General features: G+C 56.8%; 102 protein-coding genes and 4 tRNA genes (2 of these 106 running past the window's edge). 35 read left to right on the top strand and 71 right to left on the bottom strand.

What is annotated here, in order from left to right:
* Nucleotides 1-344, bottom strand: the 5' end (the start) of a protein-coding gene (nlpD, locus tag SOM40_RS18735) for a murein hydrolase activator NlpD (RefSeq protein ID WP_261645058.1). It extends 736 nt beyond the left edge of the window; 344 of the gene's 1080 nt are visible here — the first part of the coding sequence; the start codon lies at nt 342-344; its stop codon lies off the left edge, out of view.
* On the opposite strand from nlpD, the gene SOM40_RS18740 reads away from it, so the two are divergent.
* Complete coding sequence (locus SOM40_RS18740) at nt 232-477, top strand: hypothetical protein (RefSeq protein ID WP_242685337.1); 246 nt, start codon at nt 232-234, stop codon at nt 475-477. The genes nlpD and SOM40_RS18740 overlap by 113 nt on opposite strands.
* Before the next feature lie 28 nt (nt 478-505).
* Here SOM40_RS18740 and SOM40_RS18745 read toward each other — a convergent pair whose 3' ends face one another.
* From SOM40_RS18745 to cysG, 11 genes are all read right to left on the bottom strand, one after another.
* Entirely contained in the window at nt 506-1132 is a 627-nt protein-coding gene (locus SOM40_RS18745) for a protein-L-isoaspartate(D-aspartate) O-methyltransferase (protein ID WP_106994478.1), read from the bottom strand.
* Nucleotides 1126-1887: a 5'/3'-nucleotidase SurE gene (gene surE, locus SOM40_RS18750; protein ID WP_106994477.1), complete on the bottom strand. Its 762-nt coding sequence runs from the start codon at nt 1885-1887 to the stop codon at nt 1126-1128. Before surE ends, SOM40_RS18745 begins: the two co-directional genes overlap by 7 nt.
* On the bottom strand, nt 1868-2917 hold the full coding sequence (truD, locus tag SOM40_RS18755; protein WP_320530542.1) for a tRNA pseudouridine(13) synthase TruD: 1050 nt from the start codon (nt 2915-2917) through the stop codon (nt 1868-1870). The genes surE and truD overlap by 20 nt, the downstream gene beginning before the upstream one ends.
* On the bottom strand, nt 2914-3393 hold the full coding sequence (gene ispF, locus SOM40_RS18760; protein ID WP_006811766.1) for a 2-C-methyl-D-erythritol 2,4-cyclodiphosphate synthase: 480 nt from the start codon (nt 3391-3393) through the stop codon (nt 2914-2916). Before ispF ends, truD begins: the two co-directional genes overlap by 4 nt.
* Nucleotides 3393-4103 carry a 2-C-methyl-D-erythritol 4-phosphate cytidylyltransferase gene (gene ispD, locus SOM40_RS18765; protein WP_106994475.1) on the bottom strand — a complete coding sequence of 237 codons (711 nt, stop codon included), beginning with the start codon at nt 4101-4103 and terminating at the stop codon, nt 3393-3395. The genes ispF and ispD overlap by 1 nt, the downstream gene beginning before the upstream one ends.
* Nucleotides 4104-4124: 21 nt before the next feature.
* Nucleotides 4125-4436: a cell division protein FtsB gene (ftsB, locus tag SOM40_RS18770; protein WP_032613637.1), complete on the bottom strand. Its 312-nt coding sequence runs from the start codon at nt 4434-4436 to the stop codon at nt 4125-4127.
* A 166-nt stretch (nt 4437-4602) separates the two neighbouring features.
* On the bottom strand, nt 4603-4926 hold the full coding sequence (locus SOM40_RS18775; RefSeq protein ID WP_320530543.1) for a DUF3561 family protein: 324 nt from the start codon (nt 4924-4926) through the stop codon (nt 4603-4605).
* Between the two features lie 57 nt (nt 4927-4983).
* A complete protein-coding gene (gene cysC / locus SOM40_RS18780; RefSeq protein ID WP_320530544.1) occupies nt 4984-5589 on the bottom strand; it encodes an adenylyl-sulfate kinase in 606 nt (201 codons plus the stop codon).
* Nucleotides 5589-7016 (bottom strand): sulfate adenylyltransferase subunit CysN, encoded by a 1428-nt coding sequence (cysN, locus tag SOM40_RS18785; protein ID WP_320530545.1) that lies wholly within the window; start codon nt 7014-7016, stop codon nt 5589-5591. Before cysN ends, cysC begins: the two co-directional genes overlap by 1 nt.
* A 9-nt stretch (nt 7017-7025) precedes the next feature.
* Entirely contained in the window at nt 7026-7934 is a 909-nt protein-coding gene (gene cysD, locus SOM40_RS18790) for a sulfate adenylyltransferase subunit CysD (protein ID WP_106994471.1), read from the bottom strand.
* 9 nt (nt 7935-7943) lie between these two features.
* A complete protein-coding gene (gene cysG / locus SOM40_RS18795; protein WP_106994470.1) occupies nt 7944-9302 on the bottom strand; it encodes a siroheme synthase CysG in 1359 nt (452 codons plus the stop codon).
* 239 nt (nt 9303-9541) lie between these two features.
* Here cysG and SOM40_RS18800 point away from each other — a divergent pair, with 239 nt between their 5' ends.
* Entirely contained in the window at nt 9542-10585 is a 1044-nt protein-coding gene (locus tag SOM40_RS18800) for an aminopeptidase (protein ID WP_320530546.1), read from the top strand.
* 68 nt (nt 10586-10653) lie between these two features.
* Here the strand turns inward: SOM40_RS18800 and cysH are convergent, their stop codons facing one another.
* Genes cysH through cysJ form a run of 3 tightly spaced genes read right to left on the bottom strand, consistent with a single transcriptional unit; the run spans nt 10654 to nt 14921 of the window.
* The gene (gene cysH, locus SOM40_RS18805) at nt 10654-11388 is read right to left on the bottom strand and encodes a phosphoadenosine phosphosulfate reductase (protein WP_261644999.1); all 735 of its coding nucleotides are present in this window, start codon (nt 11386-11388) and stop codon (nt 10654-10656) included.
* Between the two features lie 15 nt (nt 11389-11403).
* Nucleotides 11404-13116, bottom strand: a complete 1713-nt coding sequence (cysI, locus tag SOM40_RS18810; protein ID WP_106994467.1) for an assimilatory sulfite reductase (NADPH) hemoprotein subunit — start codon at nt 13114-13116, stop codon at nt 11404-11406.
* A complete protein-coding gene (cysJ, locus tag SOM40_RS18815) occupies nt 13116-14921 on the bottom strand; it encodes an NADPH-dependent assimilatory sulfite reductase flavoprotein subunit (protein ID WP_261645000.1) in 1806 nt (601 codons plus the stop codon). The genes cysI and cysJ overlap by 1 nt, the downstream gene beginning before the upstream one ends.
* A 303-nt stretch (nt 14922-15224) precedes the next feature.
* Between cysJ and queD the strand changes: the two genes are divergently transcribed.
* Nucleotides 15225-15587 (top strand): 6-carboxytetrahydropterin synthase QueD, encoded by a 363-nt coding sequence (queD, locus tag SOM40_RS18820; RefSeq protein WP_312079645.1) that lies wholly within the window; start codon nt 15225-15227, stop codon nt 15585-15587.
* 54 nt (nt 15588-15641) lie between these two features.
* Here queD and queE read toward each other — a convergent pair whose 3' ends face one another.
* Genes queE through SOM40_RS18835 form a run of 3 tightly spaced genes read right to left on the bottom strand, consistent with a single transcriptional unit; the run spans nt 15642 to nt 18631 of the window.
* Nucleotides 15642-16313 (bottom strand): 7-carboxy-7-deazaguanine synthase QueE, encoded by a 672-nt coding sequence (gene queE, locus SOM40_RS18825; RefSeq protein ID WP_166183755.1) that lies wholly within the window; start codon nt 16311-16313, stop codon nt 15642-15644.
* Between the two features lie 54 nt (nt 16314-16367).
* A complete protein-coding gene (locus tag SOM40_RS18830) occupies nt 16368-17075 on the bottom strand; it encodes an N-acetylmannosamine-6-phosphate 2-epimerase (RefSeq protein WP_320530547.1) in 708 nt (235 codons plus the stop codon).
* Nucleotides 17075-18631 carry a maltose/glucose-specific PTS transporter subunit IIC gene (locus SOM40_RS18835; RefSeq protein ID WP_261645003.1) on the bottom strand — a complete coding sequence of 519 codons (1557 nt, stop codon included), beginning with the start codon at nt 18629-18631 and terminating at the stop codon, nt 17075-17077. The genes SOM40_RS18830 and SOM40_RS18835 overlap by 1 nt, the downstream gene beginning before the upstream one ends.
* A gap of 166 nt (nt 18632-18797) precedes the next feature.
* Here SOM40_RS18835 and SOM40_RS18840 point away from each other — a divergent pair, with 166 nt between their 5' ends.
* Nucleotides 18798-19622 (top strand): MurR/RpiR family transcriptional regulator, encoded by an 825-nt coding sequence (locus SOM40_RS18840; RefSeq protein WP_106994462.1) that lies wholly within the window; start codon nt 18798-18800, stop codon nt 19620-19622.
* Nucleotides 19623-19678: 56 nt separating this feature from the next.
* Here the strand turns inward: SOM40_RS18840 and eno are convergent, their stop codons facing one another.
* From eno to rlmD, 5 genes are all read right to left on the bottom strand, one after another.
* Nucleotides 19679-20974, bottom strand: a complete 1296-nt coding sequence (gene eno, locus SOM40_RS18845) for a phosphopyruvate hydratase (RefSeq protein WP_106994461.1) — start codon at nt 20972-20974, stop codon at nt 19679-19681.
* An 81-nt stretch (nt 20975-21055) separates the two neighbouring features.
* Nucleotides 21056-22693 carry a glutamine hydrolyzing CTP synthase gene (pyrG, locus tag SOM40_RS18850; protein ID WP_166183765.1) on the bottom strand — a complete coding sequence of 546 codons (1638 nt, stop codon included), beginning with the start codon at nt 22691-22693 and terminating at the stop codon, nt 21056-21058.
* A gap of 224 nt (nt 22694-22917) precedes the next feature.
* Nucleotides 22918-23709 (bottom strand): nucleoside triphosphate pyrophosphohydrolase, encoded by a 792-nt coding sequence (gene mazG, locus SOM40_RS18855; RefSeq protein ID WP_312997151.1) that lies wholly within the window; start codon nt 23707-23709, stop codon nt 22918-22920.
* Between the two features lie 70 nt (nt 23710-23779).
* Nucleotides 23780-26017 carry a GTP diphosphokinase gene (gene relA / locus SOM40_RS18860; protein ID WP_106994458.1) on the bottom strand — a complete coding sequence of 746 codons (2238 nt, stop codon included), beginning with the start codon at nt 26015-26017 and terminating at the stop codon, nt 23780-23782.
* A gap of 52 nt (nt 26018-26069) precedes the next feature.
* Nucleotides 26070-27368 (bottom strand): 23S rRNA (uracil(1939)-C(5))-methyltransferase RlmD, encoded by a 1299-nt coding sequence (gene rlmD / locus SOM40_RS18865; protein WP_312190298.1) that lies wholly within the window; start codon nt 27366-27368, stop codon nt 26070-26072.
* Nucleotides 27369-27425: 57 nt separating this feature from the next.
* Between rlmD and barA the strand changes: the two genes are divergently transcribed.
* Nucleotides 27426-30185 (top strand): two-component sensor histidine kinase BarA, encoded by a 2760-nt coding sequence (gene barA, locus SOM40_RS18870; protein ID WP_320530548.1) that lies wholly within the window; start codon nt 27426-27428, stop codon nt 30183-30185.
* A gap of 52 nt (nt 30186-30237) precedes the next feature.
* Here the strand turns inward: barA and SOM40_RS18875 are convergent, their stop codons facing one another.
* The 8 genes from SOM40_RS18875 to syd form a co-directional block, all read right to left on the bottom strand.
* Nucleotides 30238-31377, bottom strand: coding sequence for a glycerate kinase (locus tag SOM40_RS18875; RefSeq protein ID WP_320530549.1), 1140 nt, complete (start codon nt 31375-31377; stop codon nt 30238-30240).
* 87 nt (nt 31378-31464) lie between these two features.
* Nucleotides 31465-32805 (bottom strand): glucarate dehydratase, encoded by a 1341-nt coding sequence (gudD, locus tag SOM40_RS18880; protein WP_181247297.1) that lies wholly within the window; start codon nt 32803-32805, stop codon nt 31465-31467.
* Nucleotides 32806-32817: 12 nt separating this feature from the next.
* The gene (locus tag SOM40_RS18885) at nt 32818-34158 is read right to left on the bottom strand and encodes an enolase C-terminal domain-like protein (protein WP_106994453.1); all 1341 of its coding nucleotides are present in this window, start codon (nt 34156-34158) and stop codon (nt 32818-32820) included.
* Nucleotides 34155-35513: a galactarate/glucarate/glycerate transporter GudP gene (gudP, locus tag SOM40_RS18890; protein WP_262672647.1), complete on the bottom strand. Its 1359-nt coding sequence runs from the start codon at nt 35511-35513 to the stop codon at nt 34155-34157. The genes SOM40_RS18885 and gudP overlap by 4 nt, the downstream gene beginning before the upstream one ends.
* 360 nt (nt 35514-35873) lie before the next feature.
* The gene (locus SOM40_RS18895) at nt 35874-36323 is read right to left on the bottom strand and encodes a flavodoxin (RefSeq protein WP_106994451.1); all 450 of its coding nucleotides are present in this window, start codon (nt 36321-36323) and stop codon (nt 35874-35876) included.
* 24 nt (nt 36324-36347) lie between these two features.
* On the bottom strand, nt 36348-37121 hold the full coding sequence (truC, locus tag SOM40_RS18900; RefSeq protein ID WP_106994450.1) for a tRNA pseudouridine(65) synthase TruC: 774 nt from the start codon (nt 37119-37121) through the stop codon (nt 36348-36350).
* Nucleotides 37118-37444 (bottom strand): YqcC family protein, encoded by a 327-nt coding sequence (locus SOM40_RS18905; RefSeq protein WP_166183785.1) that lies wholly within the window; start codon nt 37442-37444, stop codon nt 37118-37120. Before SOM40_RS18905 ends, truC begins: the two co-directional genes overlap by 4 nt.
* Before the next feature lie 632 nt (nt 37445-38076).
* On the bottom strand, nt 38077-38622 hold the full coding sequence (syd, locus tag SOM40_RS18910) for a SecY-interacting protein (protein WP_106994448.1): 546 nt from the start codon (nt 38620-38622) through the stop codon (nt 38077-38079).
* Between the two features lie 69 nt (nt 38623-38691).
* On the opposite strand from syd, the gene queF reads away from it, so the two are divergent.
* From queF to xni, 5 genes are all read left to right on the top strand, one after another.
* Complete coding sequence (queF, locus tag SOM40_RS18915) at nt 38692-39534, top strand: NADPH-dependent 7-cyano-7-deazaguanine reductase QueF (RefSeq protein ID WP_106994447.1); 843 nt, start codon at nt 38692-38694, stop codon at nt 39532-39534.
* 116 nt (nt 39535-39650) lie between these two features.
* Nucleotides 39651-41015: a nucleotide 5'-monophosphate nucleosidase PpnN gene (gene ppnN, locus SOM40_RS18920; RefSeq protein WP_106994446.1), complete on the top strand. Its 1365-nt coding sequence runs from the start codon at nt 39651-39653 to the stop codon at nt 41013-41015.
* A gap of 541 nt (nt 41016-41556) precedes the next feature.
* Nucleotides 41557-42846, top strand: a complete 1290-nt coding sequence (locus SOM40_RS18925) for an HAAAP family serine/threonine permease (RefSeq protein WP_106994445.1) — start codon at nt 41557-41559, stop codon at nt 42844-42846.
* A gap of 61 nt (nt 42847-42907) precedes the next feature.
* Nucleotides 42908-44275, top strand: a complete 1368-nt coding sequence (locus tag SOM40_RS18930; protein WP_261645010.1) for an L-serine ammonia-lyase — start codon at nt 42908-42910, stop codon at nt 44273-44275.
* A 112-nt stretch (nt 44276-44387) separates the two neighbouring features.
* On the top strand, nt 44388-45143 hold the full coding sequence (xni, locus tag SOM40_RS18935; RefSeq protein ID WP_320530550.1) for a flap endonuclease Xni: 756 nt from the start codon (nt 44388-44390) through the stop codon (nt 45141-45143).
* Nucleotides 45144-45176: 33 nt separating this feature from the next.
* Here xni and rlmM read toward each other — a convergent pair whose 3' ends face one another.
* The 4 genes from rlmM to SOM40_RS18955 form a co-directional block, all read right to left on the bottom strand.
* Nucleotides 45177-46277, bottom strand: a complete 1101-nt coding sequence (rlmM, locus tag SOM40_RS18940; protein ID WP_166183794.1) for a 23S rRNA (cytidine(2498)-2'-O)-methyltransferase RlmM — start codon at nt 46275-46277, stop codon at nt 45177-45179.
* Nucleotides 46270-46665, bottom strand: coding sequence for a DUF423 domain-containing protein (locus SOM40_RS18945; RefSeq protein WP_039029918.1), 396 nt, complete (start codon nt 46663-46665; stop codon nt 46270-46272). The genes rlmM and SOM40_RS18945 overlap by 8 nt, the downstream gene beginning before the upstream one ends.
* A 45-nt stretch (nt 46666-46710) precedes the next feature.
* Complete coding sequence (gene gcvA, locus SOM40_RS18950; protein ID WP_039029917.1) at nt 46711-47625, bottom strand: glycine cleavage system transcriptional regulator GcvA; 915 nt, start codon at nt 47623-47625, stop codon at nt 46711-46713.
* A gap of 348 nt (nt 47626-47973) precedes the next feature.
* Nucleotides 47974-48201 (bottom strand): YgdI/YgdR family lipoprotein, encoded by a 228-nt coding sequence (locus SOM40_RS18955; RefSeq protein WP_320530551.1) that lies wholly within the window; start codon nt 48199-48201, stop codon nt 47974-47976.
* 192 nt (nt 48202-48393) lie between these two features.
* Between SOM40_RS18955 and csdA the strand changes: the two genes are divergently transcribed.
* On the top strand, nt 48394-49602 hold the full coding sequence (gene csdA / locus SOM40_RS18960; protein ID WP_106994440.1) for a cysteine desulfurase CsdA: 1209 nt from the start codon (nt 48394-48396) through the stop codon (nt 49600-49602).
* Nucleotides 49599-50039, top strand: a complete 441-nt coding sequence (gene csdE, locus SOM40_RS18965) for a cysteine desulfurase sulfur acceptor subunit CsdE (RefSeq protein WP_166183799.1) — start codon at nt 49599-49601, stop codon at nt 50037-50039. Before csdA ends, csdE begins: the two co-directional genes overlap by 4 nt.
* Here csdE and tcdA read toward each other — a convergent pair.
* A complete protein-coding gene (gene tcdA / locus SOM40_RS18970; protein ID WP_106994438.1) occupies nt 50030-50836 on the bottom strand; it encodes a tRNA cyclic N6-threonylcarbamoyladenosine(37) synthase TcdA in 807 nt (268 codons plus the stop codon). The genes csdE and tcdA overlap by 10 nt on opposite strands.
* Nucleotides 50837-50906: 70 nt before the next feature.
* Nucleotides 50907-52004, bottom strand: coding sequence for a murein transglycosylase A (mltA, locus tag SOM40_RS18975; RefSeq protein ID WP_106994437.1), 1098 nt, complete (start codon nt 52002-52004; stop codon nt 50907-50909).
* A 207-nt stretch (nt 52005-52211) separates the two neighbouring features.
* Between mltA and SOM40_RS18980 the strand changes: the two genes are divergently transcribed.
* The 3 genes from SOM40_RS18980 (at nt 52212) to SOM40_RS18990 (ending at nt 52529) form a co-directional block, all read left to right on the top strand.
* Nucleotides 52212-52288: transfer RNA gene (locus SOM40_RS18980), tRNA-Met, on the top strand.
* Between the two features lie 44 nt (nt 52289-52332).
* Nucleotides 52333-52409, top strand: a tRNA-Met gene (locus SOM40_RS18985).
* 43 nt (nt 52410-52452) lie between these two features.
* A tRNA-Met gene (locus tag SOM40_RS18990) sits at nt 52453-52529 on the top strand.
* 88 nt (nt 52530-52617) lie between these two features.
* Here SOM40_RS18990 and amiC read toward each other — a convergent pair.
* Nucleotides 52618-53871, bottom strand: a complete 1254-nt coding sequence (amiC, locus tag SOM40_RS18995) for an N-acetylmuramoyl-L-alanine amidase AmiC (protein WP_320530552.1) — start codon at nt 53869-53871, stop codon at nt 52618-52620.
* Between the two features lie 229 nt (nt 53872-54100).
* Here amiC and argA point away from each other — a divergent pair, with 229 nt between their 5' ends.
* Nucleotides 54101-55432, top strand: coding sequence for an amino-acid N-acetyltransferase (argA, locus tag SOM40_RS19000; RefSeq protein ID WP_106994435.1), 1332 nt, complete (start codon nt 54101-54103; stop codon nt 55430-55432).
* A 462-nt stretch (nt 55433-55894) separates the two neighbouring features.
* On the opposite strand, the gene recD is transcribed toward argA, so the two are convergent.
* The 12 genes from recD to rppH all read right to left on the bottom strand — a co-directional run bounded on the left by recD (nt 55895) and on the right by rppH (nt 74231).
* Nucleotides 55895-57715, bottom strand: coding sequence for an exodeoxyribonuclease V subunit alpha (recD, locus tag SOM40_RS19005; RefSeq protein ID WP_320530553.1), 1821 nt, complete (start codon nt 57713-57715; stop codon nt 55895-55897).
* Nucleotides 57712-61257 carry an exodeoxyribonuclease V subunit beta gene (recB, locus tag SOM40_RS19010; RefSeq protein WP_320530554.1) on the bottom strand — a complete coding sequence of 1182 codons (3546 nt, stop codon included), beginning with the start codon at nt 61255-61257 and terminating at the stop codon, nt 57712-57714. The genes recD and recB overlap by 4 nt, the downstream gene beginning before the upstream one ends.
* On the bottom strand, nt 61254-64136 hold the full coding sequence (ptrA, locus tag SOM40_RS19015; protein ID WP_320530555.1) for a pitrilysin: 2883 nt from the start codon (nt 64134-64136) through the stop codon (nt 61254-61256). Before ptrA ends, recB begins: the two co-directional genes overlap by 4 nt.
* A gap of 145 nt (nt 64137-64281) precedes the next feature.
* Nucleotides 64282-67650: an exodeoxyribonuclease V subunit gamma gene (recC, locus tag SOM40_RS19020; protein WP_312190322.1), complete on the bottom strand. Its 3369-nt coding sequence runs from the start codon at nt 67648-67650 to the stop codon at nt 64282-64284.
* A 12-nt stretch (nt 67651-67662) separates the two neighbouring features.
* Nucleotides 67663-67986 carry a prepilin-type N-terminal cleavage/methylation domain-containing protein gene (locus SOM40_RS19025; protein WP_106994430.1) on the bottom strand — a complete coding sequence of 108 codons (324 nt, stop codon included), beginning with the start codon at nt 67984-67986 and terminating at the stop codon, nt 67663-67665.
* Entirely contained in the window at nt 67971-68375 is a 405-nt protein-coding gene (locus SOM40_RS19030; RefSeq protein WP_261645020.1) for a DUF2509 family protein, read from the bottom strand. The genes SOM40_RS19025 and SOM40_RS19030 overlap by 16 nt, the downstream gene beginning before the upstream one ends.
* Complete coding sequence (locus tag SOM40_RS19035; protein ID WP_320530556.1) at nt 68372-68935, bottom strand: prepilin peptidase-dependent protein; 564 nt, start codon at nt 68933-68935, stop codon at nt 68372-68374. The genes SOM40_RS19030 and SOM40_RS19035 overlap by 4 nt, the downstream gene beginning before the upstream one ends.
* Nucleotides 68926-69390, bottom strand: coding sequence for a prepilin peptidase-dependent protein (locus SOM40_RS19040; RefSeq protein WP_320530557.1), 465 nt, complete (start codon nt 69388-69390; stop codon nt 68926-68928). Before SOM40_RS19040 ends, SOM40_RS19035 begins: the two co-directional genes overlap by 10 nt.
* 183 nt (nt 69391-69573) lie before the next feature.
* Entirely contained in the window at nt 69574-70368 is a 795-nt protein-coding gene (thyA, locus tag SOM40_RS19045; RefSeq protein WP_261645023.1) for a thymidylate synthase, read from the bottom strand.
* Between the two features lie 6 nt (nt 70369-70374).
* Nucleotides 70375-71247, bottom strand: a complete 873-nt coding sequence (gene lgt / locus SOM40_RS19050; protein WP_261645024.1) for a prolipoprotein diacylglyceryl transferase — start codon at nt 71245-71247, stop codon at nt 70375-70377.
* Between the two features lie 194 nt (nt 71248-71441).
* A complete protein-coding gene (gene ptsP / locus SOM40_RS19055; RefSeq protein ID WP_261645025.1) occupies nt 71442-73688 on the bottom strand; it encodes a phosphoenolpyruvate--protein phosphotransferase in 2247 nt (748 codons plus the stop codon).
* A gap of 12 nt (nt 73689-73700) precedes the next feature.
* Nucleotides 73701-74231: an RNA pyrophosphohydrolase gene (gene rppH, locus SOM40_RS19060; RefSeq protein ID WP_032613763.1), complete on the bottom strand. Its 531-nt coding sequence runs from the start codon at nt 74229-74231 to the stop codon at nt 73701-73703.
* A gap of 684 nt (nt 74232-74915) precedes the next feature.
* Between rppH and mutH the strand changes: the two genes are divergently transcribed.
* The 3 genes from mutH (at nt 74916) to SOM40_RS19075 (ending at nt 77114) form a co-directional block, all read left to right on the top strand.
* Complete coding sequence (mutH, locus tag SOM40_RS19065) at nt 74916-75608, top strand: DNA mismatch repair endonuclease MutH (RefSeq protein WP_320530558.1); 693 nt, start codon at nt 74916-74918, stop codon at nt 75606-75608.
* Between the two features lie 130 nt (nt 75609-75738).
* Nucleotides 75739-75957 carry a lipoprotein YgdR gene (ygdR, locus tag SOM40_RS19070; RefSeq protein ID WP_032613767.1) on the top strand — a complete coding sequence of 73 codons (219 nt, stop codon included), beginning with the start codon at nt 75739-75741 and terminating at the stop codon, nt 75955-75957.
* A 116-nt stretch (nt 75958-76073) separates the two neighbouring features.
* Nucleotides 76074-77114: an NADP(H)-dependent aldo-keto reductase gene (locus tag SOM40_RS19075; protein ID WP_320530559.1), complete on the top strand. Its 1041-nt coding sequence runs from the start codon at nt 76074-76076 to the stop codon at nt 77112-77114.
* 105 nt (nt 77115-77219) lie between these two features.
* On the opposite strand, the gene lplT is transcribed toward SOM40_RS19075, so the two are convergent.
* Both lplT and aas read right to left on the bottom strand, forming a co-directional pair.
* On the bottom strand, nt 77220-78413 hold the full coding sequence (gene lplT / locus SOM40_RS19080; RefSeq protein ID WP_106994421.1) for a lysophospholipid transporter LplT: 1194 nt from the start codon (nt 78411-78413) through the stop codon (nt 77220-77222).
* The gene (gene aas, locus SOM40_RS19085; protein WP_106994420.1) at nt 78406-80565 is read right to left on the bottom strand and encodes a bifunctional acyl-ACP--phospholipid O-acyltransferase/long-chain-fatty-acid--ACP ligase; all 2160 of its coding nucleotides are present in this window, start codon (nt 80563-80565) and stop codon (nt 78406-78408) included. Before aas ends, lplT begins: the two co-directional genes overlap by 8 nt.
* Before the next feature lie 423 nt (nt 80566-80988).
* Between aas and galR the strand changes: the two genes are divergently transcribed.
* Nucleotides 80989-82005, top strand: a complete 1017-nt coding sequence (galR, locus tag SOM40_RS19090) for an HTH-type transcriptional regulator GalR (protein WP_312079038.1) — start codon at nt 80989-80991, stop codon at nt 82003-82005.
* On the opposite strand, the gene SOM40_RS19095 is transcribed toward galR, so the two are convergent.
* The 4 genes from SOM40_RS19095 to SOM40_RS19110 form a co-directional block, all read right to left on the bottom strand.
* Nucleotides 81966-82442: a GNAT family N-acetyltransferase gene (locus tag SOM40_RS19095; protein WP_106994417.1), complete on the bottom strand. Its 477-nt coding sequence runs from the start codon at nt 82440-82442 to the stop codon at nt 81966-81968. The two genes, galR and SOM40_RS19095, sit on opposite strands and share 40 nt — an antisense overlap.
* Nucleotides 82439-83212, bottom strand: coding sequence for a GntR family transcriptional regulator (locus tag SOM40_RS19100; protein WP_166183835.1), 774 nt, complete (start codon nt 83210-83212; stop codon nt 82439-82441). Before SOM40_RS19100 ends, SOM40_RS19095 begins: the two co-directional genes overlap by 4 nt.
* Before the next feature lie 72 nt (nt 83213-83284).
* A complete protein-coding gene (locus SOM40_RS19105; protein ID WP_320530560.1) occupies nt 83285-84712 on the bottom strand; it encodes a glycoside hydrolase family 1 protein in 1428 nt (475 codons plus the stop codon).
* On the bottom strand, nt 84709-86046 hold the full coding sequence (locus SOM40_RS19110) for a PTS sugar transporter subunit IIC (RefSeq protein ID WP_320530561.1): 1338 nt from the start codon (nt 86044-86046) through the stop codon (nt 84709-84711). The genes SOM40_RS19105 and SOM40_RS19110 overlap by 4 nt, the downstream gene beginning before the upstream one ends.
* 291 nt (nt 86047-86337) lie before the next feature.
* On the opposite strand from SOM40_RS19110, the gene SOM40_RS19115 reads away from it, so the two are divergent.
* Entirely contained in the window at nt 86338-87375 is a 1038-nt protein-coding gene (locus SOM40_RS19115; protein ID WP_106994413.1) for a LacI family DNA-binding transcriptional regulator, read from the top strand.
* Here SOM40_RS19115 and lysA read toward each other — a convergent pair.
* Entirely contained in the window at nt 87345-88607 is a 1263-nt protein-coding gene (lysA, locus tag SOM40_RS19120) for a diaminopimelate decarboxylase (protein WP_312997113.1), read from the bottom strand. The two genes, SOM40_RS19115 and lysA, sit on opposite strands and share 31 nt — an antisense overlap.
* 121 nt (nt 88608-88728) lie before the next feature.
* Between lysA and SOM40_RS19125 the strand changes: the two genes are divergently transcribed.
* Nucleotides 88729-89667, top strand: coding sequence for a LysR family transcriptional regulator (locus tag SOM40_RS19125; protein ID WP_320530562.1), 939 nt, complete (start codon nt 88729-88731; stop codon nt 89665-89667).
* Here SOM40_RS19125 and SOM40_RS19130 read toward each other — a convergent pair.
* Nucleotides 89654-90346, bottom strand: a complete 693-nt coding sequence (locus SOM40_RS19130) for an aspartate/glutamate racemase (RefSeq protein WP_106994410.1) — start codon at nt 90344-90346, stop codon at nt 89654-89656. The genes SOM40_RS19125 and SOM40_RS19130 overlap by 14 nt on opposite strands.
* A 136-nt stretch (nt 90347-90482) precedes the next feature.
* On the opposite strand from SOM40_RS19130, the gene SOM40_RS19135 reads away from it, so the two are divergent.
* The 6 genes from SOM40_RS19135 to SOM40_RS19160 all read left to right on the top strand — a co-directional run bounded on the left by SOM40_RS19135 (nt 90483) and on the right by SOM40_RS19160 (nt 96644).
* On the top strand, nt 90483-90806 hold the full coding sequence (locus SOM40_RS19135) for a cupin domain-containing protein (protein ID WP_106994409.1): 324 nt from the start codon (nt 90483-90485) through the stop codon (nt 90804-90806).
* Between the two features lie 417 nt (nt 90807-91223).
* Nucleotides 91224-92114: a carbohydrate ABC transporter permease gene (locus SOM40_RS19140; RefSeq protein WP_106994408.1), complete on the top strand. Its 891-nt coding sequence runs from the start codon at nt 91224-91226 to the stop codon at nt 92112-92114.
* A complete protein-coding gene (locus tag SOM40_RS19145; RefSeq protein ID WP_106994407.1) occupies nt 92107-93009 on the top strand; it encodes a carbohydrate ABC transporter permease in 903 nt (300 codons plus the stop codon). Before SOM40_RS19140 ends, SOM40_RS19145 begins: the two co-directional genes overlap by 8 nt.
* A 12-nt stretch (nt 93010-93021) precedes the next feature.
* Nucleotides 93022-94149, top strand: coding sequence for an ABC transporter ATP-binding protein (locus tag SOM40_RS19150; protein WP_166183851.1), 1128 nt, complete (start codon nt 93022-93024; stop codon nt 94147-94149).
* Between the two features lie 14 nt (nt 94150-94163).
* Entirely contained in the window at nt 94164-95450 is a 1287-nt protein-coding gene (locus SOM40_RS19155) for an ABC transporter substrate-binding protein (protein ID WP_106994405.1), read from the top strand.
* 66 nt (nt 95451-95516) lie between these two features.
* The gene (locus SOM40_RS19160; protein WP_320530563.1) at nt 95517-96644 is read left to right on the top strand and encodes an oligogalacturonate lyase family protein; all 1128 of its coding nucleotides are present in this window, start codon (nt 95517-95519) and stop codon (nt 96642-96644) included.
* A gap of 80 nt (nt 96645-96724) precedes the next feature.
* Here the strand turns inward: SOM40_RS19160 and araE are convergent, their stop codons facing one another.
* The 3 genes from araE to kduI form a co-directional block, all read right to left on the bottom strand.
* Nucleotides 96725-98140 (bottom strand): arabinose-proton symporter AraE, encoded by a 1416-nt coding sequence (gene araE / locus SOM40_RS19165; RefSeq protein WP_166183855.1) that lies wholly within the window; start codon nt 98138-98140, stop codon nt 96725-96727.
* 315 nt (nt 98141-98455) lie between these two features.
* Nucleotides 98456-99217, bottom strand: coding sequence for a 2-dehydro-3-deoxy-D-gluconate 5-dehydrogenase KduD (gene kduD, locus SOM40_RS19170; RefSeq protein ID WP_106994402.1), 762 nt, complete (start codon nt 99215-99217; stop codon nt 98456-98458).
* Nucleotides 99218-99280: 63 nt separating this feature from the next.
* The gene (kduI, locus tag SOM40_RS19175) at nt 99281-100117 is read right to left on the bottom strand and encodes a 5-dehydro-4-deoxy-D-glucuronate isomerase (RefSeq protein ID WP_077227196.1); all 837 of its coding nucleotides are present in this window, start codon (nt 100115-100117) and stop codon (nt 99281-99283) included.
* 454 nt (nt 100118-100571) lie between these two features.
* Between kduI and SOM40_RS19180 the strand changes: the two genes are divergently transcribed.
* Complete coding sequence (locus tag SOM40_RS19180) at nt 100572-101747, top strand: oligogalacturonate lyase family protein (protein ID WP_106994401.1); 1176 nt, start codon at nt 100572-100574, stop codon at nt 101745-101747.
* Nucleotides 101748-101890: 143 nt separating this feature from the next.
* On the opposite strand, the gene SOM40_RS19185 is transcribed toward SOM40_RS19180, so the two are convergent.
* Nucleotides 101891-102574 carry an oligogalacturonate-specific porin KdgM family protein gene (locus SOM40_RS19185; protein WP_106994400.1) on the bottom strand — a complete coding sequence of 228 codons (684 nt, stop codon included), beginning with the start codon at nt 102572-102574 and terminating at the stop codon, nt 101891-101893.
* Between the two features lie 328 nt (nt 102575-102902).
* Complete coding sequence (locus SOM40_RS19190; RefSeq protein WP_106994399.1) at nt 102903-104081, bottom strand: acetyl-CoA C-acetyltransferase; 1179 nt, start codon at nt 104079-104081, stop codon at nt 102903-102905.
* A gap of 244 nt (nt 104082-104325) precedes the next feature.
* Between SOM40_RS19190 and SOM40_RS19195 the strand changes: the two genes are divergently transcribed.
* Nucleotides 104326-105504, top strand: a complete 1179-nt coding sequence (locus SOM40_RS19195; RefSeq protein WP_106994398.1) for a M20 aminoacylase family protein — start codon at nt 104326-104328, stop codon at nt 105502-105504.
* 14 nt (nt 105505-105518) lie between these two features.
* Nucleotides 105519-106295 carry an ABC transporter substrate-binding protein gene (locus tag SOM40_RS19200; protein ID WP_320530564.1) on the top strand — a complete coding sequence of 259 codons (777 nt, stop codon included), beginning with the start codon at nt 105519-105521 and terminating at the stop codon, nt 106293-106295.
* 14 nt (nt 106296-106309) lie between these two features.
* Here SOM40_RS19200 and SOM40_RS19205 read toward each other — a convergent pair whose 3' ends face one another.
* Both SOM40_RS19205 and SOM40_RS19210 read right to left on the bottom strand, forming a co-directional pair.
* Nucleotides 106310-106837: a cupin domain-containing protein gene (locus SOM40_RS19205; RefSeq protein ID WP_320530565.1), complete on the bottom strand. Its 528-nt coding sequence runs from the start codon at nt 106835-106837 to the stop codon at nt 106310-106312.
* 80 nt (nt 106838-106917) lie between these two features.
* Nucleotides 106918-107793 carry a LysR family transcriptional regulator gene (locus SOM40_RS19210; RefSeq protein WP_320530566.1) on the bottom strand — a complete coding sequence of 292 codons (876 nt, stop codon included), beginning with the start codon at nt 107791-107793 and terminating at the stop codon, nt 106918-106920.
* 106 nt (nt 107794-107899) lie between these two features.
* Here SOM40_RS19210 and SOM40_RS19215 point away from each other — a divergent pair, with 106 nt between their 5' ends.
* Together SOM40_RS19215 and SOM40_RS19220 are read left to right on the top strand one after the other, a co-directional pair.
* Nucleotides 107900-108361, top strand: a complete 462-nt coding sequence (locus SOM40_RS19215) for a multidrug/biocide efflux PACE transporter (protein WP_320530567.1) — start codon at nt 107900-107902, stop codon at nt 108359-108361.
* Between the two features lie 118 nt (nt 108362-108479).
* Nucleotides 108480-109709: an amino acid permease gene (locus tag SOM40_RS19220; RefSeq protein WP_320530568.1), complete on the top strand. Its 1230-nt coding sequence runs from the start codon at nt 108480-108482 to the stop codon at nt 109707-109709.
* A 43-nt stretch (nt 109710-109752) separates the two neighbouring features.
* On the opposite strand, the gene SOM40_RS19225 is transcribed toward SOM40_RS19220, so the two are convergent.
* Together SOM40_RS19225 and yjdI are read right to left on the bottom strand one after the other, a co-directional pair.
* Entirely contained in the window at nt 109753-110025 is a 273-nt protein-coding gene (locus SOM40_RS19225) for a GNAT family N-acetyltransferase (RefSeq protein ID WP_166183868.1), read from the bottom strand.
* A 10-nt stretch (nt 110026-110035) separates the two neighbouring features.
* Entirely contained in the window at nt 110036-110266 is a 231-nt protein-coding gene (gene yjdI, locus SOM40_RS19230) for a 4Fe-4S mono-cluster protein YjdI (protein ID WP_103792598.1), read from the bottom strand.
* Between the two features lie 287 nt (nt 110267-110553).
* On the opposite strand from yjdI, the gene fabV reads away from it, so the two are divergent.
* Nucleotides 110554-111750, top strand: a complete 1197-nt coding sequence (gene fabV, locus SOM40_RS19235; protein ID WP_320530569.1) for an enoyl-ACP reductase FabV — start codon at nt 110554-110556, stop codon at nt 111748-111750.
* A gap of 24 nt (nt 111751-111774) precedes the next feature.
* Here fabV and SOM40_RS19240 read toward each other — a convergent pair whose 3' ends face one another.
* From SOM40_RS19240 to actS, 3 genes are all read right to left on the bottom strand, one after another.
* The gene (locus SOM40_RS19240) at nt 111775-112419 is read right to left on the bottom strand and encodes a LysE family translocator (protein ID WP_320530570.1); all 645 of its coding nucleotides are present in this window, start codon (nt 112417-112419) and stop codon (nt 111775-111777) included.
* A gap of 153 nt (nt 112420-112572) precedes the next feature.
* Nucleotides 112573-112646: transfer RNA gene (locus SOM40_RS19245), tRNA-Gly, on the bottom strand.
* An 80-nt stretch (nt 112647-112726) separates the two neighbouring features.
* Nucleotides 112727-113464, bottom strand: a complete 738-nt coding sequence (gene actS, locus SOM40_RS19250) for an amidase activator ActS (RefSeq protein WP_312079059.1) — start codon at nt 113462-113464, stop codon at nt 112727-112729.
* 164 nt (nt 113465-113628) lie between these two features.
* On the opposite strand from actS, the gene idi reads away from it, so the two are divergent.
* Nucleotides 113629-114171, top strand: a complete 543-nt coding sequence (gene idi, locus SOM40_RS19255; RefSeq protein WP_261645038.1) for an isopentenyl-diphosphate Delta-isomerase — start codon at nt 113629-113631, stop codon at nt 114169-114171.
* A gap of 38 nt (nt 114172-114209) precedes the next feature.
* On the opposite strand, the gene lysS is transcribed toward idi, so the two are convergent.
* On the bottom strand, nt 114210-115343 hold the 3' portion of the coding sequence (gene lysS, locus SOM40_RS19260) for a lysine--tRNA ligase (protein WP_106994388.1). The gene runs 384 nt beyond the window's last position; 1134 of the gene's 1518 nt are visible here — the last part of the coding sequence; the start codon falls outside the window, past its right edge — the gene reads right to left on this strand; its stop codon occupies nt 114210-114212.

A 115343-nucleotide genomic window follows, 5' to 3' on the forward strand; every position in this document is an offset into this window, starting at 1 on the left:
GCAATATAGAAGAGAGTGTCGCCGCGTTTTACGGTGTAAGTGCTGCCGCCGGTATAGCTTCCTTTCGGAATGTTCCCATACTTACGGTTATACACAATGCGGCCATTTTCCGTCTGAACAGGCTGATCCACTGGCTGAATCTGTGTTGGCTGCGTAACCACGGGTTGAACAGGTTGAATCTGAGGTGTTTGTTGTGTAGTCGTGCCCATCCTGGACGGAGGGGTGATCAGCATGCCGCCGGATGAATTGCCAGCTCCGCTGCTGTTGCCGCCAACTGAACTCACCGGCGCAGGGGCGTTATTCGAGGATGTACAACCTGCCAGCCACAGTGAAACCAGTGACAGAGCCGCAACACGGCTGATGGTGAATTTTGGGCTTCCCGCGCTCATTTATCCCCCAGGAATGTTTTTAGTTACCAGTGACTTAAAATTAACCGTAATGTCACGCGCTTTTGCGCCACACCATACGCTGAATTAGCCTGAATAACCCTGGAAAAATCCGAGTCTCAGGCCAGCTCTCCTTTTACCAGAGGCACAAAACGTACGGCTTCTACGGTATCGATGATGAACTCGTCGCCCCGTCGACGAACACGCTTTAACAGCTGATGTTCATCGCCCACCGGTAAAACGAGGATCCCGCCATCGTCCAGTTGCGCCATAAGCGCAGCCGGGATTTCCGGCGGTGCGGCCGTCACGATAATGGCATCAAACGGGCCGCGAGCCTTCCAGCCCTGCCAGCCATCCCCGTGACGGGTAGAAACATTGTGCAAATCAAGCTGCTTCAGACGGCGACGCGCCTGCCACTGCAAGCCTTTAATACGTTCAACCGAGCAGACGTGATGCACCAGATGCGCCAGAATGGCGGTCTGGTAACCCGATCCGGTGCCGATCTCCAGCACCCGTGAGTCCGGGGTCAGCTCCAGCAGCTCGGTCATGCGCGCCACCATATAGGGCTGCGAAATGGTCTGCCCCTGCCCTATTGGCAGGGCGACGTTTTCCCACGCTTTGTGCTCAAACGCCTCATCGACGAATTTTTCACGCGGTACCAGTGAGATGGCAGTGAGCACATGCTCATCGGCAATACCCTGAGTGCGTAATTGATTCAGAAGTGCTTGTACACGTTTACTTACCATTGGGAGCTCACTCCGGCACGTTCCAGCCAGCCTGACACCACATCTTGCGCGTTATGCGCGGTCAAATCTACATGCAGCGGGGTCACGGAAACGTACCCCTCGTCCACCGCGGCGAAGTCGGTATCCGGCCCGGCATCGTGCTTTTCACCCGGCGGGCCAATCCAGTACAGGGTATTCCCGCGCGGATCCTCCTGCGGGATCACCTTATCTGCCGGATGTCGGCTGCCGCACCGCGTCACGCGAATGCCTTTGATCTGATCCAGCGGCAGATCCGGAACGTTGATATTGAGGATCCGCCCGGTGCGCAGCGGCTCACGGCTCAGGGCGCGCAGTATGGAGCAGGTCACCGCGGCAGCGGTGTCGTAATGCTGATGGCCGTTGAGGGATACCGCCAGCGCAGGGAAACCGAGATGGCGTCCCTCCATGGCGGCCGCCACGGTGCCGGAGTAGATCACGTCATCCCCCAGATTGGGCCCGGCATTGATGCCGGAGACCACCACGTCCGGACGCGGACGCATCAGCGCATTGACGCCGAGGAAGACGCAGTCCGTCGGGGTGCCCATCTGCACGGCGATATCGCCGTTATCGAACGTAAAGGTGCGAAGGGATGACTCGAGGGTTAACGAGTTAGAAGCACCGCTGCGGTTACGATCGGGAGCCACGACCTGCACCTCAGCGAACTCGCGTAGCGCCTTAGCCAGCGTCTGAATGCCTGGCGCATGGATCCCGTCATCGTTACTCAGCAATATTCGCATAGTCACCCGAAGTGTTGATAAGTTCCCTGACAACACTGGTGGCAAACCTACCTGCCGGCAGCCAGAAACGTAACTCGACGGTCACGTCATCCCACCAGTTCCAGCTCAGCTGTTGCGGATAGAGCAGCATCGCCCGGCGTGCCGCTTCGACTTTTTCCCGCACCAGCAGAGAGCATAATTCTGTTTCACCGGCGACGGCGGCCTGCTCAGCCTGTAGCGCCTCGCCCTGCGGGCCCCATTCACCGGTACCCGGCAGGGCCGCAGTGATCAGCAGTGTTTTCGCATTGACGCGCGCCTGCACATCACCCATTTCTTCGTCAGTGGCGACGAACCAGCTGCCGCGCCCGGCTAATTGTAGCGCATCGCCAACAACAACTTGATTCGCGTCTGTTTTTTTCAGACGTTCGCTCACGATTTGATTAAACAACGCACTGCGGGCTGCCGACAACCAAAAACTGCGTTTATTGCGATCGCGCACCGGGGCATTGCTTTGCGCCCAGCGCAGCGCGCCCTGCAAGTTACTGCCGCCAATACCAAAACGCTGGGCGCCGAAGTAGTTCGGCACGCCCTGCTCGTTGATAGCAGTAAGACGTTTCTCGACATCCTCGCGGTGGCTCACCTCGCGCAGCACCAGGGTAAAGGCGTTACCCTTTAAGGCGCCGAGGCGCAGTTTGCGCTTGTGACGGGCGTATTCCAGCACCTTGCAGCCTTCAAGCTGGAACTGGCTTAAATCAGGCATTCCGTTACCCGGCACCCGGGCACAGAGCCACTGCTCGGTCACAGCGTGTTTATCCTTCTGCCCGGCGAAGCTCACTTCACGGGCATGAATTTTCAGGAACTTAGCCAGCGCCTCGGCGACAAAACGGGTGTTGCAGCCGTTTTTCAGGATCCGCACCAGGATGTGCTCGCCCTCGCCATCCGGCTCAAAGCCCAGATCTTCGATCACCACGAAATCTTCCGGATTGGCCTTCAGCAGGCCCGTGCCCTGCGGTTTACCGTGCAGGTACGTCAGGTTATCGAAATCCGTCATTTGGCCGCCTTCACCAGCAGCGCTACCGCTTCACAGGCGATACCTTCGCCACGACCGGTAAAGCCGAGCTTTTCGGTGGTGGTGGCTTTGACGTTGACGTCATCCATATGACAGCCGAGATCTTCGGCAATGAACACCCGCATCTGCGGGATATGCGGCAGCATTTTCGGTGCCTGGGCAATGATGGTCACATCCACGTTACCGAGGGTGTAGCCTTTGGCCTGAATACGACGCCAGGCTTCGCGCAGCAGTTCGCGGCTGTCCGCCCCTTTAAAGGCCGGATCGGTGTCCGGGAACAGCTTGCCGATATCGCCCAGCGCCGCCGCACCCAGCAGCGCGTCGGTTAACGCGTGCAGGGCAACATCGCCATCAGAATGCGCGAGCAGTCCTTTTTCATAAGGGATGCGTACGCCGCCAATGATAATTGGGCCCTCGCCGCCAAAGGCGTGTACGTCAAAACCATGTCCAATTCGCATTATGCCTTCTCCTGATGGGTCGAACGGGTAAGATAAAATTCTGCCAGCTGTAAATCTTCGGGGCGCGTCACTTTTATATTATCTGCGCGCCCTTCAATCAGTTCGGGATGAAAACCGCAGTACTCCAGCGCCGACGCTTCGTCGGTGATAGTTGCGCCTTCATTCAGCGCACGGGTTAAGCAGGCCTGGAGCAGCTCGCGGGGAAAAAATTGCGGCGTCAGGGCATGCCAGAGGTCAACGCGCTCCACCGTGTGGGCGATGGCCGGAAGTCCCGGCTCGCCGCGCTTCATAGTATCGCGGACCGGCGTAGCGAGAATGCCGCCGACGCGACTGGTTTCGCTAATAGTCAGCAGCCGCGCCAGGTCGTCCTGATGCAGGCACGGCCGCGCCGCGTCATGCACCAGCACCCACTGCGCGTCACCGGCGGCCTGAAGACCCGCCAGTACCGAATCGGCGCGCTCTGCGCCACCGTCCACGACGGTGATTTGCGGATGACCGGCAAGCGGCAGCGCGGCAAAGCGGGCATCGCCCGGGCTGATAGCGATAATGACCCGCGACACGCGTGGGTTCGCCAGCAGCGCCGCCACGGTGTGCTCAAGGATCGTTTTATCACCAATTGAAAGGTACTGCTTGGGACATTCTGTCTGCATGCGCCGGCCAAACCCGGCGGCTGGCACAACGGCGCATACGTTCGAAAAAGTGACTGCCATGGCTAATAATCCTGGGCCTGATTATCGGGTGTTTTGTACTGAGCCCTGGTTGCGTTTAGACGCATCCGGCACCAGACGATAAAAGGTTTCGCCCGGCTTAGTCATGCTGAGTTCGTTGCGTGCGCGCTCTTCAATGGCCTCTTGTCCGCCATTGAGATCGTCAATTTCCGCAAACAGCTGATCGTTTCGCGCTTTAAGTTTGCTGTTTGTTGCCTGCTGCGCCGTCACGTCATCGCTGACGCGACTGTAATCGTGAAGGCCGTTCTTACCGAACCACAGTGAATACTGAAGCCAGACCAGCAGTGCCAGCAACAGCAGCGTAAGTTTACCCATCCTGCCCCCTGAAAAACGGCATCATCATCCCATAACTTTGCCCCCGACTCTACATCGGGGCTACAGAGACGCCGCACCATTGCGGGCAAATGTACCACATTTTTTTTGCAGATTCGCGCAGCCTTCAACGTGACACAGTGAGTGACGGTTTGAATTATGGCTGAACTTATCCCATGAGCCACAAAAATAACAGTCCGACCATCGCCACCACCGTCATCACGGTGGTGAATGAACTGTAGAGCAGCTTGCCGTTGAGCAGAGAGTGCAGCGTAATCCCTACCACTACGGCAACGGGCATCAGCGCCAGGAAGAAAGGCCAGGTATAGAGGAAAAAGAACAGGGTGTTACTGCCGTAAAACAGGAAAGGGATGCCCAGTGCCATCAGCCATGAGGCGAAGCCGACGATCGCCCCAGGGAAAGACCAGGTCGTCTCGTCATTTGCCGATACTGTGTCCGTCCCGGTGATAATGTAGTTCTCACTGTTTCGCATAGCTGATCCTGTGACCATGACATATCGATGGGGATAATCACCCCCATCAATACCATCTCAGGATCTGATAATATCGCCCTGTCTGAGCAGGTCTAATAATTGGCTTACTAAATTTGTTACCAATTGTTGACCTTCCAGATGGATTTCGGGCGCATCAGGAGTTTCATAAACTGCGTCAATACCGGTGAAATTCTTCAGTTCACCCGCGCGGGCTTTTTTATACAGCCCCTTCGGATCGCGCTGCTCGCAGATGGCCAGCGGGGTATCAATAAAGACTTCGATAAAGCGGTTCTGACCGACGCGCTCGCGCACAAACTGCCGCTCGGCACGGTGCGGCGAAATAAACGCCGTTAACACCACCAGCCCGGCATCGGCCATCAGGCTGGCCACTTCGCCCACCCGGCGGATGTTCTCTTTGCGATCCGCATCGCTAAAGCCGAGATCGCTGCACAGCCCGTGACGCACGTTGTCGCCATCCAGCAGATAGGTGCTGACACCCGCTTTATGCAGCGCCTCTTCCAGCGCGCCCGCGACGGTGGATTTACCGGAGCCCGAGAGCCCGGTAAACCACAGCACAACCCCACGGTGACCGTGGAGTTGTTCGCGATCGGCCACCGTGACCGGATGAGGATGCCAGACGACGTTCTCATCATGCTGCGCCATCACTTGCCTCCCAGCAGATCGCGTGCGCCCCAGTGTGGGAAGTGCTTACGCACCAGCGCATTCAGCTCCAGCTCAAAGGCGCTGAACTCTGACTGCACCGCGCTCGCCTGCGCTTTAGGCTCGCGCACCATCCCGGCGCCAACGGTGACGTTGGTCAGGCGATCGATAATGATTAAGCCCCCGGTCACCGGGTTCTGCTGGTACTGATCCAGCACCAGCGGTTCGTCGAAGGTGAAATCCACCAGGCCGATACCGTTCAGGGGCAATTCCGTGACGTTGTGCTGCGCCAGATTGTTGATATCCACCTGGTACTGAACCGCGTCCACGCGGGCGCGGGTTTTCTTGCCAGCGATTTTGATGTCGTAGCTCTGACCCGGGCTCAGCGGCTGCTCCGCCATCCACACCACATCAATAGCGGCGCTTTGCACCGCAGGCAGCGTTTCCTCTGCATCCACCAGCAGGTCGCCCCGGCTGATATCAATTTCGTCTTTCAGCACCAGGGTGACGGCTTCGCCTGCCCCGGCCTCCTGCAGATCGCCATCAAAGGTGACGATGCGGGTAATGGCAGACTCCACGCCTGACGGCAGCACCTTCACGCGCTGGCCCACCTGCACGCTGCCGGAGGCAAGGGTGCCGGAGAAGCCGCGGAAATCGAGGTTCGGACGGTTAACGTACTGCACCGGGAAGCGCATCGGCTGCGTCTCAACGCTGCGCTGGATCTCGACGGTCTCGAGCACTTCCAGCAGCGTCGGGCCGCTGTACCACGGCATGCTCACACTCTGGGAAGCTACGTTGTCCCCTTCCAGTGCCGAGAGCGGCACGAAGCGGATGTCGAGGTTGCCCGGCAGCTGTTCGGCAAAGGTCAGGTAGCTCTCGCGGATCTCGTTAAACTTCTCTTCGCTGAAGTTGACCAGGTCCATCTTGTTGACCGCCACCACCAGATGCTTGATCCCCAGCAGCGTGGAGATAAAGCTGTGACGACGGGTCTGATCCAGCACCCCTTTGCGGGCGTCGATCAGCAGGATCGCCAGGTCGCAGGTTGACGCCCCGGTCGCCATATTACGGGTGTACTGCTCGTGCCCCGGGGTGTCGGCGATAATAAATTTGCGCTTCTCGGTGGAGAAGTAGCGATAGGCCACGTCAATGGTGATGCCCTGCTCGCGCTCTGCCTGCAGGCCATCCACCAGCAGGGCCAGATCGAGCTTCTCGCCCTGGGTGCCGTGACGTTTGCTGTCGTTATGCAGGGAAGAGAGCTGATCTTCGTAGATCTGACGGGTATCGTGCAGCAGACGGCCAATCAGCGTACTTTTGCCGTCATCAACGCTGCCGCAGGTCAGAAAACGCAGCAGGCTTTTGTGCTGTTGTGCGTGCAGGTAGGCTTCGACGCCGCCTTCATCCGCAATTTGTTGAGCAATAGTGGTATTCATGGCGGCTCCTTAGAAATAACCCTGACGTTTCTTCAGCTCCATGGAGCCTGCCTGGTCGCGGTCAATCACGCGCCCTTGTCGCTCGCTGGTGGTCGACACCAGCATCTCTTCGATGATCTCCGGCAGCGTCTGCGCGTTAGATTCCACCGCGCCGGTCAGCGGCCAGCAGCCGAGGGTACGGAAGCGCACCATCTGCTTTTTAATCACTTCACCAGGCTGGAGATCGATACGATCGTCATCAATCATCATCAGCATGCCGTCGCGCTCCAGCACCGGACGTTCAGCCGCCAGGTACAGCGGCACGATTTCGATATTTTCCAGATAGATGTACTGCCAGATATCCAGCTCGGTCCAGTTGGAGAGTGGGAAGACGCGGATGCTTTCGCCTTTGTTGATCTGGCCGTTGTAGTTGTGCCACAGCTCCGGGCGCTGGTTCTTCGGATCCCAGCGATGGAAGCGATCGCGGAAGGAGTAGATACGCTCCTTGGCGCGGGATTTCTCTTCGTCGCGGCGGGCACCACCGAAGGCGGCGTCAAAGCCGTACTTGTTCAGCGCCTGCTTCAGCCCTTCGGTCTTCATGATGTCGGTGTGTTTGCCGCTGCCGTGCACGAACGGGTTGATACCCATCGCCACCCCTTCCGGGTTTTTATGCACCAGCAGTTCGCAGCCGTAGGCTTTGGCGGTACGGTCACGGAACTCATACATCTCGCGGAATTTCCAGCCGGTATCCACGTGCAGCAGCGGGAACGGCAGCGTGCCTGGATAAAACGCTTTACGCGCCAGGTGCAGCATCACGCTGGAGTCTTTCCCAATGGAGTACATCATTACCGGATTAGCGAACTCGGCGGCCACTTCGCGGATGATATGAATACTCTCCGCTTCGAGTTGCCGCAGGTGAGTCAGTCGTTTTTGATCCATAACCGTTCCTTAAGCCAGATTTACAACAGAAGAGCCGAACCCTTCTGTGTCGGTAGTGTGTTGAAACCAGGCGAGCGTGCTGTGCAGCTGCACCACTTCACCCACCACAATCAGGGCGGGCATCGGGGCGTCTTTCGCAAGGTGTGCAAGGTGTTGTAATGTGCCGGTCACCACGTGCTGATCGACGCGCGTGCCGCGGGATATCACCGCCACAGGCGTATCTGCATCGCGCCCGTGTTGAATAAGTTGTTCACTGATTTCCGCCGCCTTCATGGTGCCCATGTAGATCGCCAGCGTCTGACGGCTTTGCGCCAGATGGGTCCAGTCAAACGGGGTGCTGTCGGCCTTGTAGTGGCCGGTGACAAAGGTGACGCTCTGGGCGTAGTCCCGGTGCGTCAGGGGAATACCCGCATAGGCCGTCACCGCCGAGGCCGCAGTGATCCCCGGCACCACCTGGAAGGGCACGCCCGCTTCAGCCGCTGCCTGCAGCTCTTCGCCGCCACGGCCAAAGATGAACGGATCGCCCCCTTTGAGACGTACTACGGTTTTGCCCGCTTTCGCCGCGTCAATCAGCATCTGATTGGTTTCATGCTGCGGCACGGCGTGTCCGCCCGCGCGTTTGCCAACGCAGATCTGCTCGGCGTCACGACGGATTAATTCGCGTATGCCATCGGTCACCAGATGGTCATAGAACACCACGTCCGCATCCTGGAGTACCTGCAGGCCGCGCAGCGTCAGCAGTCCGGCATCGCCCGGCCCCGCGCCGACGAGGATAATCTCCCCGCTGGTGCTGCCCGGGTTATCCAGTTCGTCTTCGAGGATTTGTTGTGCCGCCGTCTCATTACCGGCCTGCATCAGGCTGGCAAAGCGGCCGCGGAACACCCGCTCCCAGAAGCGACGGCGTTCCGCCACGCTGGTCAGGCGGGTTTTCAGATGGTTGCGCCAGAAGCTGGCTTTCTCTGCCATCCGGCCCAGGCTGGTTGGCAGTAGCGCTTCGATTTTTTCCCGCAGAACGCGGGCCAGCACCGGTGCGGTGCCGCCGGAGGAGATCGCTACCACCAGCGGCGAACGGTCGACAATCGACGGGAAGATAAACGAGCACAGGGGCTGATCGTCCACCACGTTCACCAGACGGTGACGGGCGTGAGCGGCATCAGAGATGCGCTGGTTGAGTGTGCGGTTTTCGGTTGCGGCAATGACCAGCACCACATTGTCGATTTGCGCTTCATCAAAGTCCGCTTCGGCAACCACCTGCACGCGCGCGCCTGCCCGGTGTAAAAAGGCAATTTTGCGCTCGGCGATTTCACCGCAGCCGATCACCAGGACCGGACGGTCTTTTATGTCAGCAAATAAAGGAAGGTAATCCACAATGCTACAACTCGCTAACAACCAGGAATAGTGGGACTATAGGGGGCTGCTCATAGCGAATGAAATTACGAATTGGAATGAGTAGTTACTCAATGGAATAACGCCCTGCAAAAGCAAATATCAAAAAGTGCTTAACACGCGTAATTACGGGCATTTAAGAGCAATTCAAATTGTGTAAGCGCGGTCACAGTTTCATACTAAGCGCGTTAAAATTTTGCTCTATTTTTTAAGGACTCACTATGTTTTCCGCAATGCGCCACCGTTTCGCTCTCCTGGCGCTCGGCGTTTGCTTAACTGGAACGGTTCAGGCTAAAACGCCCCCTCTGGGTGAGATTGCTGCGACGCAGGCGCGTCATATCGCGACCTTTTTCCCGGGCCGCATGACCGGTACCCCCGCCGAAATGCTCTCCGCTGACTATGTGCGCCAGCAGTTCGCTGAGATGGGCTACCAGAGCGATATCCGCACCTTCCAGAGCCGCTATATCTATACCTCACGCAATCAGAGCAAAAACTGGCACAACGTGACCGGCAGCACCGTGATTGCAGCTCATGAAGGTAAAGCCGCACAACAAATTATTATCATGGCGCATCTGGATACCTACGCGCCGATGAGCGACAGCGATGCCGATAACAACCTCGGCGGCCTGACATTGCAGGGCATTGATGACAATGCCGCCGGTGTCGGGGTGATGCTGGAGCTGGCGGAGCAGTTGAAGAATATTCCAACCCAGTACAGCATCCGCTTTATCGCCACCAGCGGCGAAGAAGAGGGACGTCTGGGGGCTGAGAACGTGCTCAACCGCATGAGCGCGGCCGAGAAGAAAAACACCCTGCTGGTGATCAACCTCGATAACCTGATCGTCGGGGATAAGCTCTATTTTAACAGCGGCAAAACCACCCCTCCCCCGGTGCGCAAATTAACCCGCGACCGCGCGCTGGCGATTGCCCGCGCCCAGGGTATCGTTGCTGGCACCAATCCGGGCGGCAACGCCAGTTACCCGAAAGGGACAGGATGTTGTAACGACGGTGAGAAGTTCGATAAGGCCGGGATCCCGGTGCTGTATGTCGAGGCGACCAACTGGTCTCTGGGTAAGAAAGACGGGTATCAGCAGCGGGCGAAATCAAAAGCTTTCCCGCAGGGGACGAGCTGGCATAACGTCAGGCTGGATAATCTGCAGTACATTGACGAGGCGCTGCCAAAGCGGATCGAACATCGCAGTCGGGACGTGGTGCGGGTGATGCTGCCGCTGGTGAAAGAGCTGGCGAAAGCGGGGAAAGTGTAGCGGGATTAGCTCCCCTCACCCTAACCCTCTCCCCTATGGGGAGAGGGTTAGGGTGAGGGGCACAACAATCACCCTTCGTGCAGTCCACACTCGCGCTTGAGGCCGAAGAAACGGGTCTCTTCTTCCGCCATACCCGGCTCCCATTTGCGGGTGGTGTGAGTATCTCCCACCGACAGATAACCCTGATCCCACAGCGGATGGTATTTCAGGCCATGCTGCTGCAGGTACTGGTATACGGTTCGGTTGTCCCAGTCGATAATCGGCAGCACCTTGAACACCCCACGTTGGATCGCCAGCACCGGTAAGGACGCCCGGCTGCCGGACTGATCCCGGCGCAAACCGGCAAACCAGGTTTTAGCCTTGAGTTCGGAGAGCGCCCGGTTCATCGGCTCGACTTTGTTGATGGCATTGTATTTCTCAATACCCTCCACGCCCTGCTCCCACAGCTTGCCGTAGCGCGCTTCCTGCCATGCCGCGCTCTGTTCGGCACGGTAGACCTTCAGGTTCAGCTGCAGCTTGTCCGTCAGTTCGTCAATAAACTGGTAGGTTTCCGGGAACAGGTAGCCGGTGTCGGTGAGGATCACCGGAATGTCCGGACGGATCTTATTCACCAGATGCAGGCTGACCGCGGCCTGAATACCAAAGCTCGAGGAGAGCACGTATTCACCCGGCAGGTTTTCCAGCGCCCAGGCGACACGACCTTCGGCGTCGAGCTTTTCCAGATTGGCGTTGGTTTCCGCCAGGGCCAGAATACGTTCGACTTTTGGCAGATCGTTAAGGGCGTTTAGATCGAGTACGGACATAATTACCTCTCGTAGTTACTCCCAGAAATCCCGGGCGGGATCGAGCACTGGACGAATGATGCCCGCACGCACCGTAAAGTCGCCGAAGCCTTCACCCGCTTCGCGCTCTTTCGCCCAGCGCCCGACAAGCAGGTCTATGGAGTCAAGAATTTCTGGTTCCGTAATGTTCTCGCGATACATACGCGGAATGCGCGTTCCGCTGCGGTTACCCCCAAGGTGCAGGTTGTAACGGCCAGGGGCTTTACCCACCAGCCCCAGCTCCGCCAGCAGCGCACGGCCACAGCCGTTCGGGCAGCCGGTGACGCGCATCACGATATGCTCGTCAGGAATGCCGTGTTTTTCCAGCACCGCTTCCACTTTGTCGGTGAACGACGGCAGGAAGCGCTCGGCTTCGGCCATCGCCAGCGGACAGGTCGGGAAGGAGACGCAGGCCATCGAGTTTTCACGCTGCGGTTTTACCGCGTCCATCAGCGTGTGATCCCGCGCCAGCTTCTCGATCTTCGCTTTCTCGCTTTCCGGCACGCCAGCAATGATCAGGTTCTGGTTGGCGGTAATGCGGAACTCGCCTTTGTGGATCTTCGCGATCTCCAGCAGACCGGTTTTCAGCGGACGGCCCGGATAATCGAGAATACGCCCGTTCTCAATAAACAGCGTCAGGTGCCATTTATTGTCGATGCCTTTTACCCAGCCGATACGATCGCCGCGACCGGTGAATTCGTACGGACGGATCGGCTCAAACTTGATACCGGCGCGACGCTCTACTTCTTCTTTAAAGGTCTCTACGCCGACGCGTTCCAGGGTGTATTTGGTCTTGGCGTTTTTACGATCGGTACGGTTACCCCAGTCGCGCTGGGTGGTCACCACCGCTTCGGCCACCGCCAGGGTGTGCTCCAGCGGCAGATAACCGAACTCGCTCGCGGTGCGGGCGTAGGTTTTCTTGTTACCGTGCTCAATCGACAGACCACCGCCCACCAGCAGGTTAAAGCCCACCAGCTTGCCGTTCTCGGCAATCGCCACGAAGTTCATGTCGTTGGCGTGCAGATCGATATCGTTCTGCGGCGGGATCACCACCGTGGTTTTAAACTTACGCGGCAGATAGGTCTGACCGAGGATCGGCTCTTCGTCGGTGGTTGCAACCTTCTCCTGATCCAGCCAGATCTCAGCATAGGCGCGGGTACGCGGCAGCAGATGTTCGGAGATCTTCTTCGCCCACTCGTAGGCTTCAGCGTGCAGCTCGGACTCGTACGGGTTGGAGGTACACAACACGTTACGGTTCATGTCGTTGGCGGTCGCCAGCGCGTCCAGCCCGACGGAGTGCAGCATCTGGTGTACCGGCTTCACGTTCTTCTTCAGAATGCCGTGGAACTGGAAAGTCTGACGGTTGGTCAGACGGATGCTGCCATAAATGGTGTTGTCATGGGCGAATTTGTCGATCGCCTGCCACTGTTTGGTGGTGATGATGCCGCCCGGCAGGCGGCAGCGCAGCAGCATCGCGTGACGCGGCTCCAGCTTCTGTTCAGCACGCTCGGCGCGGATATCGCGATCGTCCTGCTGGTACATACCGTGGAAACGGATCAGCAGGAAGTTGTCGCCGTTGAAACCGCCGGTCAGACCGTCATTTAAATCTTCGGCAATGGTGCCGCGCAGGTAGTTACTATCAACCTTCATGCGCTCGGCATCAGTCAGTTTGCCTTCGACCACCAGAGGGCCAGGATGTTTTTCGCTCATTAGTAGACATCTCGCTGATAACGGCGCTCGACGCGCAGCTCACTTAAAAATTCATCCGCCGATTCAGTATCCATGCCACCGAATTCAGCAATCACTTCCAGCAACGCCTGCTCAACGTCTTTCGCCATGCGATTGGCGTCGCCGCAGACATAAATGTGGGCACCATCATTAATCCAGCGCCACAGCTCTGCGCCCTGTTCGCGCAGTTTGTCTTGTACGTATATTTTTTGTTTTTGATCGCGGGACCAGGCCAGATCGATGCGCGAGAGCACGCCCTCTTTCACATAGCGCTGCCACTCTACCTGGTAGAGGAAATCTTCGGTGAAGTGCGGGTTACCAAAGAACAGCCAGTTTTTGCCCGGCGCTTCATCGGCGGCGCGCTGCTGCATAAAGGCGCGGAACGGCGCGATACCAGTGCCTGGGCCAATCATGATCACCGGGGTTTCCGGGTTGGCCGGCAGGCGGAAGTTGTCGTTGTGCTCGATAAAGACCCGCACCTCGCCCTCTTCTTCCACGCGATCTGCCAGGAAGCTGGAGGCACCACCGGCACGGGCGCGACCTTCGATGTCGTAACGCACCACGCCTACGGTGACGTGGACTTCGCTTTCTACCTCGGCCTGGGCCGACGCGATAGAGTACAGGCGCGGCGTCAGCGGACGCAGCAGGCCGATTAACGCTTCAGCATCCAACTGTGCCGGGGAGAAACGCACCATGTCCACAATTGGCGTGGTGGTGGCGTACTGTTGCAGTTTGGCTTTGTCGCCCACCAGCGGCAGCAGGGATTCGCTGCGGGTCAGGGTGGCGTAGTTTTCCACGATGTTGGCGGTATTGACGGTCAGCTCGAAATGCCACTGCAGCGCTTCCGAGAGCGGCAGGGTTTTGCCGTCTACCGACACCACTTCATCGCCCTTCAGCCACAGCAGCTCAACCAGCTCTTTCACCAGCGCCGGATCGTTCTGATACCAGACGCCAAGGGCATCGCCCGGCTGGTAGCGCAGGCCGGAGTCGCCTAAATCGATTTCGATATGGCGCACGTCTTTCTCAGAATCACGACCGGTGATTTTCTGATTAACCGCGAGACTCGCCGTCAGCGGCGCTTCTTTGGTGTACGGGCTGGTATGAATGTCGTTTACCACGCCAGCGGCGGTAACTGCCGCCTGCGCCAGCGTCTCTTTCGGCACGCGGGCTTTCAGCACGTCAACAATGCGTGCGCGCCATTCGGCAGCCGCGGCCTGGTATTCGACGTCGGTATCCACGCGATCGAGCAGGCGCTCGCCGCCCAGTTCAGCCAGCTTGCTGTCAAAATCTTTACCGGACTGGCAGAAGAATTCGTAGGAGGAGTCGCCGAGACCGAAGACCGCAAAGGCGGTGCCCGCCAGTTTTGGCGCTTTTTTCGAGAACAGGAACTTATGCAGCGCAACCGCTTCTTCAGGCGGCTCACCTTCTCCCTGGGTAGAGGTCACAACGACAACCAGCTTCTCTGACGCGATTTGCTTAAATTTATAATCCCCGGCGTTCACCAGGTTCACGTTCAGTTTGGCCGCCAGCAGATCGTCCCGCAGGGCTTCCGCCACGCGACGGGCATTGCCGGTTTGCGAAGCGGAGATAAGCGTAATTGCCGGGATCTCAACGGCCGCAGCCGGTGCACTCACCACAGCACCCGGCTGTTGATTGAGCATTCCCCAGAAATAACCAGAAACCCAGGCAAGCTGGGTAGGTGAAAAATCAGTGGTGGCTGCCTGCAGGCGTGCCAGTTGCTCCGGGTTCAGGGGAAGCAAATTTGAAGGTGGGGCCTGTGTTGTCATGCGTCGTTATGTTCCAGTAGCAAAGCTGAATTTTTATCTGAAAGACAGAACAGAGTGTAAGGTTAACGGCGCGGATCATAACAATTAAAGACGGGATGGAAATAATAAATAACCAAATGGACTAACCTGTTTTTGCTATCGTTCTTAACAATAAAAACGATTAATTAACTGCATGAAAATAAAAGATAAAAATAAGGTTGCTGCCCACCCAAAGCGTATCGGGTGGTAAGGGCCGTTTTAGGTAATGATAAAAAAGGTGCTTTCCGGTATTATGCGGCGGTTTTTCCGCATTCTTGAGAGTTCATGATGTCCACCACACTGTTTAAAGATTTCATCTTCGAAGCCGCCCACCATCTCCCTCATGTCCCGGAAGGCCATAAATGTGGTCGTCTGCACGGGCACTCCTTTATGGTGCGCCTTGAAATTACGGGTGAGGTTGATCCGCATACGGGCTGGATTATGGACTTCTCCGAACTGAAAGCGGCGTTTAAGCCAACCTATAACCGCCTCGATCACTACTATCTGAATGATATTCCCGGACTGGAAAACCCGACCAGCGAAGTGCTGGCCAAATGGATCTGGAATGAGATGAAACCGCTGGTGCCACTGCTGAGCGCGGTGATGATCAAAGAGACCTGCACGGCAGGTTGTGTCTATCGCGGGTAATCAATCAGGCAAGCGTTATAAGCCCGGTAAGCGTGCGCGCCACCGGGCTTTTTTTCAGGCGATATTCAGGTACTTGTGCGTCTGCATCGACAGACGCCAGTTGCGCGCAATACAGGTCTCAATGCACAGACGCGTGGCGTCCTCTTTCTGGCTGATCGGTTGCAGCGCAATAACGCGCTGTTTGTCATCGGTCAGCGTCTCCAGCAGTTCATCCAGCGCTTCGATATCACGAACGCGGCCTACCGGGTGCTTAATCTCATCGGCACGCTCCAGCGCCTGGGACAGCACATTGTAACCGCCACGCATATTCACTTTTGGCGATACCGTCACCCAGGTGGTGTGAGAGCAGCGCACTTCGTGCGTGCCGCTGGTCTCAATCTGGCAGCTAAAGCCGTTTTTTTCGAGCAGCGAGGTCAGCGGGATCAGGTCATGGATGCAGGGCTCGCCGCCGGTGATCACCACATGACGCGCGGTCCAGCCCTGACGGCCAATAATCGCCAGCAGATCTTCCGGGTTCGCCGCGCCCCATTTGTCGCTCTCTTTGGTTTTGGCCAGAATGCTGAACAGTGACACTTCCCGATCGCTAAGCGTTTCCCAGGTATGTTTGGTATCACACCAGGCACAACCCACCGGGCATCCCTGCAGACGAATGAAGATAGCGGGAACGCCAGTGAAGTAACCCTCGCCTTGCAGGGTCTGGAACATCTCGTTAATCGGGTACTGCATAGTCATCTCAAAGAAGGGGATAAACGTTAAGTATCGCAGATCCCCGGCCCAGGATCATGCCCGATCGGTGCTCTGTGCCTCGATTGCACCAACAAATCGCGCCGTAATCTGCTGCGGGCGCGTGATCGCCCCGCCTACCACCACCGTATGCGCCCCCAGGTCAAGACAGCGGGCAGCCAGTTCCGGCGTTTCGACGTTGCCTTCGGCCACCACCGGGATGGTGACCGCCGCGACGACCTCCCGCAGAAACTCGCACTCCCGCTCTTTCAGCTTATGGCCTGCGGTATCGGCCGTGTAGCCGTAAAGCGTGGTGCCCACGCAGTCAAAACCCAGCGCCTGGGCGGTTTTCGCCTCCTCCACCGTGGCGATATCCGCCATCAGCAGTTGGGACGGGTATCGCGCCCGGATCGCTGCCATCAGCCCGGCGAGCGTCTGGCCGCCGGGACGCGGACGCGCGGTAGCATCAAGAGCGATAATCTCCGGTTTTACGGCCATCAGTTCATCCACCTCCCGCAGCGTGGCGGTAATAAATACCTCGCTGGCCGGATAGTCGCGCTTGATAATGCCAATCACCGGCAGCGAAACCTGTTTTTTGATGGCCTCGATGTCCACGACGCTGTTGGCGCGGATGGCCACCGCCCCGCCCTGCGCCGCCGCCAGCGCCATGCGCGCCATAATAAACGGGCTGTGTAAGGGTTCGTTATCCAGCGCCTGACAGGAGACGATCAGCTTACCTTTCAAAATATCCAGTACATTTTTCATTACGATAAGATCTCTTCAACTTCGTTTTTGATGATGGTGACATGCGGACCGTAGATAACCTGTACGCCATTGCCCCGCAGGATCACGCCGCGAGCGCCGGTTGCCTTGAGCATGGCTTCGTTCACTTTGCCGCCGTCTTTCACCGTCACGCGTAAACGTGTGGCGCAGCAGTCCACCTCGTCCAGATTCTCCCTGCCACCCAGGCCCTCAATGATCGCCTGCGCCCGTTCGCTTTGCGGAAGCGCGGTTTCCGCCACAGCCTCTTTCTCCCGACCCGGGGTCGCAAAATCGAAACGGTTAATCAGGAAGCGGAAGGTGAAGTAGTACAGGAAGAACCAGGGAACCCCGACCAGCGGCACGTACAGCCAGTGGGTTTTGGCTTCGCCCTGCAGAATGCCGAACAGAACGAAATCGATAAAACCGCCTGAGAAGGTCTGCCCTATGGTGATGTGCAGAATATGGGCGAGCATAAAGGCCAGCCCGTCGAACAGTGCGTGGATGACGTACAGCACCGGGGCGATGAACAGGAAGGAGAACTCGATAGGCTCGGTGATACCGGTCAGGAAAGAGGTCAGCGCCGCCGAAAGCAGCAGCCCCGCGACCCGCTTTTTATTTTCAGGCTTTGCCGTGTGATACATCGCCAGACAAGCACCGATCAGGCCAAACATCATGGTGATAAAGCGTCCGGACATGAAGCGCGAGGTGCCCGCGTAGAACTGCTGGGTATTCGGGTCGGCGAGCTGGGCAAAGAAGATGCGCTGTGTACCTTCAATCAGCTGACCGTTGACAATCTCGCTGCCGCCGAGGGCGGTGGTCCAGAAGGGCAGATAGAAAATGTGATGCAGGCCGAAGGGACCGAGCATGCGCAGGATAAAGCCGTACAGGAAGGTGCCCAGATACCCGGTCGCATCGACCAGACCGCCGAGGCCAAAAATTAGCTTCTGAAAGTGCGGCCAGACGACGGTCATGATCGCGCCCACCAGTATCGCCGCCAGCGAGCTGATAATAGGGACAAAGCGTGACCCGCCAAAGAAACCGAGAAATTGCGGCAGGGCAATTTTGTTAAACCGATGGTGCAAGGTACAGGTTACCAGCCCGATGACCACCCCGCCAAAGACGCCAGTTTCCAGGGTCTGAATACCCAGCGTCATCCCCTGCCCCACCGCGCCGGGGTTCTCCTGCGCCAGAGTGCCATTAAGGATCAGCAGTGCGTTAATGGTGGCATTCATTACCAGGAACGCCAGTAGTGCCGCCAGGCCCGCAGTGCCCTTATCGGTTTTCGCCAGCCCCACGGCCACCCCCACGGCAAAAAGCACCGAGAGATTGGCAAAGACAATCGAGCCGGCGCTGCTCATGATGGTAAATATCGCCTGTAGCCAGCTCACATCCAGGAAGGGGTAGGCCGCGAGCGTATTGGGATTCGACAGTGCGCCGCCAATGCCTAACAGCAGACCCGCAGCGGGCAGCACGGCAATGGGTAACATAAAGGATTTGCCAAAGCGCTGGGCTTTTTCAAACCATGCGCCCGATGAGGCGCCGCTGAACAGTTGCATCATTTTTTCACTCCCCGATTATTTGATGAAAATTTTTACCATATAAAAATAATAAAGTGAAAATTATCACCAATAACCTGGAGAGCGATCATACTTTTTTAAAATGTCTGGCGTCTCGCCCCCGCTTTCCGCCACACTAGCCCACAGAGAAACGCATTAAGGATTTTGCATGTCAGAAAATGAAAATCTGCTGCTGAGGCTGCGACAGGGTGTCTCTGGCTATAGTCCGACCCAGCAAAAACTGGGCGAGTTCGTCTTAAGCGATCCGGCAAAAGTGCTCTATTTCACCATTACCGAACTGGCGCGTGAGAGCGAAACCAGCGAGGCAAGCGTGACCAGACTTTGTCGCACGCTGGGTTGTAAAGGCTATACGGAGTTCAAGATGGCGCTGGCGCTGGACGTTCAGCGTGACCAGGCCCCGGTTGCGCAGGGCGATCGGGTGGATGAGGTCGTGGAAGAGTCCGTTCTGGCGCTGCGGGATACCGCCCGGCTGCTTGACAGGGATATGCTGCTGCAGGCCGCTCAGGCACTGCATCAGGCGCGTTCGGTTTATATCTACGGCGTGGCGGCAAGTGCCATTCTGGGTGACTATCTGCACTACAAACTGCTGCGTCTGGGTAAACCTGCGCAGCTGTTAAGCGACATGCACCGCGCCTCGATGAGCGCAACCACACTGGGTAAAGAGGATCTGGTGGTGGCGATTTCGAGTTCAGGATCAACCCGCGATCTGCTGCACGTGGTGAAACTTGCGCGTAAACGTGGAGCACGCGTGCTGGCTCTCAGCAATACGCCGCGCAGCCCGTTGGCTTCAATCAGCGATATGCAGCTGGTTGCGGCAAAACCCGAAGGCCCACTCAGCGCCGGCGCGATGAATGCCAAAGTGGGGGTGATGCTTTTGGTGGAGCTGCTTGCCACCACGCTCATCTCCCTGGACAACCGCTACGGCGACGCCAGCCAGCAAACCGCCAGCGCTACCCTGCCCCTGCTGCTTTAACGCAGACATAAAAAAACCCGCCGAAGCGGGTTTTTTCTAAAGATTAAGGCTCAGAATTACTGACCTTTGATCTCTTTACGGCCGTTGTATGGTGCTTTTTCGCCCAGCGCTTCTTCGATACGAATCAGCTGGTTGTATTTAGCAACACGGTCAGAACGGCTCATAGAACCTGTTTTGATCTGGCCAGCAGCGGTACCAACAGCCAGGTCAGCGATGGTAGCGTCTTCAGTTTCGCCTGAACGGTGAGAGATAACGGCAGTGTAGCCAGCGTCTTTCGCCATTTTGATCGCAGCCAGAGTTTCGGTCAGAGAACCGATCTGGTTGAATTTGATCAGGATGGAGTTAACGATGCCTTTCTCGATACCTTCTTTCAGGATCTTGGTGTTGGTTACGAACAGATCGTCACCAACCAGCTGGATTTTGTCGCCCAGAACTTTGGTCTGGTATGCGAAACCATCCCAGTCAGACTCGTCCAGACCGTCTTCGATAGAAACGATTGGGTACTGTTTGGTCAGGTCTTCCAGGAAGTGAGTGAACTCTTCAGAGGTGAAGGCTTTGTTGCCTTCGCCAGCCAGAACGTATTTACCGTCTTTGTAGAATTCAGATGCTGCACAGTCCATCGCCAGGGTGATGTCGGTGCCCAGCTCGTAGCCTGCTGCTTTAACCGCTTCAGCGATTACAGCCAGTGCTTCGGCGTTGGAGCCCAGGTTAGGTGCATAACCACCTTCGTCACCTACTGCAGTGTTCATACCTTTAGCTTTCAGAACTTTAGCCAGGTTGTGGAACACTTCAGAACCCATACGTACTGCTTCTTTCAGGGATTTCGCGCCAACTGGCTGAATCATAAATTCCTGAATATCTACGTTGTTGTCTGCGTGCTCGCCGCCGTTGATGATGTTCATCATCGGAACTGGCATAGAGTATTTGCCTGGAGTGCCGTTCAGTTCAGCGATGTGTTCGAACAGTGGCTGACCTTTAGAAGCCGCTGCTGCTTTGGCGTTCGCCAGGGAAACAGCCAGGATTGCGTTCGCACCGAAGTTAGATTTGTTTTCAGTACCGTCCAGATCGATCATGATTTTATCGATGCCAGCCTGGTCTTTGGCGTCTTTGCCAAGGATTGCCTGTGCAATTGGGCCGTTAACCGCGCCAACAGCTTTGGTTACGCCTTTGCCCAGGAAACGGGATTTGTCGCCATCGCGCAGTTCCAGCGCTTCGCGGGAACCAGTAGAAGCACCTGACGGCGCAGCTGCCATACCGACGAAACCACCTTCCAGGTGTACTTCGGCTTCAACAGTCGGGTTACCACGGGAGTCGATGATTTCACGACCGATGACTTTAACGATTTTGGACATTAGATTTTCCTCAGTACAAGTTAAACTAAAACTCCAGACAAACAGCGCGTACCTTTGTACGCGCTGCCGTTCTAACTTTTCTTACTTCGCCTGACGCTTCTGGAACTCACTGGCGGCTTTCACAAAGCCAGCAAACAGCGGATGTCCATCACGCGGCGTAGAAGTAAATTCCGGGTGGAACTGACAGGCGACGAACCATGGGTGGTTCGGCACTTCGATGATCTCGACCAACTGATCATCCCCGGAGCGGCCCGCAATACGCAGACCCGCAGCTTCAATCTGTTTCAACAGCAGGTTGTTGACTTCATAACGGTGACGATGGCGTTCAGTGATTGTCGGCGCACCGTACATCTGGCGAACCAGGCTGTCGTCAGAGAGCTGACAAGCCTGTGCACCCAGACGCATCGTGCCACCCAGATCGCTCTTCTCGGTACGGACTTCGACGTTACCTTCTTCGTCGCGCCATTCGGTGATAAGCGCCACAACAGGGTACTTACAGTCTGGCACAAATTCCGTAGAGTTCGCGTTTTCCATCCCCACCACGTTGCGGGCGAATTCAATCAGCGCAACCTGCATACCCAGGCAAATGCCGAGGTAAGGAATATTGTTTTCACGCGCATAGCGTGCGGTAGCGATCTTGCCTTCAACACCACGGTAGCCGAAGCCGCCAGGGATCAAAATAGCATCCAGATCTTTCAGAATTTCGACACCGCGGGTTTCAACATCCTGTGAATCAATCAGCTTGATGTTGACGGTCACGCGGTTCTTCAGACCACCGTGTTTCAGCGCTTCGATAACTGACTTATAGGCGTCCGGCAGCTCAATGTACTTGCCGACCATACCGATAGTCACTTCGCCTGCCGGGTTCGCTTCTTCGTAAATCACCTGTTCCCATTCTGACAGGTTTGCGTCCGGACAGTTCAAGCTGAATCGTTTACAAATATAATCGTCGAGGCCCTGTGATTTCAACAGGCCCGGGATTTTATAAATGGAATCGACATCTTTCATTGAAATAACAGCTTTTTCTGGCACGTTACAGAACAATGCAATTTTCGCACGTTCGTTGGCCGGAACCGCACGATCGGAGCGGCAAACCAGAATGTCAGGCTGAATACCGATGGAGAGCAGCTCTTTCACAGAGTGCTGGGTCGGCTTGGTTTTCACTTCACCTGCGGCAGCCATGTATGGCACCAGGGTCAGGTGCATGAACAGCGCGTGTTCACGACCGATATCCACCGCCAGCTGACGAATCGCTTCCAGGAACGGCAGGGATTCGATATCACCAACGGTACCGCCGATCTCTACCAGCACCACGTCGTGACCTTCGCCACCCGCCAGAACACGCTCTTTAATGGCGTTGGTGATGTGCGGGATAACCTGAACGGTAGCGCCCAGATAGTCGCCACGGCGCTCTTTGCGCAGAACGTCGGAGTAGATACGGCCGGTCGTGAAGTTGTTACGACGGGTCATTTTGGTGCGAATGAAGCGCTCGTAGTGACCCAGGTCCAGATCGGTTTCAGCGCCGTCTTCAGTAACGAACACTTCCCCGTGTTGGATCGGGCTCATGGTACCTGGATCGACGTTGATGTACGGATCCAGCTTCATCATGGTCACATTGAGGCCACGGGCTTCAAGAATGGCTGCGAGGGAGGCTGCGGCAATGCCTTTACCCAGAGAGGATACAACCCCGCCGGTCACAAAAATATAGTTCGTTGTCATGCTGAACCTGAGAAGTTAGGGTGAAACGATGGAATAACCAGGACGGGAAAGTAGTATACCCGAACACGGCGAGCGCCACAAACTTTCATTCTCCGTCTCCTGTCTCAGGCTTTGACTCATATTGGGAGTGAGAAAATAGCCCCTTTTGGGTAAATGTTTTTGACGCAAATCAAGCGCTTGTCATTTAAAAAATCACACAAATTGCGCTTGATCGCAAAAACCCGTTAGAGATCAGATTCCTGGCGTTTTACTTCCTGCCAGACTTCTTCCATCGCATCGAGGTCCACCCCAGTCATTTCCAGGCCGCGGGCCGCGATAATACGCTCCACTTCCCGGAAGCGGCGTTCGAATTTGAGGTTGGCTTTTTGCAGCGCCACTTCGGCTTTAACCCCTAAATGACGGGAGAGATTGACGGTGGCAAACAGCAGATCCCCCATCTCCTCTTCCACCTTCTCCTGGTCCACTACCGCCTGCTGCGCTTCGTGCATCACTTCGTCGATCTCTTCATGCACTTTGTCGAGCACCGGGCCTAAAGAGGTCCAGTCAAACCCCACCGTCGAGCAGCGTTTCTGGATCTTGTGCGCACGCATCAGCGCTGGCAGGCTTAACGGGATATCGTCCAGCGCTGAATGCTGAGATTTTTCAGCCCGTTCTGCGCTTTTGATCTGCTCCCAGCGGGCCAGCACGTCGGTACTGTTTTCCGCGGTGGCATCGCCAAAGATATGCGGGTGACGGCGCTCCAGCTTATCGCTGATGGCGGCGCAGATGTCGTTGAAATCAAAGCGTCCCTCTTCCTGCGCCATCTGCGCATAGAACACCACCTGGAACAGCAGGTCGCCCAGCTCGCCGCGCAGATCGTCAAAATCTTCCCGGGAGATGGCGTCCAGCACCTCGTAGGTCTCTTCCAGGGTGTAGGGGGCGATGGTGGCGAAAGTCTGCTCTTTGTCCCACGGACAGCCGGTTTCCGGGTCGCGCAGACGTTGCATAATGCCGAGCAGGCGGTCGATTTGGGTCATGTCTTATCCTGTTAAATCGGTAACGCCGGGTGGCGGCTGCGCCTTACCCGGCCTACAAAAGATGGTAATCTTACCCGCCGTGAAGACGACGGGCGTCTATCACATCCGGCACCTGGTTCAGCTTGCCGAGCACCCGGCCCAGCACCTGCAGGTTATAGATTTCGATGGTCATATCGATGGTGGCGAGCTGCTGACGGGTGTCGCTGCGGCTGGCAACGCCCAGCACGTTCACCTTTTCGTTGGCCAGAATGGTGGTGATATCGCGCAGCAGGCCGCTGCGATCGTTGGCCGACACCCGCACCACCAGCGAATAGCCCGCGGAGTAACTTTCGCCCCACACCGCATCGACGATTCGTTCCGGCGCATGGGACTGCAAATCTTCCAGCTGATCGCAGTCCGCGCGGTGAATAGAGATCCCGCGCCCCTGGGTGATGAAGCCGACGATCTCGTCTCCCGGGATCGGCTGACAGCAGCGGGCAATGTGGTGCATCAGATTCCCGACGCCCTCCACGACCACCCGGCCATTGTCTTTTTCTTTGCTGCGGTGCTGCGGGGTATAGCTCTTCTGCTGCAGCTGCTTCAGCGCCGCTGCATCCTGCTCAGCCGCACTCGGTTTGTTGAACTGCGCCTGCAGGAAATTCACCATCTGGTTAAGACGAATATCCCCGCCGCCGATAGCGGCCAGCAGCTCATCCAGCTCGTTGAAGTTGTAGCGCGGCAGCAGCTGCTTCTCCGCCTCTTTCAGGTGGATGCCCAGATGCTCCAGCTCGTCGTCGAGGATCTGACGACCGGCCAGGATGTTCTTGTCACGATCCTGCTTGCGGAACCAGGCGTGGATCTTGGAGCGTCCGCGGCTGGTGGTGATGTAGCCCAGGTTCGGGTTGAGCCAGTCGCGGCTCGGGTTCGGCTGCTTCTGGGTGATGATGTCCACCTGATCGCCCATCTGCAGCTGATAGGTAAACGGCACGATGCGCCCGCCGATTTTAGCCCCGATGCAGCGATGCCCCACGTCGCTGTGGATGTGGTAGGCGAAGTCGAGCGGCGTTGAGCCTGCCGGGAGGTCAACCACGTCACCTTTCGGGGTAAAGACGTAGACCCGGTCGTCAAAGACCTGGCTGCGCACTTCGTCGAGCATCTCGCCGGAGTCGGCCATCTCTTCCTGCCACGCAATCAGCTTACGCAGCCAGGCGATGCGATCTTCGTGACCGGAGCGCGCCCCGCCTGAGGTGCCCTCTTTGTACTTCCAGTGCGCGGCGACGCCGAGTTCGGACTCTTCGTGCATCTGTTTAGTGCGGATCTGGATCTCCACCGGTTTACCGCCCGGCCCCAGTACCACGGTATGGATCGACTGATAGCCGTTCGGTTTCGGGTTGGCGACGTAGTCGTCAAACTCATCCGGCATGTGGCGGAAGTGGGTGTGAACAATCCCCAGCGCGGCGTAGCAGTCCTGCAGACGCTCGGCGACGATACGCACGGCGCGCACATCAAACAGCTCATCAAAGGCGAGATGCTTCTTCTGCATTTTGCGCCAGATGCTGTAGATATGCTTCGGCCGGCCATAGACCTCAGCCTTCACGCCCTCTTCTTTCATCGACTGACGTAAGCCGCCGACAAACTCCTCGATGTAGTGTTCCCGGTCGATACGGCGTTCGTGCAGCAGTTTCGCAATACGTTTGTATTCCGCCGGGTGCAGATAGCGGAAGCAGTAATCTTCCAGCTCCCATTTCAGTTGCCCGATGCCCAGACGGTTCGCCAGCGGGGCATAGATATTGGTGCACTCTTTCGCCGCCAGCACGCGCTCATCTTCAGGCGCATCCTTCACTTCCCGCAGGTGGGCGACGCGTTCGGCAAGCTTAATCACCACGCAGCGGAAGTCATCCACCATGGCCAGCAGCATACGGCGAACGTTATCGACCTGTTCGGACGAGACGGAGTCGGTGTGGGTGGCTTTCAGCTGGCGGATAGCCGCCATGTCGCGCACGCCGTGGATCAGCGAGACGATCGATGTACCGACGCTTTCGCGCAGTACCTCTTCGGAGACCACCTCGGCGTCGGCCAGCGGGAACAGCATAGCGGCGAGCAGGGTGTCGATATCCATGCTGAGCATGGAGAGGATTTCCACCATCTCCACGCCGCGCCACAGCAGCAGCTCGGCATCGGGATGCCCCTTGGTGGTGCGCAGACAGTAAGCCCAGGTTTCGGTTAAGCGTTCACACGACTGCTGGCTGGCAATCCCCAGACTTGCGATCCATTTTTGTGGGTCAAACTCACCAGCTTTATTGAGATGTGCACTTCTTACCGCAACCATTGTCCTCTCCTTTAGGGACCCTTGCCTGTCGAATTCGACAAGCCGAAACTCATCAGTTGTGTTCAAACAACGCCATTGATTCCAGATGTCCAGTGTGCGGGAACATATCGAGCATTGCCAGACGCTGAATCTGGTAACCCGCCGCTAATAATGCTTCGCTGTCCCGGGCAAGCGTCGCCGGATTACAGGAAACATAGACCACGCGTTTAGGGGCGAGTTTAATAATATGCTGCATCACGCCTGGCGCGCCTGCACGGGCCGGATCCAGCAGGATTTTGTCGAAGCCGTGCGCCGCCCAGGGCTGCTGAGTGACATCCTCTTCCAGATTCTCATGAAAAAATGTCACGTTTTGCAGCCCATTGTGAATGGCGTTGTCGCGTCCTTTCTCCACCAACGCCGCCACGCCCTCCACACCGACCACGCTGTGCGCCCGTTTTGCCAGCGGCAGGGTAAAGTTGCCCATCCCGCAGAACAGATCGAGCACCCGATCATCCGGCTGTATATCCAGCCAGTCGAGTGCGGTCGCGACCATCTGTTGGTTAACGCCATCATTGACCTGAATGAAATCGCGCGGACTGAACGTTAAGCGTAGCCCGTCTGAATCATACCAGGGCGTTTCACCGCTCAGTTGCTCAAGTATCTCGCTTTGCGGGGCGAGATAAAGGTCAAGCTCATGGGAATGCGAAAAGCGTTCCAGTTTTTCGCGATCTTTGGCCGAAAGCGGTGCAGTATGGCGTAGCACCATCAGCGGGCCGCTGTTGGCCAGCACCAGTTCGACGTGGCCCAGGTGACGAACGCCCTGCAGGTCTGAGAGACATTTGCGCACTTCTGGCAGCAATGCCTCAAGACGGGGCACCAGAATGGGGCACTGTTTGACGTCGACGATGTCGCTGGAGTTAGCCTTGCGAAAGCCCATCTCCAGACGCGCGGTTTTCGGCTGATAGTTCAGGCTCAGGCGCGCCCGGCGGCGATAGCCCCAGGGTTTATCGGCGATCACCTCGTTGACGTCGTGCTTCAGCAGGCGCGCCAGGGCATTGCTTTTGCTGCGCTCCTGTAACGCGATGCTGGCATGCTGCTGTTGGCAACCACCGCAGACGCCAAAGTGCGGGCAACGCGGTTTCTCACGTTGCGGGCTGTCGTTAAGGCGACGTTTTACCTGCCCGCGCGCGTACTGGCGTTTCTCTTCCGTCAGGGTGATCTCTGCACGCTCATCGGGCAGCAGGCCGGGAATAAACAGGGCTTTACCATCATGGCGCGCCACCCCCTGACCGAAGGGATCGAGGTCTGTCACATCAACAGTTATGATCTGACGCGTCGTCACGCGCCGCTTTGCAGAGTAGAATTGCGCCATTGCCGGGTATTATCTCAAATGAACATATTGACTCTAATTGTCCCATAACGGAACTCCATGACCAACTACAGCCTGCGTGCGCGCATGATGATTTTGATCCTCGCCCCTACCGTACTCATTGGTTTACTGCTGAGTACCTTCTTTGTGGTGCACCGTTATAACGACCTGCAGCGCCAGCTCGAGGACGCGGGGGCCAGCATTATTGAGCCGCTGGCGGTCTCCAGCGAGTACGGCATGACCCTGCAAAATCGCGAGTCTATCGGCCAGCTCATTAGCATCCTGCACCGCCGTCACTCGGATATTGTGCGGGCGATTTCGGTGTATGACCAACACAATCGCCTGTTTGTCACCTCCAATATCCAGCTTGACCCGGGCACGCTGAAGCTCCCGGCCGGCATGCCCTTCCCGACACGGCTGAGCGTGATTCGCCAGGGCGAAAAGATGATCCTGCGCACGCCGATCATCTCGGAAAGCTATTCACCGGATGAATCTGTCGAAGCGGATGCCAAGCCCAATAACAACATGCTGGGATATGTGGCGCTGGAGCTGGATCTCAAGTCCGTGCGGCTGCAGCAGTACCGGGAAATCTTCATCTCCACGGTGATGATGCTGTTCTGTATCGGCATTGCGCTGATCTTCGGCTGGCGTCTGATGCGCGACGTGACCAGCCCGATCCGCAACATGGTGAATACCGTCGACCGTATCCGCCGGGGTCAGCTCGACAGCCGCGTCGAAGGCTTTATGCTTGGTGAGCTGGATATGCTCAAAAACGGTATCAACTCAATGGCGATGTCGCTGGCGGCCTACCACGAGGAGATGCAGCATAACGTCGATCAGGCCACCTCCGATCTGCGGGAAACCCTGGAGCAGATGGAGATCCAGAACGTCGAGCTGGATCTGGCTAAAAAGCGTGCCCAGGAAGCGGCGCGTATTAAGTCGGAGTTCCTGGCGAACATGTCCCATGAGCTGCGCACCCCGCTCAACGGCGTGATTGGCTTTACCCGCCTGACCCTGAAGACCGAGCTCAACCCGACCCAGCGCGACCACCTGCATACCATTGAACGGTCGGCCAACAATCTGCTGGCGATCATCAATGACGTGCTGGACTTCTCTAAGCTTGAGGCGGGCAAACTGATTCTGGAGAGCATTCCTTTCCCGCTGCGCAGCACCCTGGACGAAGTGGTGACCCTGCTGGCGCACTCCTCTCACGACAAAGGGCTGGAGCTGACGCTGAACATTAAAAATGATGTGCCGGATAACGTGATTGGCGATCCGCTGCGCCTGCAGCAGGTGATCACCAACCTGGTGGGTAACGCCATCAAGTTCACCGAGAGCGGTAACATTGACGTGCTGGTAGAAAAGCGCGCCATCAGCAATACCAAGGTGCAGATTGAGGTGCAGATCCGCGATACCGGGATTGGTATTCCCGAGCGCGATCAGTCGCGGCTGTTCCAGGCCTTCCGCCAGGCCGACGCCAGTATTTCACGGCGTCATGGCGGCACCGGCCTGGGGCTGGTGATCACCCAGAAACTGGTGAACGAGATGGGGGGCGATATCTCCTTCCACAGCCAGCCTAACCGCGGCTCGACCTTCTGGTTCCATATCAACCTCGACCTGAACCCGAATGTTCTGATCGACCGGCCGGGGATGGAGTGTCTGCAGGGTAAACGACTGGCGTACGTGGAGCCTAATGCCGCCGCGGCGCAAAGCACGCTGGACGTGTTAAGCACCACCCCGCTGGAGGTGGTTTATAGCCCGGCCTTCTCCGCGCTGCCGGTTGAGCACTACGACATACTGCTGATGGGCATCCCGGTGACCTTTACCGGCGAGCTGACCATGCAGCAGGAGCGGATGGCGAAAGCGGCCTCGATGACCGACTACCTGCTGCTGGCCCTGCCGTGCCATGCGCAGATTAACGCCGAAGAGCTGAAACACGACGGGGCGGCCGCCTGTCTGCTGAAGCCGCTCACCGCCACGCGCCTGCTGCCGACCCTGACCGAATACTGCCGTCTGAACCATTCCGCTGCGCCGATCGTGGTCGATGAGAGCAAGCTGCCGATGACCGTGATGGCGGTGGATGATAACCCGGCCAACCTGAAGCTGATCGGCGCCCTGCTGGAGGATCAGGTTCAGCATGTCGAACTGTGCGAGAGCGGCCTGCAGGCCGTTGAGCGCGCGAAGCAGATGCAGTTTGACCTGATCATGATGGATATTCAGATGCCCGGCATGGACGGGATCCGCGCCTGCGAGCTGATCCGCCAGCTCCCCCATCAGCAGCAAACGCCGGTGATCGCCGTGACTGCGCACGCGATGGCGGGCCAGAAAGAGAAGCTGTTAAGCGCCGGGATGAACGACTATCTGGCAAAACCGATTGAAGAAGAGAAGCTGCACAGTCTGCTGCTGCGCTACAAGCCCGGCCCGACGGCAGGCAGCTGGATCGCCCCTGTGGAAGCCGCCGACATCACGGTTAACGACAATGCCACCCTTGACTGGCAGCTGGCGCTGCGTCAGGCGGCGGGCAAAAACGACCTCGCGCGGGAGATGCTGCAGATGCTGGTGGCCTTCCTGCCTGAGATCCGCAATAAGGTGGAGGAGCAACTGGTAGGTGAAAACCCGGAAGACCTCGTTGATGCGATCCATAAGCTGCACGGCAGCTGCGGGTACAGTGGGGTGCCGCGCCTGAAAAATCTGTGTCATCTGCTGGAGCAGCAGCTGCGTTCCGGAACACCAGAAAGCGAGCTGGAACCGGAGTTCCTGGAGCTACTGGATGAGATGGATAACGTCACGCGGGAAGCGATGAAGGTGCTGGGATCGTAAGCCCCTCACCCTAACCCTCTCCCCATAGGGGAGAGGGAATAAACATCAAAGGCTACACCTCCATCCCCACCTTCAGCACCGCCGCGATATTCCTTGCCGCCATCCGCACGTTTTCTGCGGCGTCTTCCAGCGCCTCCTCCAGCGTGCAGATGGTGTAGATCACACTAAATACCGCATCGATGCCATGATCGTGCACCACGCCGACATCCGCCGTCAGGCTGCCCGCGAGGCCGATCACCGGCTTATTGTGGCGTTTGGCGATCTTCGCCACTCCCACCGGGACTTTGCCATGAATGGTCTGGCTGTCGATTCGCCCTTCCCCGGTGATCACCAGATCGGCATCGGCCACCAGGCTGTCGAGGTTGAGCGCATCGGTCACAATCTCAATGCCCTGGCGCAATTGCGCGCCGCAAAAAGCGTATAACGCCGCCCCCATACCGCCCGCAGCACCGCCGCCGGCCAGCCCGAGGACGTCGACATCCAGATCGCGGGCAATGATCCGCGCATAGTGCGTCAGCGCGCCATCGAGCCGCGTAATCATCTCCGGGGTCGCCCCCTTCTGCGGACCAAACACGGCGCTGGCACCGTTTTCCCCGGTCAGGGGATTGGTGACGTCGCAGGCGACTTCAATCCGGCAGGCTGCCAGCCGTTTATCCAGACCGCTGATGTCGATGCGCGCCAGTTTTTCCAGCTCACCGCCACCGGCACCCAGGGCGTTGTCCTGCTCGTCCAGCAGCTTCGCGCCCAGCGCCTGCACCATCCCTGCCCCGCCATCGTTGGTGGCGCTGCCGCCAATGCCAATGATGATATGTTTCACGCCCGCATCCAGCGCATGACGGATCAGCTCCCCGGTTCCCCAGGAGGTGGTTTTCAGTGGATTACGCTGGGCCGGGGGCACCAGCTCCAGACCGCTGGCCGCCGCCATCTCGATAAACGCGCTTTTGCCATCACCGGAGCGGCCATAAAAACCGTCAACATGCCCGCCGAGCGGCCCCGTTACCCGCACCTGAATAATGTCTCCCTGAGTGGCAGCCACCATCGCTTCCACAGTGCCTTCACCGCCATCGGCGACCGGCAGTTTGACGTACTCTGCCGTCGGGAAAATCTCGCAAAATCCCTGCTCTATCGCCGTCGCCACAGCCAGGGCACTCAGGCTCTCTTTATAAGAGTCCGGTGCGATAACAATCTTCATAAGCCGTCCTTACGCATGTTGACTACCATAAGCATACACCCGTCACGCAAGAGAAAATGCCGACTCCCGCAGGAACCGGCACCGGACTTAACGCACCATGCAAGGGCGTTTGTTGTTAAAGGTCCACTCCGGGATCAGGTACTGCATCGCCATCGCGTCGTCGCGCGCGCCCAGACCGTGCTGGAGGTACAGCTCGTGCGCCTTCATCACCTGATCCATATCCAGCTCAACGCCCAGACCCGGCGTGGTTGGCACCTGCACCATACCGCCCTTAATTTCGAACGGCTGTTTGGTCAGGCGCTGGTTGCCCTCCTGCCAGATCCAGTGGGTATCAATCGCGGTGATAGTGCCCGGCGCGGCCGCGGCCACATGGGTGAACATCGCCAGCGAGATATCGAAGTGGTTGTTGGAGTGTGAGCCCCAGGTCAGGCCGAACTCGTGACACATCTGCGCCACGCGCACTGAGCCCTGCATGGTCCAGAAGTGTGGGTCCGCCAGCGGAATGTCGACTGACTGCAGGGAGAGGGTATGGCCCATCTGACGCCAGTCGGTGGCGATCATGTTGGTGGCGGTTGGCAGACCGGTGGCGCGGCGGAACTCGGCCATCACTTCACGGCCAGAGAAGCCCTGCTCGGCGCCGCACGGATCTTCCGCATAAGCCAGCACGCCCTTCAGGCGCTTACCGATGCGGATCGCCTCTTCCAGCGACCAGGCCCCGTTGGGATCGAGGGTGACGCGCGCCTGCGGGAAGCGTTTCGCCAGGGCGATAATAGACTCCGCTTCCTCTTCCCCGGCCAGCACGCCGCCCTTCAGTTTGAAATCATTAAAGCCGTACTTCTCATAGGCCGCTTCCGCCAGACGCACAACCGCATCCGGGGTCATCGCCTCTTCGTGGCGCAGACGATACCAGTCGCACTGCTCATCCGGCTGGCTCTGGTACGGCAGCGGGGTCAGCTTGCGGTTGCCGACGAAGAACAGGTAGCCCAGCATCTCCACTTCCGTACGCTGCTGCCCGTCACCCAGCAGGGAGGCGACGTTGACCCCCAGATGCTGACCCAGCAGGTCGAGCATTGCGGCTTCGATACCGGTCACCACGTGAATGGTGGTGCGCAGGTCAAAGGTTTGCAGCCCGCGGCCGCTCGCATCGCGGTCGGCAAATTCGTTACGTACGGCATTCAGGATGTTTTTGTACGCGCCCAGCGTCTGGCCCACGACCAGCGGGATTGCATCTTCCAGGGTTTTGCGGATCTTCTCCCCGCCCGGGATTTCACCCACGCCGGTATGGCCGGAGTTGTCTTTGATAATCACAATATTACGGGTGAAGAACGGGGCGTGAGCCCCACTCAGGTTCATCAGCATGCTGTCATGGCCGGCAACCGGAATGATCTGCATAGAAGTGACAACAGGCGTAGTAAATGTGCTCATAATTCAATCCTTTAATCAGTGACGACCGAACGCCGGGCGTTTGCGGTCAAATGTCCAGCCGGGAATAAGATACTGCATCGGGCCTGCGTCATTACGCGCGCCGCCGGGCAGTTTCTTATAGGCTTCATGGGCTTTGTGGATCTGATCCCAGTCAAGCTCCACGCCAAGCCCCGGTGCATCCGGTACGGCAATCTTGCCGTGTTTAATTTCCAGTGGATTTTTGGTCAGCCGTGCTTCGCCCTCCTGCCAGATCCAGTGGGTGTCGATAGCCGTTGGCGTACCCGGCGCCGCGGCACCAACATGGGTGAACATCGCCAGCGAGATATCGAAGTGGTTATTTGAGTGGCAACCCCAGGTTAAGCCCCAGTCGTCGCACAACTGCGCCACACGCACCGCGCCGGAGAGAGTCCAGAAGTGCGGGTCCGCCAGCGGGATATCCACCGCGTTCAGCATCACCGCGTGCCCCATCTCGCGCCAGTTGGTGGCGATCATATTGGTGGCGACCGGCAGACCGGTGGCGCGGCGGAACTCCGCCATCACCTCACGGCCGGAGAAGCCCTGTTCGGCACCGCAGGGATCTTCGGCATAGGTCAGGACATCCCCCAGGCCTTTGCACAGGGCGATAGCTTCATCCAGCAGCCAGGCGCCGTTGGGATCGACGGTAATGCGCGCGTCCGGGAAGCGTTTCTTCAGGGCGCGGGCGCTGTCGATCTCCTGTTCACCCGGCAGTACGCCGCCTTTCAGTTTGAAATCCTTAAAGCCGTAGCGATCCTGGGCCGCTTCCGCCAGACGCACCACCGCCTCGCTGGAGAGCGCCTCCTGATGACGCAGGTGATACCAGTCGTGGCTGCCAGGGGATTGATCCAGATAGGGCAGGTCGGTTTTCGTGCGATCGCCCAGGTAGAAGAGATAGCCCAGCACGGTGACCGCATCGCGCTGCTTGCCCGGACCGAGCAGCTCGCACACCGGCACGTTCAGCGCTTTGCCGAGCAGATCCAGCAGCGCTGCTTCCAGCGCCGCTACCGCATTGACCCGCAGTTCAAATGTCCAGGCACCTTTGCCGAAGGTATCGAAATCGGCGGACTGGTTGCCTTTATGCACGCGCTGGACCACTTTGTTCAGCCGCGCCACCTCCTGACCCACCACCTGCGGAATGGCATCCACCAGGGTCTGATAGATCACTTCGCCGCCGGGGGCTTCCCCAACGCCGGTATTCCCGGCGTTATCGGTCAGCACCACAATATTGCGGGTAAACCAGGCGTTATGCGCGCCGCCGATGTTCAGCAGCATGCTGTCCTGACCGGCAACCGGGATAACCTTCATTTCAGTCACGACAGGGCTGGATTGCATACTCATGATAAACGCTCCCCGACAGGTTTCAGTTCGATACGTTTGATATCACCCACCAGCACCAGGTAGCTCAGTACCGCCACCAGAGCGTGAACCCCGACGTAGATCAGTGCCCCGTTGAAGGAACCGGTGGTGCCGACGATGTAACCGATGGCAATCGGGGTGACGATCCCGGAGATGTTGCCGAACATATTGAACAGACCGCCGCTCAGGCCGCTGATCTCTTTCGGTGCGGTATCGGCCATCACCGCCCAGCCCAGCGCCCCAATCCCTTTCCCGAAGAAGGCCATCGCCATAAAGCCGATAATCATCCACTCGGCGTCAACGTAGTTACAGAACACCATCGACATGGAGAGCAGCATACCCAGCACGATCGGCGTTTTACGGGCAATATTCAGGGAACCGGTACGACGCATCAGCCAGTCGGAAATCACCCCGCCCAGCACGCCGCCGATAAAGCCGCAGATTGCCGGAACAGAGGCCACAAACCCGGCTTTCAGAATCGACATGCCGCGTGCCTGCACCAGATAGACCGGGAACCAGGTGATAAAGAAGTAAGTTAAGGCGTTGATACAGTACTGGCCGAGGTAGATCCCCACCATCATGCGGGTGCCCACCAGCTGTTTGATCTGACCCCACTTGTGGCTGAACGGCACTTTCTCTTTGCTTTTCGCCTGATCCATGTTGATCAGCGCCCCGCCCGCGGCGATGTAATCCAGCTCTTTCTGGTTTACGCCCGGATGCTGGTTTGGCTCGTGGATCACTTTCAGCCACACAAAACTGATGATGATCCCCAGACCGCCCATGAAGAAGAACACGTGTGACCAGCCCACTTCGTGGGTCAGCCAGCCCATGATCGGGGCGAAGATCACGGTAGCGAAGTATTGCGCGGAGTTAAAAATGGATACCGCCGTTCCCCTCTCCTGCGCCGGGAACCAGGCTGCCACTATGCGGCTATTGCCCGGGAAGGAGGGCGCTTCGGCAAGGCCGACGAGGAAGCGCAGGGTAAAGAGCGCGACAATAATGCCAAAGCCGTTAAAGACATCGACAAAGCCCTGTAACAGAGTGAACAGGGACCAGATAAAGATGGACCAGAAGTAGACGCGTTTTGAACCGAAGCGGTCAAGCAACCAGCCGCCCGGGATTTGGCCGATAACATAGGCCCATGAAAATGCCGAGAAAACGTAACCCATTCCGACCGGATCCAGACCGATATCTTTTGCCATTTCAGAACCGGCAATCGACAGCGTGGCGCGGTCGCCATAGTTAAAGGATGTGACGATAAACAGCATCACCACTATCCAATAGCGAGCGTTGGTGCGCTTTTCAGCGCTGCTCGCCGCCTGGCTTAATGAACTCATTCTTGCACTCCTGAATCATAGCTTTTATCGCTACGTTCATTCTGAACAGCTCAACCGGTAGGGTATCAGAATGACGTGTATGTGTTTTTTGCAGTTCAAACGTTGAGGTCTTTTGCCTTACTGACTGCATTTTTATTAACTGGCGGAAAAAGTATAAGAAAGGATCCAGGCCCCTCTCACCGTGCAACAACACAACATTGGCGGGAGGGTTTGAGGTTGTTTATGGCATAAGCCTAACTCAATGGAAGGTAGTTCACGGAAACGTGGCTGAGTGAGAAAACAACAGAAGAGAAAGAGAAGAGTGTGAATCAGGTCGCTTGACGCGGTGGAATGCCCTCCCGCGGCCGGGAGGGAAAGCATCTAGCCGAGAAGCGTGCCCCAGTGTTCAACCCAGGGATTGGATTCGCTTTCCGGTTCAGGGTGCTCAGAGGCATCGATCATCAGCATCTCACCCACGCGCTGAGCGCTCTGCTCCTGTAACAGGGCGTCGAACTTTTTGCCGCCACCGCAGAAACTGGTGTAGGTGCTGTCACCCAGCGCGATGATGCCGTAGCGCATCTCCGGCTGATAACCCAGCTTATCTTTAATGCCCTGGTACAGCGGGACGATACTGTCCGGCAGATCGCCCTGCCCGGTTGTCGAGGTGACCACCAGCGCATACTGGCCCTGGTATTTTTCCCAGTCGGCCAGTTCGGGATCTTCATACACCGTGGCTTTGTGGCCCATTCCCGCGAGAATTGCTTCGGCTTCTTCGGCCACCAGCAGCGAATTGCCGTACATCGTACCGACAAAAATTCCGACTACAGCCATGGTTTACTCCCTCAATGAATGCAATTAACGTTCATCCTGAACGTTGGCGGGTTCAAACTCAACCCTTTCATTTTCGGGGAGTTGCCCGCGCCAGCCAAAGTGTGACAGCGCCTGCATCCACACCGGATCAAGCCCGGCCCGGATCGTCAGCGGCTCACCGGTAAACGGATGCACCAGGTTCAGCTGGCTGGCGTGCAGCATCAGTCGGTTACAGCCAAAGTGTTCGGCGGCGCTGCGGTTCTGTTTCAGATCGCCATGCTTGCTGTCACCGATGATCGGATGACGCAGATGGGTAAGGTGGCGTCGCAGCTGGTGTTTACGCCCGGTTTTCGGCTCCAGCTCGACCAGGCTGTAGCGTGTGGTCGGAAATTTGCTGGTGGCGACAGGCATTTCGACAGTCGCCAGACCGCGATAGTCGGTTACTGCAGGCTGCGGCTCTTTATCATCCCGGGCATATTTGTCGGCGATTTTATCCAGCTCTTCGATCAGCGGATAATCGAGCGTCGCGGCGTCGGTCAGCCAGCCCCGGACAATCGCATGGTAACGTTTCTGGATCTGATGCTGCTCGAACTGCTGCGACAGACGTCGTCCGGCCTCGCTGGAGAGGCCCATCAACAATACGCCGGAAGTGGGTCTGTCGAGGCGGTGGACGGTAAAAACATGCTGACCAATCTGGTCACGCACGGTCTGCATCACCACCACTTTTTCATCGCGATCCAGCCAGCTCCGGTGCACCAGCCAGCCGGAGGGCTTATTGACCGCCACCAGCCACTCATCCTGATAGAGGATCTCAATCATGCTTCGTTGCCAAAGAGGGTGTCCAGCGCCAGCAGTGCCGCCAGTACTTCCTCGCGTGACGGATGAGCAGCGTCGAGCGCCATTTCATAGTAGGGGGCGACGGCAAAGTTTTGTGGCAGCGAATGTCCGCCCTCAATCAGGGCATGCATGCGGGGAATGAGCACCCATTGCAGCCACTCAAACGGCTCCAGGGTATCCATGCAGAAAGGTTGCGTGCTCTCAAACGCGTCAGGCTGCGGCGCCGTCTCCTGCCACAGTTGATGATCGCGCAATAAAGCTTCGATGGCGTGCAGCTGCGCGCGCACGTGGTCGTGATGCGTCATGAAAACCTCAACTGAAAATCTGAACGGCGGGCAGCATAGCAAAGACCACGCAGAAATAAAAAAAGGGAGCACTGTAAAAACAGTGCTCCCGGTTCGTTTCGCAGCAATCCAGCTACTTTTAGTGCTCCCTGCTCATCCGTGACAACTTTTCCTCTGACCCGGAGGTCTGGTCTTCCCTCGACCGCTGCATCTTGCGCACATCATCCTGATGTGACTGTTTCATCCTGAAACGTCCTGGTCTTCCTGACCCACCGGACATCCGTACCGGCTCTCATTCTCCTTCCTGGAGGTGTCCTTCACGCATCCTGCGTTATCCTTTTGCTTCTTCCTGAAGCCTTCCTTGTAACGCCTTCCTGACGTGTCCTGAGTTAAGAAACGCCATCATCCTGATGTTCGCTTCTCGTGTCGGCATCCTGTCGACGGGCATAGAATCCCCTATTCCGCTTCGTCTTACAAGGCACTGCGTAAGTCAAATTAAAGAGTTGTTGCAACTTATTACTATCAAGAACGCATTCAAAATGCTGATAATAAATGGATTTATTGAAAGAATATCAGGTTGAGTGCGTGCGATGTTACGGTGATCTCTTACAAGCTTTGTAAGAGATCTCTCACACACGCTGTAGTACGAAGGATTACACGACGGGATGAAGATTATTGAGGAAATCCGTAAGGGAAGCGGCCAGGATCTGGCGTTTTTGCGTGCCCAGCGTCTCTTTTACCACGTTCCCCGTAAGGTTGCAGACAGAGAGAATATCCATTTCACTCTCCAGCGTGGCGATGAATAGCGTTGGCGATAGCTTCAGGCGCTTCTGGGTCACAAGGTGCCCAATCAGGTTCTCCTGCACGCGCTGCAGATCGTCTTCACTCCAGGTTTGCAGCAGAGTCAGCATCTCGTTATCAAAGCGAGCGCACATATCCCCGGCAAACTGTGTGGTATAGAACGCGTGGACCGCAGGTTGTACCACAATGTCCATGGCGCGTTCAACGGCATTTACATTCTGCTCAGCGGTAAACGGCTGGGGCTGCCAGGTCACGGTATCCCCGGAAGAGGTGATAATACAGGGAGAGGGGACGCCATACAGCGCCTCGCTTTGAGGCCATGACGCGTTCTGTTCATGCCAGGCGTCACAGTAACGTGCCGTAAACGCGGTTAAGGCCGCTGCAGTCTCTTTATCCACCGGTTTCTCTCTTCATATAAGCCAGGATACACTCAGTCGCATAGTTTACCTGCAAAGTGACAATGAAACATGTCTTACGAAAATCATGATGCCTTATCGGGCTTAACCCTGGGCAAAACCACCGCCTACCGCGATATCTACGACGCCAGCCTGTTACAGGGCGTGCCGCGCAGTCTTAACCGCGATCCACTCGGGCTGAAAGCCGATAACCTGCCCTTCCACGGCGGCGATATCTGGACGCTGTATGAGCTCTCCTGGCTCAACGCCCGGGGTTTACCCCAGGTGGCGGTGGGTCACGTTGAGCTGGATTACACCAGCGTCAACCTGGTGGAGTCCAAAAGCTTTAAGCTCTACCTCAACAGCTTCAATCAGACCCGCTTTGACAGCTGGGACGCGGTGCAGCGCACGCTGGAACGTGACTTAAGCGCCTGCGCGCAGGGGAAAGTGACCGTCGCCCTCTACCGCATCGACGAGCTGGAAGGTCAGCCAATCGCCCACTTCCACGGGACCTGCATTGACGAGCAGGATATTGAGATCGACACCTACCAGTTTGATACCGCCTGGCTGGAAAATAGTGCCAGCGGCAACGTGGTTAAAGAAACGCTGGTCAGCCACCTGCTGAAATCCAACTGCCTTATCACTCACCAGCCTGACTGGGGTTCGGTTCAGATCCAGTATCGCGGCGCTAAAATCGATCGTGAGAAGCTCCTGCGCTACCTGGTCTCCTTCCGAAACCACAATGAGTTTCATGAGCAGTGCGTGGAGCGCATCTTCAACGACATTCTGCATTTCTGCCAGCCAGAAGCGCTGAGCGTCTACGCCCGCTATACCCGCCGCGGTGGGCTGGATATCAATCCGTGGCGCAGCAACACCGATTTTGTTCCGGCGATCGGTCGTTTAGTCCGTCAGTAAGATAAATAAATTCACAATATGCGCGGTCCGTTCCGCGCTTTGGGTTGTGAAAGGTCATAAGCCAGGGCTATTGTAATCAGCAGGGAAAGACGATAAACGTCCCGTAAGGAGCTCACTTGATTACACATATAAGCCCGCTTGGCTCAATGGATATGTTGTCGCAGCTGGAAGTGGACATGCTCAAGAGCACGGCCAGCAGCGATCTTTATCAACTGTTTCGCAACTGTTCACTTGCCGTTCTGAACTCCGGTAGCCTGACCGACAACAGCAAAGAGTTGCTGTCCCGCTTTGAAAGCTTTGATATTAACGTTCTGCGCCGTGAACGTGGCGTGAAGCTGGAGCTGATTAACCCACCGGAAGATGCCTTTGTTGACGGGCGCATCATTCGCGCACTGCAGGCCAACCTGTTTGCTGTCCTGCGCGATATCCTGTTTGTGAATGGCCAGATCAGTAACGCCGGTCGTTTCCAGCATCTGAACCTCGAAAGCTCGGCCCATATCACCAACCTGGTGTTCTCCATTCTGCGTAACGCCCGTGCCCTGCACGTGGGCGAAGCCCCGAGCATGGTGGTGTGCTGGGGGGGTCACTCCATTAACGAAACCGAATACCTCTACGCCCGTCGTGTCGGCACCCAGCTGGGGCTGCGCGAGCTGAACATCTGCACCGGCTGCGGTCCGGGGGCGATGGAAGCGCCGATGAAGGGCGCCGCGGTGGGGCATGCTCAGCAGCGCTACAAAGAGGGCCGTTTTATCGGCATGACCGAGCCGTCGATTATTGCCGCTGAGCCGCCGAATCCGCTGGTCAACGAACTGATCATCATGCCGGACATCGAGAAACGTCTTGAGGCGTTTGTCCGTATCGCGCACGGGATCATCATCTTCCCGGGCGGCGTAGGGACGGCAGAAGAGCTGCTCTATCTGCTGGGCATTCTGATGCATCCGGCTAACCAGGACCAGGTCCTGCCGCTGATCCTGACCGGGCCGAAAGAGAGTGCAGACTACTTCCGCGTGCTGGATGAGTTCATCGTCCATACCCTGGGCGAGGCGGCTCGCCGTCACTATCGCATCATCATCGATGACGCCGCCGAAGTGGCGCGCCTGATGAAAAAGGCGATGCCGCTGGTGAAAGAGAACCGTCGCGATACCGGGGATGCCTATAGCTTTAACTGGTCGATCCGCATTTCGCCGGATCTGCAGATCCCGTTTGAGCCGTCGCATGAAAACATGGCCAACCTGAAACTCTATCCCGATCAGCCGGTTGAAGTGCTGGCCGCCGATCTGCGTCGCGCCTTCTCGGGCATCGTGGCGGGTAACGTGAAGGAGGTGGGTATCCAGGCCATCGAAGAGTTTGGGCCGTATAAAATTCATGGCGACCGCGACATGATGCGCCGCATGGACGATCTGCTGCAGGGCTTCGTCGCCCAGCACCGTATGAAGCTTCCAGGCTCTGCCTATATCCCCTGTTACGAGATCTCAGCGTAACGCCTTGCCCGGCGCGCATGCCGGGCACCCTATCCCGCCGGGAATGGCCCTTCGCCTCCCGGCTTTTTTATTGCCTTCAGCGACATGGCCTGGCCTGCAATATCACTATTACTTATCTTTTTGCTATTTCATAACGCAACGCAAACGATTACGTTCCTGGCCAGAGCGTGATTTATCAGCCGCAAATGCCATAAAGCACGAAAAAATCCTCTAAACCGACACTTTTACAGCGTAAGGCTCCTATCTTACTGGGGGATCTATCTCGCCACATATCGTTAATGGTAGCCTTCGCGCCCAGAAATTCGTCATGCTGTTTTATTAGCAGATAAATGGTCTAAAGATACCCACATCATAAGTGGATTATCGCATTTGAGATCGGGATCACTGATAGATCCATTACTAAAATGTATCTTTCCGCCCGCCGATAGTTACGGAGAAAAATTATATAAAAACCGTCACTGAGCGAATTTCATATTACGATTAGCCCTTTTTGCACTGAATTTGACCAGAAACCTGACATTAGCTACTCCTGGAGACACAGATGGAAACCACTCAAACCAGCACCGTTGCTTCGATTGAAACCCGAAGTGGATGGCGTAAAACAGATACCATGTGGATGCTTGGCCTGTACGGCACAGCAATCGGCGCTGGTGTTCTTTTCCTTCCTATTAACGCAGGTGTGGGCGGCTTAATTCCGCTGATCATCATGGCGATCATTGCCTTCCCGATGACCTACTTTGCACACCGCGGCCTGACCCGTTTTGTGCTTTCTGGTAAAAACCCGGGCGAAGACATCACCGAAGTTGTTGAAGAACATTTCGGTATTGGCGCTGGTAAACTGATTACCCTGCTCTACTTCTTTGCGATCTACCCAATCCTGTTGGTTTATAGCGTGGCGATCACCAACACCGTGGACAGCTTCATGACTCATCAGCTGGGCATGACCCCGCCGCCGCGCGCTATTCTGTCGCTGATCCTGATCGTCGGCATGATGACCATCGTGCGCTTCGGTGAGCAGATGATTGTGAAGGCGATGAGCGTGCTGGTGTTCCCGTTCGTTATCGCTCTGATGGTGCTGGCCTGCTACCTGATCCCACAGTGGAACGGGGCAGCGCTGGAAACCCTCTCCCTGAGCAGCGCATCTGCTACCGGCAACGGCCTGTGGATGACCCTGTGGCTGGCCATTCCGGTCATGGTCTTCTCCTTCAACCACTCCCCGATCATCTCCTCCTTCGCCGTGGCGAAGCGTGAAGAGTACGGTCAGGGTGCCGAGAAGAAGTGTTCCAGCATCCTGGCTCGCGCTCACGTGATGATGGTTATCACCGTGATGTTCTTCGTCTTCAGCTGCGTACTGAGCCTCGCGCCGGCGGATCTGGCAGCAGCAAAAGCACAGAACATCTCGATTCTCTCTTACCTGGCGAACCACTTTAACGCACCAGTCATTGCCTGGATGGCGCCAATCATCGCCATTATCGCGATTACCAAATCCTTCCTCGGCCACTACCTGGGCGCACGTGAAGGCTTTAACGGCATGGTGATTAAATCGCTGCGCGGTAAAGGCAAGAGCATTGAAATCAACAAGCTGAACAAGATCACTGCGCTGTTCATGCTGCTGACCACCTGGGCGGTTGCCACCATGAACCCGAGCATCCTTGGGATGATCGAAACCCTGGGCGGCCCGATTATCGCGATGATCCTGTTCCTGATGCCGATGTACGCGATTCAGAAAGTGCCAGCGATGCGTAAATACAGCGGCCAGATCAGCAACGTCTTCGTTGTGATTATGGGTCTGATTGCTATCTCCGCTATCTTCTTCTCGCTGTTCGCTTAATTCCTCCCGCGCCGTCTTCGGACGGCGCACTCTTCTCCCAAGACGTAGCAACGGACGCATCATGATTAGCGTTTTCGATATTTTCAAAATTGGTATTGGTCCATCCAGCTCGCACACCGTCGGGCCGATGAAAGCCGGTAAACAGTTCACGGACGATCTTATTGCGCGCGGAATGCTGCACGACACGACCCGCGTGGTGGTGGATGTTTACGGCTCCCTGTCGCTGACCGGCAAAGGGCACCATACCGATATCGCCATTATTATGGGCCTGGCGGGCAACCTGCCGGATAGCGTTGATATTGACGCCATCCCGGCCTTTATCCAGGACGTTAACACCCACAGCCGGTTGCTGCTGGCGAAGGGTGAACACGAAGTTGAGTTCCCGGTTGATCGCTGCATGAATTTCCATGCCGACAACCTGTCGCTGCACGAAAACGGTATGCGGATCACTGCTCTGGCAGGCGACAAGGCGATTTACAGCCAAACCTATTACTCCATCGGCGGCGGTTTTATCGTCGACGAAGAACATTTTGGCCAGAGCGATAGCGCGCCTGTGGCGGTTCCTTATCCGTACAAATCGGCGGCCGATCTGCAGCGCCATTGCCAGGAGAGCGGTCTGTCACTCTCTGGCCTGATGATGCAAAACGAGCTGGCATTGCACAGCAAAGCGGAGCTGGAACAGCACTTTGCCAACGTCTGGGAAGTGATGCGTGGCGGTATTGAACGCGGTATTACTACCGAGGGCGTTCTGCCGGGCAAACTGCGCGTTCCGCGTCGGGCTGCCGCCCTGCGCCGCATGCTGGTGAGCAGTGACAAAACCACCAGCGACCCGATGGCGGTGGTGGATTGGATCAACATGTTCGCACTGGCGGTGAACGAAGAGAATGCCGCGGGTGGCCGCGTTGTCACCGCGCCAACCAACGGTGCCTGCGGTATCGTTCCGGCGGTGCTGGCTTATTACGACAAGTTCATCCGCGAAGTGAATGCTAACTCGCTGGCTCGCTATCTGCTGGTCACCAGCGCCATTGGCTCGCTGTACAAGATGAACGCCTCCATCTCCGGCGCGGAAGTGGGCTGCCAGGGTGAAGTGGGCGTGGCCTGCTCAATGGCGGCGGCGGGACTCGCGGAGCTGCTGGGCGGAAGCCCGACGCAGGTCTGTATTGCCGCAGAGATCGGGATGGAGCACAACCTCGGTCTGACCTGCGATCCGGTTGCCGGTCAGGTGCAGGTGCCGTGCATCGAGCGTAACGCGATTGCTTCCGTGAAGGCGGTCAACGCCGCGCGTATGGCGCTGCGTCGTACCAGCGAGCCGCGCGTCTGCCTCGATAAAGTGATCGAAACCATGTATGAGACCGGGAAAGACATGAACGCCAAATACCGCGAAACCTCTCGCGGCGGTCTGGCGATGAAGATTGTCACCTGCGATTAAGTCCAAAAAGGAGCCTCGTTTTGCGAGGCTCCTTCCCGAACGCCCCGCCACGCGTAGTTTCCCCCCGCCGACAGTGTTACCCTTATTTGACTGAACAGAAGGGAGAAAATCTGTGGCCGTTCATTTGCTTATTGTCGATGCGCTCAACCTTATCCGGCGCATCCACGCGGTTCAGGGTACGCCCTGCAAGGATACCTGCCTGCATGCGCTGGAGCAGCTTATCCGCCACAGCCAGCCCAGCCACGTGGTCGCCGTGTTTGACGATGAAGCCCGTAACAGCGGCTGGCGGCATCAGCGCCTGCCGGATTACAAGGCCGGGCGTGCGCCGATGCCGGATGACCTGCACGCAGAAATGCCCACCATCCGCGCCGCCTTTGAACAGAGCGGGGTTCCCTGCTGGGGCGCCGAGGGCAACGAAGCTGACGATCTGGCCGCCACCCTGGCGGTAAAAGTCGCCAGCGCCGGGCATCAGGCCACCATTGTCTCGACGGACAAGGGCTACTGTCAGCTGCTCTCCCCCACTATTCGCATCCGCGACTATTTCCAGAAACGCTGGCTGGATGCCCCCTTTATCGCCAGTGAGTTTGGCGTCTCGCCGCAGCAGCTACCGGATTACTGGGGTCTGGCGGGGATCAGCAGCTCAAAAGTGCCGGGTGTGGCAGGCATTGGCCCGAAAAGCGCGGCCCAGCTGCTAACTGATTTTCAGGATCTGGAGGGTATTTACGCCCGTCTGGATGAGGTGCCGGAAAAGTGGCGCAAAAAGCTGGAAGCGCATAAAGAGATGGCGTTTATTTGCCGCGACGTGGCGCGGTTGCAGACCGATTTACAGTTAGACGGGAATTTGCAGCAGCTACGGTTGGATCGTTAACTTTCCCTCTCCCCTATGGGGAGAGGGTCAGAATTATCTCTCGTCGCGACGCCCACCGACGGCAGCCCACCAGCGGCGGATATGCACGGTGACTTCTTCACGATCGTGGTACAGCTGGCGCGCCTGAATCACCACGTTAATACCGTGTTCATCCATCTGCTCCTGAATGTAGGCCAGGTTCTGAGAGACCTCCTCATAGCGCTTTTTCATCGGCAGCTTGAGGTTAAAAATGGTCTCACGACACCAGCCGTTCACCAGCCAGGAGGCCATCAGGGCCGCCACTTTCGCCGGCTTCTCTACCATGTCGCACACCATCCACGAGATGTTGTTGCGGGTTGGGCGATAGCGGAAACCATCTTCACGCAGCCAGGTCACCTGCCCGGTATCCATCAGGCTTTGCGCCATCGGGCCGTTGTCGACAGAGGAAACCCACATGTTGCGCTTCACCAGCTGATAGGTCCAGCCGCCCGGACAGGCACCGAGATCGACCGCATACATACCGTTTGCCAGGCGTTCGTCCCACTCATCAGCGGGAATAAAGACGTGAAACGCCTCTTCAAGCTTCAGCGTTGAGCGGCTTGGGGCATCAGCCGGGAACCGCAGACGGGGGATGCCCATAAAGAACGGCGAGTTATTGGTAGTGTACGAATAACCGGTATAGCAGCAGCCAGGGGCGATAAAGAAGATGTGGACCACGGGACGTTTTGGCGTCTCGTAGTTAGTCAACACGCCCGCCTCACGCAGTGCCGCGCGCAGCGGCACGGTGAACTTACGGCAGAACTTCATCAGCTCTTTGCTTTCGTTGGTGTCCGCAACTTCAACGCGCAGATCGCCACCCTTCTCCACCACGCCCTGCAGCATGCCAACAATCGGCGAAATGCGATCTTCAGGCGGCAGATCTTTCAGCAGTTCACCCGCAACAAACATCTGACGGGCAAAAATCAGCGAGCTGAACGGCAAGTCGCGAACCAGTTTTTCCGCGTCATCAGCCTGATAGCACTCGAAAACAACATAGCCCGAATTCTCTTTCACGCGGGCAAAACCAAACACCTCGCGCTTCGCGGCTTTATCAGTGATCTCCGCGGCACACTCTTTTTCAAAGCCCGGGCGACAATATAAGACAACTTTATTCATGAACAACGCCCTTGCGTTTCAGACGGAACGAACCGATTAACATTAATACCCACCCGACCAGGAAGCTGACGCCGCCGACCGGGGTAACAAACGCCCACAGGCGTAAATGCGACAGCGCAAGGCAGTACAGGCTACCGCTGAACAGCACGGTACCCAGCGCCATAAATACGCTGCTCCAGTAAAACCAGATACTGATACGGCGTTGCATCGCCACGGCTAATCCGAAAATCGCCAGGGTGTGAAACGCCTGATATTCCAGACCGGTGTGGATCCAACCCATCTCCACCACACCCAGTGATTTGCGTAAGACATGTGCGCCAAAAGCGCCCAGGGCAACAAAAATAAAGCCACTCACCGCGGCAAAAATCAGCATAAAACGGCTGGTCATGTTTCTGTCCTGAAGTTATGCGCGTCCTGCGCGCAAAAGAAAGTGTTACTCGTACCGAAAGCGGAATTTTTCTTGCTCGTTGGCCGCCTTTGCCAGGATCCACTGGCGAAACGCGGCTATTTTACCCAGTTCTGCCTGACTGTCATGACAAACCAGATAAAAAGCATTCTTACTGACCAGAACATCATTAAAGGGGCAGACCAGGCGGCCGGCCTCAATTTCGGACTGCGCCATGACGTTGTTTGCCAACGCCACGCCCTGTCCGTGGATGGCAGCCTGTAACACCATCGCACTGTGGCTGAAGATGGGGCCCTGCTGCACATTAATATGGTTAAGACCAAGCTGGCGGGTATAAGTTTGCCAGTCGCGGCGAGAAGCATCATGCAAAAGCGTATGCTGCGCCAGATTCTCCGGTGCTTTTAACGCTTTTTCGCCTGTTAAGAGTAGTGGTGAGCAGACCGGCAGCAAATACTCCGCGTACAATTTTTCGACACGCAGGCCTGGCCAGTTGCCGCGACCATAGAAAATTGCCACGTCGACATCGTCCGCCAGCTTGTCTTCCTGACGGTCGACAGCCTGGATTCGGACATCAATCCCCGGATAAGCTGAGTTAAAGCTTGAGAGTCTCGGCACCAGCCACTGAATGGCAAAACTGGGCAATAAACTGACCGTCAGTGCCCCTTTGGCACTGCGCGCCTGCAGCTTACGGGTCGCCTCCGTCAACTGGGAGAAGATCTCTTTAATATCCTGAAAATAGCTCTGCCCCTCTTCCGTCAGAAGCAGGGAACGGTTGCGGCGGCGGAACAGCTTGAGGCCCAGAAAATCCTCAAGGGACTTGATTTGATGACTTACTGCGGCCTGCGTCACAAAAAGCTCATCGGCCGCGCGCGTGAAACTTAAATGGCGGGCGGCAGCGTCAAATACACGTAATGCATTAAGAGGTGGTAATCGCTTGGACATGGTTATCTGGCTTAGATGTTAACGGCTTTTAACAAACAGGAAACAACGTTTAACCTATTAGTTTTTTTTATCTGAGCCATTATAAATTGTCCGTTGAGGAACTACCAGCAAATACCTATAGTGGCGGCACTTCCTGAGCCGGAACGAAAAGTTTTTTTGGAATGCGTGTTCTGAAGGGCTTTTGGCTTACGGTTGTGATGTTGTGTTGTTGTGTTTGCAATTGGTCTGCGATTCAGACCCCGGTAGCAACGCTACCAATTTTTCACTTCCTGTACATTTACCCTGTCTGTCCATAGTGATTAATGTAGCACCGCCCAATTGCGGTGCTTTTTTTTGTCTGCAATTCCGTTAGTTATCCAGCTCAACCATCTCTTTCACATCACCACGGTTGATTTGCTGTTTGTTCCCGTTGGCATCCTTATACGAGATCATACCGGTGTCATTATCGGTTTGTGGCTTACCGTCGGACACGATTGAACGGCCATCATTGGTATGCATAACGTAGTTATTACCGGAACAGGCGCTCAGGGCGAAAGTCAGCATACAGGCAGAAACAATTGCGACAGTCTTTTTCATCTTCTTCTCCTTTAGCAATTAATGCTATCTAAACCATGTTTCAGAACAGGCTAAAACATCTTCCTGACACTATTTCAGCATAACCTGCTTCGTCTGTTACGCCAGGATAAACAGACAAATCCGATAGAGATCAACCTTCTTGCCCTGCCGCTGAATTTGCGCGACGATCTCTTCATGATAAAGAGGAATTCCATGAACGCATTCAGCCCTGCCCATTTTCGCGCGCAGTTTCCGGCGCTGGCCGATGCCGGTGTCTATCTCGATAGCGCCGCGACGGCCCTCAAGCCTCAGGCGGTGATCGATGCCACCCACCAGTTTTACAGCCTGAGCGCAGGCAATGTGCATCGCAGCCAGTACGCCGAGGCACAACGCTTAACCGCGCGCTATGAAGCGGCCCGCGATCAGGTTGCGCAGCTGCTTAATGCCGAAAGCGGTAAAAACATTGTCTGGACCCGCGGCACCACCGAAGCCATCAACATGGTGGCGCAGTGCTACGCCCGTCCACGTCTGCAGCCGGGGGACGAGATTATCGTCAGCGAGGCGGAGCATCATGCCAATCTGGTGCCCTGGCTGATGGTGGCTGAGCAGACCGGCGCCCGGGTAGTGAAGTTACCCCTGGGCGCGGATTGGGTGGCGGATATCGCCCGCTTGCCCGATGTGATCACTCCTCGCAGCCGTATTCTCGCGCTGGGGCAGATGTCCAACGTCACCGGCGGCTGTCCGGATCTGGCCCGCGCTATTGAGATTGCCCATGCCAACGACATGGTGGTGATGGTTGATGGCGCGCAGGGTGTAGTGCACTTCCCGGCAGACGTACAGCAGCTGGATATCGATTTCTATGCTTTCTCCGGGCATAAGCTGTACGGGCCAACCGGGATCGGCGCGCTGTACGGCAAAGCGGAGCTGCTGGAGCAGATGACCCCGTGGCTCGGCGGCGGCAAGATGATCACCGAAGTGAGCTTTGATGGCTTCCAAACCCAGGCGGTGCCGTATCGCCTGGAGGCCGGGACGCCCAACGTCGCCGGGGTAATTGGCCTGAGCGCGGCGCTGGAGTGGCTGGCGGATATCGATCTGCAGCAGGCAGAGAGCTGGAGTCGCGGGCTGGCAACGCTGGCGGAAGAAGCGCTGAAAAAACGCCCCGGTTTTCGCTCTTTCCGGGTTCAGGATTCAAGCCTGCTGGCGTTTGATTTTGCCGGGGTGCATCACAGCGACATGGTGACGCTGCTGGCGGGATACGGCATTGCCCTGCGCGCCGGTCAGCACTGCGCCCAGCCGCTGCTGGCAGCGCTTGGCGTTCCGGGTACCCTGCGCGTCTCGTTTGCACCCTATAACACCCAAAGCGATGTCGAGGCCCTGGTTGCCGCCGTCGATCGCGCCCTTGCCTTACTGGTGGATGAATGACAAGCCCAACTCTGGCCGGACACCCGTTCGGCACCGTCATCACTGACGAAACGTTAAAACAGACCTTCGCCCCGCTGAGCCAATGGGAAGACAAATATCGCCAGCTGATCCTGCTGGGCAAACAGCTCCCCGCGCTGTCCGATGAGCTGAAAGCGCAGGCAAAAGAGATCCCCGGCTGTGAGAACCGCGTCTGGCTTGGGGTCACGCCTGTGGGGGATAAACTGCATTTTTATGGCGACAGCGAAGGCCGCATTGTGCGCGGATTGCTGGCGGTATTGTTGACAGCAATAGAGGGAAAAAGCGCCGCGCAGATCCTCAGTGAAAGCCCGCTGGCGCTGTTTGATGAGCTGGGGTTACGTGGCCAGCTGAGCGCCTCGCGCAGCCAGGGGCTGACTGCGCTAAGTGAGGCGGTGCTGGAGGCGGCGCGTCAGGCCTGACGTTCTGCCTTCGCCATCATCTTTTTCAGGGCGTGAGACACAGCGATAAAACCAAAGGTCGCGGTCACCATGGTGGCCGCACCAAACCCGGAGGCGCAGTCCATCCGTTTTGGCCCTTCCGCGGTGCTCTTCATGGCGCAGACTGAGCCGTCCGCCTGAGGGTAAACCAGCGCTTCCGTGGAGAAAACGCAGTCTATGCCCAGCTTGCCTTTGCTGTTTTTCACCACCCCAAAATCGCTTTTCAGTCGCTCGCGCAGCTTGGCGGCCAGCGGATCCTGAATGGTTTTCGCCAGGTCGGTGACCTGAATTTGCGTCGGGTCGATCTGTCCGCCCGCCCCACCGGTGGTCACCAGCGGCACTTTATTGCGACGACACCAGGCGATCAGCGCTGCTTTCGGGCGCACGCTGTCGATGGCGTCAATCACGTAGCTGTAACCCGCGCCCATATACTGGGCAACGTTATCGGCCGTTACGAAATCATCAATCACGGTGACACGGCATTCCGGGTTGATCTGGCGAATACGATCCGCCATCACCTCGGATTTTGCCAGCCCGACGCTGTCGCGCAGGGCGTGGATCTGCCGGTTAGTGTTGGTCACGCAGACATCATCCATGTCGATAAGCGTAATGGCGCCGATCCCGGTTCGTGCCAGCGCTTCCGCCGCCCATGAGCCAACGCCGCCAATCCCGACCACGCAGACGTGCGCATCGGCAAACAGTTGCAGGGCTTTTTCACCATATAAACGCGCGGTACCACCAAAACGCTGGCGCCAGGCTTCGCTCATTACCACAGACATAAGACCTCAGATGTAAAAAGGGTGAGAGTTGCCCCTCACCCCGGAAAACATGGCGTCAATATTACCACACTCAGCCGCTAAACACGTTCCCCGCGCCTGCTGCAGGTTTCAGCACCCACACGCGTCCGTAGTGGTTATACCAGCCCGCACGGTGACCGGCATCAGGCCCGATCCCCTGATAGATGTCGAAGTGCTGGCCTTTGATTGCGCCGCCAACGTCCAGAGCGACCATCAGACGCAGCTCGTACTGTCCGGAGAATTTCCCGTTGTGATCCAGCGTTGGCACTTCGGCTAACAGCGTGGTACCCGGCGGGATCACCGTCTTGTCAGAGGCGACCGATGCGCGACCAATCAGCGGTACCGCACTCGCCCCTTTCACCGGAGCGAAGTTCTGCGGTTTAAAGAAGACAAAGGATGGGTTCTGCTCAAGCAGTTCACGCACTTCAGATTCGCTGTGCTTCTCGCCCCACTCGCGGATCGCCTGCATCGACATATCTTCGCGTTTCACTTCCCCGCGATCGATCAGCACTTTACCGATACTGCGGTAAGCATGGCCGTTCTTGCCGGAGTAGCTGAAGAAGTTAAGCGGGCTGCCGTCGCCAAAATCGATATAGCCACTGCCCTGCACATCCATAATGAAGTTATCCATCAGCGAGTTGCTGTAGGCGAGGATGTAATTTTCGCTCAGCGCACCGGAATAGATCTCGGCGCGGGACGGCAGGCGGCCACGTTTTGGCGGCATGCGGTAGATAGGATACTTGAACTCACCCTGCGCGGTATGGCGCGCCTGCACCACCGGGGTGTAGTAGCCGGTAAACTGGACGTTACCGTAGTTGTCGGTGCCTTCCATTTGCCAGGCGTCAAGGCCGTACTGGCGCATGGTGCGGGTATCGCCCCCGGCGCGTAACCAGTCCTGCACCGCGTTATAGACGGCGTTCTGCGAGCCATACAGCCGCGGCGAGGCGGTGCGGATTTGGCTCACCTGTTCCGCGAAGTCGCCGCCGTTAATCGGCGCGCCCACGGCATCCGGCTGATTCACTAAAGAGAAAGGCTGGGTCAGTTTCCCGTCTTTATATTGCTGACCGCGATCGGTCGGTTTGGAGGAGCAGGCAGCCAGAATGGCTACCATCGCGCCCGTCATCAGATACTTCGCCCAACGTCCTTTCATTATGTCTCGTCTTTTAGTTGCCCGTTTCTGCGCATCGAAGATAACAAACCGGCAAGGGTATTGAAATGCGATTACCTCCCCTCACGCAAATTTTGCGCAAAAAACAGTCGAACTGTCGGCATAGCATACAATCAACACCTAATTTGGTGATTTTTACGAAAAAGGGTTGCAACAAAAAGTCATCCGAGTATAGTGCGCATCCACGGACGCGGGGTGGAGCAGCCTGGTAGCTCGTCGGGCTCATAACCCGAAGGTCGTCGGTTCAAATCCGGCCCCCGCAACCAATTAAAATTTGATGAAGTATCTTCTACGACTGTAGAAAGACGGACGCGGGGTGGAGCAGCCTGGTAGCTCGTCGGGCTCATAACCCGAAGGTCGTCGGTTCAAATCCGGCCCCCGCAACCAATCAAGTTTAAAGAAGTAAGATTCTACAAAGTAGAATGACGGACGCGGGGTGGAGCAGCCTGGTAGCTCGTCGGGCTCATAACCCGAAGGTCGTCGGTTCAAATCCGGCCCCCGCAACCAACACTTCTGAAAACAATAAACACCCTTCCGGGTGTTTTTTTGTATCTGCAGTTTGTCATTTTGCCGGGCGTAAACCCGGCCATCCTGATTATCCGCGTCTCGCCAGCGTCGCCCCATCCGAGAAATAGGCCTTAATCCCTGCCAGTATCGACTCCGCCACTTCCTGCTGGAATGCGGCCGTCTTGAGCTTGCGCTCCTCTTCCACGTTACTGATAAACGCCGTTTCCACCAGTATCGACGGGATATCCGGCGCTTTCAGCACCGCAAACCCGGCCTGCTCGACGCTGTTTTTATGCAGCTTATTAACCCTGCCCAGTCTACCCAGCACGGCTTTACCAAACTTCAGGCTGTCGGTAATGGTCAGCGACTGCACCATATCAAACAGGGTGTGGTCGACGTAGCGATCGCCGCTCTTACTGACACCGCCGATAAGGTCAGAGGCGTTTTGCGAATCTGCCAGCAGTTTTGCCGCCGTACTGGTTGCCCCTTTGGTTGAAAGGGCAAACACCGACGATCCGCTGGGCTGGCGGCTGGTAAAGGCATCCGCATGGATAGAGATGAACAGATCCGCGCGCTGCTTTTGCGCCTTCGCTACGCGCACCTTCAGCGGAATAAAGATGTCTTCATTACGCGTCATATAGGCGCGCATGTTGCCTTCCCTGTCAATCAGCGCCTTCAGGCGACGGGCGATCTGCAGCACCACATCTTTTTCCCGGGTACGGTATTTGCCCACCGCGCCGGAGTCCTCCCCGCCGTGTCCCGGATCGAGCATGATCACAATCGGGCGATCGCGCCCGGCTTTCCCCGGCTTCGGGCCACTCTGCGCAGGCGGAACCTGACGATCGAGATCGCCTTTGTTGTAATCTTCCAGCAACGCCAGCAGAGGATCCTGGATATCCGTTGCGTTGGCCGGATAGAGATCCATCACCAGACGCTCTTTGAAACCGGCCACCGGCGCCAGGGCAAACAGCTGCGGCTTCACGTTCTGCTTGAGTTCAAACACCATGCGCACGGTTTTCGGATCAAACTGCCCGACCCGCGCGGACTTAATGTAGGGATCGTCGCCACGGATCTGGGCACTCATCCCTTTGAGAACAGAATTGAGGTTCACCCCTTCGATATCCACCACCACCCGCTCCGGGTTATTCAGGGCGAATTGCTTATAGTTAAGTACCCGGTTGGACTCGACCGTCACGCGTGTATAGGTCGATGCCGGCCAGACACGCACCGCGACGACCTGACTGACGGCAGCAAGCCCTACCTGACTTACGCTAAGCAACCACATTGCCCCGGCCCCTTGTAGCAGGCGGCGACGACTTAATGCTTTACTGGATCCCGACATGCTTCTCCCGAGCAAAGATATCGAATAACTTCTCATAACGTCCAAATTGACCGAAAACTTTAGCGAATGATGCATAAACTGTCATCCTTAAAAGGGTAAACAATCATGCGTTAACGATATCTTCTCTGAATGTTTTCTTTGCTTCGCAGAAAAATTTGGCTTGCGCGCAGGCGCATATTCGAATAAAAATACAAAAATTACGAATAAAAATTCATTGAGGGGTTGTGCCGTGGTGAAGGAACGTAGAATCGAACTGGTCCAGGGATTCCGTCATTCTGTTCCCTATATCAACACTCACCGGGGGAAGACGTTCGTCATTATGCTCGGCGGCGAAGCCATTGAGCATGAGAACTTCTCCAGTATTGTCAATGACATCGGCCTGCTGCACAGCCTGGGAATTCGCCTTGTCGTCGTGTATGGCGCCCGCCCACAGATTGAAGCCAATCTGGCCATGCATCATCACGAACCGATTTATCACAAACATACCCGCGTCACCGACGCCAAAACGCTGGAACTGGTTAAGCAGGCTGCCGGCCTACTGCAGCTGGACATTACCGCGCGGCTGTCGATGAGTCTCAACAATACCCCGCTGCAGGGGGCGCATATTAACGTGGTGAGCGGCAACTTTATTATCGCCCAGCCGCTTGGCGTGGATGACGGGGTGGATTATTGCCACAGCGGACGTATTCGTCGTATCGATGAAGAGGCGATCCACCGCCAGCTCGACGGCGGCGCGATTGTGCTCACCGGCCCGGTTGCCGTCTCGGTGACTGGCGAAAGCTTCAACCTCACCTCAGAAGAGATTGCCACCCAGCTGGCGATCAAGCTGAAAGCCGAGAAGATGATCGGCTTCTGCTCCTCGCAAGGGGTGACGAACGAGCTGGGGAATATCGTCTCTGAGCTGTTCCCGAACGAAGCCCAGGCCCGGGTCGAAGCGCTTGAGGAACAGGGCGATTACTACTCCGGCACCGTGCGCTTCCTGCGCGGCGCCATCAAAGCCTGCCGCAGCGGCGTGCGCCGCAGCCACCTGATCAGCTATCAGGAAGATGGTGCCCTGCTGCAGGAGCTGTTCTCCCGGGACGGTATCGGGACGCAGATCGTGATGGAGAGCGCCGAGCAGATCCGCCGCGCCACCATCAACGACATCGGCGGCATTCTGGAGCTGATTCGCCCTCTTGAGCAGCAGGGGATCCTGGTGCGTCGCTCCCGCGAACAGCTGGAGATGGAGATCGATAAGTTCACTATTATTCAGCGCGACAACCTCACCATCGCCTGTGCGGCGCTCTATCCCTTCCCTGAAGAGAAGATCGGGGAGATGGCCTGCGTGGCGGTGCACCCTGACTACCGCAGCTCGTCGCGCGGCGAGGTATTGCTGGAGCGGATCGCGGTCCAGGCGCGGCAGCTGGGGCTGAGCAAGCTGTTTGTCCTGACCACCCGCAGCATTCACTGGTTCCAGGAGCGCGGCTTCACGCCAGTGGACATTGATTCCCTGCCGGAAACCAAAAAAGAGATGTACAACTATCAGCGTCGCTCGAAGGTGCTGATGGCGGATTTAGGTTAAGACCCCTCACCCTGACCCTCTCCGCACAGTCTTATGGGCTCCACAGTAATTTCCTTGCTTTTAAAGCAATGAAATAATTGCAGAATAATGAAAAACTGACAGCCACTCCCTGGGCCGGCTGAAAATCGCTGAGGCGTTTCCTGCAGGCCGGGGCGAGGCGCATGGATGCGCCGAGAGGGCGGATTTACAGGGATGTTACCTCTGCCCGCCCCCGATAAGCCGTAAGGAATAAGCCGAAGGGACCGCGAAGCGGCGATTTTCTTTGCCGGGAGCCGGGATTGTTAAGGGGCGGCGGCAAGCCCCTTAACACGTTCACGGGTGACGCGGCTGACAGAGAAGCACAAAACATAAAGTGAACGGAACCACCAACTGAGCCGCATGTTCCCGCTCACCCCAGCCCTCTCCCTAAATGGAGAGGGGGCCGTCCGTGCCAATATTTTTTGTGGGGTTCAAAGGGGAAAATTATAACGCCTCAAAAATCGCACTCAGCCCGCTGCGACGTTCCGTACGGGTGGTGACGGCCTGCACCAGCACACCGTCATCCGCATACAGCGACAACCGCCGACGGGCACGGGTGATGGCGGTATAGACCAGCTCCCGGGTGACCACAGGGGAGATCTGGGTAGGCAGGATCAGCGCCGCATGATCGAACTCCGACCCCTGCGATTTATGCACCGTCATCGCCCAGGCGGTTTCATGCTCCGGCAGGCGGCTCGGCTGCACGGACTTCAGGCTGCCGTCCGGCATCTGGAACCAGACGCGCAGCCCCTGGCCCCGATCCAGCGCAATCCCGATATCACCGTTAAACAGACCCAGCGCACTGTCGTTGCGCGATATCATCACCGGGCGACCTTCATACCAGCGGGAATGCGGCTGACGGCTGATGCGGCGTTTTTGCATCAGCACCTGCTCCAGCCTTTCGTTGAGCCCGGCCACGCCAAAGGGTCCGTCCCGTAAGGCGCACAGCAGCTGATAACGACTAAATGCCGCCAGGATCTCCCCTTCTGCGGCCTGGTGCTGCACATGGTCGAGGAAATGCTGATAACCCTGCAGGGCATCCTCCAGCATCACCAGATACTCTTCTCCGCTCTGGAGCTGCTTTTTCTCGATATCGCTGAAGGTGCCGTCAAACACCGAGCGCAGCGCGTGGCGATCGCCGCGGTTAACCGCCGCTGCCAGCTGGCCGATGCCGGAGTCGCTGCCGAAACGGTAGCTTTTTTGCAGCAGGCACAGGCTGTCGCGCAGCGCGCCCGCCACCGGGCTGATGTTGCCTTCCATCTGACATCCCGTCATCCCGGCCAGCTCCTGGGCACGCTGCACGGTAAAACCGGCGCTGGCCCAGGTGCAAATATCACCCAGCACCGCCCCCGCTTCGACGGAGGCCAGCTGGTCGCGGTCGCCAAGGAAAATCACCCGGGCATGGGGCGGGAGGGCATCAATCAGACGAGACATCATGGTCAGGTCGATCATCGAGGCCTCATCCACCACCAGCACGTCCAGATGCAGCGGGTTACCGCCATGGTAACGCAGACGTTGACTGCCCGGCTGAGCGCCAAGCAAACGGTGCAGAGTACTGGCTTCGGTCGGGAAGCGCTTACGCTGGAGATCGGACAGCGGGAGCTGCTGCAGCGCCCCGCCCAGCGACTCGGTGAGACGCGCGGCGGCTTTACCGGTCGGGGCCGCCAACCGGATACGGCACTTCTCCTCCCCCGCCATCTGGATCAACGCCGCCAGCAGGCGGGCAACGGTGGTGGTTTTACCGGTGCCCGGGCCGCCGGAAATCACCGAGATACGCCGGGTTAACGCCACGGCCGCCGCCACCTTTTGCCAGTTAACGGCTTCGTCAGAGGTAAAGAGCGCGTTCAGGGTACGCTGAACGTCGGCACTGTCGTGAGGTAAGGGATGGTTGGCTTCGCTAAAGAAACTGGCCACGGCCCGCTCATAGCGCCACATCCGGTTGAGATAGAGCCGGTCGCCCGTCAGCACCAGCGGCGTCGGCTCGTCCCCTGCGCTCACTGCCCGGGAACGCATCAGCGTCGTGGGCCAGTCCTGGGTTTCATCATGGAGGGCAAAACAGGCCTGCAGGGCGGCGGTTTTCGCCTCTGCCTGCAGACGTGACAGCGGCAGGCAGACATGCCCTTCTCCGGTGTCCCGGCTCAGGATTGCCGTCGCCAGCATCACCGAGGGCTCATCGTTCCCGGCCACCATCATCGCAAACTGTACATCCAGACGACGCAACACGCGCTGTTCTACGACCTCCAGCAATAATTCCTGCATCGTCATGACACAAGCTCCTCTCGGCTTGCAGAAAACAAGCTATCCATTTGATTTATTAAATTTTCATCCGGGCGGGTGGCAAAGCAGCCGGACCCCGGTGAGCTGCCGTCCACGCCGCGTAAAAACAGGTAGATCACCCCGCCGAAATGGTGCTGATAGTCGTAGTCGGCAATACGGTGGCGCAGATAACGGTGCAGCGCCAGGGTGTAGAGCTGATACTGCAGATCGTAGCGGTGGGACTGCATCGCGCGAGCCATCGCCTCCGGGGTATAGGCCTCGCCGTTTTCCCCCAGCCAGTTGGACTTATAGTCCAGCAGGTAGTAACGACCATTATGGCGAAATACGAGGTCGATAAAGCCTTTCAACATGCCGCGCACCTGGCGGAAATCGAGCGGCGGGCAGCCACGGGACAGCAGATCGTACTCGCGGATCAGCGCATCCAGCGCATCGGCGGTAAGCGGCCCGGCGACCGGCAGGTAAAACTCCATCTCAACCTGTTTATCGGTGGCTGAAAGCTGGCTCAGCGAGATCCCCTCCTCGTTGAGCGGCGTCTGCAGAACCTGGTTGATCCAGTGGGTCAGGACCGGCTCCCAACGGGCGTCATACCCGCCTTTCTGCAGCATCTCCAGCACCCACTCCTGGGAGACGGGTTGCGTGAAATCGAGCGCTTCAAACAGACTGTGTAAAAAGGTGCCCGGCGAAGCGCCGCGTGGAAACTGGTGCGGCGTCAGCTCCGGCTCCTGTGCCACCTCGCCGGTGCCTGCGGCATCAACGTCGAGGCGCGGCATCAGATCCTGAGCAATACTGTGCCCGCGCTGCTGCAGGCCGGAGTAGCTGGTGACCCGCCAGTCATCGAACAGCGCGCGAGCCACCTGCCGGGCCTGCAGATCCGGCATCACCGACTCCGGCATCTGCCAGCGGGCGGTGTCTGCCACCCCGGCAACCTGGAGTGCGATGTGGTCATTGCACAGGGTTTCCAGGCACTGGCGCAGCCCGGCCGCATCTTTCGGCTCGCCGCGCTGGATCAGGCGGCCAAGGGCGCTGAGGTGGAAATCGCTGTCACCGGACTTGTCGCCCCGACGCCTGAACAGCGGCGCGACGCCCAGACTGCAGTGCCAGACCGAGCGGGTCAGAGCCACATAGAGCAGACGTAAATCTTCCGCCAGCCGCTCGGCTTCGGCCAGCTCGACGCTGTCCTCCGCTTTGCTGAGGTCGAGCACGGCTTCAAAGGTTTGGCGATCGTGATAAAAGGCCTGATCCTGCACCCGGTAATTGGCAATAAAGGGCAGCCAGACCAGGGGGTATTCCAGCCCCTTCGATTTGTGAATGGTGACGATTTTGACCAGATGTTTGTCGCTTTCGAGGCGCATCTGCTGGCTTGAGGCATTGCTGTTGGGTTCGGCGATATGCTGCGCCAGCCAGCGTACCAGGGCGTGCTCGCTCTCAAGCTGGGTTCCTGCCTCCTGAAGCAGCTCGCTGATGTGCAGAATGTCAGTCAGGCGGCGTTCGCCCCCCGCGGTGGCCAGCATATTTTCGGCAATATTGCGCTGCGTCATGATGTCGCGCAGCATCGCCATCACGCCCCGCTTCTGCCAGCGCTCGCGGTAGCGGGTAAACTCTTCCACCGCCTCATCCCAGAGGGTTTCACTGTTATTCAGCCTGTCGATGTCCCGGGCATTAAGACCGAGCATCGAGCTTGCCAGCGCGCTGCGCAAGGTGCTTTCCCGCTCGGGTGCCAGCACCGCCTGCAGCAGCCAGAGCATCTCCTGAGCTTCGAGAGTTTCAAACACGCTGTCGCGGTTGGAGAGATAGACCGAAGGAATAGTCAGCAGCGTCAGCGCGTCGCGCACCAGCGCCGCCTCCTGACGGCTGCGCACCAGCACCGTAATATCCGAGGCCCGCACCGGCCGGGCCTCGTCGCCCCGGTGCAGGATGGCCTCACCGCGAACACCGGCGCTCAGCCAGTCGCGGATTTGCGCCGCACAGTGCTGGGCCATAAAGGCCTGATAATCCCCGACGCCGCACCCCTCGCCCTCCATCAGCCAGACGCTCATCGCTGGCTGAAAATCACCCCGCAGCTCAAAGCGCAGCCCGTCATTCTTCGGGGCGGATTTGACCGGCTGGAAGGGGATTTCCCGGAACATGAAGGCGTCGTTCATCTGTGAAAAGAGAGTATTGACGCTTTCCACCATGCCAGGCGCCGAGCGCCAGTTGGTATCCAGCGTATAGTGCGCGGCGACTTCGCCACGCGCTTTCATATAGGTGAAAATATCCGCGCCACGAAAGGCGTAGATCGCCTGTTTCGGGTCGCCAATCAACAGCAGCGCGGTGTCGGGCTGTTGACGCCAGATGCGGCGGAAAATCCGGTACTGCTGGGGGTCGGTGTCCTGAAACTCATCGATCATCGCCACCGGAAAACGGCCCCGGATGGCCGCAGCCAGGGCGTCGCCATTGTCGCTGTTCAGGGCCTCATCGAGACGGCTGAGCATATCGTCAAAACCGAGCTCGCCACGACGACGCTTTTCTCGCGCCACCGCGTCGCGGATCTCGGCCAGCGCCCGGGTGATCATCAGATCGTTCAGGGTCAGCGGTTCAGCCAGCAGGGTATCGATGGCGACAAACAGCGGGTGTTCCGGCACTTCGCCACCCGCTTTGGTCCGCTCCGCCAGGAACCTCTGCGAGAACTTCTCCAGCGCGTCAGGTAGCTGATAGCTGTGCTTCTCCTCCTGGGCCCAGGCCGTAATGCGTTCGATGTATTTTGCCTGGTTGCCGCGGTTGAACTTGCGCCGGTCGATACCGGAACCTTCGATAACCGCATCGATTTCCGCCACGCTGTTGGACCACTGCTGTTTCATGGTGGCGATCAAGCCAACGATCTTCTCATGGCGAGAGGCCAGGGTTTCGTCCGCAGGCGGGGGGGATTTGATAACCGGGGCTTCGCCCTGCAGATAACGGTCGATGGCGCGGAGTAACTCTTCCGGACCTTTCCATAAACCGTGAACCGCTTCGGCAATATCGCGAGGCAAGGGGTAGCAGTGACGGCGCCAGAAGTCGGCGCACGCCTGGTAGCGCAACAGGGATTCATCTTCGATGAGCTGCTGCTCAAAGAGCATGCCGGATTCAAAGGCATTCAGGCTGAGCATCCGCTGACAGAAGCCGTGGATGGTGAACACGGCGGCCTCGTCCATCTGGCGTTCCGCCAGCAGCAGCCACTGCGCCGCCTGCTGTGGGTCGTCGATCTCCTCCAGCAGGCTGGCATACAGCGGGTTGTCCGTGCTCTGTCTCAGGCAGGCAATGCGCAGCTCGTGAATGTTAGCGCGGATACGGCCACGCAGCTCTTCCGTTGCGGCCTCGGTGAAGGTTACCACCAGCAGCTCTTCCACGCTGAGCGGGCGGCTGAAGGCTGCGCTGCCGCCCAGTCCGAGCAGCAGTCGCAGATAGAGTGCCGCGATGGTGAAGGTTTTTCCGGTTCCCGCTGAGGCCTCTATCAGTCGCTCCCCCTGTAACGGTAAACGTAGGGGATCAAGGGACTCGGCGGTATCGGTCATTCGTTCTTACTCCTGGGCAAAGATTGCTGCAATGCACTCACGCTCTTCCAGACCGTCCAGCCTGCAGGTGGGGTGACGTCAGCTTTTTTGCTCTGACTCCCTGAAACCTGAGAGAGGATCGCCATCCCCTGCGGGGCAACCACCGCCTGGTGGAAGAAGTCGGCGACGTTCTGCGGCGTGAGCTGTTTTATCTCGGCCACTACTTTATCATGCGAATCGAAGCGCATATTACCCCGATCAAAATCTTTGCTGAGCTTTGAGGCCTCTTCGGCCAGGGTTTGCGGCGGCTGTGTGATCTGGGCGATCACTGCCTGCTGGATCTGGGCAAACTCTTCTGGCTTCATGGCGCGCAGCTTCGCTTCCGCCTCCGGGAAGAAGGCCTGGAAACGCTGCCAGAGATAATCCGGCTGCTTATCACTGCTTTGCAGCAGGAAGCCCATCCCCCACTGGCGACCAACGTTCATCGAGAAGGCAAACACGGCATAACCCAACTGCTCTTCGGTACGTAACTGGCTGTAGAACCAGGGCTGCACGATCTGTCCGAGCACAGCGCTGTAAGCTGAGCTGGCGTATTCGTCATAGCCGGTCGGGACAAAGACCGCCGCCAGCGCGGAGTCTGTGCTGCTGCCGGGTTTCTCGAAAATCACGTTCTGCTGTTTATCGACCAGCACATCCTGGTTGCGACACCATTCGGTACCTTTAGCCCCCAACTGGGTGCGGACATCCTGCGCCAGGGTTTTCGCCTGATCTTCGCTCATATTGCCGACCACCAGAAACTCCGGTCTGGCATTAGTTTTCAGCGCCGCACGATAGGCCATCACTTCGTCGAGGGTGATGGACGGCAGCAGCGCCCGACGCTCTTCACGCTGGAAGTAAGGCACCTGGGACAGCATCTGCACCGGCATAATGGCCTGATCGAAGGCCTTGCCCTTTTCGGCAGAGTCCATCATCTGGGCATACCAGGATTTGGCCTGCGCCAGCTGCTCCTCGGTGGCTGTGTAGCTGAAGTAACCCTCCAGCAACGCCTTAAACAGCTGCGGCAGACGCTGGGTGTAGCCGTTGGCGTTGAGCATCAGGCCATTATTGGCGTTGGTCGAGAAACCGATCCCGCCCACGGCGGCCTGGTTGCTGAGCTGATCCAGTGCGATGCCGGCCAGATAGTCATTCAGGGCAAACATCACCTGGTTTTTGGCGCTGTCCATCGCCGCAGGATTACGCAGCACCATACTGACGTTGGCTTTCGGCTCGCTGGCGAAATAGCGGCTCGGGGTATAAACCACGCGCAGGTCATCCTCGTCCACAATCAGCTGCGGTTTTGCATACGCTTTAGCTGGTTTTATCAGCGTGAAGTCGTCCGGAATATAGGGGTTCACCTCCGGCAGCTTGAGCGCAATCGCGGCAGATTTCTTCTGCCAGTCGGCAAAAGTTTGCTCGCTGATTTTATCCACCTGATACTCAGCATTCACAAAGTAGGCCGTTTTGTTGTGCGGCTCGTCCGGGCTGATGTACCAGACACGGGCGTTCTGCGGCGTCATCATCGCCAGACGGGCTTTGACGGCGTCAGCATCGTACTTATCGGCGATATTGACCGCATCCAGCGTATGCTCAACCGGCACACGGATCATGGTGTCGGCCAGCCACTCAACGTAGTCCATATCGCGGGTGATGGAGGGATAACGGAAGTCGAGATCCAGCACGTGCGCCAGCTCGTCGAAGTAGCGTTTATCGACGCCTTTGTCACGCAGCAGCGCGAGATAGCTGAAAATCGCGGCAACTACTTCATCACGATGGGCCAGCCCTTTATCGGTTAAGGTCGCGGAGATAGCCAGCACACCGCTGTTGCCGTTGACGATCGGATCGGAGTCCGCGCGGATACCTTCCACCAGTCCCTGGTTTTGCAGCCAGTCGGACAGGGTATCCGGGCTACGGTTGCCAATCAGGTAGTTAACCAGCTCGTCGGTTTTGCTGCGAAACTGCGCGGTGTTGTTATCAATGCGAAACTCCACGCGCAGTACCTTGCGCGGCATCGCGGGAACATAGTGAATGATTAAGCCTTTCTGCGCATCGGTGACGACCGGCACGGTGATTTCCGGGCGGGTAATGTCTTTATTCGGCACCCGACCGTAGGTTTCGGCGGCGAGTTTCGCCAGCTCCGGCAGAGGTTTGTTGCTGTACACCACCGCTTTCATCAGATTGGCGGAGTAGTATTTGTCGCGGAAGGCGTGCAGCGCATCGAGCACCGGGCTGTCCGGCTTGTCGCTCAGCGTTTCGAGATTACCACCAGAAAAGCGGGAGCCAGGGTGCGCGGGGTTGATGGTTTCGGCGCTGACCTGGGCCATACGCATCCCGTCCCGGGTACGGGCCATCGTCAGCTCCGCATTGACGGCGTTGCGCTCGCGATCGGCATATTTTTTATCCAGCAGCGGGGCGGCAATGGCATCCGCAAGACGATCGACCGCGCCTTCCAGCGCATCGTTTTCGACTTCCAGATAAAAGGCCGTGCGGTATGGCGCGGTGCTGGCGTTATGGCTGCCACCGTGCATTTTTAAAAATTCGGCCAGGCTGTCTGGCTGGGGGTACTTCTTTGAGCCCATCAGGGTCATATGTTCAAGATAGTGCGCCAGCCCTGGATGGGACTCAGGATCTTCCAGCGAGCCCACCGGCACCACCAGCGCCGACAGCGACTTTACCGCCTGCGGATCGGAAACCAACAGCACGACCATCCCGTTATCAAGGCGGATCGCCTGATAGTCGCGGGTATCTTTATCGCTTTTGCGAATCGTTTCCTGAACGGGTTGCCAACCGATATTTGCCTGACTGAGGGGGGTCCAAAGAGCGACGAACAAAACTAAGGTTTTCAACAAGGTGCTGCCTGGCATTCACTACCTCTTCATCACGGACATCATCATTAACACGCTTTGTGCCGGACAGGCCAGCATCTCTTTGTGGTGTACATCAGTCCATGACAAGATGGGCATCATAAATGAATGCCCAAATCTGTGCAATTTTTACACAGAGCCAGGACTAATTAAATTTATACAGCGGCAACAGATAGCGTCGGGCCTCGTCTGTGATGGCCTCGAAGTACTCCGGCTCCAGGGTTCGCCACAGGCGTTGGTACCAGACATCGTCCCCTTCCCCACGCACGATCATGTTGCCTTCGTAGGCCTGCAAAAATTTGCTGCGCGCTTTTTGCAGGGTCGCGTCATCCGTTAACATCGCATCATTTGTGGCGTCGTAACAGGTTTTAATCCATGCCCCCCCACTTTCTGGCAGCAGCAGCAGCGGCGTATTCATCCCCTGCCGGTAACCTTCAACCAGTTGCGACAGATACTCCATCGCCTGCGCGGCAGGGAGCGCCGGGAAGCGCCATTCACCGTCTTTGCGCACAAACAGCCGGCTCTCACCTTCGCCACCGCTAGCACAATAGACAAGGTGTTCCAGCCAAAGTTGCAAACCTTGCGAAACGCTGAGCATCGACGGACGCCAGCGCAGCAGCCCGTCAGGCTGCACGTGCTGCAGCCATCCCGTCAGATTTACGCCGTTGCAGTTGAGATCGATCTCCATGCTCTTGCCGGGCTGACGGCACTCAATCACCCGACCTGCAAGGGCCTGCATCTCCTCACACTGGGCATCCCAGGTGATTTCACCGAAGGCGCCATACGGCAGCTGACCCGCCGCGCGATAACGGCGGAACAGCTTCTGCGCATCCTCCTGCTCCACCAGCGCGTTGAGCAGTTGCTGGTTTAACTGGTAGCGGCTTAACCCATCCAGGGTAAAGGGCTCCGCATCCGGGATCTCGCTCTCTTCGGAGCGGAAATGGACCTGCAGCCGCATCTGGAAAAAGGCCCGCACCGGGTGGGCCCAGAAACGCTGGAGCTGTTCAAACGCGACCGTCTCTAGCGGCAAGGGATCCAGCGTCTGGATAAAGTCGCCATGGGCCACCCCTTCCCGCTTCGCGGCGGGAAGCCATTCCCGGGCATAGCTCTGCTGCTCGTTGTCCTCGTAGTTGACGGCATCGAACGGCATACGGCTGTGACAGCAGGTGATATGCGCCTTCACGCGCTGTTCACTTTCATCGCAATTAAGGTGTTCATCGCCCGGCAGGTAATGGCTTTGACCGATGTAGTCCACCAGCTCCTGAACCAGCACCGACGGGAACCGTTCGCTGTTGTCCTGGATGGAGCGGCCGATGTAGCTGATATAGAGCTGCTGTTGCGCCGAGATCAGCGCCTCGAGGAACAGGTAGCGGTCGTCATCGCGACGGCTACGGTCGCCGCGCTGGGACTGTTGGCTCATTAAATCAAACCCCAGCGGTGCCAGCGCCCGCGGGTAAATGCCGTCGTTCATGCCCAGCAGGCAGACCACCTTAAACGGAATGGAGCGCATCGGCATCAGGGTGCAGATGTTCACCGGCCCGGCGAGGAAGCGCTGGCTGATACGCTCCTGGTCGAGACGCAGCGTGAGTTCATCACGTAACAGCGACAGGGGGATCGCTTCGCCATAGTGCGAGGAGATCCCCTCATCAATAATGGCCTGCCACTGCTGCTCAATGAGCGCCATCGCCGCTTCAGTTTCCTGATCCGGCAGGAAGAAATCGTTGAGCATCTCCCGGCATACCGGCATCCACTCCTCGAGCGAGCGCGATTTCATCAGCTCCCGCCGCCAGCGGTTAAGCTGCATCAGCAGCGAAGCCAGATGACCCACCAGCTCGGCGATTAAGCCGCTGGATTCGTCATACGGCAGGACGGCGTTCCACTCCCCCTGGCTGCTCTCCATGGCGTAGCCGAGCAGCATACGCGTCAGACCAAACTGCCAGGTATGCTGGCCAGTGACCGGCAGCTCAAACTCCTGCACGTTGTCATCATCCATTCCCCAGCGTACGCCGGATTCGTTGACCCACTGACGCAGGTAGCGCAGCGCGTCCTCATCGATATCAAAACGGGCCGCCAGTACCGGAACATCCAGCAGGGCCAGCACATCTTCCGGAACGAAGCGGCTGTCCGGCAGGGAGAGCAGGCTGACAAAGGCCTGCAGGGCCGGGTGGGACTGGCGCGCACGGCGGTCCGATATTGCAAATGGCAGATAGCGATCGCCCGTCGCGCTGCCAAACACCGCCTGGATATAGGGGCTGTAGCTGTCGATATCCGCCACCATCACCACGATATCGCGGGGGGTGAGCTGTGGATCGTCCTCCAGCATCGCCAGCAGGTTATCATGCAGTACCTCGACTTCACGCTGCGGGCTATGACACAGATGGAGGGTCACGCTGCGATCGTCGGGATCGAGCAGGCGTTTGTTGGCGCTGCTGGCAAACTCTGCCGCCGTGACGCCTGCCACCGCACGGTTTTCCAGATCCAGAATATCCCGCTGCACGTTATGCAGCAGGCTGTCCGGGGTAATATCCGCAAAGGCATCGACATCTCCTTCACCGGAGGCGGTGAGCTCGGAGAGCATGTAGATATAGTCGCGCCCCAGTTTTCCCCAGGAGGCCAATAACGGATTCGGTAAGTCCTGGATCCCCTGTTCATCAAAAAGATCAGCCGCCGTCTCGCTGTCTTTAAACAGCGGTACCGCGCGCTCGTCAAACAGGCGACGACGCTGGCGCGTGACGATGCGGGCCAGCCAGCGGGCATCCTGAATATCCCCCCAGTAATGCCGGCACGGGTTGGTGAACAGGATATGAATGTCGATGTGTTTGCCCAGCGCATTCAGCGCCTTGAGGTAAACCGGCGGCAAGGCGGAGATCCCGCAGATAAAGACCCGGGACGGCAATCCGGCAGGCGGCACTGAGGCGGATTCCAGCGTTGCGATAAAACGTTCATAGAGATTGGCACGGTGCCACTGCGGCTGACCCAGCTGTGCAGTATGTTCCACCAGCGCTTTCCACAGCGGTGCCTGCCAGACCTGCGCCTGGTCAAGACCGTCGATCAGTTCACCGGCTTCCCAGCGCGTTAACCATTCGGGGCGATAGACCAGATACTGGTCATAGAGATCCGCGGTACGCGACGCCAGCTGAAACAGTTTTCGTTTGTCGGTATCGTCGTTCAGGTAGTGGCGCAGCATGGCGAATTCGTCATGCGTCAGCATCTCCGGCAGCAGCGTCATCAGCTTCCAGCTCATGCTCTGTTTGTTAAACGCGCTCTGCTTGGGGATTTCCGGCAGTACGCGGACAAACATATCCCAGATAAAGCTGGCGGGTAGCGGAAAATCAATATTGGCGGCAATACCAAACTTTTGCGACAGGGACATCTGCAGCCACTGGGCCATACCGGTGCTCTGAACCAGGATCATCTCCGGTTCAAAGGGATCGTCGAGCCGCTGCTGCTCGACGATAAATTCCATCAGCGCTTCCAGCACATCAAGACGGTTTGAGTGGTAGACCCTTAACATTGCTGCTCCCAACTACTGGCTAACCGGGCAGTGCAGGCGCGTCATTTGACCCTGCCGACCCAATGGAGAAATAAGTGAGACCGAGATGCTGACACATCCGGCCGGTGTTGTCTGCACCCTGTTGACCTGCCAGCCCGGAGGGATATCCCCGGCGGCCAGCTGTGACTGAGACCAGACATGACGCCAGAGCTGGCGATACTGCTCAAGGGTGACAAAACGGCTGGCTAAAACACGATGGTAACCCGCCAGCCCGGTGACGACCATCACCATCAGCATCATGGCCAGTAAGACCTCGACGATGCTGAACCCCTTCTGTTTCGCTACGGCTGCTGACATAACGCTTTCTCCTTCAGAGGACAAAAATCGCTCCAGCCGTGCGGGGAAAAGACCACCTTCCCACCCTTCACCTCGCCCAGCCGCCACAGCATCACCCTGCCGCTGTTGGCGATAAGCAATACGCGTTCCTCGAGGATGCGTAAGCAGACGCGCCACGGCTGCTGCGGATGCTGTCGGCACGCAACCTCAGACTGGGTTTGCCAGGGAAGCGTTCTCCCCCACTCCAGCGCGGACTGGGCTATCGCCTGATGCTGTATCGCCTGGCGTTCCGTACTGACGATGCGCATCAGGGCGGCCAACTGCTGGTTGAGCCCGGCCAGCATCAGGCTGCCGAGAATCAACAGCAGGAGCACTAGCGCCAGCGATGACATCCCCTGCTGACGATTCACAGATTAAACCCGGTCACGATGTGGTGTGCCTCGACTTCGCCATCAGGCTGTCCATTGGCGGAGGCCGCCAGCGTCAGGCTCAGCTCCGGCGCAAAGCCCACCCGTGAAATGCGCTGCACCTGAAAACGCTGGACCCTAATCCTGTCAGGGTCGGTCATTCTCTCCCAACCCTTGCCATCGCACTGCGTCGCACCTCGCAACGTTTCCAATGCGCCGCCGTTGAGGCGAATACCGGTCTGCTCTGCGGCAGCGGATGGCGAGGTTTCCCAGCGGCCGTTGCTGTTTTCGTCCCACTGGACAATAACGCATTCGCCGCGCAGGCCAATCTTCAACCCCTCGCCTTCGCATTTTCCCGCGCAGTACCCCGCCCGCTGCAGGTGCTTACCGATACCGTTGATGCGCAGCCAGAGTTCCTCTTCCAGCTCCTGCTGCTTCGTCAGCCCCATTATCGACCGCTGTAGCGCGGGCAAAAAGCGCGCCGCACTCATCAGCAGCACGCTGCTTATCGCCATCGCGATCAGCACTTCGGTTAGCGAAAATCCCTGCTGTTTTACCGGCATGCGAACTCCCCCTTGCCGTTGCACATGCGGATACGTCCCCATGCGGAAATCAGGATCAGCCACTCTCCGGCCTGGCTTTGCAGACGTACTCTTCCGGCCCAGGCGGTATCGCGTAAACCGTAGAATCCCAGCGCAGGTGTCAGCTCGGTGACCTGTATGTCAGGCCACTGCGGCGTGAGCACAAAGGCGTTGTCCGCCTGGCACTCCGGAATACCGCTCTTTAACAGACACCACCGTTTGCCGTCCCGTTTCAGGGTCACGGTATGGTCCTGGTTATTGCGCCAGGCGTCATTTCGCAGCACCACCAGATAATCCCGCACCTGGCGCGCCGTCTGCCACAGCTGCTGTTGCTGCTGCCAGCGCCGCCAGCCATATAGCCCTGCGGCACTGAGCGTCATGATCAGCGAGAGGGCGATCAGCATTTCCATGAGGGTAAAACCCTTTTCCTTTTTCATGGCGGCAGTGTGCCGTGAGGAAAAAAACAGTTCGAGGGAGAGATGTGTAAATTACGAGGCTGTTTCAGCACTTCTGGAGGAGTTGCAGCGCGTTGCAATATCCACTGACGAAGGCTCGCAAAACCATCACGCAGACATAAAAAAACCGGCGCAGAGGGCGCCGGTTATGTCAGGATTGCAGCATCAGATGGCCACAGGGGCTTTGATTCCCGGATGCGGGTCGTAACCTTCAATTTCGAAATCTTCGAAGCGATAGTCGAAAATGGAGTCCGGTTTACGTTTGATCACCAGCTTCGGCAGCGCACGCGGCTCGCGGGTCAGCTGCAGGTGGGTCTGTTCCATATGGTTGCTGTACAGGTGGGTATCCCCGCCGGTCCAGACAAAATCACCCACTTCCAGGTTACACTGCTGGGCCATCATATGCACCAGCAGCGCATAGCTGGCGATGTTAAATGGCAGGCCGAGGAAGACATCGCAGGAGCGCTGATAGAGCTGGCAGGAGAGCTTGCCATCCGCCACATAGAACTGGAAGAACGCATGGCACGGGGCCAGCGCCATTTTATCCAGTTCGCCCACGTTCCAGGCTGAGACGATGATACGCCGCGAGTCTGGATCGTTTTTCAGCTGGTTCACCACGGTGGTGATCTGGTCAATATGGCGGCCGTCCGGCGTAGGCCAGGCGCGCCACTGCTTACCATAAACTGGGCCCAGATCGCCGTTTTCATCCGCCCATTCGTCCCAGATGGAGACGTTATTTTCGCGCAGATAAGCGATGTTGGTGTCGCCCTGAAGGAACCAGAGCAGTTCATGAATGATCGAGCGTAAATGGCAGCGCTTGGTCGTGACCAGCGGAAAGCCTTCCTGCAGGTTGAAGCGCATCTGGTGGCCAAAAATGGAGATCGTACCGGTGCCGGTGCGATCGTTTTTTGGCGTGCCCTCATCGAGCACTTTTTGCATCAGTTCAAGATACTGTTTCATGATTCCTCAGGAGACCTGTTGCTGTGGACGACGATACGCCCAGACCATCATCAAGATGCCTGCCACAATCATTGGCACAGAGAGGATCTGCCCCATGCTGATGTACTGCACCCACGCACCGGTAAACTGCGCATCCGGCTGGCGGAAGAACTCAACGATGATGCGGAACGCACCATAACCGATCAGGAACAGGCCCGATACGGAGCCCGTCGGGCGCGGCTTGCGGATGAACAGGTTCAGAATGATAAACAGCACCACACCTTCCAGCGCCATTTCATAAAGCTGCGACATATGGCGCGGCAGAACGCCGTAGGTGTCGAAAATCGACTGCCACTCCGGATGCGACGGCAGCAGCGCCATATCTTCGGCACGGGACTGCGGGAACAGCATGGTGAATGACACGCTCGGATCGACGCGGCCCCACAGTTCGCCGTTGATAAAGTTACCGAGACGACCTGCGCCCAGACCAAACGGGATCAGTGGTGCAATAAAATCTGCCACCTGGAAGAAGCTGCGTTTGGTGCGTTTAGCGAAGATGACCATTACCAGGATGACGCCGATCAGGCCACCGTGGAAGGACATACCGCCATCCCAGACGCGGAACAGGTAGAGCGGATCGGCCAGGAAGACCGGGAAGTTATAGAACAGCACATAGCCGATACGTCCACCGAGGAAAACGCCGAGGAAACCGGCATACAGCAGGTTTTCCACTTCGTCTTTGGTCCAGCCGCTGCCAGGGCGTTTGGCACGACGGCCAGCCAGCCACATGGCAAAGACGAAACCGACCAGATACATCAGACCGTACCAGTGAAGCGCAACGGGTCCTACTGAGAAAATGACCGGATCAAACTCCGGAAAATGCAGATAGCCACTGTTCATCTGTCACCACAAGATGTTGTTATTCCGCTGAAAGTGGACAGCGGCAGAGATGCGCGCAGAGGTGTACCCTGCGCTCCAAAGTTGCGAATCATAGCACAAGCGAGCGTGGAGGTTGCGCCCGAGATGTAAAAGATGTGTATAGAGACTTCGCGCAGTTTGTATCCCTCCTCCCGAGGTGAAGGGATACCCGGTGCTTAACGCCCGCCGCGGATCAGGCCACCCATGCCGCGGCGCTCCATAAAGGCCGCCACCTGATGACGCACTTCCGTTGCCAGCTGGGCTTCAAGACTGCGTTTCGCCAGCAGCTGCGCATCCTCAAAGTCAATATGGCGCAGGAGATACTTCACGCGGGCGACGGAGCGTCCGTTCATGGATAAGTGACGGAAGCCGAGGCCAATCAGGATCGCCACACACATCGAGTCACCCGCCATCTCACCGCATAAACGCAGGTCGAGGCCCTGCTCTTGCGCCTCGCGGGCAATCATCGCCAGCGCACGCAGCATCGCCGGGTGCAGGCTATCGTAAATGCTCGCCACCCGGGTGTTGTTGCGATCCACCGCCAGCATGTACTGGGTCAGGTCGTTGGTGCCCACCGAGATGAAATCAACCCGCGTCGCCAGCTGCGGCAGCATAAAGACCATCGAGGGAACTTCGAGCATCACCCCAATCCGCGGTTTCGGAATCTCGTAGCCGATCATCTCTTCGACTTCGCGTCCGGCGCGTTCGATCAAACGGCGGGCTTCATCGATCTCGTCAATGCTGGTGACCATCGGCAGCAAAATGCTGAGGTTACCGGTGGCGGCATTGGCGCGCAGCATGGCGCGCACCTGGATCAGGAATATCTCTGGCTGATCGAGGGTAATGCGGATCCCGCGCCAGCCCAGGCAGGGGTTCTCTTCGCTGATCGGCATGTACGGCAGTTGCTTATCGGCGCCAACGTCAAGGGTACGTAAGGTCACCGGTTTGTCGTTGAACATCTGCAACATGCCCTGATACTGCGCGACCTGCTCCTCTTCAGAGGGGAAGCCGCTTTGCAGCATGAACGGGATTTCGGTGCGGTAGAGACCGATGCCATCAATACGGCTGCCGAGCTTCTCTTCGTGTTCCGGACTCAACCCGGCATTGAGCATCACTTTGATCCGCTCACCGCTTTTTAGCGCCGCAGGCTGATTAACGTCATCCTCGGCAAGACGGCTCAGCTCGTTCTCTTCGCTGATAAGCTTTTGATATTCCTGCAACAGCACCGGTTCAGGATCGACCAGCAGCTCGCCGCGATAGCCATCGACTACCAGCGTACGCCGGTGCAGCGCCGAAGGCTGAATATCCGCGCCCATCACCGTCGGGATCCCCAGCGCGCGCACCATAATGGCGGCATGGGAGTTGGCGGCGCCATCGCGCACCACAATCCCGGCCAGCCGGTCCTGCGGCAGCTCTGCAAGCGTGGTGGCGGAGAGTTCATCCGCCACCAGCACAAAGCGCGGCGGCCAGGTATTGGCCCCCTGAATGGTGTCATCGAGATGGAACAGCAGACGCTGGCCTAAGGTACGCAGATCCCCGGCACGCTCTTTCAGATAGCCGTCGGTTAAGGCAGCGAACTGCTCGGCAAATTTTTCGACGACCTTTTTAACCGCCCACTCCGCTACCGAGCCGCTGTCGACCTCGTCAAACAGCTCCCGGCGCAGCCGGGCATCGGACAACAGGTGGGAGTAAAGATCGAAGATCGCTGCCGTCTCTTTCTGCGCCCCGGCGGCAAAACGCTTGCTGTAGCGGCGAAACTCATTGGCGGCCTCTTCCAGCGCACCGGTGAGTCGTTCGCGCTCAAGGGCGGTGTCCAGCGTCGAAGCTTCGTAAACCTGCTCCATTAACGGCAGCGTGGCGTCCATCCAGCCTTCTGCAATCGCGACGCCCGGTGAAGCCGGTAAGGCGCGAATGCGCGTCTGCCGGTACTGACCAAACAGCGCCGCCAGCTGCGACTGGGAGAGGATAGCCGCCATTTGCGTGGCCAGCGTAACGAGGAATGACTCTTCGCTTTCGTCGTACTGGCGCAGCTCACGCTGCTGGACCACCAGCACGCCAAGCAGCTGACGGCGCTGGATAATTGGCACGCCGAGGAAGGCGCGGAAGCGCTCTTCTTTTACGGAAGGAATATATTTAAAGCTGGGGTGTTTCTGCGCATCGGCAAGGTTGATGGGTTCCGCCAGACGCCCGACCAGACCGACAACGCCTTCATCAAATGCCAGCGCGACGGTACGACCACGCGGTTTTTTCAATCCGCGCGTGGCCATAAGGTAGTAACACCTGCGGTCGTGATCGGCCAGATAGACCGAACAGACCTCGGTTTCCATCGCAAGGCAGATATCCGTGACCAGAATATCCAGCGCCTCGTTGAGCCGCGGGGCACTGGCCACCTTCTCGACTATTTCACGCAGGCGGGTGAGCATAATGTGCGTAGCTTAACCTCTTTTACGTCGCCAGGCAGGTGCGCTCTGCGGCTTAGGAGGGGCCTCCTGAAGCATCATCACAGCACTTGCGAACTCTTTCATCACCCTACGGTAAACGTCGCGCTTAAACGACACGACCTGACGAACGGGATACCAGTAGCTGACCCAGCGCCAGCCATCAAATTCGGGCGTGCTGCTGGTTTGCATATTGATATCCGCATCGCTGCTCACCAATTGCAGAAGAAACCATTTCTGTTTCTGGCCGATACATACCGGCTTTGTGTCCCAACGCACCAAACGCTTCGGTAACTTGTAACGCAACCAGTTGCGGGTCGAAGCCAGAATGCGAACATCCTTGCGGCTTAAGCCAACTTCTTCGAACAGCTCCCGATACATCGCTTGCTCTGCGGACTCTCCTGGATTGATCCCGCCTTGGGGAAATTGCCAGGAGTGCTGACCATATCGCCGGGCCCACATAACCTGACCCTGGCGATTACAAATTACGATACCTACATTCGGGCGGTAGCCATCGTCATCAATCACCGGACTACCCCAAACTAAACCTTATATATAAATGATTGTTTCACACTCCAGTGAGGCGGTAAACCACTCTCTTTCTGGCCTGGAGCCTAATAACATTTGAATAACTCACAATTATCAGCTGAGTTATAAACAGATGAGCGGTCAGAAAGGCAATTTTATTCACTTTTTCTGTGGATAGAGTTGTGAAGAAGTGTGGAATTACCGATGGACAACCCAGATCACTCTGAATATTGCAGAGAATAGCGTTTTTTACAAACCACTATAATTCATACAGTTAAATTGTGAATTGCGTGAATTACAGCGCTTAGTGTGATGCAGGTCACCTTAAAGATCCTGGTACTGATGAAAGATCGAACAACGTCGGTTTTATCCACAGATTGTGCCAATAAGTTAGGCACATTTTGTCTGATTTTTCGATTTTCATCCCACGTCAAGGCTGTAAATGGAAACAGTAGTGGGTGTTATACCCAGTTATCCCATTTTTCTGTGGATAACAGGGGGTAAGATCCTGTTTATTGTCAGTGACCAGATTTGAACAACCCGGATGCTCCCCTCAACCTGACCGGATTACAGCCGATAAAAACACTGATAAATCATCCACCTGGCATCAGCAAAAAGAAAAAGATAAACTCATTCAGTGCAGTGGAAAACTGCTGTTCATTTTTTAACCAAAAGGCAATACTCATGCTTTCCCTCGCCCCTCTGACGTCTCCCCCCGCAACGGAAGCGGCATTACTGCAACAAGCGCAACGCCTGGCGGGATACTCGCTGGGAGAACTCGCTGCCCTGGCTGGTCTGCCAATTCCACCCGATCTTAAGCGTGATAAAGGGTGGACGGGCGTTCTGCTGGAGCTGTGGCTGGGAGCCAGCGCGGGCAGCAAACCTGAACAGGATTTTGCCGCCCTGGGGGTGGAGCTGAAGACGATCCCCATCGACAGCCTGGGTCGCCCGCTGGAGACCACTTTTGTCTGCGTGGCACCGTTAACCGGCAATACCGGGATCACCTGGGAGAGCAGCCACGTGCGGCATAAGTTAAAGCGCGTGCTGTGGATCCCGGTAGAAGGCGATCGCGCGATCCCGCTGGCGCAGAGGCGCGTCGGTGCGCCTTTGATCTGGAGCCCGAATGAGGAAGAAGATCGTCAGCTGCGGCTGGACTGGGAGGAGCTGATGGACATGATCGTGCTGGGTCGGGTGGAGCGTATCACCGCCCGCCACGGGGAAGTACTCCAGCTGCGGCCCAAAGCGGCAAACAGTAAAGCGCTGACCGAAGCCATAGGCGCGGGCGGCGAACCTATCCTGACGCTGCCCCGCGGCTTTTATTTGAAAAAGAACTTCACGGGAGCCCTGTTAGCACGTCATTTTCTGCTGAATACCTGACTTTTTACCCAGAATTATGTCTTTTATCACAGATTTGCCTGTTTTTTCAGATTTCACCGCTTTGTAAAAAACCTTGCCCGAGTTATTACTACAATAAGATGTAATACGAGCCAGGTGGAGGTAATAAAGAATGAAAAAATGGGCAGTAATAATCTCGGCTGTTGGTTTAGCGTTTGCCGTTTCAGGTTGTAGCAGCGATTACGTCATGGCGACGAAAGATGGCCGCATGATCCTGACCGACGGCAAACCCGAAGTCGACGATGATACCGGTCTGGTTAGCTACCGGGATCAGCAGGGTAATAATATGCAGATTAACCGCGACGACGTTTCACAGATTATTGAAAGATAGTATTAAAGGTCAGCAGCTTGCTGACCTTTTGATTTTTCGCTTCCCCTCTGTCATGTTTATATTCCTTTGTCGGGAGTTTCCTGACGCATAAAACATGTCAACTAAGGAAGCCGGCTATGCATTATCACCGTATCCCCCATAGCGCACTTGAGATAAGCCAACTGGGGTTGGGCACGATGACATTTGGTGAACAAAATAGCGAAGCCGATGCCCATGCGCAACTCGATTACGCCGTCAGCCAGGGCATTAACCTGATTGATGTCGCAGAAATGTACCCGGTTCCGCCGCGTCCGGAAACACAGGGCTTAACCGAAACCTACGTCGGCAACTGGCTGGCGAAACGCGGTAATCGCGAAAAGCTGGTTGTTGCCTCCAAGGTCAGCGGCCCGTCGCGCAATAACGACAGCGGCATTCGCCCGAATCAATACCTCGATCGTAAGAACATCCGCGCCGCGCTGGACGCCAGCCTGACGCGTCTGCAGACCGATTACCTCGACCTCTATCAGGTTCACTGGCCTCAGCGTCCGACCAACTGTTTTGGCAAGCTCGGCTATAGCTGGAGCGACAGTGCGCCGGTCGTTACGCTGCTGGAAACCCTGGAAGCCTTAACCGAGTGCCAGCGTGCGGGGAAAATCCGCTATATCGGTGTCTCTAACGAAACGGCCTTCGGCGTGATGCGCTATCTGCACCTGGCGGATAAGCACGATCTGCCGCGCATCGTTACCATTCAAAACCCGTACAGCCTGGTAAACCGCAGCTACGAAGTGGGTCTGGCGGAAGTGAGCCAGTATGAGGGCGTCGAGCTACTGGCCTACTCCTGCCTGGCCTTTGGCACGCTGACCGGTAAATATCTTAACGGTGCAAAACCGGCGGGGGCACGTAATACACTGTTCAGCCGCTTTACCCGTTACAGCGGCGAGCAGACGCAGAAAGCGGTAGCAGCCTATGTGGATATCGCCAGACGTCACGGGCTCGATCCGGCGCAGATGGCGCTGGCGTTTGTACGCCGTCAGCCGTTTGTTGCCAGCACCCTGCTGGGCGCGACCACTATGGAGCAGCTGAAAACGAACGTCGAAAGCTTCCATCTGGAGCTGAGCGAAGAGGTGTTAGCGGAGATTGAAGCGGTGCATCAGGTGTATACCTACCCGGCACCGTAATAAAAGCAAAAAGGCAACGTAAGTTGCCTTTTTTAATGTTTGCGCCCTCGGACCAAAGGAGAGGTTCAGGGTGAGGGCATCAGGCCGCACAACCCATCGGCCCTGTCACCGCCGACGCTGCCAGATCCACAGTCCCGTAATCGCCAGCGCAAACAGGCCCCCAAACCCAACGCCAATGCCTACCACCGGCACACCCACCTTCACCGCCAGCGAGTAAAGACCCAGCATCAGCAGCATGGCGGCGTTTTCGCCGAGGTTTTGCACCGCGATGGCGTTACCTGCGCCCACGGTATGTTTCCCGCGCTCCTGCAGCAGCGCATTCAGCGGCACCACGAAGAAGCCACCGCAGATCCCCATCAGGAACAGCAGCGCATAGGCCGGTAACAGCGCATGCTGCAGCGCGAAGATCAGCACCACAACGCCGATCAGGATCCCGGCGGGCATGCAGCGTGCGACGGTTTGCAGCGTCACCAGCTTCGCTGCGGCCCCCGCACCCAGCACAATGCCCACTGCCACCATCGCATTGAGATAGGTCGGCGTGGCGTTATCGGTAATGCCCAGCGCCGTTGGCACCCACAGTACCAGCAGGAAGCGCAGCGTCACCCCCGCGCCCCAGAACATGCTGGTGCCCAGCAGCGAGAAGCGGGTTTCGCCGTTACGCCACAGTACCCGGCAGGCGTTGAAGAAGCTGGCGGTCATCGGCGTAAAACGCCAGGACTGTCCCGGACGCGCCGCCGGCAGTTTCGGGATAAACAGGTTAGCGATTACCGCCCCGCCATACATCACCGCGCAGACACCCAGTGCCGCCAGTACATGCCAGTCCGCCAGCACCCCACCTGCCATCGAGCCCAGCAGGATCGCCGCAATCGTCGAGGCCTCCATCAGGCCGTTAGCTTTAACCAGCTTATCGCCGGTGGTGAGTTCACCGAGGATGCCGTATTTGGCCGGTGAGTAGGCTGCCGCCCCGATCCCCACCAGCGTATAGCCGATAAACGGATTCACACCAAAGCAGATGCTGGCGGCCCCCAGCAGTTTCAGGCTGTTGGCGAACATCATTACCCGCCCTTTGGCGAAGCTGTCCGCCACCTGACCAACAAAGGGGGCGAAAATGATGTAAGCGCCCACAAACACCATCTGCAGGATCGGCTGGCTCCAGTCCGGGTAAAACTGGGATTTGAGCAGCGCCAGGGTGGCAAACAGCAGCGCGTTATCACCAAAGGCAGAGAGGAACTGGGCGGCAGTGACCGCCATCATTCCCCTGGACCAGATGGAGGTGTTAGTGGGTACTGACTCACTCATTATGCGGCTCCGCCTGGTCAACCATACCTTTGAGAGTAACGAAATCCGGTTTGCCGCTGCCCAGCACCGGGAGTTGTTTCAGATAGCGAATATCGCGCGGCACCGCCAGCTCCGGAATGCCATGCTCGCGCGCCTTCTGCAGCAGCTGCTCGCGCTTCAGTTCGCTGTCGGTAGTAAAGAGCACCAGCGCCTCGCCTTTACTGGCATCGGTTTTCACTGCGGTAGCGTGCATTTTGTCCGCCGATACGGCCAGCGCCAGCTGTTCAACCATCTCCAGCGACACCATTTCCCCGGCGATTTTGGCAAAGCGTTTTGCGCGCCCCTGGATCTGCACATATCCCTGCTCGTCAAAGCGCACGATGTCGCCGGTGTCGTACCAGCCGGTCTCCACCTCACCGTTAACGTTTTCCGCCGTCGGCGCTTCCAGCACGCCCGGGTTTTCCACCCGCAGATAGCCGTTCATGACGTTCGGGCCCTTCAGCTGCAGACGTCCGCCCTCTTCGATACCCGGTACGGCAAGCAGCCGCGCGTCCATCCCCGGTAAAATGCGTCCGACGGTGCCGGGTTTGGCCGCCATCGGCACGTTAATGGAGACTACCGGCGCGCACTCGGTTACGCCGTAGCCTTCCAGAATGCGCAGACCAAACTTGTCCTGCCACAGCTGGCGGGTGCTCTCCTGCAGTTTCTCCGCCCCGGCCACCACGTAACGCACACGGTGGAAATCGTACGGATTGGCAAAGCGGGCGTAGTTGCCGAGGAAGGTCGAGGTGCCGAAGATCACCGTGCAGTTACGGTCATAGGTCAGCTCCGGCACGATGCGATAGTGCAGCGGGCTCGGGTAGAGGAACACCTCGGCCCCGGTCAACAGCGGCGTAAACAGCCCTACCGTCAGGCCAAAGGAGTGGAACAGCGGCAGGGCCGACATAAAGCGGTCTTTCGCGGTGAAGTCAGCGATGGTTTTTATCTGCTCGACGTTGGCCAGCAGGCTCTTATGGCTGTGAACCACCCCTTTCGGGTTCCCTTCCGAGCCGGAGGTAAAGAGGATCACCGCAGCATCTTCCGGCTGCTGTTTCACCTGGGCCAGGTGTGGCATCAGCAGGTGGGCAAAAATCCACAGCTTATCGCCAGCAGTGACTTCAGCTTTCAGATCTTCGAGGAAGACCCAGCGCACCTGGGTAAGCTGTTCCGGCAGATGCCAGAGTTTGCCTTTATCAAGAAAGGTGCGCGAGGTGAACACGGTGTTGATCTGCGCGGCGGTGAAGGCGCTGCTGAGCCCTTTCACCCCTGCGGTGTAGTTCAGCATCGCCGGAATACGCCCGCGAGAGACGGCGCCAAAGATCACCGCAGCGCTGATCCCGGCATTCGGCAGCATCAGGCCGATCTTCTCCCCCTGCTTGCTGTATTTTTCGAGGATACGGCCAACAAACAAGGTCTTGGTCAGCAGCTTGTGATAGCTGTCAGGGGCAAAGTTGATGTCGTCGATGCAGTTTTTCTTCGCGCCATAGCGGTACATCGCCGTCAGCAGCGACTCGTACAGGGTTTCGCGCGGGCGGACTGCCATCCGCGCTTCCATCATCACCTGATGCAGCATCTCCCCGGCGATTTTACGTCGATCGCGGGCACGCGGTACGTCGGGCATCGGCAAGGAGGTGGGCGGCAGCAGATGCAGGGTGATGCGCGGGAACAGGCGCTGTTTCACCAGCCCTTTCAGGCGGCTGAAAAATGTCAGCTCCGCGCCTTCAATGCGCACCGGCACCACCGTGGCACCGGATTTCGCCGCCACAAAGCCCGCACCGTCATAGATTTTCATCAGCGAGCCGGTGATGGAGATCCGACCCTCCGGGAAGATCACCACCGGACGCCCCTGCTCAATCAGACGCACCAGATGTTTAATCATCATCGGCTTGGTCGGGTCGAGGGGAACAAAATCAATCAACTTCGTCAGCCAGCGCATGTACCACTGCTTGCTGACGGAGGTATAGACCGCAAACACCGGACGCACGGGTAAAAACAGCGCCAGCAGGATGCCATCAATAAAGGAGACGTGGTTGGGGGTAATAAGAACGCGATCGGCGTGCAATGCCTGCGTATCGCCCGTCAGACGGACGCGAAAAAGAAGACGGAACAGCGTGCGGAAGAACCCAAATAGCATTTCAACTCCCTTTGCCTTTCAATGAGCCGGGTTACGGTAAATTGTGGCAGATTACACGAGAAGTGCAGCAGGAGCGACAGCCGGATAAAGACAAAAAAAAACCTGCGCATCTGCGCAGGCTGGTGCAAGAGATGAGTACGCAGTACGTACTAAGAATTCTCACCAATCAATACCTCTGGGATCTCAAATGTAGCAATGGCGACCAAACCCCCGCCAGCAGACAATCGCAACAGCCTGAGGCAAAGTGTAAGCAAAGATTCAAATTCTCCCGCTTCTGTCACGCTTCGCTGTGTAACGATTACACAATTTCCTCTGCCGTCTGTCACCTTTGTGAATTGCCTCACCGCCCTGCGCTTGAATACGCCTCACTTTTCCGCAACACTATTTAGTGTGTAAACGCTTACCCCAAAGAGAAGGTAGAGAATGGCGACAATTAAGGATGTGGCCCGACTGGCGGGTGTTTCTGTTGCCACGGTTTCACGCGTCATCAACAATTCACCCAAGGCCAGCGAAACGTCCCGTCAGGCGGTGATGACTGCCATGGAATCCCTGAATTATCACCCGAACGCCAACGCCCGGGCACTGGCTCAGCAGTCCACCGACACCGTCGGGCTGGTGGTGGGTGATGTGTCGGATCCCTTTTTCGGCGCGATGGTGAAAGCCGTTGAGCAGGTCGCCTACCACACCGGCAACTTTCTGCTGATTGGCAATGGCTACCACAACGAACAGAAAGAGCGTCAGGCGATTGAGCAGTTGATCCGCCATCGCTGCGCGGCGCTGGTGGTGCATGCCAAAAAGCTGTCGGATGAGGAGTTAGTGCATCTGATGAAGCAGATCCCCGGCATGGTAATTGTGAATCGCATTATCCCCGGCTATGAACAACGCTGCGTGGCGCTGGACGATCGCTACGGCGCCTGGCTTGCCACCCGCCACTTGATCCAACAGGGGCATACCCGCATCGGCTACCTCTGCTCGAACCACCCCATCTCCGATGCCGAAGACCGGCTGCAGGGCTACTACGATGCGCTGCGCGAGAACGACCTGCCCTGCAACGATCGTCTGGTCACCTACGGTGAACCTGATGAGAGCGGCGGGGAGCAGGCGATGACGGAACTGCTGGGACGAGGGCGTAACTTTACGGCGATCGCCTGTTACAACGACTCAATGGCCGCCGGGGCAATGGGAGTGCTGAACGATAACGGGATTGACGTGCCGGGAGATATCTCGCTGATCGGCTTCGATGACATACTGATCTCACGCTATGTCCGCCCGCGGCTGACCACGGTGCGCTACCCGATCGTCACCATGGCGACTCAGGCGGCGGAGCTGGCGCTGTCACTGGCGGATAAACGCCAGCCGCCGGAGATCACCCACGTGTTCAGCCCGACGCTGGTGCGCCGTCACTCGGTCACGCCGCCGGCAGAGTCGGCCAGCGAATAGCGGTAGAGGTGCACGGTTTTGTCCGGGTACTCCAGACCGTCACCGATGTAGTGCCAGCCGTAGCGTTCATAGAAATCGCGGCAGGCGGACCAGAGATGCAGTTCGCGATGCCCGCTCTCTGCGGCATACCTCTGCACGTACTGCTGTAATTTTCCTGCCAGCCCCTGCCCGCGCGCCGCTTCGTCCACGTACAGCGCCGCCAGCCAGGGGTAAAGATCCTGGCGGGTGATCAGGTCGCAGCGCCATAACCCCACCGTGCCGAGTAACCTATCGCCCTCGGTGGCAATAAAGGTCAGCGGCAGCGCGTCCGGGGTTTGACTGTAGGTCACGACGCTGGCGAAAAAGTCTCGCGCCAGCCCGTCGCCAAAGGCCTGCCACAGCCAGTCGATCACCTGCTCCGCATGTTGCGGGGCGGCGTAAAGCGGTTGGATCTTCACACCAGCTTCCCCTGAAAAACAGGCACCGACTCAAACAGGTAGCCGTCAAAGTCCGGGGCGTCTTCATCGGAGAGCTCCAGCAGGCTCTTTTTGACATTTTCCAGATGCTGGAACATGGCCTGCCAGGCCCCCATCACATCGCGGCGACGCAGCGCGGCGAGGATGGTTTGCCGGTCGCCCAGCCACTTCAGGCGGTACGCCCGGCTGGCGATATGGACGTTGAACTGCTGCCACAGCGGGCTGCTGTCCATGTGGTGCCAGACGCTTTCAACGGTCGCCAGCAGCATCTGGTTCTGCGTGGCACCCGCCAGCACCAGATGGAACATCTTGCTGTTGTCCTGGCTGTTGTCGTTGGCGGCAATCGCCCGCTGCTCCTGCTCGATGATGCGACGCAGGTTGTCGATGTCCGCCCGGGTGGCCATTTTGGCCGCAAAGGCAGCGATGTTGCTTTCGAGCAGCTGGCGCGCCTGTAAAATTTCAAACGGGCCAACGTCGCTTGTTAACAGACGCTCTTCCTCATTCTCATGCTCTTCGGGAATGCGCATCACGTAGACGCCGGAACCCTGACGGATATCCACGGTGCCCTGCAGCTCCAGCATCAACAGTGCTTCCCGCACGATGGTGCGGCTGACGCCGTAGGTCTCCGCGATATTGCGCTCCGGCGGCAGACGCGAGCCCACGGGATAGTGCCCCTGGATGATCTGGGCGCGTAAATCCTCGCCTATCTCCTGGTACTGCTTCTTTTCCGCCGGGACGACAGCCTTATCCACGTTATCACCTGTACTCTGAGTTAATGCGGGCCAGTTTGCGCCCTATGTTACCAGAAGCGCCGCGATCTGCGCCTACTTCCATTCGTCATCGAGGGTCAGGGTCAGGACGCGCGAATCGCGCAGTTGCCGGAACCAGCTGGCCGACTTTTTAGCGCGTCGGGCGCGGTTATCCGCCAGGTCGATCTCAATCAGGCCGTAGCGGTTCTTGAAGGCGTTCATCGGCGAGACGTTATCGGTGAAGGCCCACAGCATGTACCCGTGGCAGTTCGCCCCCTCCTCCCGCGCCAGCAGGGTGTAATAGAGATGCTCGCTGATAAAGTTGATGCGGTAGTTGTCCTCGATAATGCCGTCACGGTTACGATACTGGCCTTCGTTCTCAACCCCCATCCCGCTTTCGGCCACGAACCAGTCGATGTTGCGGTAGTCGTTTTTGATCCGCATCGCCATGTCGTAAATGATGCGCGGGGCGATCTCCCAGCCGCGGGAGGGATTCATCCGCCGCCCCGGCAGCTCAAACGGCTCATAGTAGTACGCCGGATGGAACGGCGTCTCCGGATGCCAGGCCCGGGACGGGGCCTTCACCCGGTGCGGGTAATAGAGGTTAATCCCCAACTCGTCGACGGTGTTGTCGGCAATCAGCGCCAGCTCCTCGGGGCTGTACTCCCACGGCACCTGATGTTTTTCCAGCAGGGTGAACAGCTCTTGCGGATAGTGCCCGTGCACCAGCGGATCGAGGAATACCCGGTTGTAGAACAGATCGTAGATTTCGGCAGCCTTCACGTCATGGGCCGCACGTGAGCGCGGATACGTCACTTCCGGGTTGAGAATGCAGCCCACGCTGCCGCTATAACCCTTCTCGCGGAACAGCTTCACCACCTTCGCCGTCGCCAGTACCTTATGGTGATTCCACTGCATCCAGGTGCTGGTGTTCTGTTCGTAAGGCCAGCGCAGCGCGTCAAGATAGACCCGGGTCTGGACCACAATCGGCTCGTTGAAGCTAAACCAACGCTTCACCAGGTGGTGATAGCGGGCGAAGACCTGTTCGGCATAGCGGACAAACAGCTCCACCACGTGCTTCGAGGCCCAGCCGCCGTAGGTTTCCAGCAAGGTGCCCGGCAGCTCGTAGTGCTCCAGGCAGATCATCGGCTCAATGCCCTGGCGGTGCATCTCGGCAAACAGGGCGTCGTAATACGCGGCGTACTCCTCATCGACGGTGGCGTTTTCATAGTCGGTGAGAAAACGCGACCAGTTGATGGAGGTGCGGTAGTGGGTCAGCCCGGCCTGCTTCATCAGCGCCACGTCTTCGCGGAAACGGTTGATAAAATCGGTCGCCACCGCCGGGCCGTAGCCGTTATGCCACACCTGACGATCGTTTTTGTACCAGAGATCGATCCACGAATCCTGGCCCGCTTTCTTCCCGCTCCAGCCCTCGGTCTGCCAGGCGGAGGCCGCGGCCCCGAGGATAAAGTCCCCGGGGATAGTCATCTGTTTAATGCTCATGCGTGATTCGTCGCCTCCTTGTTAGCAGCCTGAATCGCGGCCTGCTCGGCACGGCGTGAAGCGATCTTCACAAACGGCAGGTAGATCAGCACCGCCGTGATAATGCAAACACCCTGCGTAACCACCGCCCCCATCGAACCGGCAGTGGAGAGCCAGGCGTTGATCAGCGGCGGCGTGGTCCAGGGGACCATCACCACGGCTTTGCCAGCAAAACCGGTGACGGTGGCGAAGTAGCCGATGGAGCCGGTCACCAGCGGGGTGATGATGAACGGGATGGCCAGGATCGGGTTGAGCATGATTGGCATACCGAAGATCACCGGCTCGTTGATGTTAAAGATCCCCGGGCCGATGGAGAGCTTGGCGATCTCCTTCATCTCTTTGCGCTTGGTGCCAATCATCACCGCGATCAGCAGGCCGATGGTCAGGCCCGAGCCGCCGATGCTCATGTACACATCCCAGAACGGCATGGTGATGATGTTGGGGATCTCTTTCCCCTGCTCAAAGGCGCTCATGTTGACGGTGATCGCCCCCAGCAACAGTGGCTCACGGATCGGTTTGATCATCTGGTTACCGTGGATCCCGATCACCCAGAACAGCTGGGCAACGAACATCAGCAGCAGGATCCCCGGCAGGCTTTGCACCACCCGCTCCAGCGGCTGCTGCACCACCTGGTAGACCGCATCGTAGAGGTACATGCCGGTGACCTGATGGAACACAAAGCCGAAGGTGGCGATAACGGTGGTGGTAATGATCGCCGGGATCAGCGCCGAGAACGAGGCCGACACGTTCGGCGGCACGGTGTCAGGCATCCTGATTTTCAGCCCCGGACGGCCCTCCAGCCAGCAGTAGATCTCTACTGACAGGATGGCGATAAACATGCCGAGGAACAGGCTGCGGGTGTCAGAGAACTGGCGCAGGAGCACGTCTTTCACGATGTGCATTTCGCCGTCGATCATCATCTCCACGGTGGTCGGGGTGACGCAGATAAAGCAGATCACCGCCAGCAGCCCCGGGAACAGGGACTTAATGCCGTTGATGCGCCCCAGCTCGATGCCAATTAAGAAGACGGCCCCGATATTGAGGAAGTTCAGGGTGGCGTAGTTCAGGGCGCTGGTGATCGGTTTCAGCGTGGCGAGGAACGAGAGCGACTCAAAGCTGGCTAAGCCGTTTTTTGGATCCAGCACCATGTTGGAGATCAGCACCGAAAATGCGCCTACGATGATGACCGGCATTAAGGTGATGAAGGCGGACTTTATCGCCATGATATAGCGATAACTGTTGAACTTAGTGGCGAAACTGCCCAGAGAGTTGATCAGTTTTTCCTGTAATGCCATGGGGTAATACCTCAGTAAAAGGGCCTTTATTGGGATAAGGTGTACAGCCGGCTTCTATTGGCATACCAAAAATAGCTTCTGGTGAAGATTTGTTCTGTGATTAAGCTCCCAACGCGGCAAGAGGTATCCCGGAGTGTGATTTATAACCACTTTGGTATACCACTTTTACCTGACCCGTCACCCGTTACCAGAAAGCGTGATCCTGATGGGGGTTTTGCCTCTCCCGCCCGGCTTATGCCCCTGAACGTCTGTGATAAACTTGCGTGCATAACGTGGAAGCAGGAAGAGCAAATGGCAACAATGCTGGATGTCTCACTGCGCGCGGGCGTGTCGAAAGCCACGGTGTCGCGCGTACTGAACGGCACAGGTCAGGTGAAAGAGAGTACCCGTCAGCAGGTGTTTAACGCGATGGAAGAGCTGGGCTATCGCCCCAATTTTCTGGCGCGATCGCTGGCGAACCGGACCAGCAACAGCATTGGTCTGGTGGTCTCGACCTTCGACGGTTTTTACTTTGGTCGCCTGCTGCAGCAGGCCTCCCGCCAGACCGAAACGCACGGGAAACAGCTGATTGTCACCGACGGTCACGATACCCCGGAGCGGGAGGAAGAAGCGGTGCAGATGCTGGCCGATCGCCAGTGTGATGCCATCGTGCTTTACACCCGCTACATGAGCGAAAAAGCGATCATGAAGCTGATCAACAGCGTGCAGATGCCGCTGGTGGTGATCAACCGCGACGTCAGCCAGGCCCGGGAACGCTGCGTGTTCTTCGAGCAGCAGGCCGCGGCCTTCAGCGCCGTGGAGTACCTGATAAGCCAGGGGCACCGGGAGATCGCCTGTATGACGGTGCCGATCCACACCCCCACCGGCAAGGCGCGACTGACCGGCTACCGCATGGCGCTGGAAAAGCACGGCATTCCCTGGGATGAGAGCCGGGTAAAGTACGGTGATTCGGGGATGTCCCGCGGGTATGAGCTGTGTCAGGAGTTACTCAACGACAAGGTGGTGTTCAGCGCCCTGTTTGCCTGTAATGACGATATGGCTTTGGGGGCGTCGAAGGCGCTGCACCAGGCCGGGCTGCATATTCCGCAGGATGTGTCGCTGTTCGGCTTTGATGACGCGCCCTGCGCGAAATGGCTGGAGCCTGCACTTTCTACCGTCTATCTGCCGATCGACAACATGATCACCACCGCCATCGATCAGGCGATCCGGCTGGCGAAAAGCGAGCCGATCGAAGCGATCCCGCCCTTTACCGGCACGCTGGTATTACGCGATTCGGTAGCGACGGGACCCTGGTTCGATCAGAACAGTTCGAGGGCGAGCAGTTCCTGAATGGTCTGGCGACGGCGAATTAAACGCGCCGCCCCCTTATCAAACAGCACTTCCGGCAGCAGCGGACGGCTGTTGTAGTTCGAGGACATCGACGCGCCGTAGGCACCGGTATCGTGCAGCACCAGATAATCTCCCGGCACAACCTGCGGCAGCGCGCGGGTTTCAACTTTCCCACCCTCCTGCTGGGTGAAGACATCCCCGGATTCACACAGCGGCCCGGCCACCACCGTCTCCACCACTGACGCCTGGGTTAAATCCCGGCCGTCAGCCGCGAGGGCGGTAATGTGGTGATAGCTGCCGTACATCGACGGACGCATCAGATCGTTAAAGCCCGCGTCGATCAGCACGAAGTGACGGCTGCCCATCGCCTTCACGCTGCGCACCTGCGCCACCAGCACGCCGGATTCCGCCACCAGGAAACGCCCCGGCTCGATCTCCAGCTTCACCGGATGACCCAGGTGGGCGGCAATTTTCTCCCGCGCGCCGTTCCACAGGCCATAGTAGTGATCGGTGTCGATCGCCTCTTCCCCTTCGCGATACGGAATGGATAAGCCACCACCCGCGGAGATCGCCTCCAGATCCTGACCAAACTCAATGACCTGACGCACCATCGCGCCACACACCTGCTCCAGGTGACCGTAGTCCACGCCGGAGCCAATGTGCATGTGAATGCCCACCAGCTTCAGGTTATAGCGCTGCAATACTTCCAGCGCCGCAGGCAGATCGCTGTACCAGATGCCGTGTTTACTGTTTTCGCCGCCGGTGTTGGTCTTCTGGCTGTGGCCGTGACCAAAGCCCGGGTTGACCCGCAGCCAGACGCGATGGCCCGGCGACACCTGCCCTAATTGCTCCAGCATATCCACCGAACCGGCGTTAACCGGGATCTGCAGCTCATGCACCCGGGCCAGGGTGGCGCTGTCGATCAGGTCGGCGGTAAAGACGATGGAGTCGCGGTCAGCCTTTGGATCGTACCCCGCCGCCAGCGCGCGTTCGATTTCGCCCAGCGACACGGAGTCAACCTTGACGCCCTGCTCGCGCATCAGGCGCAGAATATGGATGTTGGAGCAGGCTTTCTGAGCAAAGCGCACCACGTCGAACTGATGCAGCGCCGCAATTTTGTCGCGGATAATCTGCGCGTCATAAACCCAGACCGGGCAGCCAAACTCCGCAGGCAGGCGCAGTAAATTGTCAGCGTTCAGGTCGGTATCAGTGTTGTTCAGCGGGCGTGGCATGGTGTTCTCCGGGAAGGCAATTTTTAATGATTACGCCACAGCGCGAAGAGAATAAAAAATATCGTTTTATCGCCAATCTATGCAAAAATGATATGGATTACGTTCAACCAGGTCGCCTCCCATGCCCGCTGTAAATCTGCGCCATATTGAAATCTTCCACGCTGTGATGACCGCCGGAAACCTGACCGAAGCGGCCCGCCTGCTGCACACCTCCCAGCCGACGGTGAGCCGCGAGCTGGCACGCTTTGAAAAGGTCATCGGCCTGACGCTGTTTGAGCGCACCCGCGGGCGGCTGCACCCCACGGTACAAGGGCTGCGGCTGTTCGAGGAGGTGCAGCGATCCTGGTACGGGCTGGACCGCATCGTCAGCGCCGCCGACAGCCTGCGCGAGTTTCGCCAGGGCGAGCTGTCTGTGGTCTGCCTGCCGGTCTTCTCCCAGTCGTTTTTGCCCGCCCTGCTGCAGCCGTTTCTTGCCCGCTACCCGGACGTGAACCTGACCATCGTCCCGCAGGAGTCGCCCCTGCTGGAGGAGTGGCTCTCAGCCCAGCGCCACGATCTCGGCCTGACCGAAACCCTCGCCACCCCGGCGGGCACCGCCCGACACGAACTGCTCTCATTAGATGAGGTGTGCGTCCTGCCCGCCGGACATAGGCTTGCTGAAAAAGCGGTGCTGACCCCGGCAGATTTTCAGGGTGAGAACTACATCAGCCTGTCGCGCACCGACAGTTACCGGCAGCTGCTGGATACCCTGTTTGCCGAGCATCAGGTGAAACGACGGATGGTAGTGGAGACCCACAGCGCCGCTTCTATTTGCGCTATGGTACGGGCGGGCGTGGGGATTTCGGTGGTGAATCCGCTGACGGCGCTGGATTATGCCGACAGCGGCATTGCGATCCGCCGCTTCACTGTTTCGGTGCCCTTTACGGTGAGCCTGATTAAGCCGCTGCACCGCCCGGCCTCGGCGCTGGTGGATATCTTTAGCGCCCATCTGCAACAGGGGCTGAGTACCATCGTTGATCCAATGGAGCGGCTTTTATCCTCGCCGGTTACGAAAGCATAAACTCCACCGCATCGGCGGCGTGGATCGCCGCGGTATCAAACACCGGGATCGGGCTCTCCTCCGCCGGGATCAACAGGCCAATCTCGGTGCAGCCGAAGATCACCCCCTGAGCCCCTCGATCGGCGAGCGTCTGGATCACGCTCAGGTAGTAGTGGCGCGCGGCGTCGCTGAAGGTGCCGAGGCACAGCTCCTCGAAGATAATCTGATTGATGCGGCCCCGCTCCGCCTCATCCGGGATCAGGCTCTCGATGCCGTACTGCGCCGTCAGCCGTCCACGATAGAAATCCTGTTCCATGGTGTAGCGGGTGCCGAGCAGGGCCACGCGGTTCATGCCCGCCGCGGTAATCGCCCGCCCGGTGGCATCGGCGATATGCAGGAACGGCAGAGAACAGCGCGCTTCGATCTGCGCGGCGACTTTGTGCATGGTGTTGGTGCAGAGCAGAATGGCCTCCGCTCCCGCCCCCTGCAACCCCAGCGCCGCATCGGCGAGGATCTCTCCGGCTTTGTCCCAGTCGCCGCTGGACTGGCAGGCTTCGATCTCATGAAAATCGACGCTGTGCAGCAGCAGGCTTGCCGAGTGCAACCCGCCCAGGCGCTGCTTCACCCCTTCGTTGATCAGACGGTAATACGGAATGGTGGATTCCCAGCTCATTCCTCCCAACAGGCCTATCGTTTTCATCGCGCTCTCCTTTGAGTTTCTTCCAGTGAAGCAAACTTGTGATCGAGTTTCCAGTTCTCTGGTTCCACGCTTCCCTTTAGCCCGTGCTGGGATAAATTAAATGAAACAACGTTTCACTATATAACAGGACATGAGCATGTTTATTTTCCATAAAGAAACCACGCTGCAGGATCTGGGCAATGGCGTTTCGCGTCGCATTCTGGCGCACGACGGCAAAATGATGGCAGTAGAAGTGAATTTCGAAGAGGGCGCCGTCGGCCCGATGCATAACCACCCGCACGAGCAGCTGACCTATGTATTATCCGGCGAATTCGAATTCACCATCGGTGAAGAGAAGCATATCGTTACCGCCGGAGACACGCTTTATAAAGAGCCGCATGTGATGCACGGCTGCGTTTGCCTGAAGCCAGGCACCCTGCTGGATACCTTTACCCCGGTTCGTGAAGACTTCCTGAAATAACAAAACAGGGCGATGTCACCGCATCGCCTTTTCCCGTCTGATTGTCACGCCATAATCATTCAACAAGTTAATTATATCCTCACTATCTTATTTCCCACGCTGCGCGTGGCTACAAACATTAGTAGTTTGTATCTGCCAGCGATAATTTCCAGAATATGTGCGCAAAGTCCTCTGTTTAGCTGGTTTTTTCTCATCGCCTTTCCGCGCAAGTCGATAAAAATGCCACCCATCTCACCTTATTGAAACGCTGTTTCGACCGCGATCACATTTCCACTATTTATCGAATGACGTGGGTTTAAATCACAATAAAATAAATTAAAACGATGTTTTACAATTTGAAAACAACGGTTCATATGTTTTAAAAATGACTCCCCGCACAGATTCCGTTTTAAACCATTAATTACCAGGTAGGTATGTATGAATGAAAACAAGATGCTGGGGCTGGCGTGGATATCACCCTACATAATTGGGCTGATACTCTTCACCGCTTTCCCCTTTGTTTCATCTTTCTTCCTCAGTTTTACTGAGTACGATCTGATGAGCCCGCCGGTATTTAACGGCATTGAAAACTATCGCTACATGCTTACGGAAGATAGCCTCTTCTGGAAATCCATGGGCGTGACCTTTGCCTATGTCTTTTTAACCATCCCCTTAAAGCTGGCCTTTGCGCTGGGTATTGCCTTTGTTCTGAACTTTAAACTGCGCGGCATCGGCTTCTTCCGTACCGCTTACTATATTCCGTCGATCCTCGGCAGCTCCGTCGCCATTGCCGTTCTGTGGCGCGCCCTGTTTGCGATTGATGGCCTGCTCAACAGCTTCATTGGCGTGTTTGGTTTTGACGCAGTGAACTGGCTTGGCGAACCCTCTCTGGCACTGATGTCCGTGACCCTGCTGCGCGTCTGGCAGTTCGGCTCGGCGATGGTGATCTTCCTCGCCGCCCTGCAGAACGTTCCGCAGTCGCAGTATGAAGCGGCGATGATCGACGGCGCGTCCAAATGGCAGATGTTCATGAAAGTGACCGTGCCGCTGATTACGCCGGTGATCTTCTTCAACTTCATCATGCAGACCACTCAGGCGTTCCAGGAATTTACCGGACCCTATGTCATTACCGGCGGTGGGCCAACCTACTCCACCTACCTGTTCTCGCTGTACATCTACGACACCGCATTCAAGTACTTTGACATGGGTTATGGCGCTGCACTGGCCTGGGTCCTGTTCCTGGTAGTCGCTGTCTTCGCCGCTATCGCCTTTAAGTCTTCGAAATACTGGGTGTTCTACTCCGCCGATAAGGGAGGCAAAAATGGCTGATATTCAACAACTCTCCACGGCGAGAAGCCTCGCAGAACGTGAAGTGGCGCGGACGCTGCGTCGTGAAAAGATTAGCGCCAGTATTCGCTATGTGATCCTGTTGTTTGTTGGCCTGCTGATGCTCTATCCGCTGGTGTGGATGTTCTCGGCGTCGTTCAAACCGAACCACGAGATCTTCACCACCCTGAGCCTGTGGCCAGCCCACGCCACCTGGGATGGGTTTATCAACGGCTGGAAAACCGGTACCGAGTACAACTTCGGTCATTACATGCTGAACACCTTCAAGTATGTGATCCCGAAAGTGATCCTGACCATTATCTCCTCCACCATCGTGGCGTACGGCTTTGCCCGCTTCGAGATCCCATGGAAGAAGTTCTGGTTCGCAACCCTGATCACCACCATGTTGCTGCCAAGCACCGTGCTGCTGATCCCTCAGTACCTGATGTTCCGTGAAATGGGCATGCTGAACAGCTATATGCCGCTGTACCTGCCGCTGGCCTTCGCCACCCAGGGGTTCTTCGTCTTCATGCTGATCCAGTTCCTGCGCGGCGTACCGCGTGACATGGAAGAAGCAGCGCAGATTGACGGCTGTAACTCCATTCAGGTGCTGTGGTACGTGGTGGTGCCAATCCTGAAACCGGCCATCATCTCCGTGGCGCTGTTCCAGTTCATGTGGTCAATGAACGACTTTATCGGGCCGCTGATTTACGTCTATAGCGTGGATAAATACCCGATTGCACTGGCTCTGAAAATGTCCATCGACGTCACCGAAGGTGCGCCGTGGAACGAAATTCTGGCAATGGCGAGCATCTCCATTCTGCCATCCATCATTGTCTTCTTCCTGGCACAGCGCTACTTCGTACAGGGCGTAACCAGCAGCGGAATTAAAGGTTAAGAGGGAAATATCATGGCTGAAGTTATTTTCAACAAACTGGAAAAGGTTTACTCCAACGGCTTCAAAGCGGTACATGCTATCGACCTGAAAATCGCTGAAGGTGAATTCATGGTGATCGTCGGCCCTTCCGGCTGCGCGAAGTCCACCACCCTGCGTATGCTGGCCGGTCTGGAGACCATCAGCGGCGGCGAAGTGCGCATCGGGGACAAAATCGTCAACAACCTCGCGCCAAAAGAGCGTGGGATTGCGATGGTATTCCAGAACTATGCGCTCTATCCGCACATGACCGTGCGTGAAAACCTGGCCTTTGGCCTGAAGCTGAGCAAGCTGCCAAAAGCGCAGATTGAGGCCCAGGTTAACGAAGCGGCCAAAATCCTTGAGCTGGATGAGCTGCTGGACCGCCTGCCGCGCCAGCTCTCCGGTGGTCAGGCCCAACGTGTGGCCGTAGGCCGTGCGATTGTGAAAAAGCCGGACGTGTTCCTGTTCGACGAACCGCTGTCCAACCTTGATGCCAAGCTGCGTGCCTCGATGCGTATCCGTATCTCGGACCTGCACAAGCAGCTGAAGGCCTCCGGCAAACCGGCGACCACCGTCTACGTGACGCACGATCAGACCGAAGCGATGACCATGGGCGACCGCATCTGCGTGATGAAGCTCGGCCACATCATGCAGGTGGATACCCCGGACAACCTGTACCACAGACCGAAAAACATGTTCGTGGCCGGCTTTATCGGCTCGCCAGAGATGAACATCCGCGCCAGCAAGCTGGTGCAGCAGGATGGCCAGCTCTCTCTGACCATCGGCAACCAGACCATGCCGTTAAGCCCGGAGCTGAAAGAGAAAGTCGCCAGCTACGTCGATCAGGACATTTTCTACGGGATTCGCCCTGATTTTGTCTCCATCTCCGATGAGCCCTTCGCCCAGGGCTGCTGCAGCGGCGAGATGGTTCGCGCCGAAAACATGGGACATGAATTCTTCGTGTACCTGAAAGTTGGCGAGTATGAACTGACTGCCCGAATTCCTTCCGATGAAGCTAAGCCGATGATTAACAAAGGCCTTCACCGTCAGGTGTACTTTAAGTTTGATATGAATAAGTGTCATATTTTTGACGCGAAAACTGAACAGAACATCTCTCTCTGACTGGAGTTATAAAAATGAAAAAAGTGCTTTTAAGCGCAGCAATCTCCGCCACTCTGGGCCTTACTGCTTTGCCATCGATGGCGCAGGATGTTGATTTACGTATGTCCTGGTGGGGCGGTAATGGCCGTCACCAGGTCACACTCAAAGCGCTGGAAGAGTTCCACAAACAGAATCCGGATATTAACGTGAAGGCGGAATACACCGGCTGGGATGGTCATTTATCCCGTCTGACCACCCAGATTGCGGGCGGTACCGAGCCGGACGTCATGCAGACCAACTGGAACTGGCTGCCGATCTTCTCGAAAACCGGCGACGGCTTCTACGACCTGAACAAAATGAAGGACGTGATCGATCTCTCCCAGTTCGATCCGAAAGAGCTGCAGTCCACCACCGTGGACGGCAAGCTGAACGGGATCCCAATCTCCGTGACCGCGCGCGTCTTTTACTTCAACGATGAAGCCTGGAAAAAAGCGGGTGTGGAATACCCGAAAACCTGGGATGAGCTGAAAGCAGCCGGTAAAGCCTTCGAAAGCAAACTGGGCAAACAGTACTATCCGGTCGTGCTGGAGCACCAGGATACCCTGGCGCTGCTCAACTCCTACATGATCCAGAAGTATAACATCCCGGCGGTAGACGAGAAGACGAAGAAATTCGCCTACAGCAAAGAGCAGTGGGTAGAGTTCTTCCAGACCTATAAAAGTCTGATCGACAGCCACGTAATGCCGGACACCAAGTACTATGCGTCGTTCGGTAAGAGCAACATGTACGAGATGAAGCCGTGGATCGAGGGGGAATGGGGCGGGACCTACATGTGGAACTCCACCATCAAAAAATACTCCGACAACCTGAAGCCACCAGCGAAACTGGCGCTGGGCAGCTATCCAATGCTGCCGGGTGCCACCGATGCCGGTCTGTTCTTTAAACCAGCGCAGATGCTCTCTATCGGTAAATCCACGAAAAACCCGGAAGCCGCAGCGAAAGTTATCAACTTCCTGCTGAACAGCAAAGAAGGCGTTGAGACTCTGGGTCTGGAGCGTGGCGTGCCGCTGAGCAAAGTGGCGGTGAAATACCTGACCGAAAACGGCACCATCAAAGAGGACGATCCGGCGGTGTCTGGCCTGCGTCTGGCGCAGTCTCTGCCAGCGAAACTCTCCGTATCGCCATACTTTGACGATCCGCAGATCGTGGCTCAGTTCGGCACCTCCCTGCAGTACATCGACTACGGTCAGAAAACCGTGGAAGAGACCGCCGCTGACTTCCAGCGTCAGGCTGAACGTATCCTGAAACGCGCAATGCGCTGATTATCTTAGGTTATCAATACCCTACCGTTATGCGGTGGGGTATTTTTTTATCTGAAGGAACACACCATGAAAGGAAAAATCATCCCTCTGCGTTTCCGTACCCGCCAGGACAGCCAGACCGGCCACGAGGTGATACGGATGACGCCCCCGCACATTATTTGTCACCGTAACTACTTCTATCAGAAATGTTTTACCCGTGACGGCAGCAAGCTGATTTTTGGCGGTGCCTTTGAGGGCCACTGGAACTACTATCTGCTGGATATTGAGCAGCAACAGGCGACCCAGTTGACCGACGGTGCCGGAGACAACACCTTTGGCGGCTTCCTCTCCGCGGACGACCAGTCCCTGTGGTACGTGAAAAATAGCCGCGAGCTGCGCCGGGTGGATCTTACTAGCCTGGAAGAGTACGTGGTGTATGAGGTCGATGATGAGTGGGTGGCCTACGGCACCTGGGTGGCGAACTCTGACTGCACGAAGCTGGTGGGCATTGAAATCAAGAGAAGCGACTGGCAGCCGCTCACCGACTGGAGCAAGTTCCGCGCGTTTTACTTCACCAACCCGGAATGCCGTCTGATCAACATCGACCTGCAAACCGGCGAACGTGAGGTGATTTTGCAGGAAAAACGCTGGCTCGGGCACCCGATTTACCGGCCGTTCGACGACAGCACCGTGGCGTTTTGCCACGAAGGCCCGCGCGACGCGATCGATGCGCGCATGTGGCTGGTCAACCCGGATGGCAGCAATCTGCGCAAGGTGCGCCAGCATGAAGCAGGCCAGAGCTTTACCCACGAGTTCTGGGTGCCGGACGGCTCAGCGCTCTATTACGTGGCGCATAAGGAGAACGATCCGCAGCGCTACCTGTTCAGCGCCGATCCCGCGACGCTGGAAAACCGCCAGCTGATGGCGATCCCGCCCTGCTCCCACCTGATGAGCAACCACGACGGCTCGCTGATTGTCGGTGACGGTGCGCCGCACAATACCGGGGATATCAGCCTTAACGATCCCTTCATCTGGGTGTTCGACATTGAAAAAGGCACGCAAACCGCCATCTGCCAGCACAACACCAGCTGGAAAGTGCTGGATGGCGACCGCCAGGTGACGCACCCGCATCCGTCGTTTTCACCGGACAATAAGTGGGTGCTGTATACCTCGGACGAAGAAGGGATGCCGGCGCTGTACTTGTGTGCGGTCTGATGCCCTCACCCCAACCCTCTCCCACAGGGAGAGGGAGAAAACCGTAGGCCCGGCAAGCAAAGCGCCGCCGGGCGTTAACCTCACACGCCGATGTTTCTTAACTTTTCCCCTGCCATCAGCTTGCGCTCGATGTGCTCCAGGGTGACGCCTTTGGTTTCGGGGATCAGCCAGAAGGTGATACCAATAAACACCACGTTCAGCACCGTATAGAGCCAGAAGGTTCCCGCTGCGCCGATAGAGTCCAGCAAGGTCAGGAAGGTGGCGCCAATGATCATGTTCGATACCCAGTTGGTGGTGGTGGAACAGGTGATCCCGAAGTCGCGGCATTTCAGCGGCTGAATTTCAGAGCACAGGATCCACACCACGGGCGCGGCGCTCATCGCGTAACCCGCGATGCACATCATCGTCATACCCACAGAAAGCCAGGACAAGCTGCTGGACGCCGTACCGTTATCAAACTGCATCAGGCAGTAGCCGAGGATCAGCGTCCCCAGCGCCATCACGCTAAAACCAATTTTGAGAGCCGGTTTACGGCCCGCTTTATCGACGGTAAACACCGCAATAAAGGTGGCAAACATAAAGGTCAGCCCCACCACCAGGGTGGCGATCATCTGCTGTTCGGTGGTGGTGAATCCGGCCATTTTAAAGATGCGCGGCGCGTAATACATGATGATATTCATGCCGGTAAACTGCTGCATCGCCTGCAGAAGCATGCCGAGGAATACCGCGCGACGGACGTTGCGGTTTATTTTGAATAACGACCAGCCACCCTGTTTCAGCTTGAGGCTTTCGCGGATCTCGTTCAGCTCTTCCCGCGCTTTCTCAGAAGTGTCGCGCAGCATCCGCAGCACTTCCTCCGCCTCGACGTGTCGTCCTTTTTGCGCCAGCCAGCGCGGACTGTTGGGCAAAAAGATCACCAGCACAATCAGCAATACTGCCGGGAGCGCCAGAACACCCAGCATGGCGCGCCAGTTGCCGCTGTAGCTGAAATAGGTATCAGACAGAAAGGCCAGCACGATCCCGAGCGTCACCATTAGCTGGTACATGCTGATCATCTTGCCGCGTACGTTTTCGCTCGCCATCTCCGAGAGATAGAGCGGTGCGGTGTAGGAGGCAATCCCTACCGCCACCCCCAGCAGCACACGTGAAAGCAGTAACGCTTCAACGCCCGTGGCAAACGCGGAGCCCAGCGAGCCGGCCACAAACAGAATGGCACCCACCATCAGGCTATATTTTCGGCCCAGGCGGAATGAGAGCCAGCCGTTGAACAAGGCCCCTACTGCGGCGCCCAGCATCATGCTGCTCACCACCCACTCCTGCAGGCGATTACTGAGCGTAAAGTGATCGGTGATAAAGGGGAGCGCACCGGCAATAACGCCGATATCCAGCCCAAACAGTAAACCGGCCACCGCCGCGGAAACAGAAACAAACAGGTTCATCCTGCGGGTATCGCGAAGCGCGCGGGGCATAAAGGTTGAGTCATTTATAGATGTCATATTTTCCTGCCTGAACAGCGTAAGACGTTAAATGAAATTACGAGAAACCCTGAAAAAGTGTCAGGTCGTATAACGTGAAAATATGGATTTATTGGCTGGCAGGGTGCGATCTGTGATGGACATTACAATTTAAAACAAGGGTGAATATTCACCGCTTTTTGTTAATGACATGATTTATAGAGATTAAATATGTGATGCGCGTCATTTTGGTAAAATGCCTATGGATTTTCCTCGTTTATCGATATGGACAATGGTTAATTGAGGACAAAAAAAACCTCCGCCCGTGAGCAGAGGTCTTTTCAACAGGGGCGAGAATTAACGCGCCAGCCAGCCGCCGTCAACCGCTACGGTGTAGCCGTTGATGTAGTCAGAAGCGCTGGACGCCAGGAACACCACCGGCCCCATCAGATCGCTTGGCAGACCCCAACGACCCGCCGGGATACGCTCGAGGATCGCCGCGCTACGCTCTTCATCAGCACGCAGCTGTTGAGTGTTGTTGGTGGCCATGTAGCCCGGTGCGATGGCGTTCACGTTGATGTTGTGCTGCGCCCATTCGTTCGCCATCAGACGGGTTACGCCCATTACGCCGCTTTTGGAAGCAGTGTAAGAAGGCACACGGATGCCGCCCTGGTAGGAGAGCATGGAGGCGATGTTAATGATTTTGCCGCCGTTGCCCTGCGCGATAAAGTGCTTCGCTGCAGCCTGAGCCATGAAGAACACGCTCTTGATGTTCAGGTTCATGACGTCGTCCCAGTCTTTCTCGCTGAAGTTGATGGCATCTTCACGACGAATCAGACCGGCGTTGTTGACCAGAATGTCGATATGACCGAATTCAGCAACCGCACGCTCCAGCAGCTCAGGGATGGCATCGATTTTACGCAGGTCAGCGGTCAGGCTCAGGAAACGACGGCCCAGCGCGGTGACGCGCTCGATGGTCTCCTGCGGCTCAACGATGTTGATACCCACGATGTCACAGCCGGCTTCCGCCAGACCCACCGCCATACCCTGGCCCAGACCGGTATCACAACCGGTGACGACCGCAACTTTACCTTGCAGAGAAAATGCATCCAGAATCATTTTTTTTCCTTTAATCTTTCAGCGCCTGAACGAACAGGCAAGTGTGTGCTTAACTGTCCGCGACTAGCGCAGATCCTTAACGGCAACGTGGTCCATATCATCGAAGACCTGGTTTTCGCCAACCATGCCCCAGATGAAGGTATAGGCACGCGTACCCACGCCAGAGTGAATAGACCAGCTTGGTGAGATCACCGCCTGCTCGTTATGCATCACGATATGGCGCGTCTCCTGAGGCTGTCCCATCATGTGGAATACACAGGCGTCTTCTTCCATATTGAAGTAGAAGTACACTTCCATGCGGCGCTCATGGGTATGGCACGGCATGGTGTTCCACAGGTTGCCCGGCTCGAGCTCGGTCAGACCCATACTGAGCTGGCAGGTTTCCAGCACATCAGGAACGAAGTATTTGTTGATGGTGCGGCGGTTGCTGGTGAGGTTGTCACCCAGGGTGACCGGAGAGACTTCCGCCGGGGTCACTTTTTTGGTCGGATACGTGGTGTGTGCCGGGGCGCAGTTGTAGTAGAACTTCGCTGGTTTGCCGCTATCAACGCTGGCGAAAACCACTTCCTGGGCGCCTTTTCCGACGTACAGGGCATCGCGATGGCCGATCTCATAGCACTGACCGTCAACGGTGATGGTGCCCGGACCGCCGATGTTAATCACGCCCAGCTCACGACGCTCAAGGAAGAAGCTGACGCCGAGCTGTTTGCCCACTTCACCACCGACGGAGACCGTTTTTGCCACCGGCATGATGCCGCCAACAATGATGCGGTCAATGTGGCTGTACACCATGGTGTACTCATCCGCGACAAACACTTTCTCGACTAAAAACTCATCGCGCAGCCCCTGGGTATCCAGCGTTTTTGCATGCGCGCTGTGGATGCTTTGTCTGACTTCCACATTAACCTCCAGAATTTATCGGCCCCGAAGGCCAGGATAATTAACAAAACGGTGTTCCGTTTTCATGATGAGCACATATTATCTGCTGTGAAATGGGTTTTCAATTACATTTAAAACGATGTTTCACTTTTTCTGTAAGTTATTCTCAAAATTGCAGTTGCGATCACGATTGTCAGGGAGTTGACATCGCTTTCTTAAAACGTTTGTTTAAAGCATCCCGATTAATTTGCAAATTAAACAACAGGTTATAAAACAATAAAAAATTGATGTCGGGATGCTAAAAATCTGAACAGATGTAAAGAGAATGATGATCTGGCGGGCTTTTCCTTCAGAAGTGCGCCACCAGTCACACACACTGAAACGATGTTTTGATATTTTAACACCCAGTTTTTAAACTCATATTTTACCGAGCGGACCGCAGGGAAATCCTGTCGTCGAATTCAAGGAGTGCATCATGGCAAAAGGCATGCGGGTCAAACTGAACTATGAGGTCAGTCGCGATCCGGATACAGGCGTGGAAGTCACCCGCCTGACCCCCCCTGAAGTTACCTGTCATCGTAACTACTTCTATCAAAAATGCTTTTTCAACGACGGTAGTCATCTGCTGTTTGCCGGCGAATTCGATGGCCACTGGAACTACTATCTGCTGGATCTGAAAAAGGCCGAAGCGGTGCAGTTAACCGAAGGCGCGGGCGACAACACCTTTGGTGGTTTCCTGTCACCGGATGATAAATCGCTCTATTACGTTAAGAATGATCGCACTCTGCGGGAAGTCAATCTGACGACCCTTGATGAACGCGAAGTGTATCGCGTCAGCGATGACTGGGTCGGCTACGGCACCTGGGTGGCGAACAGCGACTGCACCAAACTGGTCGGCATCGAAATCGCGAAAAGCGACTGGACGCCGCTGAACGACTGGCAAATCTTCCATGACTTCTTCCACAAAGGCCCGCACTGCCGCCTGCTGCGCGTTGATCTGCAGACCGGCGAAAGCAGCGTGATCCACGAAGAGAAAAACTGGCTCGGCCACCCTATCTACCGTCCGTTTGACGATAATACCGTCGCGTTCTGCCATGAAGGCCCACACGATCTGGTGGATGCCCGCATGTGGATGGTGAACGAAGACGGCAGCAACGTGCGTAAGGTTAAAGAGCACGCGGAAGGCGAAAGCTGCACCCACGAGTTCTGGGTCCCGAACGGCTCGGCACTGGTGTATGTCTCTTACCTGAAAGGTGAGCAAGGCCGTACCGTGTACAGCTTCAACCCGGATACCGGCGAGAACAGCGCAGTGATGCAGATGCCGGCCTGTTCGCACCTGATGAGTAACTTTGATGGCACCCTGCTGGTAGGTGATGGCTCTGGTACCCCGGTGGATGTGAAGGACACCAGCGGTTACACCATCGATAACGATCCTTATCTGTATGCGTTCGACGTGGCGAAAAAGGCTTACTTCCGCATCGCGCGTCACGATACCTCCTGGGCAACCGTGGCCAACAGCCGCCAGGTGACCCATCCGCACCCATCCTTTACCCCGGATGATAAAGCGGTCCTGTTTAGTTCCGATAAAGACGGCAAACCTGCTCTCTATATTGCGAAGCTTCCTGAGCAACCTGAATTATTGCGTGAATAAATGTTTGTGTCTGTGTTCCTGTAACTGGCCTTGCCCTCCTTTATGGAGGGCTTTTTTTTATCCTATATCGGTGCAGTCATAAATTGCAGGCATAAAAAAACCGGCTCTTTCGAGCCGGTTAATCCCGGAGGTACTGCTTGTTATTAGAAGGAATATGCTACGCCGACACGGAGACGGGTCTGACGTTCATCGGTTGATTTCACGCCAACGTTACCCACTTCGCCATACGGGGACCAGTTTTTATCAATTTTGTACGCCAGCTTAACGTTATATTCCTGGGAGTAATCTTTGTTGTTGTTACGAATATTGCCTTCGGAGCTTTTTGCATAAACGTAGTTCAGCTCGGTACGGAAATCGCCCATTACCCAACCCACCCACGCATCACCGCGGTTAACCTTATCATCTTCTCTGTCCGGGGTAGAAGGATAACGGGTGTACTCATAGCGGTAACGGCCGGAAATATAGAAGCCATTGTCGAAGCTGTATTGCGCTTGCAGGAACGGCTTATAAATGGTGTTGCTTTCTTTACTTTCGACCGTAAAGCCTGGCGTCAGGGAGATATTATCGTTGGCTTTCCAGCGCCAGCTAATCTGGTCTTCGTGACCATTACCTACCATATCGGAAAACGGCTGGTCAGTTTTATCGCCGCCAGATTTCCATTTAGCTTCGACAGAAAAACCAAAGCCATTATCAAAACGGTGTGAAACTGCCACGCGGTCTGCGTTGGTACCAGTATCAATGTATTCGTGACGCAGATCGACAGTAACAGCCTGAGCTGCGAAAGAAGCGCCAATAAGTGAAGCAAGGACCAGAGATTTCTTAAACATGGAAAAACCCTCGTTTAAAATGATGTTTCGTTTTTATGGAATTGCATTTTATTTTTTTAAATACGTAATTTTAGTGATCATGATCGTAAATATTTGTTTCATTTTTTTTGGCAAAGCCAGCCGTGAGCAATATCAACAAAAGAGGGTTTTTAAAGGGAATTTAACGGATCGGGATCACACTAAATTGTTATTAGCACTTCAGGGAATGCGATAAATATTTCGAGGAAGTTTGAGAATGTACTTACAAGGGTAAAAATATGATGGGGCTCACAAACAAATAAGCCTCCGGGTTGGGAGGCTTATTCAGGTTGATATTTATCAAAGCGTGTTATCGTTCTATAGCTAACGCCACGCCCTGTCCGCCGCCGATGCACAGCGTGGCCAGCCCTTTGCGGGCATCGCGTTTCACCATCTCATGCACCAGCGAGACCAGAATACGGCACCCTGAGGCACCAATGGGGTGGCCCAGCGCAATCGCCCCACCGTTGACATTGACCCGGCGCTCATCCCACTCCAGCATTTTGCCCACCGACAGGGCCTGGGCGGCAAATGCCTCGTTGACTTCGATCAGATCGACATCCGCCAGCTGCCACCCTGCCCGCTCCAGACAGCGGCGCGTGGCATGCACCGGGGCGATCCCCATTAAAGCAGGATCCACGCCGACGCTGGCAAAGGCTTTGATGCGTGCCAGCACCGGTAGATTCAGCGCTTCGGCTTTGCTCTCGCTCATCATCATCACCGCGGCAGCGCCATCGTTAATAGAGGAAGCATTCCCGGCGGTGACCGAACCGGTAATTTCAAAGGCAGGATTGAGTAACGCCAGCCCTTCGGCGCTGGCGTCGGTGCGCGGCTGTTCATCGGTATCCACCAGCAGAGGGTCACCGTTCTGCATCCGGGCGCTGACCGGGACAATCTCATCCCGGAAGCGGCCTGCGTCGATGGCGGCCCGGGCCTTGTGCTGCGAGCTAAGAGCGTAAGCGTCCTGACGTTCACGGGTGATACCATATTCCCGGGCCAGGTTTTCCGCCGTGACGCCCATATGGTAATCGTTGAAGGCATCCCACAGCCCGTCATGCACCAGGCTGTCGATAAGCTGGCTGTTGCCCAGCTGGGCCCCGGTACGGCTGTCGGTAAGAACGTGCGGCGCGCGGCTCATGTTCTCCTGGCCGCCGGCGATCACCACGTCGGCTTCACCGCACTGGATCGCCTGGGTCGCCAGGTGCAGCGCCTTGAGGCCGGAGCCACAGACGTCGTTGATGGTAATGGCCGAAACGGTGTTGGGTAATCCCCCCTTCAGCGCGGCCTGGCGGGCGGGGTTTTGCCCGGCCCCAGCGGTCAGCACCTGGCCGAGGATCACCTCGTCAACCTCGTGGGCCTCAATGCCACTGCGCTCCACCAGCGCGCGGACTACCACGCTGCCCAGATCTACCGCCGAGTGGCGTGAGAGCGCTCCCTGGAAACAGCCTATTGCTGTGCGCAACGCACCCACTATCACGACGTCTTTCATCTCAACCTCTGCGCAAAATGACACCGCTCATACTAGAGGATTGTTATCAACTAATGATGTAATTGTTTAAAAAAAGTGAGTTTTATCACAAAGGTCACGCACTTATTTTGTATGTCCCGGAGAAAGCCCGCATGCATTCACATAACTTATAATTTTCACGGTAATTATTAGAGAACGAATTTGCATTATGACGGCGCGGCGATAAGTTAGGAGATGCAAACACGCATTAACACTGGAGTAACAAATGTCCGACTGTATCATTCCAGAAATAAAAGAATCAGAAGAAGAAATCATCGCCATCCGTCGTCATTTACATGCCAATCCTGAATTAAGCCTCGAAGAGTTCAATACCAGCAATCTGGTGGCGCGCCAGCTGGAAGGCTGGGGCTATCAGGTGACGCGGGAGATCGGCAAAACCGGCGTGGTCGGCTCGCTCAGCAAGGGCCAGGGCAGCAAATCCATCGGCCTGCGCGCCGATATGGACGCCCTACCGATCTTTGAAGCCACCGATTTGCCCTGGGCCAGTACCGTGCCGGGCAAAATGCACGCCTGCGGTCACGACGGCCACACGGCGATTTTACTGGCCGCTGCGAAATATATTGCCTCTGACGCCTGCCAGTTTAACGGTACCGTGCACCTGATTTTCCAGCCTGCCGAAGAGGCGATTGGCGGCGCCGATCTCATGATCAAAGATGGGCTGTTTGACCGCTTCCCCTGCGACCGTATTTTTGCCCTGCACAATATGCCCTACCTGCCGACCGGCAAGTTTGGCTTCTATGAAGGCAACTTTATGGCCTCCGCCGATACCGTGAAAATTACCCTGCAAGGGTATGGCGGGCATGGCGCGCACCCGGAACGCACCGTGGATCCGATTGTGACCGGGGCAGCGCTGATCATGTCCCTGCAGAGTATTGTCGCGCGTAACGTGCCGCCGGGCGAAACCGCCGTGGTGACGGTCGGAACCTTCCAGGCGGGCATTGCCTCCAACGTGATCCCGGACAGTGCGGTGATGGAGCTGACAGTGCGTTCGATGAAGCCGGAGATCCGCGAGTTGCTGATCCGCCGCATTCAGGAGCTTACCGACTTTACCGCCCGCAGCTACGGCGCCACCAGCGAAGTGGAGATCTATGACTCCTACCCGGTGCTGGTCAACGATGCGGAACAGACCGCCTTCGCCCGCCAGTTGGCCATCGAATTCTTTGGTGAAGATGCGGTACTCGACAGCGTCTCTCCCTCCAACGGCAGTGAAGATTTTGCCTTTATGCTCCAGCAACGTCCGGGCAGCTATTTCCTGCTCGGCAACGGCGAGAAAGGGGAAAAAGGCGGCTGCATGGTGCATAACCCCGGCTACGACTTCAATGACGAGATCATTACCACCGGGGCCTCCTTCTTTGCCCGTTTGGTTGAAAACTATTGCCGTTAAGACAGGGACAGATAATGAAAAAAATCCTTTTACCGCTGGTGGCCCTGCTGGTCGCCTCATCCGCGTTTGCCGGCGAGACCAAAGCGCTGCGTTTTGGCGTGGACCCGACCTTTGCCCCCTTCGAGTCAAAAAACCCACAGGGCGAGGTGGTCGGTTTTGATATCGATCTGGGCAATGCCATCTGTCAGCAGCTGCAGGCGAAATGCGTCTGGGTTGAAAGTAATTTCGACGGCATCATTCCATCCCTGAAGGCGCGTAAATTTGATGCCATCCTCTCCGGGATGTACATCACCGACAAACGTAAAGAGCAGATTGCCTTCAGCGACAAGATTTACAGCGGCCCGGCCTTCCTGGTGGCGCGTAAAAACAGCCTCGCCAGCAACAGCGTGGATCAGTTGAAGGGGAAAACCATCGGCGTGGAACAGGGTTCCGCCCAGGAAACCTATGCCAATGAGCAGTGGCGCGGCAAGGGCGTTAACGTGGTGGCCTACCAGGGTGCCGACCAGGTGATACGCGACCTCGAGTCCGGGCGTATTGACGGCGCGGTGCTCTCCGGGGTGATGGCGGAGTACAGCTTCCTCAACAAGCCTCAGGGTAAAGATTTTGCCTTTGTCGGCGGCGCGCTGCAGGACGATGCCCTGTTTGGCGCCGGGGCGGCGATTGGACTGCGCAAAGAGGATGACCAGTTACGCCAGGAGCTGAACGGCGCCATCGCGGCGATCCTGGCTGACGGGACCTACAAAAAGCTCGCCTCTAAATACTTCAGCTTTGATATTTATACTGGCCAGTAACGGTATTCCGCCCTTCACTGGCTGAAGGGCGGCGATTTCCAGTACTGGGTTAAGGCGGGCGCGTTTCCATTTAACGGGTCCGATTCAGGAAACGGCAGCGCAACGATCCGCGCCAGTATTGCTGGCGTCGCTGCCTGCTTACAGAGATCGAACTCCATCCCCGGCGGATAAGCCCCCACCACCTGAAAATCGAGACTTGCCGATAAGCGGCAGTGCCCGGTTCCCGCAGGCAATAACAGGGCATCCCCTGCCTCTACTTCGATCTCCTCCCCGCCAGGACCGCCAATCATCAGGCGCGCCGCCCCCCGGGCAACACCTAATACCTCATGGGCAGTGGAGTGGTAATGGTGATAGTCGAAAATCCCATCGCGCCACTGGGGCGGCCAGCCGTTGTCGGCAAACCGTTGTTCAAACTGGCTGGCGACATCCCCATCCGTTATCACCCCTTTATAGATCAGCACCGGCAGATGGGGATTGTTAGGCACCCAGTCTTTGGATGAGAGCATCAGCACCCGGGGCGTAATGGTATTTTTAGCGTTCATGTCACTTCTCGCCGGTTAATTTACCCCATTAAGTGTAGACCTTTTAGATTTCGGTACCGATCAGGTGAATGTCGTATTCATCACACCGGATCTGCCTGGTGCTGTAGCCAGTGCCGCAGCCAGTTTCCCGCTGTCCCCGGCGGGGAGCGTTTATTCCACACCAGATCGATCGCCACCGAGCGCGGCCACCCCGGGACGTTGATCTGCACCAGGGATTTAGCAGGGGCAAACTCCGCCACCAGTGCACAGGGCAGCGCGCACCAGCCGAAGCCCTGCACCGCCATGCTGAGCAGCATCAGGTAGTTAGGCGCCGACCACACCGGCCCCTGCGCCAGCACCGGCTCACGTTCCAGATAGGTGTTCAGGCGCAGCTCCCGCCAGCCGTGCAGTTCATCAGCCTCGATGCAATTTTGCGCCGCGAGGGGATGGCTGGCAGAGGTATAGATCGCCATGTGGGTCTGCATCGGCAGGCGGACGGCGGCAATGTCGGTGGGATAACTTTCCCGCGCCCCGGTAAGGCCGATGTGCGCTCGCCCTTTTTGCAGCAGGTCGATGACATCCTCCTCTTCACCAATCAGGCATTCGAATTCGGTATGGGGAAAACGCTCATCAAAGCGAAACAGCATCTCCTCCAGCACGTCCGGGTGCAGGGTGTCCGAAAGCACAAAGGTCAGCCGCGCTTCGGTCTCTTCGCTCAGGGAGACCGCCAGCTCGTCGAGCCGTGCGCTGGCGGCGAGGATCGACTGAACATAGCCCAGCACCTGTTTGCCCTGGGCGGTAAGCACCGGCTGGCGGGCGCTGCGATCGAACAGCGCAAAACCGAGGTCATCTTCCAGATGAGCAATGGCGGTGCTGATTGTGGACTGGCTTTTACGCAGACGGCGGGCGGCGGCAGAGAACGAGCCGGTGGCGACCGTCTCGACAAACGCCGTTAAGGCTTCGGGGGAGTAGCGCATGATGTATCTACTTTATCGATGGAATCTAACTTTTATATATCAGTTTTAACGATAAAAATAGCGGCCTGACTCTGCCCATCCTGGCAGGTTAATGAGGTATCAGGTTATGCAGCACAACGATATTCAACGCCGAAAACTGCCGGAACGTATCTTCCACGCCGTCTTATTTGAAGGGATTGCCACGGCGATCCTTGCCCCAACCACCGCCTGGCTGATGCAGCGCCCGGTGCTGGAGATGGGCGGATTGACCATTCTCCTCGCCACCACGGCGATGATCTGGAACATCATCTATAACGCCGGGTTCGACAGACTCTGGCCGCGGCATATTATCACCCGCACCGCTAAAGTCCGCGCCCTGCACGCTCTCGGCTTTGAAGTCGGCTTTATTTTTATCGGTGTCGGCATTGTGTCGCTGGTGCTGGGCGTAAGCCTGCTGCAGGCGTTCACCTTAGAGATTGGCTTCTTTATTTTCTTCCTGCCGTACACCATGCTTTATAACTGGGCGTACGACACCCTGCGCGATCGCGTCATGAAGCGACGCCAGCAGCGACAGGCCGCCACCTCTTAATCCCTCTGGCCGGAAATGCTTTCCGGCCCGCTTCCCATAGCGCCAACTGCGACCCCAACTGATGATTATGGTAAAATAGTCTCCTTTTTGTTGGTTTTATAGTTGATACGTTTCTCACATGTCGAAAATCTGGTCTAAAGAAGAGACCCTCTGGAGCTTTGCCCTGTACGGCACTGCCGTGGGCGCAGGAACCTTGTTTCTGCCCATCCAGCTGGGATCTGCGGGCGCTGTCGTCCTGTTTATCACCGCCCTCGTGGCGTATCCATTCACCTACTGGCCCCACAAAGCGTTATGTCAGTTCATCCTCTCTGCAAAAACAAAAGGTAGCGAAGGCATCACCGGCGCGGTAACGCACTACTACGGGAAAAAGATCGGCAATCTGATCACCACGCTCTACTTTGTCGCCTTTTTTGTGGTGGTGCAGATCTATGCCGTGGCGATCACCAACTCGCTGACCGAACAGCTGGCGAAGCATTTGACGGTGGACACCACGGTGCGGGTGCTGGTCAGCCTGGGAGTCGTGCTGGCGTTGAATCTGATCTTTCTGATGGGGCGTCATGTCACCATTCGGGTGATGGGCTTTCTGGTCTTCCCGCTGATCGCCTACTTCCTGCTGGTGTCGCTGTATCTCACCCACAGCTGGCAGCCCTCGCTGCTCACCAGCCAGATGAGTGTGGATAAGCACACCCTGCACCAGGTGTGGATCTCCATTCCGGTAATGGTGTTCGCCTTCAGCCATACGCCGATTATTTCGACCTTTGCCGTCGATCGGCAGGAGAAATATGGCGATGCCGCGATGGGCAAATGCACCCGCATCATGAAGGTGGCGTACCTGATTATCTGCCTGAGCGTGCTGTTCTTTGTCTTCAGTTGCCTGCTGTCTATCCCACCGTCCTACATCGTCGCCGCTAAAGAGGAAGGGGTGACCATTCTCTCTGCGCTCTCGATGATGCCCTCTTCCCCTTCCTGGCTTGGGATCTCCGGGATTGTGGTGGCCATTATCGCGATGTCGAAGTCGTTTCTCGGCACCTATTTTGGCGTGATTGAGGGGGCCACAGAGATAGTGAAATCCGGGTTAAATCAGGTTGGGGTGAAGAAAAGCCGGGCCTTTAATCGGGCCGTATCGGTGATGGGGGTCTCTCTGATCACCTTTGCGGTGTGCTGCATTAATCCTAACGCCATCTCAATGATCTATGCCATCAGCGGACCGCTTATTGCGATGATCCTGTTTATCATGCCAACCCTCTCGACCTTCCTGATCCCGGCCCTGAAGCCTTACCGCTCCGTTGGCAATGTGCTGACGCTGATCGTTGGGGTGTTATGCGTGTCGGTGATGTTTATCGCCTGATCAAAAGACAGCACGCTGGTTTGCGACAGCGTGCTGTTCAGCATCAGGCGCGGATATTGTCATACTCGCGGGTGTTATCAAATTCATGCTTGGCGAACGGGCACAGGGGGATGATTTTGCGGTTTTCTGCGCGCATCTTTTCCACTACCTTCGCCACCAGCTGTTTGCCCACGCCCTGTCCTTTCAGGCTGGGATCGACATCGGTATGCTCAATAATGCTGAGGTGTTCGCCAGTGGGAACAAAGACGATCTCCGCAACCTGGTTGCCTTCGGCATCATTGACATAAAACTTGTTATGGCCTTCCTGAATTTCCATGGTTTCTCGCTTATTTGTGGCGGTATTTAAGTGCGCCGCTGGGGCAGGTATCAATCACACGCACAACCGTATCGACATCCACTTCATCAGGGATGATCCACGGTTTACGTTTCAGGTTGAAGAGTCTGGCGCTGCCACGCACGCAGTTTCCCGCATGCTGACAGATGCCGGTGTTGAAGTAGACATCAATTTTCTCACCGGTATAGGCCCGGTATCCCGCTTGCAGGAGATCGTTATCCATGACATTGCCTCTGTAATTATTATGTTTTCGGGAATAAGGAGTGTGCTGGTGTTGAGATCCAAAAGTTAACATTTATTTAATCCAGTTATCCACTCCCTTTGGTGCCCGACACCTCTAAATAACCATAGTCATACCAGGGCTGTTCATTTTTGATAACCGTAGCGTTTTAACAAAACCATTATCAATCTTAGAGTTAGTTAATGAAGGCGTATTCTTCATTACAAGTTTTCCCAAAAGAGTTATCATTACTCTATGTTTAAGAAATTTGAATATGGATTAAAATCAACATGATAATTAAACCCAAGATTCGTGGATTCATCTGCACAACGACACATCCGGTTGGTTGCAAGGTTAATGTAAACAAACAAATCGAGTACGTCCGCCAAAACGGAAAACTCACTGATGGCCCTGCGCGCGTGCTGGTGATCGGTGCTTCCACTGGTTATGGGCTTGCTTCCAGAATTTCTGCAGCATTTGGCGGCGGTGCTTCCACTATCGGTGTTTTCTTCGAAAAGCCGGGAACGGATGCCAAGCCAGGCTCAGCGGGCTGGTATAACTCTGCGGCTTTTGATGAAGCAGCGAAACGTGAAGGTCTTTACTCGAAAAGCATCAACGGCGACGCGTTCTCCGATGAGTGCCGCGACGAAGTCATCAACCTGATCAAAGAAGATCTGGGTCAGATTGATTTAGTGGTTTATTCGCTGGCATCCCCGGTAAGAAAGATGCCAAAAACGGGCGAAATTGTTCGCTCTGCGCTGAAGCCAATCGGTGAGGTTTATACCTCTAAAGCCATTGATACCAACAAAGATCAGATCATCACCGCCAGCATTGAACCGGCAACCGAAGAAGAAGTGCGTAATACGGTTACCGTGATGGGTGGCGAAGACTGGGAACTGTGGATTGATGCGCTGAATAACGCAGGCGTGCTGGCTGATGGCGCGAAGACCGTTGCTTACTCCTATATCGGCACGGATTTGACCTGGCCTATTTACTGGCACGGTGCGCTCGGTAAGGCGAAGGAAGACCTGGATCGGGCGGCAAAAGCGTTACGCAGCAAGCTGGCTCCTCTCAACGGTTCTGCAAACGTCGCGGTGTTAAAATCCGTCGTCACGCAGGCGTCCTCCGCCATTCCTGTCATGCCGCTTTATATTTCCATCGTGTTCAAGCTCATGAAAGACCGTGGAATTCATGAAGGTTGTATCGAGCAAATTAATCGTCTTATGACTACCAGCCTGTATGGCGGTAATGCCAAACTTGATGACGAGCAGCGAATTCGCATGGACGATCTGGAACTGCGTGAAGACGTTCAGCAAGCGTGCCGCGAAATCTGGCCGACGATTACCGATGAAAATCTGGAGCAGCTGACAGATTACATCGCTTATAAAGAAGAGTTCCTGAAGTTGTTTGGTTTCGGATTCGAAGAAGTTAACTACGAAGCCGATACCGAAACAAACATAGATTTTGATGTGAAAACATTAATCTAATAAAAGGGGGCGCAAGCCCCTTTTTTAACGACGTGTCAGAGCCAACCTTAATCCCAATCCAATAAATGCCAGCCCCACAATCCGATCCAGGATTTTCTGTAAGCCCCGATTTTGTGAGACTGCACCCGCGGCGCTACCTGCAAGTATGGCGAAGGTTAAATCAGTCAAAAAAGCGATCAGCGCGTAAGTCATCCCCAGGATCAGAAAAGAGGCGGTGTGGTGCTCGCCCCCAGGTGAAACGAACTGAGGAAAGAAGGAGATAAAGAACAACAGAACCTTCGGATTGGTTAAGGTTGTAATGAAGCCTTTAGAAAGCAGATTTGTAAGGGTCGCTTTGGTCTTAACAGGTTCAGCTTCGCTGTAGTTTGTGGTTTGTTTTGCGAAGGTTCCCAAAACCATCTTACTACCGAGATACATAAGATAAGCCGCCCCGAGATACTTGATGATGGTGAACATCAGCGGAGAAGCGGTGATTAATGCAGTTAATCCCACTGCGCTTGCTACAGCATGAGTACAGCTACCTAAGGCGACACCAGCAGCAGAGATGATCCCCGATCTTCTTCCGTTAGCTACGCTTTGCCCTATCACGTAGGCCATGTCAGGCCCTGGTGTTACGGAAAGGAGAAAAACTGACAGGGCAAAAAGCCCAAAGTTTGTTATGTCCAGCATAGTCATCTCCAGAAATAGAAGAACAGACCTGTCATGCTAGCACTGAATGGTTATGCGTTAAATGAAGATTTCTATTCAAAAAGAGTCGATAAGCGCTACTGCGTAGTATGCTGAAAGAAATGGGATTTTTGAAAAGGTGCTGGCTGGGGAGACTGGAGCGGGCGAAGGGAATCGAACCCTCGTATAGAGCTTGGGAAGCTCTCGTTCTACCATTGAACTACGCCCGCTTTGAGGTGCGTAAAGCATTATAGACCTTACGCCTCTCCTGACAAGACTCCCGTGCGCTAACTGGCGATTAAATAACCACTTAGCACTTCGGTTTGCCGCCCTGAGGCGGTAAATAGCGTTGCGGATCGATAGCGGTCGCCTTATAACGAATCTGGAAGTGCAGCTTAACCGAATCTGTGCCAGTGCTGCCCATAGTCGCAATCTTCTGCCCGGCCTTCACATTCTGCCCGTTGTTGACCTGCATTGTATCGTTATGGGCATAGGCTGTGATGTAGTCTTCGCCATGTTTAATCATGATCAGGTTACCGTACCCACGCAGCTGATTACCGACGTAGACCACCTTCCCTGCTCCGGATGCATAGACCGGGGTGCCTCGCGCAGCTGCGATATCAATGCCTTTATTACCGCCTTCGGACAATGAATAGGGCACGACGACTTTTCCGCTGGCAGGCCAGATCCAGCAGCGCTGCCCAACGGGCGGCCAGGAGGACTTAGGTACGGTGTAAGAAGGGGTAACCGCGGCGGTTTTCCCTTTGCTCTTTGAGGAGGATTTTTTCGCCGTGGCGCTGCTGCCGTTAGTTCTCAGCTTTTGCCCTACTTCAATGGTGTAAGGTGGCGAAATATTATTCAGGCGCGCCAGATCCTTCACGCTGGTGCCGGTCGCACGCGAGATGCGGTACAGCGTATCGCCGCGTTTAACGGTATACACAGGACCAGAGTCCGATGACTGGTCGCCCGCGCATCCCGCCAGTAACAGGGCCAGGATCAGGCAAAACAGAGCAGAAACGGGTTTTTTCGTCAGGCTTCCTGCAAACAAAACAGTTCCTCGGTCAACGTGAATGGCCGCGCTATGATAGCAGCCAGAACTGATATGGGTCAGCCCTTTTCCGCTCTGCGCGTCAAACCGTTCGTATAAGGATGCAGTATAATAGTGCTGCAGATGGTGCTGAGCCATCTGGCATGGCTGGTACTGGAGCATGAATGAGTATTCAAGAACACGTTATTTTGGTAAGTGACCAGGGAAAGGTGATGGGCACTCAGGAAAAATACGCCGCACACACCTCTCATACCCCACTGCACATGGCCTTCTCCTGCTGGCTCTTTAACGCCAACGGTGAATGCCTGATAACCCGACGCGCACTGAGCAAAAAAGCCTGGCCCGGCGTCTGGACAAACTCGGTCTGCGGCCATCCGCAGTCTGGCGAAGAGACAGACCAGGCGATCATCCGCCGCTGTCGCTTTGAAGTGGGTGCTGAAATTGCCAATATCACTCCCGTCGCGCCTGAGTTTCGCTATCGTAGTACCGATCCCTCCGGGATTGTTGAAAACGAAATTTGCCCGGTCTTTGCCGCTCGCATCACCAGTGAAATAATCATTAACGATGACGAAGTGATGGACTATCAGTGGGTGGAGCTGGAGACGCTATTCTGCGCGCTGGAGGCCACGCCCTGGGCCTTTAGCCCGTGGATGGTGATGGAAGCGAGTACGGCTCGCGAGGCACTCAGAGCTTTCGCGGCGCAATAAAAAAGCCCCTTTCGGGGCTTTTTTTACATCTGTACGGCTTATTTCACCGGACGCATCGCCGGGAAGAGGATCACGTCGCGGATGGTGTGGCTGTTAGTGAACAGCATCACCATACGGTCGATACCAATACCCAGGCCTGCCGTTGGCGGCAGACCGTGCTCCAGCGCGGTCACGTAGTCTTCGTCGAAGAACATCGCTTCGTCGTCGCCTGCGGCTTTCGCATCAACCTGATCCTGGAAGCGCTGGGCCTGATCTTCTGCATCGTTCAGCTCGCTAAAGCCGTTGCCGATCTCGCGGCCACCGATGAAGAATTCAAAGCGGTCAGTGATCTCCGGGTTCTCGTCGTTACGACGCGCCAGCGGAGAAACCTCTGCCGGGTATTCGGTGATGAAGGTCGGCTGAATCAGGTGTGCTTCGGCCACTTCTTCGAAGATCTCAGTCACGATACGGCCCAGACCCCAGCTCTTCTCAACCTTGATACCGATGCTTTCAGCGATCGCTTTCGCAGAGTCGAAGTTATCCAGATCGGCCATCTCGGTTTCCGGACGGTATTTCTTGATCGCTTCGCGCATGGTCAGCTTAACGAACGGCTTACCGAAGTCGAAGACCTCTTCGCCGTAAGGCACTTCGGTGGTGCCCAGAATGTCCTGCGCCAGGGTACGGAACAGGGATTCGGTCAGCTCGATCAGATCTTTGTAATCCGCATATGCCATATAGAGTTCCATCATGGTGAACTCTGGGTTATGACGTACGGAGATGCCTTCGTTACGGAAGTTACGGTTGATCTCGAACACGCGATCGAAACCGCCTACCACCAGACGCTTCAGGTACAGTTCCGGCGCGATACGCAGGTACATGTCGAGGTCGAGGGCGTTGTGATGGGTGATGAATGGACGCGCAGACGCACCGCCCGGGATCACCTGCATCATTGGAGTTTCCACTTCCATAAAGTCGCGCTTAACCATGAACTGGCGGATACCGGCCATGATCTGGGAGCGAATTTTGAAGGTGTTGCGGGATTCGTCGTTAGAGATGAGGTCCAGATAACGCTGACGGTAGCGCGCTTCCTGATCCTGCAGGCCGTGGAACTTGTCCGGCAGCGGGCGCAGGGCTTTGGTCAGCAGACGCAGCTCGGTGCAGTGAATGGACAGCTCGCCGGTCTTGGTTTTGAA

The organism is Leclercia sp. CFBP8987 (genome assembly GCF_034044995.2).
GTDB lineage: Bacteria > Pseudomonadota > Gammaproteobacteria > Enterobacterales > Enterobacteriaceae > Enterobacter > Enterobacter tamurae.

Coding starts and splice junctions, on each gene's coding strand:
- csdA (WP_106994440.1), top strand. CDS start 48,394: ATGAACGCATTCAGCCCTGCCCATTTTCGCGCGCAGTTTCCGGCGCTG.
- SOM40_RS19075 (WP_320530559.1), top strand. CDS start 76,074: ATGCATTATCACCGTATCCCCCATAGCGCACTTGAGATAAGCCAACTG.
- thyA (WP_261645023.1), bottom strand. CDS start 70,368: ATGAAACAGTATCTTGAACTGATGCAAAAAGTGCTCGATGAGGGCACG.
- SOM40_RS19105 (WP_320530560.1), bottom strand. CDS start 84,712: ATGAGCATTAAACAGATGACTATCCCCGGGGACTTTATCCTCGGGGCC.
- amiC (WP_320530552.1), bottom strand. CDS start 53,871: ATGTCGGGATCCAGTAAAGCATTAAGTCGTCGCCGCCTGCTACAAGGG.
- csdE (WP_166183799.1), top strand. CDS start 49,599: ATGACAAGCCCAACTCTGGCCGGACACCCGTTCGGCACCGTCATCACT.
- queD (WP_312079645.1), top strand. CDS start 15,225: ATGATGTCCACCACACTGTTTAAAGATTTCATCTTCGAAGCCGCCCAC.
- SOM40_RS19160 (WP_320530563.1), top strand. CDS start 95,517: ATGAAAGGAAAAATCATCCCTCTGCGTTTCCGTACCCGCCAGGACAGC.
- ptrA (WP_320530555.1), bottom strand. CDS start 64,136: ATGCCAGGCAGCACCTTGTTGAAAACCTTAGTTTTGTTCGTCGCTCTT.
- mltA (WP_106994437.1), bottom strand. CDS start 52,004: ATGAAAGGACGTTGGGCGAAGTATCTGATGACGGGCGCGATGGTAGCC.
- SOM40_RS18930 (WP_261645010.1), top strand. CDS start 42,908: ATGATTAGCGTTTTCGATATTTTCAAAATTGGTATTGGTCCATCCAGC.
- recC (WP_312190322.1), bottom strand. CDS start 67,650: ATGTTAAGGGTCTACCACTCAAACCGTCTTGATGTGCTGGAAGCGCTG.
- SOM40_RS18925 (WP_106994445.1), top strand. CDS start 41,557: ATGGAAACCACTCAAACCAGCACCGTTGCTTCGATTGAAACCCGAAGT.
- araE (WP_166183855.1), bottom strand. CDS start 98,140: ATGACATCTATAAATGACTCAACCTTTATGCCCCGCGCGCTTCGCGAT.
- mutH (WP_320530558.1), top strand. CDS start 74,916: ATGCTTTCCCTCGCCCCTCTGACGTCTCCCCCCGCAACGGAAGCGGCA.
- SOM40_RS18840 (WP_106994462.1), top strand. CDS start 18,798: ATGTCAGAAAATGAAAATCTGCTGCTGAGGCTGCGACAGGGTGTCTCT.
- SOM40_RS19115 (WP_106994413.1), top strand. CDS start 86,338: ATGGCAACAATGCTGGATGTCTCACTGCGCGCGGGCGTGTCGAAAGCC.
- rlmD (WP_312190298.1), bottom strand. CDS start 27,368: ATGGCGCAATTCTACTCTGCAAAGCGGCGCGTGACGACGCGTCAGATC.
- idi (WP_261645038.1), top strand. CDS start 113,629: ATGAGTATTCAAGAACACGTTATTTTGGTAAGTGACCAGGGAAAGGTG.
- ptsP (WP_261645025.1), bottom strand. CDS start 73,688: ATGCTCACCCGCCTGCGTGAAATAGTCGAGAAGGTGGCCAGTGCCCCG.
- lgt (WP_261645024.1), bottom strand. CDS start 71,247: ATGAACAGTGGCTATCTGCATTTTCCGGAGTTTGATCCGGTCATTTTC.
- SOM40_RS19130 (WP_106994410.1), bottom strand. CDS start 90,346: ATGAAAACGATAGGCCTGTTGGGAGGAATGAGCTGGGAATCCACCATT.
- SOM40_RS18835 (WP_261645003.1), bottom strand. CDS start 18,631: ATGATGCAACTGTTCAGCGGCGCCTCATCGGGCGCATGGTTTGAAAAA.
- tcdA (WP_106994438.1), bottom strand. CDS start 50,836: ATGTCTGTGGTAATGAGCGAAGCCTGGCGCCAGCGTTTTGGTGGTACC.
- SOM40_RS19180 (WP_106994401.1), top strand. CDS start 100,572: ATGGCAAAAGGCATGCGGGTCAAACTGAACTATGAGGTCAGTCGCGAT.
- gcvA (WP_039029917.1), bottom strand. CDS start 47,625: ATGTCCAAGCGATTACCACCTCTTAATGCATTACGTGTATTTGACGCT.
- queF (WP_106994447.1), top strand. CDS start 38,692: ATGTCTTACGAAAATCATGATGCCTTATCGGGCTTAACCCTGGGCAAA.
- SOM40_RS18895 (WP_106994451.1), bottom strand. CDS start 36,323: ATGGCTGTAGTCGGAATTTTTGTCGGTACGATGTACGGCAATTCGCTG.
- fabV (WP_320530569.1), top strand. CDS start 110,554: ATGATAATTAAACCCAAGATTCGTGGATTCATCTGCACAACGACACAT.
- queE (WP_166183755.1), bottom strand. CDS start 16,313: ATGCAGTACCCGATTAACGAGATGTTCCAGACCCTGCAAGGCGAGGGT.
- SOM40_RS19140 (WP_106994408.1), top strand. CDS start 91,224: ATGAATGAAAACAAGATGCTGGGGCTGGCGTGGATATCACCCTACATA.
- recD (WP_320530553.1), bottom strand. CDS start 57,715: ATGACGATGCAGGAATTATTGCTGGAGGTCGTAGAACAGCGCGTGTTG.
- SOM40_RS18955 (WP_320530551.1), bottom strand. CDS start 48,201: ATGAAAAAGACTGTCGCAATTGTTTCTGCCTGTATGCTGACTTTCGCC.
- SOM40_RS19210 (WP_320530566.1), bottom strand. CDS start 107,793: ATGCGCTACTCCCCCGAAGCCTTAACGGCGTTTGTCGAGACGGTCGCC.
- eno (WP_106994461.1), bottom strand. CDS start 20,974: ATGTCCAAAATCGTTAAAGTCATCGGTCGTGAAATCATCGACTCCCGT.
- SOM40_RS19190 (WP_106994399.1), bottom strand. CDS start 104,081: ATGAAAGACGTCGTGATAGTGGGTGCGTTGCGCACAGCAATAGGCTGT.
- SOM40_RS19135 (WP_106994409.1), top strand. CDS start 90,483: ATGTTTATTTTCCATAAAGAAACCACGCTGCAGGATCTGGGCAATGGC.
- cysI (WP_106994467.1), bottom strand. CDS start 13,116: ATGAGCGAAAAACATCCTGGCCCTCTGGTGGTCGAAGGCAAACTGACT.
- SOM40_RS19225 (WP_166183868.1), bottom strand. CDS start 110,025: ATGGAAATTCAGGAAGGCCATAACAAGTTTTATGTCAATGATGCCGAA.
- cysN (WP_320530545.1), bottom strand. CDS start 7,016: ATGAATACCACTATTGCTCAACAAATTGCGGATGAAGGCGGCGTCGAA.
- SOM40_RS19155 (WP_106994405.1), top strand. CDS start 94,164: ATGAAAAAAGTGCTTTTAAGCGCAGCAATCTCCGCCACTCTGGGCCTT.
- truC (WP_106994450.1), bottom strand. CDS start 37,121: ATGATTGAGATCCTCTATCAGGATGAGTGGCTGGTGGCGGTCAATAAG.
- yjdI (WP_103792598.1), bottom strand. CDS start 110,266: ATGGATAACGATCTCCTGCAAGCGGGATACCGGGCCTATACCGGTGAG.
- cysD (WP_106994471.1), bottom strand. CDS start 7,934: ATGGATCAAAAACGACTGACTCACCTGCGGCAACTCGAAGCGGAGAGT.
- ispF (WP_006811766.1), bottom strand. CDS start 3,393: ATGCGAATTGGACATGGTTTTGACGTACACGCCTTTGGCGGCGAGGGC.
- SOM40_RS19205 (WP_320530565.1), bottom strand. CDS start 106,837: ATGAACGCTAAAAATACCATTACGCCCCGGGTGCTGATGCTCTCATCC.
- SOM40_RS19220 (WP_320530568.1), top strand. CDS start 108,480: ATGTCGAAAATCTGGTCTAAAGAAGAGACCCTCTGGAGCTTTGCCCTG.
- truD (WP_320530542.1), bottom strand. CDS start 2,917: ATGACGGATTTCGATAACCTGACGTACCTGCACGGTAAACCGCAGGGC.
- SOM40_RS19110 (WP_320530561.1), bottom strand. CDS start 86,046: ATGGCATTACAGGAAAAACTGATCAACTCTCTGGGCAGTTTCGCCACT.
- mazG (WP_312997151.1), bottom strand. CDS start 23,709: ATGACCCAAATCGACCGCCTGCTCGGCATTATGCAACGTCTGCGCGAC.
- rlmM (WP_166183794.1), bottom strand. CDS start 46,277: ATGAATAAAGTTGTCTTATATTGTCGCCCGGGCTTTGAAAAAGAGTGT.
- pyrG (WP_166183765.1), bottom strand. CDS start 22,693: ATGACAACGAACTATATTTTTGTGACCGGCGGGGTTGTATCCTCTCTG.
- SOM40_RS19035 (WP_320530556.1), bottom strand. CDS start 68,935: ATGCCGGTAAAACAGCAGGGATTTTCGCTAACCGAAGTGCTGATCGCG.
- SOM40_RS18885 (WP_106994453.1), bottom strand. CDS start 34,158: ATGAGTATGCAATCCAGCCCTGTCGTGACTGAAATGAAGGTTATCCCG.
- SOM40_RS19200 (WP_320530564.1), top strand. CDS start 105,519: ATGAAAAAAATCCTTTTACCGCTGGTGGCCCTGCTGGTCGCCTCATCC.
- SOM40_RS19125 (WP_320530562.1), top strand. CDS start 88,729: ATGCCCGCTGTAAATCTGCGCCATATTGAAATCTTCCACGCTGTGATG.
- SOM40_RS19215 (WP_320530567.1), top strand. CDS start 107,900: ATGCAGCACAACGATATTCAACGCCGAAAACTGCCGGAACGTATCTTC.
- SOM40_RS18800 (WP_320530546.1), top strand. CDS start 9,542: ATGTTTTCCGCAATGCGCCACCGTTTCGCTCTCCTGGCGCTCGGCGTT.
- gudP (WP_262672647.1), bottom strand. CDS start 35,513: ATGAGTTCATTAAGCCAGGCGGCGAGCAGCGCTGAAAAGCGCACCAAC.
- cysJ (WP_261645000.1), bottom strand. CDS start 14,921: ATGACAACACAGGCCCCACCTTCAAATTTGCTTCCCCTGAACCCGGAG.
- cysH (WP_261644999.1), bottom strand. CDS start 11,388: ATGTCCGTACTCGATCTAAACGCCCTTAACGATCTGCCAAAAGTCGAA.
- relA (WP_106994458.1), bottom strand. CDS start 26,017: ATGGTTGCGGTAAGAAGTGCACATCTCAATAAAGCTGGTGAGTTTGAC.
- surE (WP_106994477.1), bottom strand. CDS start 1,887: ATGCGAATATTGCTGAGTAACGATGACGGGATCCATGCGCCAGGCATT.
- cysC (WP_320530544.1), bottom strand. CDS start 5,589: ATGGCGCAGCATGATGAGAACGTCGTCTGGCATCCTCATCCGGTCACG.
- lplT (WP_106994421.1), bottom strand. CDS start 78,413: ATGAGTGAGTCAGTACCCACTAACACCTCCATCTGGTCCAGGGGAATG.
- SOM40_RS19145 (WP_106994407.1), top strand. CDS start 92,107: ATGGCTGATATTCAACAACTCTCCACGGCGAGAAGCCTCGCAGAACGT.
- SOM40_RS19195 (WP_106994398.1), top strand. CDS start 104,326: ATGTCCGACTGTATCATTCCAGAAATAAAAGAATCAGAAGAAGAAATC.
- kduD (WP_106994402.1), bottom strand. CDS start 99,217: ATGATTCTGGATGCATTTTCTCTGCAAGGTAAAGTTGCGGTCGTCACC.
- galR (WP_312079038.1), top strand. CDS start 80,989: ATGGCGACAATTAAGGATGTGGCCCGACTGGCGGGTGTTTCTGTTGCC.
- SOM40_RS18775 (WP_320530543.1), bottom strand. CDS start 4,926: ATGCGAAACAGTGAGAACTACATTATCACCGGGACGGACACAGTATCG.
- SOM40_RS18745 (WP_106994478.1), bottom strand. CDS start 1,132: ATGGTAAGTAAACGTGTACAAGCACTTCTGAATCAATTACGCACTCAG.
- SOM40_RS18905 (WP_166183785.1), bottom strand. CDS start 37,444: ATGACGCATCACGACCACGTGCGCGCGCAGCTGCACGCCATCGAAGCT.
- SOM40_RS19240 (WP_320530570.1), bottom strand. CDS start 112,419: ATGCTGGACATAACAAACTTTGGGCTTTTTGCCCTGTCAGTTTTTCTC.
- recB (WP_320530554.1), bottom strand. CDS start 61,257: ATGACCGATACCGCCGAGTCCCTTGATCCCCTACGTTTACCGTTACAG.
- ygdR (WP_032613767.1), top strand. CDS start 75,739: ATGAAAAAATGGGCAGTAATAATCTCGGCTGTTGGTTTAGCGTTTGCC.
- SOM40_RS18740 (WP_242685337.1), top strand. CDS start 232: ATGCCGCCGGATGAATTGCCAGCTCCGCTGCTGTTGCCGCCAACTGAA.
- SOM40_RS18875 (WP_320530549.1), bottom strand. CDS start 31,377: ATGAAGATTGTTATCGCACCGGACTCTTATAAAGAGAGCCTGAGTGCC.
- SOM40_RS19025 (WP_106994430.1), bottom strand. CDS start 67,986: ATGTCAGCAGCCGTAGCGAAACAGAAGGGGTTCAGCATCGTCGAGGTC.
- SOM40_RS19150 (WP_166183851.1), top strand. CDS start 93,022: ATGGCTGAAGTTATTTTCAACAAACTGGAAAAGGTTTACTCCAACGGC.
- SOM40_RS19040 (WP_320530557.1), bottom strand. CDS start 69,390: ATGAAAAAGGAAAAGGGTTTTACCCTCATGGAAATGCTGATCGCCCTC.
- barA (WP_320530548.1), top strand. CDS start 27,426: ATGACCAACTACAGCCTGCGTGCGCGCATGATGATTTTGATCCTCGCC.
- lysA (WP_312997113.1), bottom strand. CDS start 88,607: ATGCCACGCCCGCTGAACAACACTGATACCGACCTGAACGCTGACAAT.
- ftsB (WP_032613637.1), bottom strand. CDS start 4,436: ATGGGTAAACTTACGCTGCTGTTGCTGGCACTGCTGGTCTGGCTTCAG.
- ispD (WP_106994475.1), bottom strand. CDS start 4,103: ATGGCAGTCACTTTTTCGAACGTATGCGCCGTTGTGCCAGCCGCCGGG.
- SOM40_RS18830 (WP_320530547.1), bottom strand. CDS start 17,075: ATGAAAAATGTACTGGATATTTTGAAAGGTAAGCTGATCGTCTCCTGT.
- SOM40_RS19185 (WP_106994400.1), bottom strand. CDS start 102,574: ATGTTTAAGAAATCTCTGGTCCTTGCTTCACTTATTGGCGCTTCTTTC.
- SOM40_RS18945 (WP_039029918.1), bottom strand. CDS start 46,665: ATGACCAGCCGTTTTATGCTGATTTTTGCCGCGGTGAGTGGCTTTATT.
- aas (WP_106994420.1), bottom strand. CDS start 80,565: ATGCTATTTGGGTTCTTCCGCACGCTGTTCCGTCTTCTTTTTCGCGTC.